The organism is Microbacterium sp. (assembly GCF_031988965.1).
Lineage (GTDB): Bacteria > Actinomycetota > Actinomycetes > Actinomycetales > Microbacteriaceae > Microbacterium.
The window spans coordinates 81458-184137 of the sequence record NZ_DALZXX010000001.1 but is presented as its reverse complement, the minus strand read 5'-3'; the positions used below and the strand labels follow the sequence as shown (position 1 = coordinate 184137).

Sequence of the window (102680 nt, the reverse complement as noted above, 5' to 3'; positions counted from 1 at the left end):
TCGACCACGAGATCGACGCTCGGCGTCGGGGCCGCATCGTGTGGGGCTGCCTCGAGCACCGCGGTGTCCTGTACCCGCGGTGCGCCACCGAACCGTCGCGCTCGACGAGCGGGTCGCGCCGCCGAGGTCGGAGCTGCACCGTACCCGACGAGATTCGGCTCGGCCTTGGCGCCATCGGCGCGCCCCGTGTCCATGACCTCATCGTCGGACCCGTCGGCCGCGATCTCGAAGGCGATCAACGGGGCTCCGACGGCGACAGTCTCACCCGCGCCGGCGTGCAGCGTGGAGACGGTTCCCTCGTAGGGCGAGGGAAGCTCGACGATCGCTTTCGCAGTCTCGACCTCGGCGAGCGTCTGATTCAGAGCGACGCTGTCGCCCGGCGCGACCAGCCACTGCACCACCTCTGCCTCTGTGAGACCTTCGCCGAGATCAGGCAGCCGGAACTCCGTGATCATGCGTCCGCTCCCGTCAGGCTGTTCGGTCGGTCGAGCACGCGGTCGACCGCGTCCAGAAGACGATCGAGGTCGGGCAGGTGGTACTTCTCGAGCTTCGCGGGCGGATACGGCACATCGTGCCCGGTCACTCGAAGCGGCGCGGACTCGAGGTGCTCGAAGCATCGCTCGGTGACACTGGCGATGACCTCGGCGGCGACTCCGGCCTCGCGAGACGCCTCGTGCGCGACGACCACTCGACCGGTCTTCCGCACGGACGCCGCCACCGAGTCGTAGTCGACGGGCGACAGCGAGCGCAGATCGATGACCTCCAACGAGATCCCCTCGTCCTCTGCGGCGTCCGCGGCCTGAAGAGCGGTGGTCGTCATCGCTCCGTAGGTGATGAGCGTGACGTCGGTCCCCTGGCGCACGACGCGCGCGAGTCCCATCGGTGGAGCATCCGCCAGCGGTGCCTCGAGGTCGACCTCACCCTTGTGGTGATAGAGACGCTTGGGTTCGAAGAAGATCACCGGATCGTCGGATGCGATCGCCTGACGGAGGCTCCGGTATGCATCCTCGGGATTGGAGACCGCGATGACTCGCAGACCCGCGGTGTGCACGAAGTAGGCCTCCGGCGACTCGGAATGGTGCTCGGCGGCCCCGATGCCACCCGCCCACGGGATTCGGATCGTGATCGGCATCTTCACCCGTCCCTGGGTGCGGTAGTGCAGCTTGGCGACCTGCGCGACGACCTGGTCGAAAGCCGGGTAGACGAACCCGTCGAACTGGATCTCGACGACGGGACGATACCCGCGGAATGCGAGCCCGACTGCGGTGCCGACGATGCCGGACTCCGCAAGCGGCGTGTCGATCACGCGCTGTGCGCCGAACTCGTCGAGCAGCCCGTCCGTGATGCGGAACACCCCGCCGAGCCTTCCGATGTCCTCGCCGAGAAGAACGACTCTGTCATCGTCGCGCATCGCCTGGCGGAGCCCTGCTCCGAGTGCTTTGCCGAGCGTGAGCTCCGTCATCTCAGACCGCCCCGTCGAAGGATGCGAGGTACGCGGCATACTCCGAGCGCTGACGCTCGAGGCCCGAGTGCGGCTCGGCGTACACCCCGTCGAAGACCGCGAGCGGCGGCCGGGTCACCATGCCGAGGCACTGCGCACGCATCTCCTTGGCGATGGCGTCGGCCGCCGCCTGCGTGTCCGCGACGTGATCATCGTCCAACTCGCCGAGGGCCCGCAGATGGGCCTCGAGGCGGACGATCGGGTCGCGACGACGCCACGACTCGAGCTCGTCACTGCCGCGGTATCTGGTCGGGTCGTCCGCGGTGGTGTGCGGCCCCATCCGGTATGTCACCGCTTCGATGTATGCGGGCCCCTTGCCCGACCGCGCGTGCTCCAACGCCCAGCGCATCGCAGCCATGCACGCGAGCACGTCGTTGCCGTCGACTCGGAGACTCGGGATCCCGAACCCCGGCGCACGCCCGGCGATCGGGAACTGCGACTGCACAGCGACGGGCTCCGAGATGGCCCAGTGGTTGTTCTGACAGACGAAGACCACGGGAGCGCGATACGACGACGCGAACACCATCGCCTCGTTGACGTCCCCCTGGCTCGTCGCGCCGTCGCCGAAGTACGTGACGGCGACCTCGTCGGCACCGTCGTGCCGGATGCCGAGCGCGTAGCCGACCGCGTGCAGGGTCTGCGCTCCGATGATGATCTGCAGCGGAGCGACACGGAGAGCGGCGGGATCGTGTCCGGCACCTTCCTCCCCCCGCCACATGCGGACGAAGTCGGCGGGCTGCGCTCCGCGGGCGTAGATGACCCCGGTCTCCCGATAGCTCGGGAAGACGTAATCCTGCGGGGCGAGGGCGCGAGCGGTGCCGATCTGCGTCGCCTCCTGGCCCTGGCAGGGAGCCCAGAGCCCGAGCTGCCCCTGACGCTGCAGAGCGACGCCCTCGGCATCGATGCGCCGGAGAACGATCATGTCGCGGAGAAGATCCCTCAGCATCGGGGCGTCGACGTCGGCCACGTACGGGTCGAGTTCCGGGTGCGGGATCCGCGTCCCGTCCGGTGCCAGGATGCGTTCCGACAGCTCGAGATCCTGCGCGGTGTCGACTATCGGAGTGCTCTGCGGTGACATCATCGTCCTCCTTGCTCGTGCTGCCCTCGTGAGGCATCGCACGCGTCTTCCGGCATCATCGCCGGCCACCTCGAGCGTACGTCCGCTCAGCAGCTCGCTCAAGCAATGAACGAGCCGTTGAGCATGTTGCCAAATCGAAGCAGACGAAGCGCTGCTACTCTTTGGCACTATGGCCGGACTTGACCGTATCGATCTGGAATTGCTCGCCGCGCTCGCCGACGACCCGCGCATCACCATCGTCGCCCTGGCCGAGAGCCTCGGGCTGTCGCGGAACACGATCCAGGCCCGAATGGCACGCCTGGAGGAGACCGGAGTCTTCCTCTCCTACGAGAGGTCCTTCTCCCCCGATGTGCTCGGATTCCCGCTCCAGGCTTTCGTGAGCATCGGAGTCCGCCAGACCGAGCTCCCGCGCATCATCAACGAACTCGCACGCATCCCCGAGATCGTGCAGGCGCACGGCCTGAGCGGCTCCGTCGACCTCCTGGCGCGCGTCGCGTGCCGCGATGCGCGCCACCTCTTCGACACCGACGCGCGCATCCTTTCGGTCGACGGCGTCGAGCGGACCGAGACGTCGCTCGCGATGGGCGAGGTCATCCCGTTCCGCGTGGCCGGACTCATGGGCGTCGCGCGACGGGAATCCTGAGGAAACGACGGATCGCCCCTGCCGCTTCGGCCGGGGTCTCGTAGTGGATGAGATGTCCGACGTGGGCGATCTCCACGAGTGAGGCGTCGGCGAACCGCTCGGCGAGCTTCCGCTCGACCTCGATGGGTGTGATGTCGTCGTTCGCGGCCGCTATCAGGAGCGTGGGTACGCCGATGTCCGCGGCCACCTCGCTCACGTCGTGCGAGACGCTGGCCACGAACGCGTCGCGCAGGACGTCGCGGTCGGCGAATCGCGAGAAGTACGTGTCGTGCTGATCGTGGATGAAGCGACGGACCTCCGGGTCGGAAGTCTTCGCCATCGTGATGCTCATCACCCGCACGATCAGACGATTGCGCAGCAGAGCGGTGCCCAGCCGCTCGGGCAGGCGCGCGCCGAGCGCGTAGTAGAGGACCGCGAGGCGGGTCATGATCCCCTTCGGCCCTTCGAGAGCCGGTGCGCCGATCGGGTTGATCAGAATCAGGCGCGGTGTCGCGAGCCCGCGGGCCACGGCTGCAGACGTGACGATGGATCCGAACGAATGCCCGAGGATCACTGCCCCGGGTGCGACCGCAGCAGCGAACTCCGTGAGCCACGCCACGTACTCGTCCAGATCGTAGGTGCGCCCGGGCACAGGTGCCGACTCCCCGAAGCCGGGAAGGTCCGGCGCGATGACGCGGAGCTCCGGCAGAAAGGCGAGCACCGGCTCGAGACCGTGATGGTCGCCGCGGAATCCATGCACGGCGATGACCGTCGTGGATGCGTCGGCCGGGCCGTACTCCCAGAAGACGGTGTCCGCACCCCTGACCTCGACCTCGCGACGGACGACCGGCAGGCGGCTCAGGCGGTCGGCGTACGGCGAAGCTACAGACATTCCCCCAGTCTACGAGCGTCGCTCAGGGTGATCACCGTGCGCCTTCACGGCGATGTCGGAGGCAGCCTCTAGCGTGAACCCATGACCGAGGTTCCCGACGCTCCCTCATGGATTCGGCGCGTGGGCGTCTTCGATCTCGAGACGACGGGAGTGGACGTCGATCACGATCGCATCGTCACCGCACACGTCGGCCTGCTCGACGGCGACGGCCGCGAACTCGCCTCGAAGACGTGGCTCGTGGACCCCGGAGTCGATATTCCCGAAGCAGCGAGCGCGATCCACGGGATCACGACCGCACAGGCGCGTCGAGACGGACGGCCGCCGGCGCTCGCGATCACCGAGATCATCGGCGCTCTCCGCTCCCTGCTCTCACAGGGTGTTCCCGTCGTGGCCTACAACGCGTCCTACGACTTCTCCCTCCTCGACCACGAGGCGCGTCGCCACGGTGTCACGCGGCTCGAGAACCCACAGCCGATCATCGACCCCCTCGTCATCGACAAGGCGTACGATCGCTATCGGCCCGGCAAGAGAACTCTCGAAGCCGTCGCCGCCCTGTACGCGGTGAACCTGGAAGGCGCCCACGACGCCTCCGCGGATGCGGTCGCAGCGGGGCGGGTCGCCCAGGCGATCGCTCGGCAGTACGCACTCCCGGACTCGATCGACGATCTTCACACCCGACAGGTCGGATGGGCACGCTCGCAGGCGGCGAGCCTGACCGAATATTTCATCAGGATCGGCCGGTTGGATCCCGAAGATCGACTCGACGGGACGTGGCCGGTGCGGCCGCCCCGCGACGAAGGAGAAAGACAGCGAAGATGAGGTTCCGTACTCGCGACGTGACCCGTGTCGAGAGCACCTGGAAGCAGTTCGTGCCCTCGGCCGTTCTGCATGACGTCGATCCGCACCGATTCCTCTTCGACTGGCATTCGGCAGACCTCGGCGGTGCGAATCTCGTGCGCTACGACCTCGCCGCGGAGGTGCTGTCCACCGCAGAGCCGCAGGACCAGTTCCTCGCCTGTCGCGTCGACGGCCCGGATGCACGGGTGTGGTCCGATCGCGATGATCTCGATGCGACGAGGCCATGGCTCTCCGACGGCCCCAGCGTGCACGCGCGCTGGGAGCAGGGCGCTCGGGTCACGGCTCTGATCTTCGAACGCGAGGAACTGCAGCGCATCGCCCGGCAGATCAGCGGTGACGAGACCCTGTCTCTGCACGTCTCGGATCTCTCACCGCACTCGGCCGAGGCGGCCGCGCGATGGAATCGGATGTTCTCCTACCTCGAGGCCAACGTTTCGACGCTGAGCGACGACGATGGAGTGCTGCGGGCCGAGTACGCCAGGCACGCCGGCGTGACCACGTTGTCGACCTTCGCGACCACGATGTCGCAGGGCCGGCACCGACCGGTTCAGACTGCGCCGGCACCCGCGACGGTCCGACGAGCCCTTGCATACATCGACGAGAATGCGCACCTTCCGATCACCGTCGACGACATCGCCGCATCGGTACACATCTCGACGAGAGGGCTCCAGTACGCGTTCCGCCGTGCGCTCGACGTCACGCCGGCCGAGTGTCTTCGCCAGGCGCGCCTCGACGGCGCTCATCGCGAGCTGCGTTCCGGAGTGCCGACCTCGGTCGCCGCTGTCGCGCGGCGCTGGGGTTTCTCCCACCCCTCGCGCTTCGCTGCGGCGTATCGTGACGCGTTCGGCGTGCTCCCCTCTGCGACCGCCGGCAGACATCGTCGATGACACCACGCGAACAGGATGTTCGTCTGGTGCGCGCGTCGCCCGCCGTCGGCGCGCCTGCACTACGCCGACGCCGTAGATTCCGACCATGGGTTCTCTGTATTACGGCGCCTCCGCCCCGATCTCGATCGAGGACCGGGCGCTCGCACACCTCAAGGTGGTCGTCGCGACCAAGCTGCGTCGGAACGAGAGCTTCACACTCTCGTGGCAGCATCAGGACGGCGACCAGCAGGGACGCTCCACGGTGTGGCTGCACCCCTCGATCCCGCTGCGGTTCGTCTTCGACGAGCCCGACGCACCGGAGCTGAGTCGGCGCTGGATCGAGGAGCTCGCGCATTCGGCCAACTCCAGCGGAGGGATCACGCTGATCGCCGAGCACCTCGAGACCGTCGAACCGGTCGAGCCCGTCCTCTCCTGAGCGACGCCCGCGGGACGAGGAGCCTCGGGAAGAACGACGGTACGAGTAGGGCGGGTCGGACTTGAACCGACGATCGTTGGGTTATGAGCCCACTGCCTTAACCAGCTTGGCCACCGCCCCGTGACTCCAGCCTAGCGGGAGCAGTTCGTGGATCAGATCGAACCCGCCTCGGCGTGGGTCCGCTTGTGGTCGAGATAGACGTCAGCGTTCCGAAGCAGCCCGGCACGCTCCTCGTCGCTGAGAGCGCGACGAACCTTCGCCGGAACTCCGGCGACGAGAGAGCCGTCGGGAACGACCGTCCCCCCGAGCACGACAGCCCCGCCCGCGATGAGGCAGCCGGCACCGATCACGGCACCGCTGAGCACGACGGCGCCCATTCCGATGAGCGACCCGTCACCGATCGTGCAGCCATGGACGACCGCGTTATGGCCGATCGAGACTCTCGCACCCACGATCACCGGATGCTCGACGTCGACATGGATCGACACGTTGTCCTGCACATTGCTGGCCACCCCGATCCGGATACCGGCCGAATCTCCGCGGAGCACTGCGTTATACCAGACGCTCGCGCCGGCCGCGAGGGTGACGTCCCCCACGATCCGCGCACCATCCGCGATGAAAGCATCATCATGGATCGAAGGCGATGCCGAAGGAAGTGCGAGAACGGATGCCCCTGGTGCGATGCTCATGAGGTGAGACTATCCTCACCACCCGGTTTTTCCGCGTGATTCCGGGGCACTAAGCCGAGCCTTCGCTTGCTTGCGGAATGTTCCAGGCTGAGTAGCGTTGTCATCATCAGGCACGAAGCACACCACTTGGAGGAGCCAAGATGAGCAAGGCACAGACCGTTTCCACCACCTCGAGCGACCCGACCGTGGCAGCCGCTGCAGCCCAGTTCCTCTCCCCCGTCGTTCTCGGTCTGCAGGCGCTGACCGTCAACGGCAAGCAGGCGCACTGGCATGTCCGCGGAGCCAACTTCGTCGGCGTGCACGAGCTGCTCGACACGATCGTCGCCCACGCCGGCGACTTCGCCGACACCGCCGCAGAGCGTATCGTCGCCCTGGGTCTGCCGATCGATGCGCGCATCAGCGCCGTCGCCACGAAGGGCGGTGCCACCGCGGTACCCGCCGGTTTCACTCAGTCCGACGAGCTCGTTCGCGCCGTCATCGCCGACATCGACACGATCCTGGTCGACGCCAAGGCAGCGATCGACGGCCTCGACGAGGTCGACCTGACGAGCCAGGACGTCGCGATCGAGATCGTGCGCGGCCTCGAGAAGGACCGTTGGTTCCTCGTGTCGCACATCGCCGCATAAGCAGTTCCACCACTGACTGAGGGCACCGGGGTTCTCCCGGTGCCCTCAGTCGTGCGCATCCGACGTCAGACGCCGTGGGTGAGTCGCCCGGACACGAGTGTGGCGAGAACCGGCATCGCCCGGAGCCCCGCCCCCGTTGCGGCCATCGGGTCGAGACCGCACAGCACGATGTCGGCGACCTCCCCGGGTCGCAGGGCGGTGCGCACGCTGGCACGGAGCGCCTGCTCGCGCGTCAGGCGCTCTTCGGGATGCCAAGGTTCACGGTCGTCGTCGGTCCGCGTCACCGCAGCGGCGATCGCCTGCCAGGGATCCAGCGGCGCGACGGGAGCATCAGAGCCGAACCTCAGCTCGACCCCGGCATCGCGAAGCGCACCCAGCGGGTACCCGATCGATGTCTGCCCCGCCCAGTGCCTACCCACCAGATCGCGGTCGTCGAGAGCATGCTGGGGCTGCACGCTGGCGACGACACCGAGACGACCGAACCGAGCCAGATCGGCGTGCCGCACGAGCTGAGCGTGCTCGATCGTGCCCACCGCGCCCGAGACCGTGAAGGCGTCGAGCGCGCCGGTGACCGCTCGATCGCCGATCGCGTGGACGGCGACTGCCAGACCGGCCCCCGTCGCGACAGTCAGCAATTCGGTGAGCTCGGCAGGAGGGACGGTGAGTACGCCGAAATTCTCGGGGTCACCCGGATAGGAGTGCGAACAGGCTGCCGTACGGGTTCCCAGCGAGCCGTCGCTGATGATCTTCAGCGGACCGACGTGCACCAGGCCGCGACCGGCATCCGGGACGCGCGGATCTTCATGCAGCTCACCGGTGCGCAGCCCCGCAGCGATCGCGCGCTCGAGGTCGAACGGGTAGACCGCGAACTCGACGCGGTGCGATGCGAAACCCGCGGCGACTCGGCGTGGCCAGGCGTCGGCGTTCCAGGCCATGTCGAAGTCGACGAGGCCTGTGACGCCTCTCGATGCCGCACGCTGTCCCGCCGCGATCACGGCGGCGTCTCCGCGCGCCGGGTCCACGGCGTTCAGTCGACGAGAGATCTCGAACGCGTCCTCCTCACGGAGCATGCCGTCCGGGCTCGCGAACCCCTCGAGCTGAAGAGCCGCGGTGTTCAGCCACGTGCTGTGCACGTCGGCATTGATGAGGTAGGTGGGTGTCGAGCCGGTGGCTCCGTCGAGGAGCGCGAGACTCGGCGCATCCGGCCACATCGCGTCGCGGAATCCACTGCCGACCCTGCGTCCGTCAGCCAGCGGTGCCGCCGCGGTCATGATCGCAGCGGCCTCCGCCGCTGAGGACGCTCCGCCCAGCGCGACACGCTCGGTCGCGAGCGCCCACTGCACCGTGTGCACGTGGTTGTCCCAGAGCCCAGGCACCACCCAGGCGCCGTTGCCTTCGAGAACCTCTCCCCGCCACGGGATCGCGCCCGTCGGAGCGATGTCGCTGATCCGGCCGTCGTCGATGAAGATGTCGACCGGTTCGTCGTCGATCAGGAACTCTCGTCCAGGCCCGGCGATTCGCACGGCAGTGATGGTGCCGATACGGCTGTCGATTCCGCTCACCTGTTCCCTCCGGCGCGCGCCTGCTGGGCGCGCCTCATCTCTGCGGCAAGCTCGGGCTGCGCATAGGGGCCGTCGCCCTCGAGCTCGGCGATGACCGTCTCGATCGTCTCGGCCGGCTTGTTCTGGCTGAGCTTCCGCTTCGCGACCACCCGCGTCGGGGTGAGTCGGAAGCCCACCGTCCCCGAGGCGAGACGGGTGACGAACGCCGGGTCGTTCGGACGCTCCCACATGCGCCGCGGCTCCGGCATCCGCCCTTCGAATCGGTCGACGAGTCGGTCGAGGACGGCGAGGTTCTCCTCATCGCTGAGGATCTCTGGCACGCCCGCGAGGTGCACGGCGGTGTAGTTCCACGTCGGGACGGCCTGCACATCGCCGTACCAGCCCGGCGAGATGTAGCCATGAGGTCCCTGGAAGACGACGAGCAGCTCGCGCTCTCCCATACCGTGGATCCGGTCATCGGGCCGACCGACATGACCCACGATCGTGAGGTCGTCACGATCATCGTCGAGCAGCGCCACATAGTGCGAGGAGACGAGTCCGTCGGGGCCGTCGCTGACGATAGTCGCCCACGGATTCCCGTCGATCACACGACGGATCTCGTCGACATCAGCGAGCGTGAAGCTGGGGTTCTGACGCATTCTCCCAGCCTATGGCCGACGGTTCACGCCTGGCATCGCGGACACCAGTACAGCTTGCGTGCGCCGATCTCCTCGAGTGCGATCTCCGTGCCGCAGACACGGCACGGAAGTCCTGCGCGGTGGTAGACCCAATGACGGTCGTCGCGACTCGCCATCGCCGCACGGTACTGGTCGGGCGAGAGGTCGTCCATGGTCATCATCTGACCGGTCTCCACTCCGATGGCCAACAGCCGCACCCAGTCGTCCCACAGTGCGCGGACGACGTCCTCGGGCACATCGCGACCCGGCGTATGGGGGTTGAGGCGCTGGCGGAAGAGCATCTCGGCGCGGTAGACGTTCCCGATTCCGCTGACGACCGCCTGATCCATCAGCAGCAGCGCGATCACCGTCTGCTTCTTGAGCACGGCCTGAACGAAGCGGTCCTCGTTCTGCACCGGATCACCCACGAGCGGATCCGGGCCGAGCTTCGCGACGCTGGCGAGCATCTCCTCCGGCGTCTGCAGCACACAGGCCGTCGGTCCGCGCAGGTCGGCCGCCGTGATGTCAGTCATCAGACGCAGCCGCACCTGACCGACCACGGGGGGCGGCCACTCCATGCCCTCGTCAGCAAGGCCCTTCGTCTGCTCGGACATGCGCACGTGCACGCGGGTGCGCCGGGGCGCACCGATGGAGGCGAGGGAGTTCTCCCCCGCGTCATCGAGGATCGCCTCGTCGACGAGCGTTCCGCGCTGATTCGTCTGACCCATACGGCCGTTCGCGGATGCGATCGTGGGGTCCACCAGGATCTCTCCGGCGAAATCCCACGCCCCGTAGAGGCCGAGGTGCACGCGCAGCCAGAGGTCGCCCTCGGCTTCGAGGAACATCTGCTTGCCGACCGCCTGGACGCTGAGCGCCTCGCGACCGTCGAGGACGGCCGCGCCCTCGGCGAATCGACCCTGAGGACTCGACGCGCTCATCGTCTTGCCGACGAAGTTCCGCTCGAACTGACGCGCGATGCGGTGGACGGAATGCCCCTCGGGCATGTCAGGCCCGCGGATCCGGAAGAAGCGAACCGTCGCGTTCGAAGTCCGCGATCTGGCCGATGCGACGCACGTGGCGCTCGTCATGCGAGAACGGCGTCGAGATGAAGGTGTCGATGAACGAGGTGACCTCGTCGAACGCGTGCTGGCGAGCCCCGATGGAGATCACGTTCGCGTCGTTGTGCTCGCGAGCGAGCTCAGCCGTCGAGGTGTTCCACACCAGCGCGGCGCGGATCCCCTCGACCTTGTTCGCAGCGATCTGCTCGCCGTTGCCCGATCCGCCGAAGACGACACCGAGCGCGTCCGCGCCGTCACGCTGATCGGCGACCACAGCCTGAGCCGCGCGGATGCAGAAGGCCGGATAGTCGTCGAGCGCGTCGTACTCCACCGGACCGTGATCGATGACCTCATGACCCGCGCTGCGAAGATGCTCCTGCAGCCGGGTGGAGAAGTCGAGTCCTGCGTGATCGGTGGCGAGGTGGATGCGCATGGCATCCATCCTAGAAGCGCGTGAGGTCAGTGGGTGATCACGGAGCGACGCCGGCGGCGGCAGGCTTGAAACCGGCGCGCACGTTCTCGCAGCATCCGGGACGGCACACGTCGAAGGCACCCGGCAGCGGAGTCACGTGGGGGCGCTCCTCGTTGGGGCGTCCTTCGAGCCGCTCGACGATCAGATCGACGATCCCGGTGACGAACGACGGTGCGACCCCGGGCGTGGGTGTCCGCGTGAACGCCAGGCCGGCTTCCTCCGCCGCTTCCGCCGCCTCGGTGTCGAGGTCCCACAGGACCTCCATGTGATCGCTCATGAAACCGACGGGAACGACGGCTACGGCCTTCCGTCCACGCTCGGGCAGCTCTCCGATCACGTCGCAGACGTCGGGCTCGAGCCACGGCTGCGACGCGGGGCCGGAACGCGACTGGTAGACCAGCTCCCACGAGACATCGGCGGCAGCGGGGATGCTCTCGCGGACGCGATCCATGACCCAGGCGGCCACGGCGAGATGCTGAGCGGCGTAGGCGCCACCCTCTCCCCACTCGATCTCCCGAGAACCCGAGCGCTCGGCATCGGCAGTGGGGATGCTGTGCGTGGAGAAGAGGATCTGGATGTCCGCGGCGGCGATGCCCTGATCGAGGAACCTCTCGATCGCCTCTCGCACCCCGGTCTCGAACGACTCGACGAAGCCCGGGTGGTCGTAGAACGGGCGGATCTTGTCGATCGTGACCGTGTCCCCGAGCTTCGTCTCCTCGAGCACGCGTGCGAAATCCTCGCGGTACTGACGGCAGCTCGAGAACGAGCTGTACGCACTCGTCGCGAAGGCGAGCAGCGTGGTGCGTCCGTCGGCGGCCGCCTCGGTGACGACCTCCTCGAGGTACGGGCTCCAGTTGCGATTGCCCCAGTACACGGGCAGGTCGATGCCGCGGCGCGCGAGTTCGCCCTCCAGAGCCTCCTTGAGGATGCGGTTCTGGCCGTTGATCGGGCTCACGCCGCCGAAGTGACGGTAGTGGTGCGCGACCTCTTCGAGACGCTCGTCCGGGATGCCGCGCCCGCGGGTGACGTTGCGCAGGAACGGGATCACATCGTCCTGCCCTTCGGGTCCGCCGAACCCGGCGAGGAGGATGCCGTCGTACGCCGTGGGCGTCGTCACATAGGGCGCACCGGAGGCGGCGGCGGGAGAGGCAAAGAGTACGGTGTTCGGCTCGATCGCGGTCACCGTCCCATCATCCCACCTCTCGAGAGTGGGACAGGTCGTCGTGCTGGCGTAGGCTGTCATGGTTGCCGTGGGCGCCAACTGCGCTGGGTTGCGGCAGCATCCCCTCACCCCTGGGAGTAAAGCTGTGCCTGGAGAGAATCTCACCCGCCTCGAAGCGCAGGAGCGCCGCGACGTCATCGACACCCAGTCGTACGAGGTCTCGCTCGATCTGACGAAGGGCGCAGAGGTCTTCGGCTCGCGCAGCGTCGTGCGCTTCACCGCCACCCCCGATGGCTCCACCTTCATCGACCTGATCGCCCGCGAGGTCCGTGAGATCTCGCTCAACGGCGAGCAGCTCGACCCCGACGAGGTCTTCGCCGACTCGCGCATCGCGCTGTCCGGCCTGCAGGCCGAGAACGTCCTGGTCGTCGACGCCGACTGCGAGTACACGAACACCGGCGAGGGACTGCACCGCTTCGTCGACCCTGTCGACGGCGAGGTGTACCTCTATTCGCAGTTCGAGGTCCCCGACTCCCGTCGCGTGTTCGCTGTGTTCGAGCAGCCCGACCTCAAGGCGACGTTCCAGTTCACGGTGACGGCACCGGCATCCTGGAAGGTCGTCTCCAACTCCCCCACGCCCGAGCCGATCGTGCACGACGACCACACCGTCGCCACGTGGGGCTTCGAGCCCACTCCGCGCATCTCGTCGTACATCACGGCCCTCGTCGCGGGCCCCTACGAGTCCACATTCTCGGAGCTCACGAGCGCATCCGGTCGGGTCATCCCGCTCGGCGTCTATGGGCGCAAGAGCCTCTGGCAGCACCTCGACGCCGACTACATCTTCGACAAGACGCGCGAAGGCTTCGCCTACTACGAGTCGAAGTTCGGTGTGCCGTACCCGTTCGCGAAGTACGACCAGCTGTTCGTCCCCGAATTCAACGCGGGAGCCATGGAGAACGCGGGCGCGGTGACCTTCACCGAGAGCTACGTGTTCCGCAGCAAGGTCACCGACGCCGTCAAGGAGCGTCGCGTCGTCACCATCCTGCACGAGCTCGCGCACATGTGGTTCGGCGACCTCGTCACGATGAAGTGGTGGAACGACCTCTGGCTGAACGAGTCGTTCGCCGAGTGGGCGTCGACCATCGCCACCGCCGAGGCCACCGAGTGGACCGAGGCATGGACCACGTTCAACGCCATGGAGAAGACCTGGGCCTATCGCCAGGACCAGCTGCCCTCCACGCACCCGATCGTCGCCGAGATCAACGATCTCGAAGACGTGCAGGTCAACTTCGACGGCATCACCTACGCGAAGGGCGGCTCCGTCCTCAAGCAGCTCGCCGCCTGGGTGGGCATCGAGGAGTTCTTCGCGGGCGTCTCGCAGTACTTCCAGAAGCATTCCTGGGGCAACACCGAACTCAGCGACCTCCTGGTCGAGCTCGAGGCCACCAGTGGCCGCGACCTCAGCACGTGGTCGAAGAAGTGGCTCGAGACCGCAGGCGTCAACACGCTCGAGCCGGTCATCGCGGAGGACTCCGACGGCACGATCTCGCGCTTCGCGGTCACACAGACGGCACCCGCCGACTACCCGACGATCCGACCCCATCGCCTCGGCATCGGGTTCTACACCCTCACCGACGGCGCGCTGGTGCGCACCCACTACGCCGAGGTCGACGTCGACGGCGACCGCACCGAGATCCCCGAGCTGCACGGCCACAAGCGCCCCGACCTCGTGCTCCTCAACGACAACGACCTCGCCTACGCGAAGATCCGTCTCGACGAGCGCTCGCTCGCCACCGCGATCGCCCACCTCGCCGACATCAGCGATCCCCTCGCCCGCTCCCTCGTGTGGGGCGCCGCGTGGGATCAGACCCGCGACGCCGAGACCGCCGCAACCGACTACATCGACCTCGTGCTCGGCAACATCGGCCGTGAGACCGAATCCACCACGGTCCGCACGACCCTCGCGCAGCTGCGCACAGCCGCGACACTCTACGTCGCCCCGGACGCTCGTCTCGCCGCTCGCCAGAAGGTCGCAGACGGACTCTGGTCGCTCGCCGAGGCTGCAGAGTCGGGCAGTGACAGCCAGCTGCAGTTCGTGACGGCGTTCGCGAGCGCGCTGGTCACGCACGAGCACGCAGGTATCGTCGGACGCCTGCGTTCGGGTGAGGAGACGCTTCCCGGTCTCGAGATCGACGCGGATCTGAACTGGCAGCTCCTCGTCGGGCTCGCCACGATCGGCGCCACGGATGCTGCGACGATCGATGCCGCACTCGCCTCAGACAACACCGCGAAGGGTGGGGAGTTCGCCGCCCAGGCGCGCGCGGCACTGCCCGACGTCGCTTCGAAGCGGGCCGCATGGGCATCGCTGATCGAACGCGACGATGCTCCGAACACGATCGTCCGCTCCGCCGCGCTCGGTTTCGTGCATCCGGCCGGAGCCGAGGTGCTGCGCGAGTTCGTGCCGGCGTACTTCGACATGCTGCTTCCGATCTGGGAGTCGCGGACGTACCAGATCGCGCAGTACCTGATCGTCGGACTCTTCCCGACCGCGATCGCCGACGTCGAGCTGCGCGATGCGACCCGCGCCTGGCTCTCCGCCAACCAGGGTGCGGCTCCGGCACTGCGTCGCCTCGTGCTCGAGAACCTCGCTGACGTCGAGCGGGCTCTGGCCGCTCAGGTCCGCGACGCGGAGGACTGAGCACCCCTTCCCGATCAGGCCTCTGCGCGGTGCGTCCAGCCCGCGCAGAGGCCTGATCGCTACTCTGGAGGGGATGATCATGCTGCCGTTGCAAACGTCCGATGCGCCCGCCACAGAGTTGCCGAAGTGGTGGGCTGATGCTTTGACCGTGCTCGGCGCCGTCGGAATGAAAGCTCTGCACGTGGCGATCATCATCGTCTCGTGCGTGATCATCGCACTGGTGCTGCGTGTCGTCATCCGTCGAGTCGTCCATCGCATCGTCGACAGCGCGAAGAACAAGGCCGACGTCGACGACACCCAGGCCCTGGAGCGCTCTCCCCTGGCGGATATGCGCCTCGTGCAGCGAACCCGCACCCTCGGCACGATCCTCCAGAACATCGTCAACGTCATGCTCGTCGTGATCGCCGTGGTGTTGATCGTGAACGCACTCGACAGCAGCCTGCTCGGCTCCCTCACTCTTCTGACCGCCGCTGTGGGCGCCGGCCTCGGTTTCGGCGCTCAGAACATCGTCAAGGACGTCTTGAACGGCATGTTCATCGTGGCGGAAGACCAGATCGGCATCGGCGACGTCGTCGATCTCGGCTTGGCGAGCGGCGTGGTCGAGTACGTGAGCGTGCGCATCACGCAGGTCCGCGATGTCAACGGAACCCTCTGGTACGTCCGGAACGGCGAAGTCCTCCGCATCGGCAACATGTCCCAGGGGTGGGCGCGGGCGATCATCGATCTCGGCGTGCCCGTCGACTCCGACCTCGATCGGGTCGAGACGATCATGCTCGAGACCGCCCAGGGTATCGCGAAGGACCCCAAGTGGCGCACACGCATCATCGAGAAGCCCGAGCTCTGGGGCCTCGAATCGATCGATGGAGATGCGCTCGTCGTGCGGCTCGTCATCAAGGCGCGGGCGAACGCGAAGGACGACGTCGCCCAGGAACTCCGCAAGCGGCTGCGGGCAGCGATGCTCGAGAACGAGATCGCCTTCCCCAGCATGACCACGGTGATCCCGACGGGACTCGACGGGGCTCGTCGAGTGCGTGGCGCCAACCCGCCCAAGACCCGCCCCAACGCCGTGACAGGTGTGCCCGTGATCCCGGATCGCGGCATCTGGCGACGCAAGAAGACGAACGACGACGGGAGCCCGCAGAAGTGACGTTCTACGACGAGGTCGGCGGCCGCGAGACGTTCGCGAAGATCGTGTCGGTGTTCTACCGCGAGGTGGCACTCGATCCTGTGCTGAAGCCGATGTATCCCGAGGAGGATCTCGGCCCCGCAGAGGAACGACTCCTTCTTTTCCTGGAGCAGTACTGGGGCGGTCCCACCACGTACGGCGAGACGCGCGGACATCCCCGACTCCGTATGCGCCACATGCCGTTCCATGTCGATCCCGACGCGCGCGACAGGTGGCTGCGTCACATGCGGACGGCGCTGGACGAGGCACAGTTGTCGCCGCTCCACGAATCCACGCTGTGGGACTATCTCGAGCGCGCGGCATATGCCATGGTGAACACATTCGAGCCGTCCGGCATCGGCACCACCGCCGCGGGACGCCCCACGCTCGAGACCCGCTCGAGTCAGGAATCAACGGAGAAGCCATGACCTCAACGCCCCTGTCTGCAGACGTCCTGGTCATCGGATGGGGTCTCGCGGGGCTCGTCGCCGCGAGCGAGGCGCTGGATGCCGGCCGGCGGGTGATCCTGGTGGATCAGGAGCCGCGCACCAACCTCGGCGGGCAGGCATGGTGGTCGTTCGGCGGCCTGTTCTTCATCGACTCCCCCGAGCAGCGACGCATGGGAATCCGTGATTCGCACGCGCTCGCCTCGCAGGACTGGTTCGGCAACGCCGCCTTCGATCGCCCCGAAGACCATTGGCCGCGTCGATGGGCCGAGGCCTACCTCGAATTCGCCGCCGGCGAGAAGCGCGCCTGGCTGCGTGAGCGCGGTGTGAGCTTCTTCCCGGTGGTCGGCTGGGCCGAACGCGGCGGATACGGGGCGCTGGGCCCGGGTAACTCCGTCCCGCGGTTCCACATCACGTGGGGAACCGGTCCCGGTGTCGTGGCGCCGTTCATCGCTGCTGTGGAGCAGGGCGAGCGCGAGGGCCACCTCACGGTGCTCCCCCGTCACCGTGTGACGGAGCTGGTCACGACCGACGGCGCCGTGACAGGCGCACGAGGGACGATCCTGGCCTCGACCGCCGCTGCGCGCGGCGTCGAGAGCTCTCGAGAGGTCATCGGCGACTTCGAGATCGCCGCAGGAGCGACCGTGGTGAGCTCGGGCGGGATCGGCGGCAACCATGACCTCGTCCGCGCGGCCTGGCCCGAGCGGCTCGGCACGCCGCCCGACCACATGCTCACGGGGGTGCCCGCATACGTCGACGGATCGATGCAGCCCGTCGCCCAGGCTGCGGGAGCGCGACTCATCAATGGTGATCGCATGTGGCACTACGTCGAGGGGATCTCGAACTGGGACCCGGTGTGGCCGTCGCACGGCATCCGGATCCTGCCCGGCCCGTCGTCGCTCTGGCTCGATGCCACAGGTTCGCGACTGCCCGTGCCCCTGTTCCCCGGGTTCGACACGCTGGGCTCCCTCGCGCACCTGCGCGCGACCGGGCACGACCACTCGTGGTTCATCACCTCTCGTCAGATCGTCGAGAAGGAGTTCGCGCTGTCGGGCAGCGAACAGAACCCCGACCTCACCGGGAAGGACGTCGGTCTGCTGCTGAAGTCCCGCCTGGCGAAGGGGCCGACCGGCCCCGTGCAGTCCTTCCTCGACGAGGGGGCCGACTTCATCGTCGAGCACGACCTCGAGACGCTGCTCGAGCAGATGCGCCATCACCCCGGTGGTGAGCTCCTCGACATCGACCATGTCCGTCGAGAGATCGTCGCGCGCGACCTGGAGATCGAGAACGACTTCACGAAGGACGCACAGATCGGGATGCTCCGCTCCATGCGTGGGTATCGGGGCGACAAGCTGATCCGCACCGCGTCGCCCCATCGCCTTCAGGATCCCGCTGCCGGACCGATGATCGCCGTGAAACTCCACGTGCTGACCCGGAAGTCTCTCGGTGGCATCAACACCGATCTCGACGGGCGCGCGCTGGGCGCAGACGGTGAGCCCATCCCCGGCCTGTACGCCGCAGGTGAGGCGAGCGGATTCGGCGGTGGTGGAGTGCACGGGTATCGCGCACTCGAGGGCACATTCCTCGGTGGATGCCTGTTCTCCGGCCGTCAGGCGGGCCGAGCGGCGTCGCGCTGACGGTCTCGCTAGTCGGAGACTCCGGTGCCGCGGACCGCTGTGAGCCCGGTCGCGACCGGACCGCGGGCGAGCACGTGACCACGACGGAAAGCCAGGCGAGTCCAGCGTCCGGAGACGGTGACCGCGACCTGCTCCTCCCCCGAGATGAATCCGAAGGCATCCGCGGCGAAGGCCACACCGCGTGGGAGGCCCCCGAGATCCTCGTCCGGTTCACCCCAAATGGCGGCCCGCAGTGCCCGCACCGCCTCTTCACCGGAACCGGGAGTCGCTCCGCGCGCGACGGCGCTGATGCCCCACTGCGCACGCTGAGCGATGACGGATGCCGCAACGCTCCCGGTCGCCTCCCACTGACCTCGGGGTGGGGCCACGCCCGCCCATGCCGGCGAAAGTCCGGTGTCCGGGAGGGTCAGCGCACGATCATCGTCGTCCGTCACCGCGAGCGAGGAGACCACGACGTCGCATTCCAGCTCCGGATCGGCGTGGACGATGCGCATCGCCAGCACCGTCGGAGTCTGGTCGAAGAGCCCGTGCGGGGCGAGAGCGGCCGCGGTCAGCGCCAGGACGCCGTTCGAGGCCTGCAGCCGGACCCCCTCGTCCGAGATTCTCGACGCACGTCCGACGAAGGTCAGGACGTCTTTGGAGGTCTCGGAGTCTGCGAGGAGGAGCTTGTGGGACACACCCTCTAAACTATCAACGCTGTAGCGACCGCAGTCGCGGGGAAGGAAGTCATGACCGCCGACGAACACGCGATCCGCACCGTCGACCAGCTCCTCGAGGTGCTGGACCTCGACTCGACCCAGGCCCGGACGACAGAGGACATCTTCACCGGTTCCTCGCATCCGATGCCCTCCGGACGGATCTATGGCGGCCAAGTGCTCGCTCAGAGTCTGCTCGCGGCCGAGCGCACCCTCCCCGAGGACAGGGCTGTGCACTCGATGCACGGGTATTTCCTGCGTCCCGGCGACGCAGGGCAGGGCCTCACGATCGCGGTCGATCGGATTCACGACGGTCGCTCGTTCTCGACGCGGCGCTCTCAGGCCTACCAGAACGGCGTCCCTATCTTCTCCATGATCGCTTCCTTCCAGGATGACGATCCGGGGGTCGAGCATGCGATCACGATGCCCGAGGGCGTTCCGTCGCCCGAATCGCTCCTCCCCGACGAGCAGAGAGTAGACGGGCTTCCGCCAGGCGCTGCACGTATGCTCAGTGACCGCGCGGCCGACGTGCGCCACGTCGACAGCCCCCTCTTCCTGCCGAACGACGATGCCCGCGTGGCCCAGCAGGGAGTCTGGATGCGGATGCGCGCGCCCCTTCCCGACGATCAGCGCATACACAGAGCTGCACTGGCGTACCTGAGCGACATGACCATCCAGGAATCCATCCTCCGCGCACACGGCCTTCACTGGTCACTGCCCGGCTTGAAGGTGGCGAGTCTGGATCACGCGATGTGGTGGCATCGCCCTGCGCGAGTCGACGAATGGCTCCTGTACATGCAGGAGTCACCCAATGCCCGGGGCGGACGAGGGCTCGCTCAGGGCCGGATCTTCGCCCGCTCCGGCGAACTCGTCGCCTCCGTCGCCCAGGAGATCATGGTGAGGGTTCCGACGAAGGGCTGAGCGCGAACGCCTGCTCAGCGGTGCGCGGACTCAGCCGTGTGCCGACTCAGCGGTGTGCGTACTCGATGGAGGGTCCGATATAGGGATCCCATGCATCCCGCATCTCCTGCGAAAGCCGGGTCGGGCGTCCTGTCGCAGCATCGACGAGGACGATGACGGCCGTCGAGCGCGCATAGATCGTGCGGGGCTCCGCCTCGGGATCGTTGTGCACCTCGTAGCAGACCTCGACACTCGACCCGCCGAGCTTGCCGAACCACATCTGTACCTCGAGCGGCCGCCGCTGATACGGCACCGGCGCAAGGTACTCGATCTCCTGTCGCGCGATGAGCGTGAGGATGCCCTCGTCGATACCCGAATCCAGCACCGCCGTGGACGGAGCCTGCTCACCGGGGCCCGCACGCCAGAACGCGCGAACGCGCGCCTCCTCGAGCAGCTTCAGCATCGAGGTGTTGTTGACGTGATTGAACGCATCCAGATCACCCCAGCGGAGATGGATCGGGATGTGAAGGCGTGGCCCCGGCGTCAGGTCTGACATCACTGGTTCAGTCGCGGGTGAGCTTGCGGTGGGTCGAACGGTGCGGCTTGGCCGCGTCTGCACCCAGGCGCTGGATCTTGTTCTCCTCATAGGCCTCGAAGTTGCCCTCGAACCAGTACCACTGGTCGGGCTTCTCGTCGGTTCCCTCATAGGCGAGGATGTGGGTCGCGATGCGGTCGAGGAACCACCGGTCGTGGGTGATGACCACGGCGCAGCCGGGGAACTCGAGGAGCGCGTTCTCGAGCGAGCTCAGGGTCTCGACGTCGAGGTCGTTGGTCGGCTCGTCGAGGAGGAGCAGGTTGCCGCCCTCCTTGAGCGTGAGCGCGAGGTTCAGACGGTTGCGCTCACCACCGGAGAGCACGCCCGCCTTCTTCTGCTGATCCGGACCCTTGAAGCCGAACTTCGAGACGTACGCGCGCGACGGGATCTCGGTCTTGCCGACGGTGATGTAGTCGAGCCCGTCGGAGACGACCTCCCACAGCGTCTTGTCGGGGTCGATGTTCGCACGTGACTGGTCGACGTAGCTGATCTTGACGGTCTCGCCGATCTTGAGGTCACCGCCGTCGAGCGGTTCGAGACCGACGATCGTCTTGAACAGCGTGGTCTTTCCGACACCGTTGGGGCCGATCACACCGACGATGCCGTTCGGCGGCAGGCTGAAGCTCAGGCCGTCGATGAGCGAGCGACCGTCGAAACCCTTCTGGAGCTTCTTCGCCTCGATCACGACGCTGCCGAGACGCGGGCCGGCGGGGATCTGGATCTCCTCGAAGTCGAGCTTCCTCGTCCGCTCGGCTTCCGTCGCCATCTCCTCGTAGCGAGCGAGACGTGCCTTCGACTTCGTCTGGCGACCCTTCGCGCTCGAGCGCACCCACTCCAGCTCCTCCTTGAGGCGCTTGGCGAGCTTGGCGTCCTTCTTGCCCTGGATCTCGAGTCGTTCGCCCTTCTTCTCCAGGTAGGTCGAGTAGTTGCCCTCGTAGCCGATCAGGCGGCCGCGATCGACCTCGGCGATCCACTCGGCGACGTGGTCGAGGAAGTACCGGTCGTGGGTGATCGCGATGACCGCACCCTTGTATGCCTGCAGATGCTGCTCGAGCCAGAGAACGCTCTCGGCGTCGAGGTGGTTCGTGGGCTCATCGAGAAGCAGCAGGTCGGGCTTCTGGAGAAGCAGCTTGGCCAACGCCACACGGCGCTTCTCGCCGCCGGAGAGCGGCGCGATGGCTGCGTCTCCCGGAGGGGTCCGCAGCGCATCCATCGCCTGCTCGAGCTGGGAGTCGAGGTCCCAGCCGTCCGCAGCGTCGATCTCCTCCTGCAAGGTGCCCATCTCGGCGAGCAGCGCGTCGAAGTCCGCGTCGGGATCGGCCATCAGCATGGAGATCTCGTTGAACCGATCGACCTTCGCCTTGATCGCGATGCCGTCCTGTACGTTCTCGAGCACCGTCTTCGTCTCGTCGAGCTCCGGCTCCTGCATGAGGATGCCGACCGTGAAGCCCGGCGTCAGCTTGGCCTCGCCGTTGGAGGGGGTGTCGAGTCCCGCCATGATCTTCAGGATCGTCGACTTACCGGCACCGTTCGGGCCGACCATGCCGATCTTCGCGCCGGGGAGGAACGACATCGTCACGTCGTCGAGGATGAGCTTCTCACCCACCGCCTTGCGCGCACGGACCATCGAGTAGATGTACTCAGCCACCGAAAAAGCTCCTTCTGTTGGCGTCGAGGATCGACACTCCAGCCTACCGGCCTCTCACCCCGCCTCTGCTGTGCACTCGCGAAGGAGAAGCCGTGACGGGAGCTCAGCTCACCAGTCGATCGCGCGAGTCGCACCGACCAGGCATCGACCCTCCGCGAGCTGGGGCATGACCGCAGTCACCGGTTCGCCCGTCGAGGGGCCGACCTGACCGACGAGGCATTCGGTCTCTCCCCACCGCACGGAGAACTGGAGACTCTCGACGGGGTTGCCCACCGTCGTCGCATCCTGAGTGACCTGCATCGCCGCGCGATCGAACCCCGCCCCGACGAGCGCATCCACATACGCGCGCCCGGAGTTTCGTGCCTCCGACGACCACACCTGCGCCGTGACCGCAGTGAAAAGCGGCAGGTTGTCGGCCGCACTCCCGTCAGCGACGTAGGTGGGACCTGACGGTTCGGGTGCAGAGGAGGGGGGCGCCGATGAGGTCACCGCCTCCGGTGTCGGCTCGGCCGGTTCCGGAGCTGAGCATGCCGTGAGCCCGCCGGCGAGCGTCGCTGCGACGACGGCCGCGAGCACGCAGCGAGAGACGGAGGAGCCCGATCGTCGAAACACGGGTCGAGTCTACGGGTCGGCCTCCCCCGCCCGAACATCTGGGCGAGCCCGCCGAGCCCAGCTGATGCACTCAGCGCGAGGAGATCGCGGAGGCGAACTCCTCGTCGAAGTCCGGCGCATCACGGTCGGTGCTCGCCCACGATGTGTCGACCTCGCCCTCGACTCCACTGCCTGCCGCGTCGTCGGCGACCGAACCCTCGTCGCGGTCGTCGCGACCTGGCGCGCTGTGACCACGCGATTGGTCGCTGTTGGCGCTTCGCGGGTTCCGCCGGTAGGCGGCTGTTCCCCACCGGAGATCATGCCCGATCGCATCGGCATCGATGTCGACGCTCGTGCCCTGTTTGCCGTTGTTCTCCCACGAACGGATCTTCATCCTGCCGGTGACGATGACGCTGTCACCGGATCGCAGCGATGCCTTCGTGTTCTCCGCGAGCTGACGGAATGCGGCGACCGAGTACCAGTTGGTGGAGACGTCGACCCAGGTCTGGGTGGCGTCATCGAACCGACGATGCGTGCTGGCGAGGCGGAAGTTCGTCACGGGAACTCCGCTCGCTGTGCGACCCTGCGTCGGATCCGTGGCGACGTTGCCGACGATCGTGACCGTATCTTGCATGATTCTCTCCTCTGTGCGCCGGAACATCATCCGGATGCATCCAGAGTGCGCGCATCAAGGTCGACCTCGATGTCGTCTCACCACCGATTGTGCAGAGGACCGACGAGCTCAAAACGGTGCAGGCGGAGTGACGGAAGGCCTGATGCGGGCGGAGAGTCGAATGTCGGTGGTCAGCCATATGTTCGAATCGGAAAGGAGATACCGATGTCCGACACCCTGATCAGATCCCACCCCGAGGTTCCTTACGCGACTCCGACGATCAGTTCGCGGCGCGAACATCTGGTGCGGGCCGCCGCACATCTGTGGCGCGTGCAGGATGCGTCCGGCAGGGTACTGGGTCACCTCCGCATCGTCAGCGATCCGCTCGGGATCCGATACCGCGCCGAGCGTCTGCATCTGGCCACGGGCGGGTTCCGCCTCGTCGGCGACTTCTGGCGAGCGGACGACGCCGTCGCAGCTCTTCGTAACGGCTGACCCCCATACCGATGCGAGCACAGTGCCCCCGGCAGGATTCGAACCTGCGACCAAGAGATTAGAAGGCTCCTGCTCTATCCCCTGAGCTACGGAGGCGGCCCCTCTACCGTACCGCTCCGGAGACCGATGTCAGAGCCGTCGATAGGATGTCCGCATGGTATCTGCGTCAGAGAACGACCGCCTCGTCTGGATCGATTGCGAGATGACGGGACTCGACCTCTCTGTCGACGAACTCGTCGAGATCGCCGTCGTCATCACTGATTTCGAACTGCGACCGATCGATCCCGGCTTCCAGATCGTGATCCGTCCGAGCGAGGCTGCACTCGAGCACATGAATGACTTCGTGACGAAGATGCACGAGACCTCGGGGCTCATCACCGAGATCCCGGACGGTGTATCGGTCGACGAGGCACAGGCTCAGACGCTCGCGTACATCAAGCGCTTCGTGCCGCTCGAACGCAAAGCGCCGCTCGCCGGCAACACCATCGGCACGGACCGCATGTTCCTGGCGAAGTACATGCCCGATGTCGATCAGTGGCTCCACTATCGGAACGTCGATGTCTCGAGCATCAAGGAGCTTTCGCGCCGGTGGTATCCGCGGGTGTTCTTCCAGGCCCCCGCCAAGGACGGCGGTCATCGCGCCCTGGCAGACATCCTCGAGTCGATCCGCGAGCTCCGCTACTACCGCGAAGCCGTCTTCGTCGACGAGCCCGGACCCTCGAGCGATGACGCTCGCGACATCGCGACCCGCACCGTGTCAGAGTTCACTCCAAACATGTAATAGACTCATCTGGTCGCCAACTCCGGTTGGCACATGGTGGGTATAGCTCAGCTGGTAGAGCGCTGGCTTGTGGTGCCGGATGTCGCGGGTTCGAGTCCCGTTACTCACCCCATCGCGAAGAGGCCCGAGTCCTAGGACTCGGGCCTCTTCTGCATTCCCGAACGATGGAGATGGAATACCCCCTGGGGGTATTAGGTTGTCCTCAGTGAACTCGCTGAAGGGATCCGCTCATGACACACCCGCACGGCTCGACATCGACCGATCACGCCTCTCCGGGCGAAGCGCCAGCGCCTCGCGCTCACTCGAAGCACGCCGGCCACAGCGGCCACAGCGACCACACCGCCAGATTCCGTCGACTCTTCTGGATCATGCTCGTGCTGGCGATTCCCGTCGTCGCGGCCTCGCCGATGTTCGGAATGCTCCTCGGGTACGACGTACCGGAGTGGGCACGGTGGGTCGCGCCCGCACTCGGCACGGTGATGTATGCATGGGGCGGGGCACCGTTCCTCGCCGGCGCGGTCAGCGAGATTCGGGATCGCAGACCGGGCATGATGCTCCTGATCGGACTCGCCATCACCGTCGCCTTCCTCGCATCGTGGGGCGCGAGTCTCGGTGTGCTGCATCACGAACTGGAGTTCTGGTGGGAGCTGGCGCTGCTGATCGTCATCATGCTTCTGGGGCACTGGCTCGAGATGCGCTCGCTCGCCCAGACGAACTCCGCGCTCGATTCCCTCGCCGCACTCCTGCCTGATGTGGCCGAGCGCATCGAGCACGGCGACACAGTGCAGGTCTCGCCCGACGACCTCCGCGTGGGCGATGTCGTGGTCATCCGACCGGGTGGACGTCTGCCGGCCGATGGACGCGTCATCCAGGGCAGCGCAGATGTGGACGAGTCGATGATCACCGGCGAGTCGCGGGCCGTGACTCGGTCCACCGGCGATGCCGTCGTTGCAGGAACCGTGGCCACCGACTCCGGGCTCCGGGTCGAGGTCACGGCGGTCGGCACGGACACGGCACTCGCCGGCATCCAGAGACTCGTGGCCGACGCTCAGGCATCCTCGTCACGCGCGCAGAGGCTCGCCGACCGCGCCGCCGGATGGCTCTTCTGGTTCGCCCTCGGTGCCGCTGCCCTCACCGCTCTCACGTGGTCCGCGGTGGGGTTCCCTGACGACGCGGTGATCCGCACCATCACCGTTCTGGTCATCGCCTGCCCGCACGCCCTGGGCCTCGCCATCCCTCTCGTCGTGTCGATCACGACGGAGCGCGCGGCCCGCGCTGGAATCCTCGTGAAGGACCGCCTGGCGCTCGAGACCATGCGCACGGTCGACACCGTGCTCTTCGACAAGACGGGAACGCTCACGAAAGGCGCCCCCGCGGTCACGTCCATCGAACCTGTCAGCCCGTTCACGCCCGACGACCTTCTCGTCCTCGCAGCGGCAGCTGAGCAGGACTCCGAGCACCCCCTCGCGAAGGCGATAGTGAATGCTGCGCGCGACCGAGGACTCGAGATCCGACGTGCCACCGACTTCCGGTCCTCCCCTGCGGTCGGCGTGAGCGCCGACGTCGGCGGCCGAACGGTGCAGGTGGGCGGGCCGCGCCTGCTCACCGAGGCCGGCGCCGAGGAGCTTCCGATCGCCGAAGCCTGGCGGGCGGAGGGCGCGATCATCCTTCATGTGCTCGTCGAGCATCGGGTCGCCGGCGCGTTGCGACTCGCCGACGACATCCGCCCGGAGTCGAACACGGCCGTCGAGGCGCTGCATGCGCGCGGAGTCGATGTCGTGATGATCACGGGCGACGCAGCCGCCGTCGCTGAGAACGTCGCTCGACAGGTCGGCATCGACCGGGTGATCGCCGGCGTCCGACCCGAGGACAAGGCCGCCCAGGTGCGAACGCTGCAGGCGGAGGGACGCAGAGTCGCGATGGTGGGCGACGGCGTGAACGACGCGCCCGCGCTCGCGCAGGCCGATGTCGGCCTTGCCATCGGCGCCGGAACCGATGTGGCGATCGCCTCTGCCGGTGTGATCCTCGCCGGAGATGATCCCCGCGCGGTCATCTCGGTGATCGATCTCTCCACGGCCGGTTACCGCAAGATGACCCAGAACCTCTGGTGGGCGGCCGGATACAACCTGCTGTCCGTGCCCCTCGCCGCGGGCGTGCTCGCCCCGTTGGGGTTCGTGCTCCCGATGTCGGTCGGAGCGATCCTGATGTCGGTGTCGACGATCGTCGTGGCGCTCAACGCACAGTTGCTGCGTCGACTTGAACTGCGCCTGCCGGAGGCACTATGAGCAGGTGAACATCGCGTCGGAGCGAGAGCCCTAGGATTGCGAGGTGTCACTCGCCGTCTGGTTCTCGCTCCTGACCGCCTGCGTGGTGATCAGCTTCACTCCGGGCGCCGGCGCCATCAACACGATGTCGAACGCGCTCAGTCAGGGCTGGCGCCGATCGATCTGGGGCATCATCGGTCAGCAGCTCGCGCTGATCGTTCACGTCGCGATCGTCGCAGCAGGTCTCGGCCTGATCGTGTCGCAGTCCGAAGTGCTGTTCAACGGCATCAGGTACGCCGGTGCGGCGTACCTCGTCTTTCTCGGCATCAGGCTGATCATCGCGAAACCGAGCCCCGGCATCGCAGAAGCCGATCCCGTCGACGTCCATGAGGGCCACTGGTCGATGATTCGACGTGGTTTCTGGGTGAATCTGCTGAATCCGAAGGCGATCGTCTTCTTCCTCGCCTTCCTCCCGCAGTTCATTCGTCTGGACGAACCGCAGCTGCCCCAGTACCTCACTCTCATCGTGACGGTCATGGTGGTCGACGTCCTCGTCATGTGGGGGTTCTTCGCAGCGGCGGCTCGACCGTTCCGTCGCTTCACCCGATCTGCACGGGGTCAGCGCATCTTGAACACCGTGTTCGGAGCTCTCTTCATCGCGGTCGCCGCACTGCTCGTGTTCCTGCACTGACGCCGAGGCATCCTGCGCAGCAATAGGCTGGAGCCGATGGAGATGGATGCTGCCCCCTTCGAGGAACTCGTGATCGACGAGCTCGATCGCCTGCCCGACGAGATGGTCGACGGTCTCGAGAACGTCGTCTTCGTGGTCGAAGACCGCCCGGAGGACGGGAGCCTCGACCTCCTCGGCCTGTATGACGGTCTGGCGCTCACCGAGCGCACACAGTACGGATCCGGTGAGCTGCCCGACCGCATCGTGGTCTATCGCGAGCCGCATCTCGCGGCATGCGAGAGTGAAGACGAGCTCCGCGACGAGGTGCACACCACGCTGGTTCACGAGATCGCGCATTTCTACGGCATCGACGACGAGCACCTGCACGAACTGGGCTGGGCATGAGCCCCCTCGCGAGTCCGGAGATCGAGGAGGTCGTCGATCTTCAGGCAGCACCGATGGAACCGTGGGAGGTCGTCGTCTGGGACGATCCCGTGAACCTGATGAGCTACGTCGTGCGGGTGTTCCGCACCTACTTCGGTTATTCCGTCGAGCGCGCGACCCAGCTGATGCGCGCAGTCCATCATGAGGGTCACGCGATCGTCTCCACCGGGCCGCGTGAGACGATGGAAGTGCACGCGCAGGCCATGCACGACTACGGGCTCTGGGCGACAGTGCAGAAGGCCGCTCAATGAACGACCCGACCATCCACGTGCGCATGGCGAGAGTCGAGGCTGTTCAGCTCGCCCAGCTCGTCGACGACTTCCGCGAACTCGTCGGCACTGGACGTGACGTCACCGATCCCGCTCTCGGACGCCTTGCTCCCGATCCCTATCCGAATGACGAGGACGCGTCGACCGCGTTCCGAAGCGCCACACGTGACGATCTGCTCGATCGTCGCGCTCTCGATGCCGAAATCATCCGCGCGGCGCTCGCTGACCTCCGCGGCGACGTGGACTCGATGTCCCAGGCCGAGGCTTTCACCGAGCACGAGCTGGCGATCGGCCCGGCGGAGGTGGATGCGTGGCTCCGCACGCTCACGGCCCTGCGACTGGTGATCGCCGAACGGCTCGGCATCGAGAGCGACGATGACCACGACCCCGACGATGCGAGGTTCGGCGTCTACGACTGGCTCGGCTACCGTCTCGAACTGGTGATCGAGGCGGCGGACGCGCTGCTCTGAGCGCTCAGGGGATGTCGATCACCCTCGTGGCGAGTGACCGAGGGTCGTCGCGGGCGATGTGCGCCTGCTCCTGCTCGGCCCAACGGTCCCAATGCGGTCGGTAGGTGTCTCCGTCGCGCGTCAGGGCGCGCGCCTTCCTCCCGCTCTCGCCGGATTCCAGCCACACGCGCACGTCGGCGATCGCCGCGGTCGCTGATGTCAGTATGCCGCTGCCCTCGATGAGCACGCCGAGTGACGGATCGACCGCATGGCTCTCGGCCTCGGCCCCCTGCTCCCAGTCCCAGCGCCGCCACTCGCCGAGATACCCGCGACCGTGCGGGCGGAGGATGCCCGTCAACGCGCGCTCCACCCCATCCTCGAGTCCATCCCACCCGGGGTAGATCGAGTCGAGAGCGACGAGCTGCACGCGCCCCACGACCGGCCATCGCTCGATGAGCATCCGGGCCAGTGTCGTCTTGCCCGCGCCGCTCCGGCCATCGATGAGGACCACCGGGTTGGCAGCGTCGAGAGCTCGGATGTCGGCGACGATCAGCGCCGCAGCGTGCTCGAGAGCGGCCGCGACGGGGTCGTCACTTCTTGAGGGCACGGATGATGCGCGAGAGCGCTCGCCCGGTGACCCAGACGAACGGCACAGCCACGACCAACAGAGTGATGATGTTGGGCTCGAACCGGAGTCCCTCCTCACGGCGCACGTACACGCCCACGGGGATCGAGACTCCGCCGCCTCCGCCGCCTTCTGCTCCGTCGCCGCTTCCGCCACCGAAGCCCGAATAGGTCAACGCGACAGGAGTGATGCTCACTCCATCGACATCCTGCGGCTCCCCGTACGCGCTCTTCACGCCGAAAGTGGATGCCTGCTTACCGAGTTCCAGTGCAATGTTGGGCATGGCTCCACGCTAGTCCAGGATGCGCGATCTCGAAGGGCTAATCCAGACCGTGTGCTTTCGGATGCTGTGCGGCACCCCGGCCCTCGCCGCGGCCGATGTGTCTGGCGCGACCGATCATCGCCGAACCGAAACGCGCTACCGCGTCGTCCACTGCGCCCTCGACCTTCCGCCAGTCCTCATCATCGTCCCACAGGCCGATCCCTCCGCCTCCTGCGGGGCGCAGTCTCTCGGCCCGCACGCCGACGAGACGCACGGGGTCGCGGCGCTCGATCTGTTCGAACAGCGACTGAGCCGCTTCGCCGATCCGCTGACCGACCGCAGTCGGCTCGGCGAGCGTCTGCGACCGGCTGAGTGTGCGGAAGTCGTCGAAGCGGATCTTGATCGCGACCGTCGACGTCTCCCACTCGGCCTTGCGCAGACGCGCGGCGACGCGATCGGCGAGCCTGAGCAGTTCAGCGCGCAGATACGTGCGGTCGGTGACATCTGTGTCGAAGGTCTCCTCGTGACCGATGCTCTTCTCGACGCGCTCGGTCTCGACCGCGCGCGCGTCTTCCCCCCGCGACAGCTGCATGAGACGGGCGCTCAGCGCAGGACCGACGGCACGGTCGAGCATGTCGGTCGACGACGTCCGGATGTCACGGACGGTGCGGATCCCACGCCCTTCCAAAGCCTCTGCCGCCTTCGGCCCCACTCCCCACATCGCCCGCACAGGTCGAGGATCGAGGAAGGCCTGTGTCTCTGACGCGGCGATCACGAGCATCCCGTTCGGTTTCGATATCGTCGAGGCCATCTTCGCGACGTGCTTCGTCGCCGCCACGCCGACGCTGCAGGTGATCCCGACCTCATCACTCACTCGCTCACGGACGAGCTGGGCGATCTGCGCCGGACTCCCCCACAGCCGTCGCACGCCACGGACGTCGAGGAAGGCCTCGTCGACGGAGAGCGGCTCGACCAGCGGCGTGATGGACTCGAAGATCGCCATCACCTGCCGCGACACCGCCTGATAGCGATGGAAATGCGGCGGCACGATCCTCGCCGAAGGACAGAGGCGAATGGCCTGGGACACCGGCATCGCAGCGCGGACACCGTATCGACGCGCCTCGTACGACGCACTGGATACGACGGAGCGGCCGTCGGGGGAACCGATGATCAGCGGGAGGCCACGCAGGCTCGGGTCATCAAGCACCTCGACCGCTGCATAGAACGCATCCATGTCGACGTGAAGGATGCTCGTACCGGTGTCGTCGGCATCAGCGGACGACACGATGCGCCCTCTGCCGTCACCGTGTCCCATGAGACCATTCTCCCCCGGACCTCGGACATGAGGTCCGGGGGATGTGGTTACTGCGCAGCGCGCTCGAGGACGAGTTCGCGGACCCGAGCGGCATCCGCCTGGCCCTTCATCGCCTTCATCACCGCACCGATGACGGCGCCGGCCGCCTGGACCTTGCCATCCTTGATCTTGGCCAGCACATCGGGCTGCGCGGCGAGAGCCTCATCGATCGCGGCGATCAGCGCGCCGTCGTCGGAGACGACCGCGAGACCGCGGCTGTCGACGACCTCCTGCGGCGTGCCCTCGCCGGCGATGACGCCCTCGAGAACCTGACGTGCGAGCTTGTCCGTGAGCGTCCCGGCGTCGACGAGCTTCTGCAGCGCGGCGACGTTCTCGGGCGAGACGAGCTCGGTGGCGTCCTTCTCCTGCGCGTTGGCCAGACGGGTGATCTCACCCGTCCACCACTTGCGCGCGGTCGCAGGAGTGGCGCCCGCCTCGATGGTCGCCACGACGACGTCGAGCAGACCGCCGTTGCGTACGTCCTGGAACTCCAGGTCGGTGAAGCCCCACTCGGCCATCAGGCGACGTCGGCGTGCGACCGGCTGCTCGGGAAGCTCCGCCCGCAACGCTTCGATGAGCTCCGCAGCCGGCTCGACCGGAAGCAGGTCGGGCTCGGGGAAGTAGCGGTAATCGTCTGCATCCGACTTCGGGCGACCGGGCGACGTGGTGCCGGTGTCCTCGTGCCAGTGCCGGGTCTCCTGTGTGATCGTGCCACCGTCCGCGAGCATCTGCGCCTGACGCTGGATCTCGTACCGGACCGCACGCTCGACCGAACGCATCGAGTTGACGTTCTTCGTCTCCGTGCGCGTGCCGAGCTTCTCCTGGCCGCGAGGGCGCAACGAGACGTTCGCGTCGCAGCGCAGGTTCCCGCGCTCCAGACGAGCCTCGGAGATCCCGAGGCTGCGCACGATGTCGCGAATCGTCGCGACGTACGCCTTGGCGACCTCAGGGGCACGGTGCTCGGTGCCGAAGATCGTCTTGGTGACGATCTCGACGAGCGGCACGCCCGCACGGTTGTAGTCGACGAGCGAGTACTCAGCACCCTGGATCCGACCGGTCGCGCCCCCCATGTGGGTGAGCTTGCCGGCGTCCTCCTCCATATGCGCGCGCTCGATCGGGATCTGCACGATCGTGCCGTCCTCGAGCTCCACCTCGACGGAGCCCTCGAACGCGATCGGCTCGTCGTACTGCGAGATCTGGTAGTTCTTGCCGAGGTCCGGGTAGAAGTAGTTCTTCCTCGCGAAGCGGCTCGACGGAGCGATCGAGCAGCCGAGCGCGAGGCCCAGGCTGATCGACGAGCGGATCGCCGTCTCGTTCACGACGGGAAGCGAACCGGGCAGCCCGAGATCGACCGGCGCGATCAGCGTGTTCGGCTCGGCCGCGTGATACAGCTCGTTGGCCGGGTTCGGCGCGTCCGAGAACATCTTCGTGTTCGTGTTGAGCTCGACGTGCACCTCGAACCCGAGCACCGGCTCGAACAGTTCGAGAGCCTTGTCGAAGTCCATGAGCTTGGCAGTGGCCATCAGCGGTTCCCTCCTGCGAGCTGGGGTGCACGCGTGAGGAGCGGCGCTCCCCACGAATCGACCAGCAGCGTCTCGACCGCTGCGCCGACCTTGTACAGACGCGCGTCCTCCCGTGCCGGGGCGATGAACTGGATGCCGACGGGCAGGCCGTCTTCTGCGGCCAGCCCGCTCGGGATCGAGATGCCGGGGACACCGGCGAGGTTCACCGGGATCGTCGTGATGTCGTTGAGGTACATCTGCAGCGGGTCGTCGATCTTCTCGCCGATCTTGAACGCCGTGGTCGGAGCCGAGGGCGTCGCGATCACATCGACGTCCGCGAAAGCTTTCGCGAAGTCCTGCTGGATGAGCGTGCGGACCTTCTGCGCGCTGCCGTAGTAGGCGTCGTAGTATCCGGCCGACAGCGCATAGGTGCCGAGGATGATGCGGCGCTTGACCTCGTCGCCGAAGCCGGCGTCACGCGTCGCGGACATGACGTCCTCGACCGTCGGGTTGCCGTCGGGCGTGACGCGGAGGCCGAAGCGCACCGAATCGAACTTCGCCAGGTTGCTGGATGCCTCGGCGGGGAGGATCAGGTAGTACGCGGCGACGCCGTACTCGAAGTGCGGTGCTCCGATCTCGACGATCTCGGCGCCCTGTGCCTCCATCAGCGCGAGCGCGCTGCGGAACGACTCCGCCACACCCGGCTGGAAGCCGCTGTCGGGAAGCTCGCGGATCACACCGACCTTGAGACCCTTGAGCACGTCTCCGCGTGCGCCCTCGCGGGCGGCGTCGGCGAACGACGGCCACTCGTCGCGCAGCGACGTGGAATCCTTCGGGTCATGGCCGCCGATGGCGTCGTGAAGCAGACCGGCGTCGAGCACCGTGCGCGTCACAGGGCCGACCTGGTCGAGGCTCGACGCGAGGGCGATCGCGCCGTAGCGGCTGACGCCACCGTAGGTGGGCTTGACGCCGACGGTTCCGGTGACGTGCGCCGGCTGGCGGATGGATCCACCGGTGTCCGAACCGAGCGCGAGCGGCGCCTCGAACGCGGCGACGGCGGCAGCCGATCCGCCACCGGAGCCACCGGGGATCCTGTCGAGGTCCCACGGGTTACGGGTCGGACCGTATGCCGAGTGCTCGGTGGACGATCCCATGGCGAACTCGTCCATGTTCGTCTTTCCGAGCGGGATCAGGCCGGCTGCGCGAGAACGGGCGACGACGGTCGCGTCATACGGCGAGCGGTAGCCCTCGAGGATGCGCGAACCGCTCGTGGTCGGCTGATCGGTCGTGACGAGCACGTCCTTGATCGCCAGCGGAACGCCGGCGATCGGTCCGAGATGCTCCCCCGCGGCGCGCTGCGCGTCGACGGCCGCGGCCGCATCGAGCGCGCCCTCATTGACGTGAAGGAAGGCATGGACGTCGCCGTCGACGGCGGCGATGCGGTCGAGATGAGCACGCGTCGCCTCGACGCTCGAGATCTCACGGCTGGCGAGCTTGTCCGCAAGCTCCGCCGCGGTCATACGGATGATGTCGCTCACTGCTCTTCTCCCAGGATCGCGGTGACGCGGAACCGGCCGTCGGCCTGGTCCGGCGCGTTCTGGAGCACCTGCTCGTGGGTGAGCGTCTCGCCCACGACGTCGGGACGGAAGACGTTGCTCAGCGGGATCGGATGACTCGTCGCTGCGACGTCGGGGCTTGCCACCTCCGACACCTTGGCGATGTTGTCGACGATGGCGTCGAGCTGGCCCGTGAGCCGCGTCACCTCGTCGTCGTTCAGCTGGATGCGCGCGAGCACGCCGAGATGGCGCACAAGATCAGGGGTGATTTCAGACACACCCCGAGTCTACTTGGCGTGCCCGTCGACTCCCTGCAGCGCTTTCATGGCCGCCCTATGCTGGGCGGGTGAGCTCATACCAGCCTCCTCGCCCGTGGGTCGCCAGCTATGCCGACGGCGTCCCGGATGACCTCTCCCCCGTGTCGGGATCCCTGATCGACATCGTCGCGGCGTCCGCGCGCGACTACCCGGATGCTCCCGCACTCGAGTTCTTCGGGCGTGAGACGACGTACGCCGAGTTGCAGGATGCGATCGACCGCGCCGCCGCCGGCCTGCGCGCCCTCGGCGTGCGAGCGGGCGACCCTGTGGCGATCGTCCTGCCGAACTGCCCCCAGCACATCGTGGCGTTCTACGCGGTCCTGCGTCTGGGCGCGGTCGTGGTCGAGCACAACCCGCTCTACACTCCCCGTGAGTTGCGTAAGCAGTTCGAGGATCATGGCGCGAAGCACGCCATCGTCTGGAACAAGGTCGTCTCCACGGTGCAGGAGTTCCCGGCCGACCTCGCGGTGACGAACCTCGTCTCGGTCGACGTCACCCGGGCGATGCCGGTCCTGACGCGGGTCGCGCTGCGACTGCCCGTGGCGAAGGCCCGCGAGTCGCGTGCGGCACTGACCGAGAAGGTCCGCGGAACCGTCACATGGGATTCGCTGATGCGGTCCTCTCCCCTCCCGGCCACGCACCCGAAACCGGCGACGGACGACCTCGCGATCATCCAGTACACGTCCGGAACCACGGGCACGCCCAAGGGAGCAGCGCTCACTCACGGCAACCTCCTCGCGAATGCCGCACAGTCGCAGGCCTGGGTACCGTCGATCCAGCGCGGCAAGGGCTGCGTGGTCTACGCGGTGCTGCCGATGTTCCACGCCTACGGGCTGACGCTCTGCCTGACCTTCGCCATGTCCATGGGCGCTCGGCTCGTGCTCTTCCCGAAGTTCGACCCCGACCTCGTGCTCGCCGTGATGAAGAAGCATCCGGCGACCTTCCTCCCGCTCGTTCCGCCGATCGCCGACCGCCTGCTGACGGCAGCCAACGCGAGGGGCATCTCCCTCGACGGAATCGAGGTGGCGATCTCCGGTGCCATGGCTCTGCCTCATGAGCTGGTCGTCCCTTTCGAAGAAGCCACGAACGGCTTCCTCGTCGAGGGGTACGGACTCAGCGAGTGCTCTCCCGTGCTGATGGCGAATCCGGTGGCCGACAACCGTGTGCCCGGTACCGTCGGACTCCCGCTCCCCGGCACCGAGTGCCGTGTCGTCGACCCGGAGAACCCGACCCTCGATGTCGCAGCAGGTTCCGCCGGAGAACTCCTCGTCCGCGGTCCGCAGGTGTTCTCGGGCTATTACGGCAAACCTGAGGAGACCGAGGCGGTCTTCGTCGACGGCTGGTTCCGCACGGGCGACATCGTGACGGTCGACGAGGCGGGGTTCATCCGCATCGTGGATCGCATCAAGGAGCTCATCATCACCGGTGGCTTCAATGTCGCGCCGACCGAGGTCGAGAACGCGCTGCGGCAGCATCCGCAGGTTGCGGACGCCGCTGTCGTCGGCCTTCCGAGCGATCACTCGGGCGAGGAGGTCGTCGCGGCGATCGTCGTCGACAGTGGTGCGGACGTCGATGTCGAGGCGATCCGCGACTACGCACGCAGCATCCTCACCCCGTACAAGGTCCCGCGGCGCGTCTTCGTGGTCGATGAACTACCGAAATCACTCATCGGCAAAGTGCTTCGCCGTCAGGTGAAGGAGAAGCTGCTCGCGCTCACCGGCAACTCCTGAGGGCGCCCTCACAGGCGCGGAATCCCGCGAAGCGCTACCCTTGGTCAGTGACTCCTGAAGACGCTGTGCCCACCGACGCCCCCGAGACCCCTGGATTCGAGGAGCTCGGCATCACCGGCCCCGTCCTCAAGGCCATCAAGGACCTCGGCTACGAGACCCCCTCCCCCATCCAGGCCGCGACGATCCCGACCCTGCTGTCCGGTCGCGATGTCGTCGGAATGGCGCAGACCGGAACGGGAAAGACCGCGGCCTTCGCGCTCCCCGTTCTCGAGCGCCTCGACGTGTCGCAGAAGACGCCCCAGGCCCTGGTGCTCGCACCGACCCGTGAACTCGCTCTGCAGGTCTGCGAGGCGTTCGAGTCCTATGCCTCGAAGATGAAGGGCGTCCATGTCCTGCCCGTCTACGGCGGCCAGGGCTACGGCGTGCAGCTGTCGGCGCTCCGCCGCGGTGTGCACGTGATCGTCGGCACCCCCGGTCGCATCATGGACCACCTCGCCAAGGGCACGCTCGACCTGTCCCAGCTGCAGTACCTGGTGCTCGACGAGGCCGACGAGATGCTCAAGATGGGCTTCGCAGAAGACGTCGAGCAGATCCTTGCGCAGACTCCCGAAGAGAAGCAGGTCGCCCTGTTCTCGGCGACCATGCCGCCGCAGATCCGACGCCTGGCGCAGAAGTACCTGCGCGAGCCCGAAGAGATCAGCATCAAGTCGAAGACCGCCACCGGCACGAACATCACCCAGCGCTACCTCGTCGTGTCGTACGCGCAGAAGGTCGACGCGCTCACCCGCATCCTCGAGGTCGAGAACTTCGACGGCATGATCGTCTTCGTCCGCACGAAGAACGAGACCGAGACGCTGGCCGAGAAGCTCCGGGCCCGCGGATACTCCGCTGCGGCGATCAACGGTGACGTCCCCCAGGTGCAGCGCGAGCGCAGCGTCAACCAGCTCAAGGCGAGCAAGCTCGACATCCTCGTCGCGACCGACGTCGCGGCGCGTGGTCTCGACGTCGAGCGCATCAGTCACGTCGTCAACTTCGACATTCCGACCGACACCGAGTCCTACGTGCACCGCATCGGCCGCACGGGTCGCGCCGGTCGTACCGGAGACGCGATCAGCTTCATCACTCCGCGTGAGCGCTACCTGCTGAAGTCCATCGAGAAGGCGACGCGTCAGCAGCCCACCCAGATGCAGCTGCCGACTCTGGACGACGTGAACACCACACGTCTCACGAGGTTCGACGACGCGATCACGGCGGCTCTCGGCGACGCCGCGCGGATCGAGAAGTTCCGCGACGTCATCGATCATTACGTGCGCAATCACGACGTGCCGGAAGCCGATGTGGCTGCTGCTCTCGCGGTCGTCGCGCAGGGCGACACTCCACTGTTGCTCGACCCGGCCGATGACCCGCTCTCGAAGGCGGTCGAGTACGACAATCGTCCGCCGCGCGAGAACAGCACCCGCGAGCGGCGTGAGCCCCGCGAACCCCGCGAGCGTCGCGGACGCGGAGACTACAAGCCGTACCGCATCGAGGTCGGACGCCGTCACCGCGTCGAGCCTCGTCAGATCGTCGGCGCCCTCGCGAACGAAGGCGGACTCGGACGTGACGACTTCGGCGCGATCAACATCCGCCCGGACTTCACGGTCGTCGAACTGCCGGCGAACATGGATTCCTCGGTGCTCGACAAGCTCAAGGACACCCGGATCTCGGGTCGCCTGATCGAGATCAAGCCGGACCGCGGACCCGCGGGACGTCGCAACGACGGTCCTCGTGACGGCGCCCGCGGCGGCTTCGATCGTCGCGACGATCGTCCGCGCTACGACCGCGACGACCGTCCGGCTCGGAATGACGAGCGCGGCGAGAAGCCGTTCCGCAAGCCCCGGCACAAGGCCTGATCGCTGTGACTTCGAGCGCACCGGTCTCGTCTGTGGGATCGGTGCGCTCGAAGTCCACCATGCGATGTGATCGACCGGCGGCGACGGTCGAACTTGTTCGGGTGCCGCGACGCATCAGCTGATCGGCCTCACCCACCGGATCATCGAGCGGCTCAGTCGACAGACGACCCTGACGCCGCCCCGCGGGCGAGCCGTGCCGCCACATCGATGAGCTGCTCGGGTCGAGCGAGCAATGATCGCTGCTCCGGATGGTCGATCAGGTGCTGAAGCAGCCGGTGCGCACCGTCGACGGTCGGCGTCCAATACCCGCCGACATGATGACGGCTGAGCGGTGCGGTGACCGGCTCTCCGTCGACAGTCACCTCCACTGCGCCATCGTCAGGGTCCATATCGACGCTGTCGAGCGTCAAGAACGTCAGCGCGCCGAGCAGGATGGTGCTCACGAGGCCCGGCAGCCTGAACCTGGTCGTCGGCACGTCGAGGAGCACCCGCTCGATCTGGGACCACGGCGTGATCCCGTGCTCTTCGGTCCCCTGCCGGAAGAGGACCGCTTCGGGTGTGAGACGCAGGTGAGATCTCCCCGGATCGCCGACAGCCAGCGCGCCTGGCACAGCGATCAAGGGCCCGTACCGCTTCATCCGAGCGCGTCCGGCCCCTCGGTGACGAGGATGTGGAACTGCGCGGCATCGAGGACCCGGATGCCGAGCTCTTCTGCCTTGCCGAGCTTCGAGCCCGCTCCCGGACCCGCGGCGACGAAATCGGTCTTCTTCGAGACGCTCGAGGCCGCCTTGCCGCCGGCCTTGATGATGGCCTCCTGCGCTCCGTCGCGGGTGTAGCCGTCGAGCGATCCGGTCGCGACCACGGTCAGACCGTCGAGCACACCGCCCTCGACCACCGCGGCACCAGGCCCTGGGTGACCGGGTGTGGCCCACTGCACGCCTGCATCCGTCCATTGCCGGACGATCTCCTGGTGCCAATCGACATCGAACCACGCGAGCAGTGAGTCGGCGATGATCCCGCCGACTCCCTCGACGGCAGCGAGTTCTTCTCGCGATGCCGCGCGGATGGCGTCGAGCGAACCGAACCACTGCGCGAGAGCCCGGGCAGCGACCGGTCCGACGTGGCGGATGTTCAGCGAGACGAGCAGGCGCCAGAGGTCTTTGGTCTTGGCCTTCTCGAGCTCGGCGAGGAGTGTGATCGCCTGCGACGACGGCTGCGGGCCTTCGAGCCCGGACTTCTTCTCGGCAGCGGTCGGGTTGCGTCGGAACGGAGCTCGGGTCTTCACGAGGCCATCGTCGTCTTCCTTGGGCAGACCTGTCTCGGCATCACGCACGAACAACTCGATGGGGACGATCTCGTCGAGGGTGAGCGCGAACAGACCGGCCTCGGTCTCGAGCGGAGGGATCTCCGGCGAGGTGGGCTGTGTGAGAGCGGCCGCCGTGACCTCGCCCAGCGCCTCGACATCGAGCGCTCCGCGTGACCCGATGTGCTCGACGCGCCCGCGCACCTGGGCGGGGCATGACCGCGCGTTCGGGCAGCGCAGATCGATGTCACCCTCCTTCATGGGCCGCAGCGGCGTACCGCACTCGGGACACTCCACCGGCATCACGAACTCACGTTCGGTGCCGTCCCTCTTCTCGACGACGGGGCCGAGGACCTCGGGAATCACATCACCCGCCTTGCGCAGCACCACGGTGTCGCCGATCAGCACGCCCTTCGCCTTCACGACATCCTTGTTGTGCAGCGTCGCCTGCCTGACCACGGAGCCCGCGACCTGAGCAGGGGCCATCACGGCGAACGGCGTGGCGCGTCCCGTGCGTCCTACCGAGACGACGATGTCGAGGAGTGTGGTCTGAACCTCTTCCGGCGGATACTTGTACGCGATCGCCCAACGGGGCGCCCTGCTCGTGGCGCCGAGCTCGTCGTGTAGGGACAGCTCGTCGACCTTGACGACGATCCCGTCGAGCTCGTGCTCGATATCGTGGCGATGCTCGCCGAAGTGCTCGACGAACGCCACGACCTCGTCGATGCTCGTGCAGACCTTCGTGTGCGGGCTCGTGGGGAGTCCCCATTCCGCCAGCTGCTCGTACACCTGGCTCTGTGCAGCGACCGGTGGGTTCTCCCACGCGCCGATACCGTGCACGTAGAGGGCCAGCGACTCGATGCGAAGCATTCCCGCTTCGAGCTCGAGCCCGTCCTTCTTGTCGATCTGCTGACGCAGCCCGCCGCTCGCCGCATTCCGCGGATTCGCGAACGACGGGAACCGCCGGGCTGCGGCAGTCCGAGCCTTCTCTTCGTCGAAGGGCTTCTTCGCTCCGCTGCGAGCCTCCCACCGGGCCAGAGCGTCGGCGTACGCCCGGTCGCGGAACGACGCCTGAGCGGCGTTCAGACGCTCGAAGGCGGCCACGGGAATGAAGACCTCGCCGCGCACCTCGACGATCGGCGGGTGACCCTCGCCACTGAGTTCCAGAGGGATCTCAGGCAGACGCAGCGCGTTCTCCGTCACGATCTCGCCGACGCGGCCGTCGCCTCGCGTCGCCGCCGACGTCAGGCGTCCGTTCTCATATCGGAGATTGATCGCAAGACCGTCGATCTTGAGCTCGGTGAGCCAGTCGACGTCTCGTCCGGCCGATGCACGCGTCTTGGCCGCCCACTCTCTGAGCTCGTCGACCGAGAACACATTGTCGAGGCTCAGCATCCGTTCGGCGTGCTCGATTGTCGCCAGCCCCGTCGCCTCGGCGGCGCCCACCATCTGCGTGGGCGAATCCTGCCCCTGCAGTTCCGGATGCAGCCGCTCGAGCTCTTCGAGCCGGTGCATCCAGCCGTCGTAAGTGAAGTCATCGACGACCGAGGTGTCGCGCCCGTAGTACGCGTCCTTCGCCTCGAGGATGCGAGTGGTCAGCTCGTCGGCTTCGATACGGGCGTCTTCCAGCGAGATGTTCTCCGGCACTCCGCCAGTCTACGAGCGGGCACCGACATCCCGAGGCAGGCGCTACGCGTGAACGGGAACGGCGGATACCGTGCGGTCGATCGTGAACTGGCCGAGCACGCGGGTACCGACGTAGAGAACAGCCGTCTGCCCCGGCGCCACGCCGTTGAGGGGCTCCTCGGGAACGACGCGCACGCCCTCGGACGTGACGAAGGCCCGAGCGATCTCAGGTTCGGCGTGGGCACGGATCTGCACCTCGCAGTCGAACTCCGAGTCCACCGGTGCGGCCCCGGCCCAGCTGAAGCGCTGCCCGGAGATCTCGCGAATCGCGAGCGCCTCCTTCGGGCCGACGACGACCGTGTTCGAGACAGGGCGCACCTCGAGTACGAATCGCGGCTTGCCGTCTGAGGCGGGCACGCCGAGCTTGAGGCCTCGACGCTGCCCCACCGTGAAGGCGTGCGCGCCCTCGTGCGAACCCACGACCTCCCCGGCGCGGTCGACGATCTCGCCCGTCGCCGTGCCGACCTTCTCCGCCAGCCAGCCACGAGTGTCACCGTCGGGGATGAAGCAGATGTCGTGGCTGTCGGGCTTCTGAGCGACGGTCAGCCCGCGCTCGGCGGCCTCTGCGCGCACGACCGCCTTGGACGGCGTCGTGCCGAGAGGGAAATAGGTGTGAGCGAGCTGCTCGGCGGTCAGCACGCCGAGGACGTACGACTGGTCCTTCGCGTTATCCGCGGCACGGTGCAGCTCGAGTCCCGCATCGGTGGGGACCAGCGTCGCGTAATGCCCCGTGCACACTGCGTCGAAGCCGAGCTCGATCGCGCGCTCGAGAAGCGCGGCGAACTTGATCTTCTCGTTGCAGCGCATGCAGGGGTTCGGGGTGCGACCTGCCTGGTACTCCGACACGAAGTCGGCGATGACGTCTTCGCGGAAGCGCTCCGAGAAGTCCCAGACGTAGAAGGGGATGCCGAGGAGGTCGGCTGCGCGTCGGGCATCGAGTGCGTCCTCGATCGTGCAGCATCCCCTACTGCCTGTGCGCAGGGTTCCGCCGGCGCGCGAGAGCGCAAGATGTACTCCGACGACATCGTGGCCTGCGTCGACCGCACGCGCCGCCGCCACGGCGGAGTCCACGCCACCGCTCATGGCCGCAAGAATCCTCATGAGTCCAGTCTACGAGCGTGCAGCTGAGCCGGAGCCGGATGCGCGCGCGTACGCGTCGGCGATCGACGCGATGACGGCATCGACGTCCTCGTCCGTCGATGTGCGCCCGAGCGAGAACCGCAGCACGCTACGTGCATCCTGCTCACTGCGCCCCATGGCCATCACGACGTGGGAGGGCTCCGCCACTCCGGCCTGACACGCGGATCCCGTCGATGCCGCGATCCCCGCCATGTCGAGCAGGAAGAGCAGGCTCTCCCCCACTGCGCCGGGGAAGAGGACGTGCGCGTTACCCGGAAGCCGCTCGACGCGGTCTCCCAGGACCTCGGCGGTCGGGACGCGGGTGAGGATGCCGTCGACCAGACGATCGCGCATGGCTCGGAGCCGCGCGCTCTCCGTCTCCCGTTCGGCCTCGGCGAGTTCCAGAGCCACGGCGAACGCGGCGGCACCCGCGACGTCCTGGGTCCCTGCACGGAGACCCCGTTGCTGTGCGCCGCCGCGGATGATCGCCGAGAGCCGAGCAGTGCGCGAGGTGACGAGGGCGCCGACGCCGACCGGAGCTCCGATCTTGTGGCCCGCGACACTCATGGCCACCAGACCCACCGCGTCCGCGGCATCCCCCCTGAGTGCACGGAAGGACAGGGGCACATGGCCGAGCGCCGACACGGCGTCGAAGTGCAGGGGAACCCGCGCATCCGCCGCGGCGGCCGCCAGCGACACGGCGTCGTTGATCGTCCCAGCCTCGTTGTTGGCGATCAGCGCTGTGGCCAGTGCCGCGCCCGGAAGCTGCGCGGCGAACCGGGCGATATCGATGGCCGCCGTGCGGAATACCGGAACAGCGCGCAGCGTCGCATCGGCCGCGACGAGCGCCTCCACGGTGTCCATGGTGGCGTGATGCTCGGCATCGGGCATCACGATCGCATCCGTCCCTGCGGTCCGTGCCTGCCACAGGCCCTGGAGAGCGAGATTGATCGACTCCGTGCCCCCTGACGTGAAGACCACCTCGATGGGATCGGATCCGAGCACCGCTGCGGCGCGCTCTCGAGCCTCTTCGAGCAGTCGCCGGGCGTCCTGCCCCGCACCGTGGGTCGATGAGGCGTTGCCCACGATCGCGCTCGCGTCCAGCCAGGCCTCGCGCGCCTCAGGACGCATCGGCGTCGTGGCGGCGTGATCGAGATAGTGCTGCATGCCTCAACTCTCCCCCATTTCGCGGCGTCGGGGCGCACGTGGAACTGAGTGCGACGTGGTCTGAGACCTGAGCGCAGACCCCTATGGTGTATTCATGCCCGCGATCCGAGACATCACCGTGCCCGGCGGTACTGCACTCGACAACCTCGGCGTTCGCCTTCACGACGGCGTCGGAACCCTCCGCGTCTGGTCGCAGAACGCGTCGTCGATCGAGCTCGTCGTCTTCGATGCCACAGACCTCGACTGGGTCACCGATCAGGTGGACCTGGAACGTCTTCCCGGAGGTGTCTGGGAGGTGACGACCGAGCTGTTGCAACCAGGCACCCGTTACGCGATTCGCGTCGGCGGACCGCACGGTCCGGGCAATACATTCAATCCCGAGACGCTCCTGCTCGACCCGTACGCGCGCGGGCTCGCTCAGGGCGACGGCTACGAGGAGTGGCGCTCCGTCGTCATCGTCGACGGCTTCGACTGGGGCGACTCGGTCAAGCCCCGCATCCCGCTCGATCGAACGGTGATCTACGAAGGTCATCTGAAGGGTCTCACCAAGCGTCAGCCCGACATCCCCCCGGCACTGCACGGGACCTACGCGGGGCTCGCGCACCCGGCGATGATCGAGTACTTCCACGCTTTGGGCATCACATCGATCGAGCTTCTCCCCGTACACGCGTTCGTGCCGGAACCCCGCCTGCTCGAACGCGGGCTCACCAACTACTGGGGCTACAACACCCTCAACTTCTTCACTCCGCACAACGCCTATGCGACCGAAGATGCGCGCAAGGGCGGCCCTGAAGCAGTACTCGCCGAGTTCAAGGGCATGGTGCGGCTCCTTCACGAGGCCGGTCTCGAGGTCATCCTCGACGTCGTGTACAACCACACTTCGGAGGAGGGCCTCGGCGGACCGCGATCGAGCCTCCGCGGAATCGACAATGCGAGCTACTACCGACAGGATCCGTCCGGCGCCTACATCGACACCACCGGATGCGGCAACACGCTCGACACCTCGACGGATGCCGGAGCCCGCCTCGTGCTCGACTCGCTGCGCTACTGGGCGCAGGAGATGCAGATCGACGGCTTCCGCTTCGACCTGGCGGCCGCCATCGCCCGCGACGCTTCGCACACCTACACGCCCGAGCACCCGCTGCTCACGGCGATCGCGAACGATCCGGTCCTCAAGGACACGAAGCTCATAGCAGAGCCGTGGGACGTCGGCATGGGCGGTTGGCAGACAGGAAACTTCCCGCAGGGCTGGCTGGAGTGGAACGACCGCTACCGGGACCGTGTGCGCAACTTCTGGCTGAGCGACATCGACTATGCGCGCAGGGCATCGGCTCCGGTCGGGATCGGGGGCTTCGCCACTCGACTCGCGGGTTCCTCCAACACCTTCGCCGACGAGCGCGGTCCCCTCGCGAGCATCAACTTCGTCACGGCCCACGACGGTTTCACCCTCCACGACCTCGTCTCCTACGACGTCAAGCACAACGAAGCGAACGGCGAACAGAACCGTGACGGCGCGGACATGAACCGCGCCTTCAACCACGGCATCGAGGGCCCCACCGACGACCCCGCGATCCTTGCGGCCCGACGCAAGGCGATGCGCAATCTGCTCGGCACCCTCCTGCTGTCGGCCGGCATTCCCATGCTCACCGCAGGCGACGAAGTCGGGCGGACGCAGCGCGGGAACAACAACGCGTATGCGCAGGATTCTGTGATGACCTGGCTCGGCTGGGATCCCGAGCCCTGGCAGGAGGATCTGCGCGCGCACGTGACACGGCTGATCCAGCTGCGCTCGGAGAACCCCGCCTTGCGCCCGAGCCGCTACGCGCGACTCGGCGAGCACATCCCCAATGCCTCCGTCATGGACTGGTTCGATCAGAACGGCGAGACGATGGAGCGTGAGCAGTGGACGGATCCCGGCAATCGCACGTTGCAGTATGTCGCCGCCTCCACTCCTGATCGTGAGGCCGCGAATCGCATCCTTCTGATCGTGCACGGCACGGAGTCGCCGATCGACGTGCGACTGCCTGAGGAGCTCGAGGATGCGACGCGCTTCGTGTCCCTGTGGTCGAGCGCAGATGAGCGTCCGGCGACCGAGAGCGAGACCTTCGCCCCCGGCGACATACTGCCCATCCCGGGCACCTCCATGCGACTGTTCCGCGTCGAATGACCCGCGGCGCGCCGCAGCCGCCCGGGACGCTACCCGGTGAGGGGCGGTCGCGGTACATTCGGGGGGTGGTCGCACGCACGAGCAGTACCAGTCCGAAGGCTTTCCGGAGCCCCGCTCAGATCCCCCTGCGCCCCCTCGGCGCAGTGTCCGAGGAGAAGCCCCTGAGGGCCACGCGGATTCCGCTGCTCGACGGCACTCCCGCGGTTCCGGGAGGGTTCGCCCCGAAGGCATTCGTGGGCGAGGTCGTCCCGTTCAGCGTGGTCGCATTCCGCGAGGGCCACGATCTCATCGGGGTGCAGCTTCGACTGACCTCTCCCGACGGAACGGAATCCCTGCATCGTCTTTCGCCTCGGCTCGACGGCACTGACCGGTGGGGCGCCGAGATCGCCATCGATCTCCAGGGCGAATGGGCCTTCCGATTCGAGGCGTTCTCCGACGACTTCGCGACCTGGGCGCATGCGGCAGAGGTGAAGGTCGCCGCAGGCGTCGACGTGCCGGTCATGGCGGCGCTCGGCGCCGAGATCCTGACTCGCGCTGCCGCCGAGAAGGATCGTCCACTGCCCCAGCGCAAGCTCCTGACCGCGCATGCCACGTCGTTGGCCACCGGCGATGCGGCCACCACGACTGCGGTCTCGACCGACCCGGAGCTCGCACAGTTCTTCGTCGACCGTCCCCTCACGACCCTCCGGTCCGCGTCGGAGGCACGAACGCTGCACGTCGAGCGCACGGCGGCAGGCGTCGGCGCCTGGTACGAGTTCTTCCCTCGCTCCGAAGGGGCGAAGCGTCTGAAAGACGGCACGATCAAGAGCGGCACGTTCCGCACCGCTGCCAGACGACTGCCGGCCGTCGCCGCCATGGGCTTCGACGTCATCTATCTGGTGCCCATCCACCCCATCGGCTCGACGAACCGCAAGGGCCGCAACAACACTCTGGTGACGGAGCCCGGCGACCCCGGCTCCCCGTATGCGATCGGAGCGGCCGAGGGCGGCCACGACGCCATCCACCCCGAGCTCGGCAAGCCGGCCGATTTCCGCGCCTTCGTTCGTGCGGCGCGTGCTGAGGGGCTCGAAGTCGCGCTCGACCTCGCTCTGCAGGCGTCTCCCGATCACCCCTGGGTCACTGAGCACCCGGAGTGGTTCACGACCCTGCCCGACGGCACGATCGCCTACGCGGAGAACCCGCCGAAGAAGTACCAGGACATCTACCCGCTGAACTTCGACAACGATCCCGAGGGGATCTACCTCGAGATGCTCCGCGTGGTGCAGCACTGGGTGCGCGAAGGCGTGAAGATCTTCCGCGTCGACAACCCCCACACGAAACCGCTGCAGTTCTGGGAGTGGCTGATCGCCACCGTGAACGCGGCCGATCCCGATGTCATCTTCCTCGCGGAAGCCTTCACGCGTCCCGCCGTCATGCGTGCGCTCGCCACGGTGGGGTTCCAGCAGAGCTACAGCTACTTCACGTGGCGCAACACGAAGTCCGAGCTCGAGGAGTTCCTCACCAGCGTGTCGCACGAGACGAGCGACTACATGCGCCCGAACCTCTTCGTCAACACACATGACATCCTGACCGAGTACCTGCAGTTCGGCGGGCGTGCGGCGTACCGCATCCGCGCCTGCATCGGCGCCACGGCGGCACCGGTCTACGGCGTCTACGCGGGCTACGAGCTCTTCGAGAACGTGGCACGGCCCGGCTCCGAAGAGAACATCGACAATGAGAAGTACGAGTTCAAGTTCCGCGACTGGGAAGGCGCCGAGGCCGCAGGCGACTCGTTGGCACCGCTCCTGCGCCAGCTGAACGCGATTCGGCGGGCACATCCCGCACTCCGGCAGCTGCGCAACCTCTCGGTGCACTGGAGCGATGACGACGCGGTCCTCGTCTACAGCAAGCATCTCGATGCCGCCTTCACCGGCACCGGGGCATCCGACACCATCATCGTCGTGGCCAACGTCGATCCGCACTCGGTGCGTGAGACCACCGTGCACCTCGACACGACGGTGTGGGGTGTGGCGCCGGGAGAGACGTTCGAGGTCGAGGACCTTCTCACCGGAGAGATCTGGACCTGGGCCGACCACAACTACGTGCGACTCGACGCGTTCGCCGAGCCGGTGCACATCCTGAAGGTGAGGGAACGAGCATGAGCTACGTCGAAGATGTGACGGCGTCATCCGACTGGGCGGCCGTCGCCGCGGGATCCCATCACGATCCGCATTCGGTGCTCGGCGCTCATCCGCACGTCGACGCGGCGGGCCGCACGGTCACGATCATCCGCGCCCGGCGACCGCTCGCCTCCACCGTCGCCGCGGTGTTCCGCGACGGCACTCGACTCGAGCTCCACCACACGGCGCACGGCATCTGGGAGGCGCAGCACGAGGGAACGCCTGTCCCCTACCGTCTTGCGACCGCCTACGGCGAGGATGACGAGACGATCAGCGAGGATCCGTACCGCCACGTGCCGACCCTCGGCGACATCGACCTGCATCTGATCGCCGAGGGCCGCCATGAGCGTCTCTGGGAGGCGCTCGGAGCGCACCCTCGAGTCCATGACGGTGAGGACGGTGTGGCGTTCGCGGTCTGGGCTCCGAACGCGACCGCTGTGCGAGTCGCGGGCGACCACAACCTGTGGAACGGCGAGGCGCATGCCATGCGGTCGATGGGCGTGAGCGGGATCTGGGAGCTGTTCATCCCCGGGGTCGCTGCGGGCACCACCTACAAGTTCGAGATCAGAACCCGCGACGGCGCCTGGATCTTCAAGGCCGACCCCATGGCACAGGCCGCTCAGGTGCCTCCCGAGACGGCGTCCGTGGTCACGCAGACCGCGTACGCATGGTCGGACGGTGCCTGGATGACGCGACGGGCTGCCACGCATGCGGTCGCTCAACCGCTGTCCATCTACGAGGTGCACCTCGGATCGTGGCGTGCCGGCCTGGGGTACCGCGATGCGGCCGATCAGCTGATCGCCCATGTCACGGAAGCCGGGTTCACGCACGTCGAGTTCATGCCTCTCGCCGAGCATCCGTTCGGCGGGTCCTGGGGCTATCAGGTGAGCGGCTACTATGCCCCGACCAGTCGCTACGGCAGTCCGGACGACCTGAGGTACCTCATCGACAGGCTGCACCAGGCCGGGATCGGCGTGATCCTCGACTGGGTGCCGGGCCATTTCCCCAAGGATGCGTTCGCTCTGGCGAAGTTCGACGGGCAGGCGCTCTACGAGCACCCCGATCCTCGACGCGGCGAGCACCAGGACTGGGGCACGCTCATCTTCGACTACGGTCGCCCCGAGGTACGTGGGTTCCTGGTGGCGAACGCGCTGTACTGGCTCCAGGAGTTCCACGTGGACGGGCTCCGCGTCGACGCCGTGGCATCGATGCTCTATCTCGACTACTCCCGCAAGGACGGCGAGTGGGAGCCGAACATCCACGGCGGTCGCGAGAACCTCGAAGCGATCCGCTTCCTGCAGGAGGTCAACGCCACCGCGTATCGCCTGCATCCCGGGGTTCTCATGATCGCGGAGGAATCCACGAGCTTCCCCGGCGTCACGGCTCCGACGAACCACGCTGGGCTCGGTTTCGGTTTCAAGTGGAATATGGGCTGGATGAACGACTCGCTGCAGTACATCGAGCGCGATCCGATGTACCGCGCGCACCACGAGGGAGAGATGACGTTCTCGTTCGTCTACGCCTTCGGCGAGAACTATCTGCTCCCGATCAGCCACGATGAGGTCGTGCACGGGAAGGGCAGCCTCCTCGCGAAGATGCCGGGAGACCACTGGCACAAGCTCGCGAACGTCCGGGCGTACCTCGCCTACATGTGGGGGCACCCGGGCAAGAAGCTCCTCTTCATGGGGCAGGAGTTCGGCCAGCTCGCTGAGTGGTCGGAAGGCCGAGAGCTCGACTGGTGGCTGCTGGAGCAGCCCTCACACGCGCAACTCCAGGACTTCATCGGACAGCTCAACAGCACCTACCGTGCGCAGTCACCGCTGTGGGAACGCGACAACGACGGCTCGTGCTTCTCGCGTCTCGGGGCCCCCACGTGGGACCCGAACATCATCGCGTTCGAACGTCGCGACGCACACGGCGGCCGGGTCGTCGTCATCAGCAACTTCGCCGGAATCGAGCGCACCGGTTACAGGCTCGCTCTTCCGCACGAAGGGGTCTGGCACGAGATCCTCAACACGGATGCCGCGGAGTACGGCGGCCGGGGCTCAGGCAACCTCGGCATGGTCGTCGCCCACGACGGTGATGAGGGCGCCGCCGTGGCGAGCATCACGCTGCCTGCGCTCTCGACCATCTGGCTGCGCCACGAGAACGATCCGCACGTGCCTACGGTCAGCCACGGCTGATCGTGGGCGCTGCGGTCAGAACAGCAGCGAAGAGAGCCGATTGCGTGCGGAGACGACACGCGGGTCGGCGGCTCCGATCACGCCGAACAGCTCGATGAGCCTCTCACGAACCGGCGTGCGCTGATCGGAAGGCAGCTGCGCGAACAGATCGAGAAGGCGGCCAAACGCATCGTCGACGTGGCCGCCCGCAAGGTCGAGGTCTGCGACGGCGAACTGTGCTTCGGGATCGAGTGGAGCGGCGGCTGCCGCCGCGCGGGCCTCCTGCAGATCGAGCCGCTGAACCCGGTCGAGCAGACGCACCTGGCCGAGACCGGCGATGGCGTCCTCGTCACGCGGGTTCTCCGCGAGGGCCTTCTCGTATGCGACGATAGCGGCCGCGTAGTCGCCGATCTCGATGGCGGCGAATGCCTCGGCATGCAGCGGCGGCATCGGAGGTTCTGCAGGCGTATCGCCCGCCTCTGCGGAGCCGTCGTCGCCGGCGACCGGTACGGAGCCGGTCACGCCGTTCTGCGCCGCCAGCTGCAGCAGCTGCGCGAAGACCTCACGCACCTGCTGCTCGGGCACGGCACCGGTGAACATCGGGACCGGCTGTCCGGCGATCAGCGCGACTACCATCGGGATCGACTGCGCACGGAATCCCTGCGCCAGCTGCGGGTTCGCATCGACGTCGACCTTGGCGAGCAGCACCTTCCCGCCGAGTTCGCGGGTCACCTTCTCGATGATCGGGCTCAGCTGCTTGCACGGGCCGCACCATTCCGCCCACAGGTCGACGACCACGGGAACCGTTCGCGAGATCTCGAGAATCTGACCGAAGGACTCATCCGTCGCGTCGACCACGAGGTCGGCGACGGCGCCCCCTGCTGCCGGGGCGCCGGCGGGCGGCGCTGACGGTCGGTTACGCAGGGTGGAGAGGTCGACAGCGCCACGAAGGGCCGCGGGAGAGATATCAGTCACTTGAGCACCTCGGCGGAGAGAAGGTCCTGGCGAACGGCCAGGAGTCGGATCTGTTCGGTCGAACCCTGCGCGGGCACCGAGAAGAAGAGCTGGAACTCGTATCGAGTCGTCACGCCCTTCGCGGACTCGGTGACGCCTGTGAGCGCCTTGACCTGTGCGTTCTCGCCGAAGCGGATCACCGCATCGGCCGAGGTCGGGGTCACCGTCTCGTTGTCGATGAGCGACACGGCGACGATCGCACCGCTGCCGAGCGTGGTCAATGACACGGGAGCGGTGTCAGCCGGAGCGATGTCGAACGCCGTCTGCGAGGTCTCGGCCGCGCCGTTGTCAGCGAGGTTCTGGACGACGGCCTGTCGGCTGTCGCGGATAGACTTCGCGAGATTCAGGGCCAGGTCGTCGAAGAGACCGTAGGCAGCGCTCTGCTCCCCCGCGTCGACGACGTCAGAGAAAGTCGCAGCCAGCTCACCCGGCGGGATGCTGAGGAACGCAGAGTCGTCGGGCACGAGTGATGTGCCGAGCCACGCGGCGGCGACATCCGGGAACACGGCGTCGGCAGACATCTCGGCCATGTTCGTGATCTTGTAGGTCGACCACGGGTCCTGCTGCGTCATCGTGAGGATCACCGGGGGAACGGTGTCGTCGCCCTCGCTCTTGGAGAGCACCAGTACCGTGCGCGGCCAGCGATCCGTCGCCTCGGGCAGAACGACCTCGACGTCGTCGGTCGGGATCGCCGACGGCGGCGTGGTCTCGGGCAACGCAGTGCGCAACGCGTATTCCGTGGTGCGAGCGGTCAAGGCGGGGCCGTCGAGGCGAGTGCCCGCGACTTCGATGTTCATCGCGGCATCCGCTTCGCTGATGGTGGCGGCCGCATCCTGAAGGATCCGCTTGGCCTGCGCCTCAGTCACCGCCGGCGGCTTCTGATTGTCCGGAGCGATCACCGTCGCCGTCGGCGTGGGCGAAGGTGTGCCCTCCCCGAACTGGGGCCAGGAGTCTGCAGAACATCCGGTGGCGAGCAGCGCCGTCAGCGCGATGGCCGGAACCGCGAACGCTCGCCGCCGACGTGACGCCGTCTGGGCGCGCATCTCCTTCGACGCTCCGTCCGGCGACGAAGACGCGCCGTCGGTCGTCTTCTCGGGCTGAGTCTCTTCTCCCTCGACCGGCGCGGGCGACGCCGACGCGTCCGCGCCTTCGATGGCAGCGCGCTCGGCAGGAGGAAGCTGAGTGACGTCGATCGGCTCGGTCACCGGGAGCGGGCCGGGGCCCTTACGCCGGGGCCCACGTCCGCGACGCTGGTGGCGAATTCCGAGAACGTAGAGGATGAGCCCGACGAGCAGCACCACGGCGCCGGCAGCCATGAGGGGTCCGGCGAGGGGCGTCGAGTTGTCGATGGGCCACGACACCACGATGTCATCGGGCGCGTCCTGAATGCCGTCATAGGCGATGAGGACGCTGACGCCCTCAGGGAGCTGCAGGTCGGTGATCAGAGAGTCCGTGTCGGAGAAAGAGTCGAGCCAGAGATCGGACCCTGCCGGATTGCGTCCCGCGGGTTCCGCTTCGCCGCCCTCTACCGGGGTCTCGGGCGCGGCACCGTCAGAAGGAGTCTCCTCGGGAGCCGGAGCCGCGGCATCCGCCGTCGGTTCGACGAACTGCACGTCGAGCTCACCGCCGTCGCCGGCCGTGACGTGGTTGTAGTCCGTGTCCGACAGCCAGGCCTCCATGTCCGCCGTTCGGCCGTAGGCGGCGAAGATGTCTCCCCCACCACGGATGAGAAGGGTCTGCGCTCCCGGATTCTCCCGCAGCACGTCGCCGTCCATCAGCACGAAAGGCGCCGGTTCGGAGACATCCACCGCGACCTTCTGCGTCGACGGCCCCTGGAAAATGGTTCGCTGGGCGATGCCTGCACCGATCAGTCCCGCGGCCAGCACGAAGGCCACCACGGCCCATACGAAACGCACGAATAGTCTCCTCACGCGCCCCGGACGCTCGCCCGAGGCACAACACTCGACATTTCAGACTATCGAAATCACCTGTGTGTTGCCCACGAGGCACACCCGCGGTCGTCGCGCGGCACGTCGCGGCGGGTCTCCGAGGAGGCTGTCGATAGCCTTGCAGCATCCGCTTTTCCGAGGAGCCGCGATGAAGATCCACAACCCGTTCCGCACCGCGCTGGTGGCCACCCTCGGCGTGGGTCTGGGAATCCTGTTGATCGGCAGCGTCGAGAGCCTGTCCACCGTGCTGCTCTACGTCGGAACAGCCCTGTTCCTCAGCCTGGGCCTCGATCCGCTCGTCACATTCCTGGAACGCAGGAAGCTTCCGCGTTGGCTCGCCGTCCTCATCACGATCGTCGCGGTGCTCGGGGTGTTCGCGGGTGTCGTCCTCATCGTGCTCCCGGTGCTCGTCGACCAGATCTCCCAACTGATCGTCCAGATCACGGCGATCGTCCAACGTGGGACGATCCTTCCGGACCTGCGCGAATGGATGATCGACACCTTCCCGAACCTCAAAGTCGACGAGGTGTTCGCCTATGTCGCGAACTGGCTCGAGACCAACGTCGCGCAGATCGGCGGATCGATCGGCCAGGGAGTGCTCGCTGTCAGCGGGGCCGTGGTCAGCGGCCTCTTCGGAGCCTTCATCGTCCTGATCCTGACGATCTACCTCACCGCCTCGACCCCCTCGCTCAAGCGCGCCGTCTACCAGCTCGCACCCGCTTCCAAGCGCGACCGCTTCATCGACCTCGCCGAGCAGATCACCGACTCGGTCGGCTACTACGTGATGGGTCAGGTCTCGCAAGGCGTGATCAACGGTGTCCTCAGCATGATCTTCCTCACGATCATCGACGCCCCGTTCCCCGCGGTCCTCGCGGTGATCGCGTTCTTCTTCTCGCTGATCCCGCTGGTCGGCACGTTGACGGGTTCGACGATCATCGTGCTCGTCTGTCTGATCCCCGGACTCGGCTCACCGGCGATCGCGATCACGGCCGGCATCTACTACCTGATCTACATGCAGATCGAGGCGTACATCATCTCGCCGAGGATCATGAGCCGCGCGGTCTCCGTTCCGGGTGCCGTCGTGGTGGTGGCGGCGCTCGCAGGCGGGAGCCTGCTCGGTCTTCTGGGCGCGCTCATCGCGATCCCTGTGGCGGCCAGCATCCTGATCATCTACCGTCAGGTGCTGATTCCTCGGATGAACGAGCTCTAGCCCGCGGGCCACGTGGTGGGAAGCGGAAGCGCTGCGGGATTGACGGCTGCGACGATCTCGGTCAGCACTCGACGCGTCTGCGACTCCCCCACCCACAGGTGCTTGCCCCCATCGACGGCGATGAGCGTCGCATGCGGCACCGATGCGAATCGGGCGCGGGCTTCATCCGGGCGCAGGTAGTCGTCGAGTTCCGGCACGAGGATGACGACCTTCACTCCTGTGTCCGCCCATGCGGCGACCTCGGCGTCCGTCGCACGGTGCAGCGGAGGAGACAGGAGGATGATCCCCTCGATCTCGTGCTCGCGCCCGTACTTCAGTGCGAGTTCCGTGCCGAACGACCATCCGAGAAGCCAGGGACGCGGGAGAGCGCGCTCTCGCACGAAGTCCATCGCCGCCGCGACATCGAACTGCTCGGCTGCTCCCCCGTCGAACTGCCCCTCACTCTTCCCGCGCGGTGAACTCGTACCGCGGGTGTTGAAACGGAGCACGGCGAGATCCGCGATCGCGGGAAGCCGTGCGGCGGCTTTGCGGAGAATGTGGGAGTCCATGAAACCACCGGCGGTCGGCAGGGGATGCAGAGTCACGAGGGTCGCGACCGGGTCGGTCGATTCCGGTACGGCGAGCTCTCCCACGAGCGTGAGCTCGTCAGCGGTGACCAGTTCGATGTCCTCGCGCTGCGCGGGCAGTTCGAGCGGTCCACGGATCTCGATCGTCACGCCATCCTCCAACAGTGTGTGTGCCAATGCCTGCGCGCTGCCAGATCGGCGGCATCGCCGAGGACCCCGTCCGCGCGCCACGCGACGAGATGCGCGGTTCCGGGTTCGATCATTCGACTGCAGCCCGGGCAGCTGTACTCCTTCTGGGCCTGCACGGCCGACACCGGCTGCACGGTCCATTCCACCCCGCGACGCACCTCGGTGCGCTTCCAGGACGCGAGAAGACGGTCGAGCGAGTCCTCGGAGTCAGGGCGCGTCTGACGTCGGCGATGTGAGCGGGGCATGACCGCCGCTCACCACCAGTGGTTCTTCGTCCAGAACGCGTGCGCGCCAGCCCAGCTGCCGTATCGCCCTGTGGCGTATCCAGTCGCCCAGCGAAGATTGTCGATCGGGTCGTAGCCGTTGCCGGGCACCTTGCTGCACGGCAGCGCCTGCACGAGGCCGCATGCTCCGGACGACTTGTTCGTCGCGTTCGGATTCCAACCGCTCTCACGCGACACGATGTAATCGACGTAACCCCAGTCGCCTTCCGCGATGCCGGCGGCAGACATCCACTCGGCGGGTGCGCCACCGCCCGTGTAGAACAGGGGCCCTCCCCCACCACCGCCGCCACCGCTCGGTGACGAGGGCGACTTCTCGGTGGGAGTCGGAGTCGGCGTCGGCGTCGGCGTCACGTAGACGGTGAACGTCCCGCGCTGCACAGGGGCGATCGCAGCGCCGTCTGACGTCACGGTGAGATTCTGAGTGTCGGCGAGAGCGAGCGAGTAGGCCGATTCCGGAGACGCCGGGTCCGGCTGCTGAGCGAGTGCGACGCCCGTGGGAGCGACCATGGCGCCCGCGAAGCCGATGACGGCCAAGGCGCTGACCACGCCGGCGACCCCGCGCTTCCGAGTTCCCTTGCGCGCCGAACTCGCCGGCGCTGGGCGCGCCGGCGTCACATCTTCTCGCTTCAGAGTCATGTCGTCTCGGGAGTTCACGATAGAGGGAGTCTACCGGGTGAGCGGCAGCTCGACCACGGGAACGTTCAGCGAACGGCCAGGATCACGTCGACCGTGGCGTCGAGCAGCGCGTCGACCTGCTCCTCGCGGTATCCACCCCGCTGCATGCGGAAAGCCGCAGAGCGGAGCTGTTCTGCGGTGAGCGGCTCTCCGTCTCGGAGGTAGCGCACGATTCGACCGGCCACGTGGTCGACCTCGTCGACTCGGTATCCGAACGTGAGGACGTGGGAACGAGCGAACAGGTGACGTTGCGGGCGGGCGAGATGATCGAGGATGAGTTGCGCATCGCCCCGTGCCTGGTCGACCCAGACTCCGGCCCCGCGGGACCGCACAGCCTGGTCGCGTTCACGAGCGGCCAGCGCATCTTCGACCCGGCCGAGCGCGGCATCGACCTCGGCCACGACGTACCCGTCCTTCACAAGCGGAAAAGAGGCCACCCTGACGTCGGCTGCGGTCAACTCGCCGTCGGAGTTCTCGAACGCGGCCCGCGCTGCAGCGAGGAAGGTGTCGACGGCCGCCTGGTGATACCCCTTCTCACGTCCGGTCGTCAGCGAGAAGGCAGGAGCCGTGCGCACGGCTCCTGCTCCGGTCGAAGCGTCGTCGGGAGTCATCACAGCACCGTCCAGGAGGAGAAGAGGAAGTACAGGCACAGCGCGGGAACCGTCGAAGGCAGGATGCTGTCCAGCCGATCGAGAAGACCGCCGTGACCGGGAAGCCACGAGCTCATGTCCTTGATGCCGAGATCGCGCTTGAGCATCGACTCGCCGAGGTCGCCCAGCGTCGCCGACAGGAGGATCGCGACTCCGAAGATCGCGCCGATCCACCAGGGAAGGCCGAGGAGGAAGATCGCCAGCAGAACGCCGGCCGTGATCGACCCGACCACAGCACCCCCGAACCCCTCCCAGGTCTTCTTGGGGCTGATCCGAGGGGCCATCGGGTGACGGCCGAACGCGAGCCCCGCGGCGTACGCGCCGGTGTCGGCGACGACGGCGATCGCGATGAAGCTCAGGACCCACCACTGTCCACCCTCCTGCTTGAGCAGGATCAGAGCGACGGCAGCGAGGAACGGGACATAGATCTGGACGAAGCCTGCGACGACCGCGTCCGTGAGCACATCACCGTACGTACGGCCGTCCTTGGTGATCATCTGCGCCACGAGACGCCAGACGATCACGAAGGCGACGGCGATGAACAGCATGACCCAGACGAGCCACACCTCGACGAAGAACGCCGTGAGCACGACCAGAGCAGCCGCCGCGAGCTGCGGGCCCACATCGACCCGACGGCCCGAGGTACGCAGAGCGAGAGCGAGCTCGTAGACGCCGAGAAGCGCCGCAGCGAGAGCGAACGGCACGAAGAGGACCTTGATGAACAGCAAGGAGGCCAGCAGCGCGCCTCCGAAGGCGAGGCCGATCAGGATCGCGAGCACCAGATCGCGCCCGGTCCGCTCCTTGATGCGCTCGTTCGCCTGATCGAGCTGATCACGCGCGTTGGACACATGACTGCCGAGTTCGTCGCGCGCCAACCGCCACTGCTCGCGGATCGCCGCATGGTCGGCGAGGTCGATCGATGCGAGAGGTCCCCTGGCGTCGCGAGGGGGCATCGGCGGACGCGGCGGCACACTCGCTGCGTCGAAGGCCTGGTAGGCCCCGTCCTCGAGGGGCACACCGCCGGTCGACGCCGACGAGTCGCGCGCGTGACGGCGCGTGGGGGGCTGGTCGGCACCAGCACCGGTGGGTTCGTCGGACATCCGGCCTACACCTCGAGCAGTTCAGCCTCTTTGCGCTTGAGTGCGTCGTCGATCAGGTCGACGTGCTGGCGCGTGAGTGCGTCGAGTTCCTTCTCGCCGCGGGCGATCTCGTCTTCGCCCACATCATTCTTCAGTGCGTCGAGCTCGTCCTTCGCCTTGCGGCGGATGCCGCGGACGTGGACCTTCGCATCCTCGCCCTTCGCCTTGACGAGCTTCACGTACTCCTTGCGGCGGTCGGCGGTGAGCTCGGGCATGGTCACGCGCACGATGTTCCCGTCGTTCGTCGGGTTCGCACCGAGGTTCGGCATGTCGCGGACGGCCTGCTCGATCGCCTTGAGCGCGGACTTGTCGTACGGCGTGATCAGCAGCGACCGAGCCTCGGGGTTCGCGAGCGATGCGAGCTGAGCCAGAGGCGTCGGCGTTCCGTAATAGTCGACGAGCAGCTTCTGGAACAGCTGCGGGTTCGCCCGTCCCGTGCGCACGGTGGAGAAGTCCTCCTTGGCGGCATCGACCGCTCGGGCCATACGGGAGGTGGTTTCTGCGAGGACATCCGCGATCACGGTGACTCCTATCGTCGGGGTGTGAGGAAATTCTATCGGCCCGGACCCGTGAGCCCAGTCAGGCGCTCAGGCGGTGACGAGAGTTCCGATGGGCTCACCGAGCAGCGCGCGGGTGACGTTGCCGGCCGGCTCCATTCCGAACACCCGCATGTCCATGTTGTTGTCCATGCACAGGCTGAACGCCGTCGAATCCACGACCTTGAGACCCTGCTGGAGTGCGTCGCGATACGTGACGCGCTCGATACGCTCCGCATCCGCATGCTTGTTCGGGTCGGCCGTGTAGATCGCGTCCACGCCGTTCTTCGCCACGAGGACTTCCTGTGCGCCGATCTCGAGGGCGCGCTGAGCGGCGACCGTGTCAGTCGAGAAGTAAGGAAGACCTGCGCCGGCGCCGAAGATCACGACGCGTCCCTTCTCCATGTGCCGCTCCGCACGCAGCGGGATGTAGGGCTCTGCGACCTGGGTCATCGAGATGGCGGACTGCACGCGAGTCGGTGCTCCGGCCTGCTCGAGGAAGTCCTGAAGCGCGAGCGCGTTCATGACGGTTCCGAGCATGCCCATGTAGTCGGCCCGGCCGCGGTCCATGCCGCGCTGGCTGAGCTCGGCGCCGCGGAAGAAGTTGCCGCCGCCGACGACGATCGCGATCTCGACGCGGTCCACCGCGGCTGCGATGTCACGGGCGATCTGACTCACCACGTCGGGGTTGACGCCGAGCTGGCCGGCGCCGAACGCCTCGCCGGAGAGCTTCAGAAGGACGCGTCGGCGTCCGGTGCGTTCGGTCATGGGTGTTGTCCTCTCGTCCCAATCAAGATAGTGCCTTCTGGGCATGAAGAAGGGGTTCGGATCCTGCGGATCCGAACCCCTTCGACGATGTTACGCGCCGACCTTGAAGCGCGCGAAGTCCGTCACGGTGATACCGGCGTTCTTCGCCACCTGGGCGACAGAGAGCTTGTTGTCCTTCGCGTAGTCCTGCTCGAGCAGTGCGACCTGCTTGATGAACGCGGAGACACGGCCCTCGACGATCTTGGGCAGAGCCGCCTCCGGCTTGCCCTCGTTACGGGAGATCTCGGTGACGATCTCGCGTTCCTTCTCCACGGCCTCAGCCGGGACGTCCTCACGGGACAGGTACGACGGGTTCGCGAACGAGATGTGCTGGGCGATGCTGCGAGCGGTCTCGGCATCGTCACCCGAGTAGGCGACGACGACACCGATCTGCGGCGGCAGGTCCTTGCTCGTGCGGTGCAGGTAGACCTCGACCTTGTCGCCCGAGATCGTGCGCACGCGACGCAGTTCGACCTTCTCGCCGATGATCGCGGCCTCTTCGGAGATGACCTGCTCGACGCTCTTGTCGCCGGCCTGAGCGGCAAGACCGCTCTCGACCGAGTCGGCCTTGACGGCCGCGACAGCGTCGGCGACCTTGTCGGCCAGCGCGATGAAGCGGTCGTTCTTGGCGACGAAGTCCGTCTCGCAGGCGAGCTCGATGAGCGTCACAGCGCCATCCTGCTCGCGAGCGACGATGAGTCCCTCGCTGGTGGAACGGTCGGCGCGCTTCGCGTTGCCCTTGGCACCCTTGAGACGCAGGATCTCGGTGGCCTTCTCGACGTCTCCGTCAGCCTCCTCGAGCGCCTTCTTGGTGTCGACCATTCCCGTGCCGAGCTGCTCACGCAGCGCCTTGAGGTCGGCGATGGTGAAGTTGGCCATGTGTGGTGGCTCCTTGCTTCGTGATGTGTGGTGGTCGCGGAATTACTTGGCGTCTGCCTCAGCGGCCTCGGCTGCGGGAGCCTCGACGGCCTCGGACTCTTCGGCCGGAGCCTCAGCAGCGGCCTCGTCAGCCGGAGCTGCGTCTGCATCTGCAGCCGGAGCCTCGGCAGCGGCGTCCTCAGCCGGAGCCTCGAGAAGCTCGCGCTCCCAGTCGGCCAGCGGCTCAGCGTCGCCCGTCTCGGGGTTGTGCTTCTGCTGCAGACCCTCGGCCGCCGCGTCCGCGATGATGCGGGTGAGCAGCGAGACGGAGCGGATCGCGTCGTCGTTACCGGGGATCGGGTACTGGAAGTCGTCCGGGTCGGCGTTCGTGTCGAGGATTCCGATCACGGGGATGCCGAGCTTCTTGGCCTCGTCGATCGCGAGGTGCTCGCGCTTGGCGTCGACGACCCAGAGGGCGGACGGCGTCTTGGTGAGATTGCGGATACCGCCGAGCGACTTGTGGAGCTTGTCGAGCTCGCGCTTCTTGAGCAGCAGCTCCTTCTTGGTGAAGCCCGAGGCGGACGGGTTCTCGTAGTCGAGCTCCTCGAGCTCCTTCATGCGAGCGAGACGCTTCGCGATGGTGGAGAAGTTCGTGAGGAGTCCACCGAGCCAGCGCTGGTTGACGTAAGGCTGGCCGACGCGAGTCGCCTGCTCGGCGAGGATCTCCTGCGCCTGCTTCTTCGTGCCCACGAAGAGGATGGTGCCGCCGTGCGCGACGGTCTCCTTGACGAAGTCATAGGCCTTGTCGATGTAGCCGAGCGACTGCTGGAGGTCGATGATGTGGATGCCGCTGCGCTCGGTGAGGATGAAGCGCTTGACCTTCGGGTTCCACCGACGGGTCTGGTGTCCGAAGTGCACGCCGCTGTCGAGCAGCTGGCGGATGGTGACCACAGCCATGGTCGTCTCCTTGTTCCGGCGCGATTCTGCGCCATTGAGGTTGTCAAGTCGATCGGACGATCGAACTCCCTGGTGCCCGGCGCACGCCCGCCTGTTCGAGAACAGGACCTGTGGGAGTGGATGCCACGACCGAAGTCGCTCTGGGCACGCGTAGTCACCTCGAGATCGAGGTGCTCCTCCAGCATACAGGATCCGGACGCCGGACCCGCTCTGCACCGGCGTTCGGATGGCGAGGATCCTCCCCCATCACCGTGGCGGGCGCCGACGACCTCCGTCCGAATCGGGCCCCTCATGCAGGATCGATCGATGCACTGCAATCGCCGGCCGCGGGCAGCCCGACTCATGATGGTTGCCGTCCTCGCTCTGATCGTCGTCTGTCCCTCGAACGCGCACGCCGCATCGCCGACGGCCGACGACGACACGGGCTATCCAGTATGGGAGTGGCCGCTGCAGGCGCCACGCGACGTCGTCGCACCGTACCGCGCGCCCGCCCACGAATATGCAGCCGGCCACCGCGGCGTCGATCTGGCGGCCGAGATCGGCACCATCGTCCACGCGCCTGCGCCCGGGGTCGTGGCGTTTCGCGGCACAGTGGTCGACCGTCCTCTCCTCACGATCGAGCATCCGGGCGGGTTCGTCTCGACGTTCGAGCCTCTCGTGTCGGCGCTGTCGCCCGGTGACCCCGTGTCGGCCGGCGACCCCGTCGGCACCGTCGACCATGGCGGTCACGCCGCGGTCGAGACAGTGCACTTCGGCGTCCGCCTCGACGGGGTCTATCTGAATCCACTACTGCTCTTCGGGCCGGTGCCTCGCGCCGTGCTGCTCCCGTGCTGTGATGCTCTCTGACAGCGAGCCTCCGTGATGACCGGGAGCCTCGGTGCCTCGGTGACCGACAACGTCGATGGTCGGGTGCGGCCGGCTCCGGCGAGAGATCGTTCGAAGAACCTCTGAACTGCCCGGCGAGAACACTCAGGCGCGCGGGTGCGCGAGTCGATACGTGGCCGTGAGCCGCTCCGCCGACACGTGTGTGTAGATCTGCGTCGTGCCGAGACTCGCATGACCGAGGATCTCCTGCACCGCGCGCAGATCCGCGCCTCCGTCGAGGAGATGCGTCGCCGCTGTGTGGCGAAGGGCGTGCGGACCGACGGTCTCGGCACCGACGAACGGCGAGAGCACCTCGGCGACAAGTGTGTATACGGCACGTGACCCGATCCGCGCGCCGCGGGTACTGAGGAACAGCCCGCTGGTCGTCGTCGAAGAGCGCGCGAGCAGAGCGGGGCGAGAGCGGGTCAGATACGCACCGAGCGCCAGCCGCGCAGGTGCACCGAACGGCACCACACGCTCCTTGGAGCCCTTACCGAGCACCCGGGCGGTGGCGCGATCGAGGTCGACGTCGTCGACATCGAGCCCGCACAGTTCGGATACACGAATACCTGACCCATAGAGCAACTCGAGCATGCCGTGATCGCGCATCGCGATCGGATCGGCGGACTCCGCCGCGGCGCGCTGAGCGTCGAGCAAGCCCTTCATCGCTTCCTGGGACGCGACTGTGGGCAGGGTTCGGCCCCGCCTGGGCGCGATGAGCCGAAGACTCGGATCCACATCGATCAGCTCCTGCTCCTGCGCCCAGCTGAAGAAGGACCGTGCCGCCGCCGCCCGACGCGCGAGCGTCGATCGCGCGTCCCCCCGCTGCGTCGCGCGCCACAGCCAGCCGCGGAGGGTCTCGAGATCGACTTCGTGGAGCTGCGCATCGCCGACGGCCACGCCGAGATCCCGAAGGTCCGAGCGGTATGCCCGAACCGTCGCGTTCGAGAGCCGTCGCACCTTCTCGAGGTGCTCGGTGAACGCACTCGCCGCGACCGAGAAGTCCATGGTGACAGCTTGCCTGAGCGAGGCACGGGCTGAGGTCAGCCTCGCCGTGCCTCCATCCGCTTCTTCCTCCACCCGGCATCCGACCGTTCCACTGCCCCTTCCAGCTCGAGGACGCCCAGATGGGCTCGCATCCGGTCGGGAGCCAAGCCCGCCCGTCTTCCGATCTCGGCGAGCGGCACCCAGCTCCGGGTTCCGATCGCATCCAGCAACCTGCGCTGTTCCGGATCGGTCGACCTCATGTCAGGACTGACCGCGCATGGCACGCCCTCCCACAGTTCACGGACTTCGCGCGTGTTCGTGACGCAGCGGGCGTCGTACTCCCGAAGCAGGCGATGACATCCCGCGGATGCGGCCGAGGTGACCGGCCCGGGCACCGCTCCGAGTGGCCGCCCCAGCGAGGCGGCATGACCTGCCGTGTTGAGCGAACCGCTGCGCCACCCCGCTTCGACCACGACCGTCGCCTGAGCCACGGCTGCGATCAGTCGATTGCGAGACAGAAAGCGCCACTTCGTCGGCGCGACCCCGCAGGGCACTTCGCTGACGACCGCCCCGGTGTCGACGATCCGACGCAGCAGCTGCTGATGGCCCTGCGGGTACGCCCTGTCCACGCCCCCGGCGAGAAAGGCCACTGTCCCCCCGTCCACAGCGAGGGCCGCCCTGTGAGCGGCACCGTCGATTCCGTACGCACCGCCCGAGACGATCACCGCACCCGCCGCCGCTAGGTCGCCCGCGATCTCCGCCGCGACCATCTCTCCGTACGCGCTGCACGCTCGCGCGCCGACGATCGCGACGCGGGGATCGCGACTGAGCAGGGAGGGATCACCGCGAACCCACAGAACGATCGGCGCGTGCGCGCCGAGGTCCTCCAACGCGATCGGCCACTCCGGGTCGCCCGGCACGACCAGGTGGGCCGCCACGTCACGGGCGTCCGTGACGGCGCGACGCACGGCCTCCGGATCCGCTCTCGCCGACCAACGGGCGATTCCCTCCCTGATCGTCCTGCCCTCGTCCCCCGGCGGGACGAGTGCCTGCGTGTCGCCGAAGACGAATCTGAGCGCCTCCGCAGCGCCGAGCTCGCCGACCAACGCCCCGGCGACACCGTCGCCTGGTTCGGCAAGCACCGACCACGCTATCCGCCCGATCGTCTCGGCGTACTCGCCGGCGGGATGCACGTCATCGACGGCGGCGCGGAGTCCTTCGTCTGCGAGCAGCGCGTCGATCATGAGGTGAAGCCTCTCTTGAGGAAGAGCGCTCCGCCGACCTCGTCACGGCCCGGTCTGTCGACCCCGGCGAGGTCTGCCATGGTCCAGGCCACGCGCAGCACGCGATCGTAGCCCCGGAGGGTGAGGGCGCCCCGTTCCAATGCCGTGTCGAGGGGGGCGCGGGCCTTCGGGTCGACCCGCAGGTCGAGCTGACGCAGACGCGCACCGGGGATCTCACCGTTGCATCGCCAGGGCGTGCCCCGCCAGCGCGCGGCTGCTCGCTCCCTCGCCTCACGGACGCGCTCGCGCGCCGTGGCGGTGGTGACCGTCGCCTGAGCCCCACTCATGGTTCGCGCAACCGCCACCCGCGCGACGTGGAGCTCGATGTCGAGTCGATCCCGGAGAGGTCCGGACAGGCGTGTCGCGTATCGACGTATGGCGAGCGAGGGGCAGGCGCACTCGGCCCCTCGGACTCCGTGGTTCCCGCACGGACACGGGTTCATCGCCAGAACGAGCTGGAAGCGCGCGGGGTAGCTCGCCGTGAAACCGGCTCGACTCACCTCGATGGCTCCGGCCTCGAGAGGCTGGCGAAGCGAGTCGAGAGCGACCCGGGAGAACTCCGCTGCTTCGTCGAGGAAGAGGACTCCCCGATGCGCGCGCACGATCGCGCCTGGACGCGCCACACGCGATCCGCCTCCGACCAAGGCGGCCACAGATGCGCTGTGGTGCGGTGACTGGATCGGCGGCACGAGATCGAGGCTGCGAACCGACTCCCCCGCGAGCGAGCGGATCGACGCCACCTCGAGCGCCTCCTCATCCGTGAGCGGTGGCAGGATGCCGGGGAGCCGACGCGCAAGCATGGTCTTGCCAGCGCCCGGCGGTCCGCTCAAGAGCATGTGATGACCACCGGCAGCCGCGATGGTCAGCGCCTCGACAGCCGCTTCCTGACCGATGACGTCGGCGAGGTCGAGCTGCGCAGGGGCGTCGGAGGCGGTGCTGATCGATTCGACCGGTTCGACGTCACCCGGTTCCACCTCGGCCCCGTGCCAGAGCGCCACCTGAGCGAGTGTCGCCGCCGCGCGCACATCGATCCCCGGAACGAGCCGCGCCTCCGCTTCGTTGGCATGGGGAAGGATCACCGTGTCGAAGCCGGCGCGCATGGCCGCGAAGACCGCGGGGAGGACGCCGGGAACCGGTCGAAGCCGGCCGTCGAGTCCGAGTTCGCCCAGGTGCACCGTCCTCGAGATGGATCGTGTCTGCACCGCACCTCCCGCCGCCAGCGCGGCCACAGCGACGCTCAGGTCGAAAGCCGAGCCCTGCTTGGGCAGGCTCGCGGGCGACAGGTTCACGGTCAGGCGACGCCGCGGAAGCGAGAGCCCCACGTTCTTGCAGGCGTTGTGAACCCGCTGAACGGCCTCTCCCAGAGATTTGTCGGGCAGCCCGATGATCTTGAACTCCGGAGTCTGGTTCGACAGGTCCGCTTCGACCTCGACCATGTGCCCGACGACACCGGTGAGCGCGACAGCCCAGGTCCGAGCGGTCGTCACGACAGATCCCGAAGGTGTTCGAGTTCTCCCGAGGCGGGATCCGCTCCGATGATCCCGATCGCCTCGATGGCGATCTCCAGCCCGCGCGCGTGTTCCGGATTCGCCTCGGCCCAGGCATGGGCGAGCTGCCAGAGGCGGCGACGCTTTCGGGCATCGACCGCCTCGAAGGGATGGCCGAAAGCCGCCGATCGCCGCGTCTTCACCTCGACGACTGCGAGTCGTCGGTCGATCCTGGCGACGACGTCGATCTCGCCCTGGGCGGAGCGCCAGTTCCTGTCGAGTACTCGATACCCGATCGCGGTCAGATAGCGGACCGCACGCTCTTCACCGGCTCTGCCGAGCTCGTCTTTCGCTGCCATGGGGACAGCCTGACGAGAACGACGACGTCGCGATGCGGCGACACCGCGCGATCACCGGCTTCTCTGGGAAACCGCAAAACCACTCGATATGTGCAGAGCGGATCACTCGCCGTCGAGCGAGAGCTCCTGGGGAATCTCGAACTCCCGACGCTGGAGCTCTTCGACGTTCACGTCCTTGAACGTGAGCACGCGAACGGCCTTGACGAATCGGTCGGCACGATAGATGTCCCAGACCCAGACATCGCTCATCGAGATCTCGAAATAGAAATCGTGCTCGGTGTCGCGGCGGACGACGTTGACCTCGTTGGCGAGGTAGAACCGCCGCTCCGTCTCGACGACGTACTGGAACTGCGCGACGACATCGCGGTACTCGCGGAACAGTGCGAGTTCGAGCTCGCGGTCGTAGTCGTCGAAGGCTTCCTCATCCATGATGACTCCATCCTAGAGTCGACGGCGCGACTGGGCCGCATGAGCCGTCAGAACAGAGTCGGTGCAGCGGCGATGGCCCACGACGACCGGTGGTGCGGTGACAGCCCGAGGTCGTTGATGGCCTGACGATGCTCGGCACTCGCATACCCCTTGTTCCTGTCCCACTGATACGCCGGATGCTCCTCATGGATCCCGGTCATGTAGGTGTCTCGAGCGACCTTCGCGATCACGGACGCCGCCGAGACGGATGCGCAGTCCCGGTCGGCTTTGATCACCGGCCGTACTCGCAGCGGGTCAGGGTGCACCGAGGAGAGATAGTCGTGGTTCCCGTCGAGCAGCACCAGGGCGTTCGCGAGCAGGACTCCCTGATCGGCGATGGCCTGCACTGCGCGAGAGGCGGCGAGCCCCAGAGCACGCATGATCCCCACCTCATCGACTTCGGCAGAACTCGCCCACCCGACGCCCGAGGCCTGTACCCACGCGGACGCGCGGACGGCGACCTCAGGCCTGCGCTTCTCGGAGACCAGCTTGGAATCGCGGAGCCCTTCAGGAACACGCCGCCGCGCACCGGCAGCGGTCATCATCGCAGCACCCACCGCGACGGGGCCGGCCAGCGCCCCTCTACCCACCTCGTCCAACGAGATCACGAGGTCGCACTCGGTCAGCAGTCTGCGCTCCAGCGCGAGCGTCGGCACGGCCACGGTCATTCCGGATCCGGAACCCCGTTGAAGCTGTCGTGATGACCGTCGATCGTTCCCAGTCGGTCGAGGGGCCAGGTGGTGAGGAACGCCTTGCCGACCACGTTCGCGAGAGGCACGAATCCACCGCTGGGCAGATCCTGATGCGCGCGCGAATCGCGCGAACGGTCGCGATTGTCGCCGAGAAGCCACAGAGAGCCTTCGGGAACCGTGACGTCGAAAGCCTCGTTCGAGGCTGCGGTGTCACCGTCCGGGAGGTTGAGGTAGGCGAGCTCATCGATCGGAGCGCCGTTGACGGTGATCTGGCCGAGGGCGTTGCAGCAGACCACGTGATCGCCCGGGAGGCCGATGACACGCTTCACGAGGTGATCCTGCGAGTCCGTCGCCGAGATGCCGACCATGTTGAGCACCCAGTCGACCGCTTCGACCAGCGGAGGCTGCGCCGGAGTCTGCGGCACACCGTCGAGCCACCCGCCCGGATCCTTGAAGACGACGACGTCTCCACGTTCGTACGAGGTCCACCGCGGCGTGAGCTCGTCGACGAGGATGCGGTCGTTGACCATCAGGGTCCGCTCCATGGACGCGGAGGGGATGTAGAACGAGCGCACGATGAACGTCTTGACCACGAACGAGACGAGGGCCGCGATCACGATGATCACGAGGACGTCCCGGAGGAAGATCAGAAGACCGCGGCGACGCCTGGTCGGGGACGTGGACGCAGCCGCTGAGTCAGTCGTCATCTGGATTCCTTCACAGTCTCGAACCGCTCGGAGACGGCATTACCAAGGTTCGCACACCTCGCTGAAAACACAGCACCCCGGGACATCGTGTCCCGGGGTGCTGTGGAGCGCGCGAACGTCAGTTGTCGCGCTTCTCCTTGATCTTCGCCTTCTTGCCACGCAGCTGGCGGAGGTAGTACAGCTTCGCGCGACGCACGTCACCGCGGGTGACGACCTCGATGTGGTCGATCACCGGGGAGTGAACCGGGAAGGTACGCTCGACGCCCACCTGGAAGCTGATCTTGCGAACGGTGAAGGTCTCACGCACACCATCGCCCTGGCGGCCGATGACGACGCCCTTGAAGACCTGGATACGCGAGCGGGTTCCCTCGGTGATGTTCACGTGCACGTTGACCGTGTCACCGGGGTGGAAGACGGGGATGTCGGAACGCAGGGATGCTGCGTCGACGGCGTCGAGGATCTGCATGATCGTCTCTCTCTGCACTCGCCTCAGGTCGGATGCATGATGTAGGAAGGAATAAGAACGGGTTCGTGCTGAACGGCGCCGAAGCGTCCGCGGGCTCCCCTGAGGCAGAACCGGTCACGGCACAAACATTCATTCTGCCACGGATGCGGTTCGCATCCAAAACGATCGCGGCGCTGTCAATCGCGCGAGTCGGTCTCCCTGACGACGATGACCTCGTGCGGTCTCGTCGCACGAGGAGACGAGGTCGTCTCGCCGACGCTCTCCGTCATCGACCATGACACGGTCTGACGGAATCCGGCCCCGTTCGCCTTCGCCTCGGTCCAGAGCTGCCAGAACTGCAACCAGAACATGCCGATGCCCACGACGACAGCCGCGGCGAGGAGCCAACCGAAGGCGCCGTCGATGAAGCATCCCACGGCGATGGTCAGACCGTGCCAGAGGGTGAACCCGCCGACATCCCACCAGGACACCGCCCGTTCGGCACGCACCGAGGGGCGCGAACGCGTGAGCAGAGTGAGCACCAGCTGCCCGACGAAGACGGACGGAACAGCGATGAAAAGGACCCAGAGGATCGCCCAGCCACCCTGGAACACCCCCCAGCCGATCAACAGCCAGAGCGGCAGCAGGAAAGCCGCCGGAATCAGCCAGCGGAAGAACGCCTGACGCAACCACATGCCTGAATCGTACGACGAAGCACCGACGCCTGTCCCGGTGTTCGCTGTGAGCGCGTGAACGCCCGCGATCGGCATATCGGGGAGAATGGAGGAGACGAGAGGACACCCGATGATCGAACTGCGCACCCCTGCCGAGATCGATGAGATGCGCGCCGCCGGACGGTTCGTGGCCGAGACCCTGGCCACGTTGCGGGATGAGACGAAGGTGGGAACGAACCTCCTGTCGATCGACCGACGGGCGCACGACATGATCCGCAAGGCCGGTGCGGAGTCCTGCTACATCGACTACCACCCGTCGTTCGGGGCCAGCCCGTTCGGAAAGGTCATCTGCACCTCGATCAACGACGCGGTCCTGCACGGTCTCCCCCACGACTACGCGCTTCGCGACGGAGACCTCGTCTCTCTCGATTTCGCCGTCTCCGTCGACGGCTGGGTCGCCGACTCCGCCGTGTCGTTCGTGGTGGGCACGCCGCGTGACGAGGATCTCAGGATCATCGAGACGACCGAACGCGCCCTGGACGCCGCGATCGCCGCGGCTGTCGTCGGCAACCGGATCGGCGATATCTCGGCAGCCATCGCCGACGTATCGCACGACGAGGGATACTCGATCAACACCGACTTCGGTGGTCACGGCGTCGGGCGCATCATGCACGGCGATCCCCATGTGCCCAACGACGGTCGAGCAGGGCGTGGATTCCCTCTGCGCGAGGGGCTCGTGTTCGCACTCGAGCCCTGGCTGCTCGCGTCCACCGACGAGCTCGTGACCGACCCCGACGGTTGGACTCTGCGCAGCGTCGACGGGTCGAGAGGGGCTCATTCCGAGCACACCGTGGCAGTGACGGCGGACGGACCGATCATCTTGACCGACCGGTCGTTCCTCGGCGTCGACTGACCTGCGGACTCCGCTGCCGCCCGATCAGCCGCGTCGATACACGTAGACGTCGGTCACGATCGGAAGGTCGAACTCCTGCCGGCCGCGAGTCTCGGGGTCGCCATCGAGGACGTTCTCGATCTCGGCGAACATCGTCGTGCGCGTGTCATCGTCTGCGACGAGGAAAGTGCTCACCGTCGACCATCGCCGCAGGTAGTCTGCCCGCTCGATCCGCTCGGTCCAGCGGATCTGCTCGTGGTCGACGAATCGGAATCCGGGAAGTTCCTCCGCAGCACTGCTCGTGGTGCCGTCGTCGTCGGTGACCGCGGGGTGTGCGATCCGATGCGCCGCGCGGTCCCACGCGCACGCCGGATCGGAGTGATTCCAGATCAGCCCGAGCGTTCCGCCCGAGGTCAGGACCCGAGCGATCTCAGCACAGGCGCGCGCTCGATCGAACCAGTGGAAGGCTTGGGCGACGGCGACGACATCGACGGAGGCATCCTGCACAGGGATCTCCTCAGCGCTGGCACGATGAGCTTCCACACTCGGCAGTTTCGACCGCAGCACCGCGAGCATCGCCTCCGACGGCTCGACCGCGATCACGTGATCGGCTCGCCCGACGAGGAGCTCTGTGAACTTCCCCGTGCCGGCACCCAGATCCAGCGCCGCGCCCACCGGCTGAGGCAGCAGCAGGTCCACGGACGCCGGGGGAAAACCCGGACGGTAGCGGTCGTAGTCCGCTCCGATCGCCTCGAAGGATCTCGCCAGTGCTTCGTCGACCATGAGTCGACGCTACCAGCGCGCCGAGACGTCACCTCGACCGGTGTCGCCGCGTCGCCGGTCTAGGACGCGTCGTCGAGAAGGTCCGGGCGACGTGTGCGGGTGCGTTCGAGCTGCTGATCGCGGCGCCACGCCGAGATCAGCTTGTGGTTGCCGCTGAGGAGGACGTCGGGAACCGCGCGATCCCGCCACATCGAAGGCTTCGTGTACGACGGGTACTCGAGGAGTCCATCCTCATGCGACTCCTCGACCAGGCTCTCGGGGTTCCCCACGACACCGGGGATCAGACGCCCGATGGCCTCGATCATCGCCATGGTCGCGACCTCTCCCCCATTGAGGACGTAGTCGCCCAGACTCAGGAGGCGCACCTCCCCGAGCGACGATGCGTACTCGAAGACGCGCTCGTCGATGCCCTCATAGCGTCCACACCCGAAGATCAGGTGCTCTCGTGTGCTCAGATCGCGTGCGGTGGCCTGGGTGAACACCTCTCCCGCGGGAGAGGGGAAGATGATGGTCGGCCGTTCCCCCGAATGGGGCGGAGTGGTGGAGGCGAGCTCGTCGAGTGCGAGTCCCCAGGGCTCGGGCTTCATCACCATGCCGGCGCCGCCGCCGTAGGGCGTGTCGTCGACCGTGCGGTGACGATCGGAGGTCCAGTCTCGGAGGTCGCGAACGGAGAGATCGAGGATGCCGGTGCTCTGTGCCTTGCCGAGAAGCGAGAGCGTCAGCCCGTCGAAGTACGTCGGGAAGATGGAGACGACGTCGATGCGCACGGCAGCACCCGTACCAGCGGTCACTCGGAGGCGTCGGAGTCCGAGGACTCCCCCGCGTCCGGCGTCTCGGATGCGTCGGGAAGCTCTTCGAAGAGTCCTGCGGGCGGCGTCACGACGACGCGGCCGGCGGTGACGTCGACAGTGGGAACGATCGCCTGCACGAACGGGACCATGATCTCCTGGTCGCCGGACTTGACGATGAGCAGATCCTGTGCAGGGAAGTGCTCCACACGGGCGACCTTCCCGACCACGACATCGTCGCGGACGACGTCGAGACCCACGAGCTGGTGGTCGAACCAGGCGTCGTCCTCAACCTCATCGGCATCCTGGTCGATCCAGAGGATCGCGCGGACGAGGCTCTCCGCCCCTTCGCGATCGTCGACGTCGTTGAGGAAGACGACCGGGTTGCCGTTCATCACGCGGTACTCGCGGACGACCACGGTCTTGCCGTGCCACGGCGATGCCTCAGGCACCTGCAGAGTGAACTCGGCTCCGGGCGTGAAACGCCCTGCGGGGTTGTCGGTGTACAGCTCGAGCTTGAGCGCGCCCTTCAGGCCGTGGGCCTTGACGAGACGCCCCACACGCAGCTGGTTCTTGCCCTGGTTGCGTTCTTTCGACACCACGTCAGTCGTCCGCGACATCGACGCGAACGCGTCGCCCGTCCGCCAGAGCGGTGATGAGCGTACGCAGTGCTTTCGCGGTGCGGCCGCCGCGCCCGATCACGCGTCCACGATCATCGGGGTGCACGCGCACCTCGAGGAGATCGCCTCGCGGCGAGGTGGACGAATTGATGCGCACATCCTCCGGGTGATCGACGATCCCCTTGACGATGTGTTCGAGCGCGGCGGCGAGCACGACGGATTACTCCGAGTCGGCGGCGGGAGCCTCAGCGGCCTCCGCGTCGGCAGCGGCCGGAGCCTCCTCAGCGGGAGTCTCCTTCTTCTCTGCCTTGGGCTTGACGACGGACTTCTTGGACGCGTCGATCTCGAACGGAACCTTGGGCTCCTTGACCTTCAGCGTGGACTTGGCGTCCTTGTCGCCCTTGAACTTGCCCCAGTCGCCCGTGATCTTGAGGAGGGCGGCGACCTGCTCGGTCGGCTGCGCGCCGACGGAGAGCCAGTACTGCGCACGCTCGGAGTCGATCTCGATGAACGAGGGCTCCTCGGTGGGGTGGTACTTGCCGATCTCTTCGATCACTCGGCCGTCGCGCTTGGTCTTCGAGTCGGCGACGACGATGCGGTAGTACGGCGCACGGATCTTGCCCAGGCGCTTGAGACGAATCTTTACAGCCACGATTCTCCTGAATTGTGTGGAAGTTGACGAACCGATCGCCTGGAGAGTGGGGTGCACACCCGGCGGAAGCTCAAAGAGGGAGGACGAGAGCTGGATAGAGGGTCGAGCACGTCGTCCGACCTTCTATTCTGCCAGATGCGCGGCCCAGGAGCGAAACGCGGCGACACGACGGTTGCCGTGTCGCCGACAGTGCGTGTCAGACTGTGCTCGTGAAGCTCGATTTCGCGCCGTCCGCGCGGTCCACCGTCGGCCTGGAGTGGGAGATCATGCTCGCCGATCCGGCAAGCGGCGATCTCGTCGGGCGCGCGCCCGAGCTGCTGGCCGCGCTCGAGGCGGAGAGCGCTGAGGAGCGGCACACGGTGACCGGCGAGCTGCTCACGAACACCATCGAGGTCACCAGCGGCATCGGTGACTCCGTGGCCCACGCCGTCGACGACATCGCGAACGCCATCGCGGCCGTCCGATCGGCCACGGATCCGGCCGGAATCGAGCTGCTGTCGGCGGGCAGCCACCCCTTCGCCCAGTGGTATGACCAGGAAGTCACCGACAAGACGCGGTACCACACCCTCATCGAGCGCACGCAGTGGTGGGGTCGCAACATGATGATCTGGGGAATCCACGTCCACATCGGCGTGGAGGATCAGCGCAAGGTCATCCCCATCATCAACGCCTTGGCCGCGTACCTTCCGCACCTGCAGTCACTGGCCGCGTCGAGCCCGTTCTGGGCGGGCGAGCGGACGGGCTACGCCTCGAACCGCGCCCTCGTCTTCCAGCAGCTGCCGACCGCCGGCCTTCCCTGGCCGCTGCGCGACTGGTCGCAGTACGAGTCCTACCTCGATGACATGGTGCGCACCGGCGTGATGGCCGATGCCACCGAGGTCCGCTGGGACATCCGCCCTGCGCCGCGATGGGGAACGATCGAGGTCCGCGCCTGCGACGGCCTTTCGACCCTGCCCGAGCTCGCCGCGGTGGCGGCACTCGTGCAGGTGCTGGTGGAGCATCTGTCCCGCCAGCTCGACGAAGGACGCGACCTGGCGGAGATGCCTGCCTGGTTCCACCGCGAGAACAAGTGGCGCGCAGCGCGCTACGGACTCGACGCGCGCGTGATCGTCGACGATGCCGGTACGCAGCGTCCCGTGCGCGAGCACCTGGCGGAGATCATCGACGAACTCGCTCCCATCGCGGTGGAACTCGGTTGCGTGCGTGAGTTCGGCAGCATCGGCTCGATCCTGAAGGACGGCGCGAGCTACGAGCGGCAGTTGACCATCGCGAATGCCACCGGCGGCGATCTGGGCGCCGTCGTGCAGCACCTGATCCGCGAGTTCCGCTCCGGTCCCGAGGCATCGACCGACGGCCCCTGAGGTCAGTCCTCGACCAGCATCCGCGCAAGTCCCTCGTCGAGCACCACGTCCGTGATGAGCTCTGCTGCGATGGCGGCTCGCAGACTCACGAGCTTCGGCACACCCGAGACCACGCACACGCGACGGGGCACGCGGCGCAGTCTGTCGAGTGTCGGACCGGTGGCTCTCGCATTCACGCGGATGTCACGCCACGATCCGTCCGCACGGAAGAACACCGTCGCGACGTCGCCGATGGCGTGGTCCTCGCGCAGACTGCGGTAGTCGTCCCGGCTGAGGTAGCCGCCGACATACACCCGGCTCGGGACCTCGGCCGCGGGCGAACCGAGGCTGAACACCGCGATGTCCATCTTCGACTGGAGGTCGAGCACGCGTCGCGTGCTCCGCTCTCGCCACATCGCCTCGCGTGTCGACGGATCGTCGAAGAACGCGGGCACGGGGAACTGCTGCACCTGGGCGCCGAAAGCGCTTCCGAATCGCTGCAGGATGTCGCTCGAGTACTCGACGCCGCTCGTCTGGGTGTTTCCCGCGCCGTTGAGCTGCACGAATGTCGTGTTGTGCGTCTCCTTCTGAGTCAGGCCCCGACTGACGGCGCTGATCGTGGAGCCCCAGGCGACCCCGACGATCATGTTGGAGTCGACGAACTGCGACAGCAACCGCCCCGCCGTCAGGGCCACCCGCTCGAGTCGCTCGACCTCGCTCACGATCTCGGGAATCGGCACCACGTGTGCGACCACTCGATGACGATCGCGGATGCGCTGCTCGAGCATGCCCAGTCGCTCGAGTGGCGAATTGATCCGGATGTCCACCAGCCCGCTCTCCCGCGCGTAGCTCAGCAGGCGGGAGACCGACGAGCGCGATGTGCCCAGCTCCTGCGCGATCACCTCCATGGTCTTGTCCTGCATGTAGTAGAGCTGCGCCGCGGTGAGCGCGGCGATCAGCTTCGCATCCCGGGATTCTGCGCCTGACTGACTCATGTCGACCTCCTGGACACCGATCCTTGCACATATGTGCAGCTGGCTTGCGCGCGGCGGCCGTGCGGGTCGAAGCTGGGAGCAAGCAGAGAGAAGGGTCGAAGATGATCGAGTCGACACACTCATCACCGGAACGCGCGGACGTCCGCGCCGTACGTGAATCGGGACGCACCAGCGTCGTCGTCATCGGAGCGGGCATCAACGGGATCTCGACGTTCCGCGACCTCGCACTGCAGGGCGTCGACGTCCTGCTCGTCGAACGCGGTGACTTCGCTTCGGGAGCCTCGGCGGCGTCGAGCCACATGATCCACGGTGGCATCCGGTACCTCGAGAACGGCGAGTTCCGACTCGTCCGGGAATCCGTCGAAGAGCGCAACGGCCTGCTCAAGATCGCACCGCACTACGTCAAGCCGCTGCAGACGACGATCCCCATCTACTCGACGTTCTCCGGCATCCTCTCCGCTCCCCTGCGCTTCTTGACGCATAAGAGCGGCAAGCCTCAGGAGCGCGGTGCGTTCCTCATCAAGGTCGGCCTCACGATCTACGACACGTTCTCGCGCGACGGCGGCATGGTCCCCCGTCACCGCTTCCTGGGACGCAAGCGCTCGCTCGCCGAGCTCCCCTCGCTCGACCCGAACATCAAGTACACCGCGACCTACTACGACGCCTCGATGCACGATCCGGAGCGCCTCGCACTCGACGTGCTGCAGGACGGACGCGCCGCCCACCCGGGCGCGATCGCGCTCAACTACGTCGAGGCGATCGGACGCGACGGCGCGAAGGTCCTCCTCCGCGACCGCGAGAGCGGCACCGAGTTCGCGGTCACCGCCGACGTCGTGGTCAACGCCTCCGGCCCGTGGACCGATCTGACGAACGATTCCCTCGGCACCGACACCCGCTTCATGGGCGGCACCAAGGGTTCGCACATCGTCCTCGATCACCCCGAGCTCCTCGAGGCGACCCGGGGTCGCGAGATCTTCTTCGAGCACTCCGACGGTCGCATCGTGCTCATCTACCCACTCAAGGGACGCGTGCTCGTCGGCACGACCGACATCGATGCCGACCCTCGTGAGGTCCCGGTGTGCACGGAGGAGGAGATCGATTACTTCTTCGACCTCATCCATCACGTCTTCCCGCAGATCGACGTGACGCGCGAGCAGATCGTCTACAACTTCTCCGGCATCCGTCCGCTTCCCCGCCACGAGGACACCGCTCCCGGGTTCGTGTCCCGCGACTATCGCATCGAGGTCGACGAGAAGGGCGCAGCCCCGCTCGTGAGCCTGGTCGGTGGCAAGTGGACGACGTTCCGCGCACTCGGAGAATCGCTCTCGGACGTGGTGCTCGGCCTGATCGGTCGCACCCGCACCGTGTCGACGGCCGGCCGCGCGATCGGCGGAGGCCGGGACTTCCCTCGCACAGAGAAGGCCCGTCGCATCTGGATCCAGGAGAACCTCCCCGGAGCCGGTGACCGCGCAGAGCGGCTGCTCGCACGCTACGGCACCCGCGCCGCGCAGGTGTGGGAGTACATCGAACAGGGCGATGACGCACCCCTCGCCGGCGACGACCTGTCGACTCGCGAACTCGCCTGGATGGTCGAGAACGAGATGGTCGCGCGCCTGCAGGACGTCGTCCTGCGTCGCACGAGCATCGCATTCGTCGGACACGCTGACGCGGATGTGCTCGAAGAGCTTGCCGACGCACTGGCTCCTCTGCTCCACTGGGACCGTGCACGGCACGATGCCGAGCTCGAGCAGACGCGTCTGCTGCTGAACGAACGGCATGGACTGAAGATCTCGTCCCGCGCACGCGGCTGACGAGTGATCCGAACACCGCCCTCCCCGCGGTGTAACTCCCAACAAGTGCCAGGGCTATGGGGCCCTGGCACTCAAGAAAGGTCAAAGAAGACATGACTGATGTGAATCTCGGTCTCTACTTCCTGTCGGAGTTCGTCGGCACAGCGATGCTGATCCTCCTGGGTTGTGGTGTCGTCGCCAACGTCGCCCTCGCCAAGAACAAGGGCTTCGGCGGCGGCTTCCTGATGGTGAACTGGGGATGGGGCCTCGCGGTGTTCGTGGGTGTCCTCGCATCCGCCTACTCCGGCGCCATCCTCAACCCCGCGGTCGGAATCGGCCTCCTCGTCGCCGGCAAGATCGACTTCTCGCAGTTCGCAGTGGCGACCGGCGCAGAGCTGCTCGGCGCGATCGTCGGTGCGATCCTCACCTGGCTCGCCTACAAGCAGCACTTCGATGAGGAGCCGGAGGCCGCCAACAAGCTCGGCGTGTTCTCGACCGGCCCCGCGATCCGCTCCTACGGCTGGAACCTCGTCACCGAGGTCATCGGCACCTTCGTCCTCGTGTTCGCGGTCTTCGCGTTCGCAGACTACGGCGTCGCCGACATCGGAACGCCGGGGGGCCTCGGACCGCTCAGCGCACTGCCTGTGGCTCTCGTCGTGGTCGCGATCGGTGCTTCCCTCGGTGGACCGACCGGGTACGCCATCAACCCCGCCCGTGACCTCGGACCGCGTATCGCACACGCCATCCTGCCGATCAAGGGCAAGGGCTCGAGCGACTGGTCCTACTCGTGGGTGCCGGTCGTCGGCCCCCTCATCGGTGGTGTCCTCGCCGCCGTCGCCGCGCCCGCACTGCTCAGCCTCGCCTGAACCCGAACCTGACTTCAAAGGAGAACATAATGGCCGACTACATCATCGCCATCGATCAGGGCACCACATCCAGCCGCGCGATCATCTTCGACAAGAAGGGAAGCATCGTCGCGACCGGCCAGAAGGAGCACGAGCAGATCCTTCCGAAGGCAGGGTGGGTCGAGCACGACCCCGCCGAGATCTGGCGCAACGTGCAGGAGGTCATCGGCCTCGCGCTGAGCCGCGCCGACCTGACACGCCACGACATCGCTGCCGTCGGCATCACCAACCAGCGTGAGACCGCGGTGGTCTGGGACAAGACGACCGGCAAGGCCGTCTACAACGCCATCGTCTGGCAGGACACCCGTACGCAGGAGATCGTCGACCGCCTCGCGGCGGACGGTGGTGTCGAGCGGTTCAAGCCGATCGTGGGCCTCCCGCTCGCGACCTACTTCTCGGGCACCAAGATCGCCTGGATCCTCGAGAACGTCGAGGGTGCGCGCGAGAAGGCCGAGGCGGGCGACCTCGTCTTCGGCACGACTGACAGCTGGGTGCTCTGGAACCTCACCGGCGGCGTCGACGGCGGCGTGCACGTGACCGACGTCACCAACGCGTCGCGCACGATGTTCATGGACCTCGAGACGCTCGAGTGGCGCGACGACATCCTCGAGGCGTTCGGCGTGCCGCGCTCGATGATGCCGGAGATCCGCTCCTCCTCCGAGGTCTACGGCGCCGCCGAGGACTCGTCGCTGCTGCGCGAGACGCCGATCGCCGGCATCCTGGGCGACCAGCAGGCCGCGACCTTCGGGCAGGCCGCCTTCAACACGGGTGAGAGCAAGAACACCTACGGCACCGGCTGCTTCCTGATCTTCAATACGGGCGAGGAGATCGTTCACTCGAAGAACGGGCTGCTCACCACGGTCGGCTACAAGCTCGGCGACGGACCCACGCACTACGCGCTCGAGGGCTCGATCGCCGTCACGGGATCCCTGATCCAGTGGCTTCGCGACCAGCTCGGCATCATCGGATCCGCTCCCGAGGTCGAGGAGCTCGCCAAGCAGGTCGACGACAACGGCGGCGTGTACATCGTCCCCGCGTTCTCGGGTCTGTTCGCGCCGTACTGGCGTCCTGACGCTCGCGGTGCGATCGTCGGCCTCACCCGCTACGCGAACAAGAACCACATCGCTCGCGCCGCACTCGAAGCCGTCGCCTTCCAGACCCGCGACGTGCTCGACGCGGTCAACGCCGACGCCGGTGTCGACCTCACGGAGCTCAAGGTCGACGGTGGCATGGTCGCGAACGACGCGCTGATGCAGTTCCAGGCCGATGTCCTGGGCGTCCCGGTCGTTCGTCCGGTCGTCGCGGAGACGACGGCACTCGGCGCCGCATACGCTGCCGGTCTCGCGGTGGGCTTCTGGAACGGTCTCGACGACCTGTCCGCCAACTGGCAGGAGGATCGCCGCTGGGAGCCGTCGATGGAGGACTCCGAGCGCGACCGCCAGCTGCGGCTCTGGCGCAAGGCCGTCAGCAAGTCGATGGACTGGGTCGACGAAGACGTGAAGTGACCTCAGAGTTCTGAGGAGGCGGGCCCGGAGGATTCCTCCGGGCCCTTTTCGTCTTTCTCGACGTCGATCACCGACTCGAGCACTCGGACGAAGGCGGTCGCGACGCTGCGCGCGGCACGGTCGTGCCATGCGACGTACTGCACGCGAACCGGACCGTCGGCGACGTCGACTGCGACGACACCCGTCGATGCCGCGGCGATCACCCCCGGCGCCAGCATGGCGACTGCGAGCCCCTCCGAGACGAGCCCGAGGAGCAGCTCCGACGAGTCCGCTTCGAAAGCGACATCGCGCGCGATGCCGGATGCCGCGAACGCCGCGTCTCCCTGTGCACGACCTGACGTGCCGGTGGGGAAGTCCGCGAACACCTCATCGACGAGGGCCGAAAGCCTGACTCGGGCCCGGCGTGCGAGTCGATGCATCGGCGGCACGGCGACGACGAGACGCTCGCGGCCGATCTCCCGGGCGGCGACGCCCCTCGGCACCACCTCGTCACGCAGACCGAGCAGCGCGACATCGAGATCACCCCTCCGCACCGCGTCGGCGAGCGTGTCGCTGTTGCCGACGGAGAGCTCGACACGAGCAGCAGGATGCGCATCGCGAAAGCGCGAGATGACCCGCGGCACCGAGACCGCAGTCGCCGTGGGGATCATGCCGAGGCGGAGTGTCCCCACGACCCGGCCGGCAGTCGCTGCGGCGGCCTCACGGGCATCGTCGGCCGCGATCACCGCCATCTTCGCGTGAACGAGAAAGGCCTCCCCTGCCTCGGTCGTCCTGACGCTGCGACTGGAGCGGACGAAGAGGCGCTGTCCGAGCTCCCGCTCCAGGGCGGCGATCTGATGGCTGAGAGCGGACTGCGTCACGAAGCAGCGTTCGGCGGCACGGGTGAAGCTCGACGCGGATGCCACCTCGACCACGTACTTCAGCTGCTGGAGATCCATGTTTTCATGATCTCTCTTCATAGGAAGCGTGACAACCATGCGTTGGACTCATCCTCTCACGCGATTCAGGCTGGAGACATGAATCGCTTCGCCCTTCTGCTTCTCACGGCGCTGGCTCCGCTCTCCTGGGGAACGACGTACCTTGCGACGACCGAGCTGCTCCCCGCCGACCACCCGCTCCTGGCCGGCCTCCTGCGCGCACTCCCCGCGGGGCTCGTCGCACTGGCCATCGGCAGGCGCCTGCCGTCCGGAGGGTGGTGGGTGAAGTCATTGGCGCTCGGAACCCTCAACATCGGAGCATTCTTCCCGCTGCTCTTCCTGGCCGCCGAACGATTGCCCGGCGGCGTGGCGGCAGCCGTCGCAGGCGCACAGCCCCTGATCATCCTGGGGATCAGCGCGCTCGTGCTCGGAGACCGGATCCGGCGGACGACGGCGGCCGCCGCCGTTATGGGCGCGGGAGGCGTCGCACTCGTCGTGGTGGGACCCGCCGCGCAGCTCGACGCCCTCGGAATCCTCGCAGCTCTCGGCGGGGTGACCGCAACCGCTCTCGGCATGGTCCTCACCAAGCGGTGGGGTCGTCCTGCCGGCGTGGGGCCTGTCGCCTACGCGGGGTGGCAGCTGACCTCAGGCGGGGTGGTCCTGCTGCCTCTCACCCTGTTGTTCGAGGGCACCCCTGCCACCATCGACGGAGAGGCGGTGCTCGGATACGTGTGGTTGGGCTCTGTCGGCGGGCTTCTCGCCTACACGCTGTGGTTCAGCGGCATCCAGCGGCTTCCGGTCATCGCGCCCGGCCTGCTCGCCCTGCTCTCGCCCGTCGTCGCGACGCTCCTCGGTGTGCTCGTGGCCGGGGAGAGATTCACTACGCTCCAGGCACTCGGGATCGTCCTGGTGCTCGTCGCCCTCGTCGGGGGTCAACTCGCGGCGCTCAGAAAGCCGCGTCGTTCACCGGCTCCTGCGCAGGAGCCGGTGCTGCCGGTGTCCTGCTCCTGACTCGCGTCAGTTCTTGCCGAAGAGCTTCTGGATCTCTGCAAGATCGGCCTCGCTCGGCGCCTTCGGCCCACCCAGACCGAAGCCCGACCCCGTCGGGGTGGATGCGCTGGCGATCCCTGCATTCTCGGCCGCACGCTTCGCCGGGTTGCCCGAGCGCGAACCGCCCGACGACTTGCCCTTCTTGCCGCGCTTCGACGACGCCCCCGGCTTGCCCATGCCGGGCATCGAGCCCATACCGGGGATGTTCGGAGTGCCGCCGCGCGCGACGGTCTTCATCATCTTCGCGGCCTGATCGAAGCGCTGCACGAGCTGGTTGACGTCGGTGACGGTCATACCGGAACCGCGGGCGATGCGCAGACGACGCGAGCCGTTGAGCACCTTCGGGTTGCGACGCTCTCCCGGAGTCATGGAGCGGATGATCGCCTCGGTGCGATCGATCTCGCGCTCGTCGAAGTCCTCGAGCTGCTGCTTCATCTGGCCCATGCCGGGGAGCATCCCCAGCATCTTCTTCATCGACCCCATCTTCTTCATCTGCTGAAGCTGGTCGAGGAAGTCCTCGAGGGTGAACTGCTCGGTGGCGAGCTTCTCGGCCATCTTCATGGCCTCTTCCTCATCGAAGGCCTGCTGGGCCTGCTCGATGAGGGTCAGGATGTCGCCGAGGTCGAGGATTCGGCTCGCCATGCGATCGGGGTGGAACGGCTCGAGGTCTTCGAGGCGCTCGCCGGTCGAGGCGAAGATGATGGGACGGCCGGTGACGGATGCCACCGACAGCGCGGCGCCACCACGGGCGTCACCGTCGAGCTTCGAGAGCACGACACCGGTGAAGTCGACGCCCTCCTGGAAGGCCTTGGCCGTGTTGACGGCGTCCTGACCGATCATGGCGTCGATGACGAAGAGGACCTCGTCGGGATCGACGGCCTTGCGGATGTTCGACGCCTGCTTCATCAGCTCGGCATCGACGCCGAGGCGACCGGCCGTGTCGATGATCACGACGTCGTGCTGCTGACGACGGGCGTACTCGACTCCGTCTCGCGAGACCTTGACGGGGTCGCCGACTCCGTTGCCGGGCTCGGGCGCGTAGACGGTCGCGCCCGCCTGCTCGGCGACCACCTGGAGCTGGTTGACCGCGTTGGGGCGCTGGAGGTCGGCAGCGACGAGCAGAGGCGTGTGCCCCTCGCTCTCGAGCTGCTTCGCGAGCTTTCCCGCGAACGTGGTCTTTCCCGATCCCTGAAGACCCGCGAGCATGATCACCGTCGGCGCTGTCTTCGCGAACTGCAGCCGTCGCTGCTCGCCGCCGAGGATCTGCACGAGCTCCTCGTTGACGATCTGCACGACCTGCTGCGCGGGGTTCAGCGCCTTGTTGACCTCATCGCCGAGTGCGCGCTCGCGCACCTTGGCGGTGAACTCCTTCACGACGGAGAGTGCGACGTCCGCGTCGAGCAGTGCGCGACGGATCTCACGCACGGTGCCGTCGACATCGGCCGCAGTGAGCTTTCCCTTCGTGCGCAGGTTGCGGAAGGTCTCGGTGAGCCGATCGGAGAGCGTGCCAAAGGTTGCCATGGTGCTTCAGATTCTACGCGAGCCGCGGCTCCACACTCAGCGCCGCGCGAAGTCACTCTCCGGCCCGCGTGCTTTCACTCCTTCGCCGCCACCCACGGGAGCCGGTCGATCGCCGCCACGGCCTCGTCGAACCGATCTCCCACCGAGCCGCGCCCCGCGCCACCCTCGGCCCACGCGCGCACGGCTGCGAGCACAGCCCCGGCCCATGTCGCGGCGACGATGTCCGCCACCATCGACGCGACGCCGGACCGTCGTGCGAGGTCGGCAAGCGCTCCCGACAGGCGGGCCTGACGCCGGGCGGCATCCAGGTCGAGTTCGTCCTCCAGCCCCATCGCCGTGGAGTTCGTCATGGCGAGGGCGAGGCTGTCCGGAGCGAAGTCCGCGACGAGGGCGGAGAGGATGCGCCTCACCTCGGAGCCCTGGCGGTCCTCGCGAACCGTGACGAGATCGGAGACGGCCCGGTCGATGCGCTCATCCAAGCCGGACCAGAGAACATCGCTCTTCGACGTGAAGTAGTTGAAGAAGCTGGATCGGCTGACTCCGGCGCGCTGTGTGATGTCGGCGACGGACGTCGCGTCGTACCCGCGCTCGAGGAACAGCTCGCACGCCGCCTCCGCGAGCGTCTCGCGAGAAGAGGCCCTGGGGCGGCCCGCCCGGCCTGGAATGCTCATCCTCACACGGTACCGCGCGTCGCTCCTCGGCCGTCGGGCCGGCGCGGAGGAGTATTGTTGGACGCAATCCATCAAATGACTGAGAGCGGCCACGAGAATGCTCGACATCCTGACCCCCGGCCTCGCGCCCCACTACGTGCCCTACACCGAGGGGTGGGATCTGCAGCGACGCGTCCACGCCGACGTCGTCGACGGCACTCGCCCCGACACGTTGATCCTGCTCGAACATGAGGCGGTCTACACCGCGGGCAAGCGGACCGAGCCACAGGAACGCCCCCAGGACGGCACTCCCGTGATCGACGTCGACCGCGGGGGCAAGATCACCTGGCACGGCCCGGGCCAGCTCGTCGGCTACCCCATCGTGCGACTGCCCGAGCCGATGGACGTCGTCGCGCATGTCCGCAGGCTCGAGCGCATCCTGATCGATGTCCTCCGCCCGTTCGGCGTCGAGGGGTATCGGGTCGACGGGCGCAGCGGCGTCTGGGTCCGACGCCCGCTCTCCGAGGACAAGGTCGCGGCGATCGGCGTGCGGGTTCAGCAGGGCGTCACCATGCACGGGTTCGCGATCAACTGCGACAACTCGCTGTCGGGCTTCCGCGACATCATCCCCTGCGGCATCACCGACGCGGGAGTCACCACCGTGAGCGAAGTCGTCGGAGCCGACATCTCGCCCGCGGACATCGTCGACGCCGTGACCACCGCTTTCCTCGCAGAATATTCACCCGCCGACCACGCAGGAGCACTCGCATGACCGCCGCACCCGAGGGGCGCAAGCTCCTCCGCCTCGAGATCCGCAATTCCGAGACGCCGATCGAGCGCAAGCCCGAATGGATCAAGACGAAGGCGAAGATGGGGCCCGAATACACGGCCCTCCACTCTCTCGTGAAGAGCGAGGACCTGCACACGGTCTGCCAGGAAGCCGGCTGCCCCAACATCTTCGAGTGCTGGGAGGACCGCGAGGCGACGTTCCTGATCGGGGGCTCGCAGTGCACCAGGCGCTGTGACTTCTGCCAGATCGACACCGGAAAGCCCGACGCCTACGACACCGACGAGCCCCGCCGTGTCGCCGAGAGCGTCGTGCGGATGAACCTGCGCTACGCGACGGTCACCAGTGTCGCACGCGACGACCTCCCCGACACCGGCGCCTGGCTCAACGCCGAGACGGTCCGCAAGATCCACGAGCTCAACCCGAACACCGGCGTCGAGCTGCTCGCGAACGAGCACAACGCGGACCCCGCATTCCTCGGGCAGATCTTCGACGCGCGTCCGGAAGTGTTCGCCCACAACGTCGAGACGGTGCCGCGCATCTTCAAGCGCATCCGTCCGGCCTTCCGCTATGAGCGTTCGCTCGACGTCATCACCCAGGCGCGGAACGCCGGACTCATCACGAAGTCCAACCTGATCCTCGGCATGGGAGAAGAGCCGGAGGAAGTCGTCCAAGCGCTGAACGACCTGCATGACGCCGGTTGCGACATCATCACCATCACGCAGTATCTGCGCCCCTCACCGCGCCACCTCCCGGTCTCGCGATGGGTGAAGCCCGCGGAGTTCGTGGAATTCAAGGAGGAGGCGGAGCGTATCGGGTTCCTCGGCGTCCTCGCCGGTCCGCTCGTGCGCTCGTCGTACCGGGCCGGGCGCCTGTGGGCACAGTCGATGGTGTCCAAGGGGCGCGAGATCCCGCCGCACCTGGCACACATCGCCGAGAGTGCGGATCTGGGCTTCGCCCAGGCTGTGTGAGACGCTGTCGCCTCAGTCGGCGCTCATGACCGACTGGACGCTGCCGTCGGAACCGAGGTTCACGAGCAGGACGTCGTCGGTGGTGTCCGCGTCGAGCGCGTACTCGAGCACCGCGAACGGCTCCGAGCCTCCGTGTTCGTCGGCCAGGATCGTCATGCTCATCAGCTTGAGAGAGCGGATGATGTCGACTGCGGCATCGCCGCTCACGTCGACGAGGACATCTTCGAGTTCGTCACCGTAGGCCTCCTGCTGCTGCAGGATGTACTCGGTCACCTCGCTCGTGCGGTCATCGACCTCCGACAGCATCCCACGTCGCGCTGTGGCATCCACGGTCTCCAGACCGGCGATCAGCGACGCGGCGATGTCGAGCGCGTCTGCGGACACGTCGTCCTGGTCCGGGGCGGTGAGATCGACGGTGACACTCTGGTCGCCGAGCTCCACGGTCTCCGACCAGAAGATCGAGCCGTCGGGCCCTGAGGACAGGAGTCCGAAGTAGTCGTGTTCGATCGCCATAACGCTATGAAACCAGCCTCGTGCTCGTGACGGTAGTCCTGTGTCAGCCGACCATCGATTGGACGAAAACATGCGGGGTGAATCCGGTCAGGTCGTCGATGCCCTCGCCCTGGCCGAGAAGCTTGACCGGGATGCCGGTGCGTTCTTGGACCGCGAGCACGAATCCCCCCTTGGCGGATCCGTCGAGCTTGGTGATGACGAGTCCCGTGACACCGGCGTGCTCGAGGAAGGCCTCCGCCTGCATGACGCCGTTCTGTCCGGTGGTCGCATCGAGGACGAGGAGAACCTCGCTGATCGGCGCCTGCTTCTCGATGACGCGGCGGATCTTCGACAGCTCGTCCATCAGGCCGCCCTTGGTGTGCAGACGACCGGCGGTGTCGATGATCGCGATCTCGATCCCTTCCCGCTGTGCGTACTCGACGGTCTGGTACGCGACGGATGCCGGGTCCTGACCCTCCTGCTGAGGACGGACGATGGCCGCTCCCCCGCGCTGGGCCCAGGTCGCGAGCTGATCCACAGCGGCAGCGCGGAACGTGTCCGCCGCGCCCACGACCACGCTGCGCTGATACCCGCGCAGGAACTTCGTGAACTTGCCGATCGTCGTGGTCTTGCCCACTCCGTTCACACCGACGACGAGCACGACCGCCGGACGCTCGGTGAGCTTGAGCGTGGTGTCGAACTTCGCGAAATGCTCCTCGAGCGTCTCGCGGAGCATGCGCTGCAGATCCTGAGGATCGGTCGTGCGGTAGCGCTCGACCTTCTCTCGCAGCTCGTCGACCACGCGCTCGCTGATGTCAGGACCGAAGTCGGCCGTGATGAGAGCCGTCTCGAGGTCCTCCCAGGTCGTCTCGTCGATCGTGGGCTTGACGAACATCCCGCGCAGAGCACGGGTGAGGGACCAGGACTTCTCCGCCATGAGTCCAGCCTACGGGTAGCATCCTGAGATGCCTCACGAACGCGTCTTCGTCCACGGCTCCGGACGGCGCGGCATCGAGGCCTGGCCGGAGATGGATGCCTCGGCCGGAGAGTTCTTCACGTTCGTCGAAGGGCTCTCGATCGCCGATCAGGTCAGCGCGCTCCGCTCACGATGCGAGAGGCGACGAGTCATCGTGTTCGCGCACTCGATCGGTGCGATTCCGGCCGTGATCGCCGCACGCGACTCGGACCTCGCAGCACTCGTCCTCATCGAGCCTGCTCTCTATGACATCGCACGGGGAGACGCCGCTGTCGAGAGGCACATCGGCATCGTGACCGAAGCGAGGTCCCTCGCGGCGGCCGGAGATCTGCCGGGTTTCTGGGCGATAATGCGCCCACTCATGTTCGGCGGCGCCTTCGACGCTGCACTCTGGGACGGTGAGCGGGCGCTGGCGGCGAGATGGGCGTGCACGAACCTGCCCTGGGGCCACGGAGCGCGCGCACAGATGGTGGATGGCGTCCCCACGCTGATCGTCACCGGAGGCTGGAACGACGAGTACGAGCAGATCGCGAGGGTCCTCCGCGATCGCGGTGCGAGGCACGAGATCCTTCCGGGCCACGGGCACCGGCCGCAGGATTCGTCGCGTTTCGCCGACGTCGTCGGCGCATTCGAAGCGACGCTCGCCTCTCCCTGACCTCTCCGTATGACGCCCAGCAGAACGGTCAGTGCGCTGCGGACGCCCTGTCGCCCACTCGCTGCCCGACGACCGCGGACACGCCGTCCTGACGCATCGAGACGCCGTAGAGGGCATCTGCGATCTCCATCGTGCGCTTCTGATGCGTGATGATCAGAAGCTGGGAGCTCTCGCGAAGCTGCTCGAAGACCGTCAGGAGCCGCCCCAGGTTGGCATCGTCGAGAGCCGCCTCGACCTCGTCGAGGATGTAGAAGGGGCTGGGGCGCGCCTTGAAGATGGCGACGAGAAGCGCGACGGCCGCAAGCGAGCGCTCGCCGCCTGAGAGCAGCGACAGTCGCTCGATCTTCTTTCCCACGGGCCGCACGGAGACTTCGATTCCCGTGGTGAGCATGTTCTCGGGGTCCGTGAGCGAGATGCTGCCGGATCCACCGGGGAACAGCAGCGGGAAGACCTCGCCGAACGCTTCACGCGTGTCGTCGAAGGCGCTCGCGAAGATGGTCTGCATCCGCTCGTCGAGGTCGGCGATGATCGTCAGAAGGTCCTGCCGGGTCTGCGTGAGATCGCTCAGCTGCTCCGTGAGGAAGGCATGCCGTTGCTCGAGAGCTGCGAATTCCTCGAGAGCGAGCGGGTTGACGCGCCCCAGCTGCGCGAGCTTGCGCTCCGCGTCGGCCAGACGCCGTTGCTGGATCCGTCGATCGAAGGGAATCGCCGTGTCGTCGGGGCCACCATCATCTGTGCTGTCGGCGGTCCCCGCGCCGGGATCGCGTGGAACCAGCTGATCAGGACCATATTCCGCAACGAGAATATCTTCGTCGAGCGCAAGCTCCGAACCCACCCGCTCCAAGAGGCTGTGCAGGTGCAGCTTCTTCTCGTGGATCTGCAGCTCGAGTCCGTGCACGCTCTCGGTGAGTCCTGCCAGTCGCTCGCGCAGCGAGGTCTCCTGAGCGCGCAGCGCCGTCAGCTCCTGATTCTGAGCGGACCGCGCCGCTTCGGCCTCGGCCAGAGCGACCCGCGCTTCGGTGACGGAGCGGTCGATGGAGTCGAGGATGCGCGGAAGCTCGTCGGCGACTCCCGCCGCTGCCTCGCGCTGAGCGCGCCGGATCACGGCACGGCGGGCAGCCTCGGCGGCGGCATCGCGTTCCTGCTCTCGCTGGCGTTCGAGAGCGACGACCCTGGCCTGAGCGGCGCGCACCCGCTCCCGCAGAGTCTCGATCTCGAGTCGTGCGCGGATCTCGTTCTCGCGGGCCGCCTCCAGCGCTTCGAGCAGACCGTCACGCGCTGACGCATCGAGGACCGGACGGGGTGTGGACACCACGGCCTCGACGTCGGCCTTCGCCTTCTCGGCCTTCGCCTCCGCGTCCTCCACCGCCGCCTGCGCCTGCGCGAGACCGCTCTCGAGCCTCTCGCACTCGGCGACAGCCGACTCATGTGTCACGGTGATGCGATTGATCTGCTCGGCGTGGCTGGCGAGCGCTGCATCGTGCTCGCGGAGGGTCCGGAGCGCGTCCTTCGCGTGTCGGCGCGATGCCTCCACGGTCTCGTTCGCCTCCTCGCGGGCTTCGCGCAGGGAATCGACGATCACCTGCACCTCGGCGAGCCGCTCGTCGGCCGCGTCCCGGTCGGCCGCGAGCTCGAGGCGCGATCTCTCTCCGCCGGAACCCGTGCGCAGCGTCTGCGCCGTGACCACGTCGCCCGCAGTGGTGACGATCGTCGTCGTGACGTCTCCCGTCACCTCGAGGGTCGCCCGCGCCACGCGCGCAGCCTCGAGATCGTCCGCGATGAGGACGTGGGCGAGGATTCCGAGCACACCCTCGGGGGCGGTCACGGTGTCGGTCGCGGGGGTGACGCCGTCGACAGCAGTCAGCTCGACGGAGGGACGGATGCCGTCGGCGACGACGAAGTCGACCACTCCTCGACGCTGTTCCGCCACGTCCGCGGCGAGGGCGAAGGCATCCGCGGAGCGCTCGACGAGCACACCTTCCGCGAGCGGGCCCAGCACCGCGGCGATCGCCGCTTCGAAACCGGCCCTGACCTGCACGGAGTCACCGACCAGCCCGCGGATACCTGCTCCCCCGCCCTTGACGATCTCGGCTGCACCTCCCGAGATCGAGAGCGCGCTTCCGAGAGCCGCTGACTTGGCCATGAGCGCATCGACCTCGCGCTCGGCGGCATGGAGACGTTCCCGGAGCGCTTCTCGTTCGGATTCCGCGGCCGTCGCGGCGCGCTGCGCACTCTCGTACGCGGCGGAATGCTCTGCAGCCGTTCCTTCCGGAGCCTCGGCCTCGTCGATCGCGTCAAGGGCCTCGGCAGCCTCACGGCGCCGGTTGTTCGCCGCCTCGAGGGCGTTCTCCTGGCGCAGCACGGCTCCACGCACGGCGGCGAGAGCCGATGCCGCCGCATCGGCCGTACCGCGAAGCGAGCTGAGTCGCATGTCGTACTCCGACACCAGTGCGCTCTGCTCCGCGATATCGACGTCGAGTGTGTCCAGCTCTGCCCGCGCGAGCACGACCTCTCGGCTCGCCGCACTCGCCGCGTCCTGGGCATCGCCGAGCCCCGACGAGATCGCTGCGATCTCGTCCTGCGCGTCGTCGATCGTGCTCTGAGTGACCGTCACCGCCGTCACGGCGGCATCGTCCTCCTCCGAACCGAGGAGAGCGAGGCGCTGGTTCGCGAGCGTGTAGAGCCCGCGCATCCGCTCCTGCACCTGCTCCAGTCCGAAAGCCACTCCCCGCGCCTGATCGACAGCCACGGAATTCTGGTCCTGTTCGAGTCGCGCGATGCTCGCCCGCACCGCTTCGGCCTGGTCGCTGAGGACCAATCGCTCGGTATGGCGTTCGTTCTCGGTGCGCGTGTGATCGGCGAGAGCCGTGCGCAGAGCGACGACGTCGTCGGCGAAGATCCGAGCCTTGGCGTCGCGGACGACGGCGGCGATCGTCTGCGCCTCCCGGGCGATCTCCGCCTGCCGTCCCAGTGGTTTGAGCTGCCTCCGGATCTCGCCGGCGAGGTCACTCAGACGGGTGAGATTGGTCTCCATCGCGTCGAGCTTGCGGAGAGTCTTCTCCTTGCGGCGCCGATGCTTCAGGATTCCCGCCGCTTCCTCGATGAAGCCGCGGCGGTCCTCGGGCGATGCCTGAAGCACCGTGTCGAGCCGCCCCTGTCCCACGATCACATGCATCTCACGCCCGAGACCGGAATCGCTCAGCAGCTCCTGCACGTCCAACAGGCGGCAGTTCTCCCCGTTGATCGCATACTCGCTCGAGCCGCTCCGGAACAGCGTCCTGCTGATCGTGACCTCGGCGTAGTCGATCGGCAGCGCACCGTCGCTGTTGTCGATCGTGAGCTGGACCTCAGCCCGCCCCAGGGGCCCGCGAGTCGAGGTACCAGCGAAGATGACGTCCTCCATCTTGCCGCCCCGGAGCGTCTTCGCACCCTGTTCGCCCATGACCCACGCCAGAGCGTCGACGACGTTCGACTTGCCGGATCCGTTCGGCCCGACGATGCAGGTGACTCCCGGTTCGAAGACGAAACTCGTCGGCTGCGCGAAGGACTTGAACCCCTTGAGGGTCAGGCTCTTCAGATGCATTCGCGCGCCGCGCTTCCGGGGTGGATCACGCCCATACGCTACCGGAATCACGCGGATCTCTCGGCATCCCGCGCGGATTCATGGCGAACTGCGATCGGTCGCGACACGCCGGACCCGGCCGTTCGTGCTTGACGGACACGCCCGGATTTCGCTACCGTAACCTCCGGATCGCCACACGAAAGGAGGTTACCGATGATGATCACACTCACCGCACAGGCCACGGGCCTCGCCGCGCCATTCGCGCCGCGCACTGCGCACTCGGTAACCGCCGGCGTCCGTCTCCGCACGCTTTCGTAGCATCGCTGGCCCAGGACTCCGTCGCTCGCCGGCATCGGGACATCGCCCTGTGAACCGCGCCGTCCGCCGCGCCTCGTCGCGCGCCACCCTCTGATCTGCAGCCAGATCACGGATCTCGTCGACCCGACGTCCGCCTTTCCGCGGCTCCGGTCTCGTTCCTCTCGCCGCGCTTCCTTCGTGGTCGTCCCCTGCGTCACGAAGGCTGCGGCTTCTCGACCCCATCCACACCATTCATCTCGAAGGACCATCGTGAACACCACGCTGTATCGCAGCATCACCCACCCACCGGATACCGAGGACCACCAGGTCCTCCACATCCCCGCACCCGACGAACTGCGGCGACTCGCGCTCGCCGATCGTCTCTCCCTCCGCGTCGGCCTCTGGCTGCTCCAACGCGCTCAGCGACCGCGAACACAGCGACCGCGCACGAGGTACTCGGCAGACCCGCTCCAACTGGAGCGGCGGGAGCGCTCCGTCAATGAGACGTACGCACTGCTCGCATTCGATCTGCAGCGTCAGCTGCGCTGACCCGGAGGACAGATGAGCATCCCACTCACAGACACCGCCACGCTGCATCCGCTCGTGCTTCCCGCACGGGCGGATGCAGCGGACGCCGGGGAATTCCGAGAGCTCTCCCGCGTCCGCAACGACGTCTATCGTGCACTCACCGGACGGACCGAGCAGGACCTCGCCCCCGAAGCACTGCTGCCGCTCCTGCGGTCACGCGCGGAGAGGACCACCGTCGTGTGGGCTGTTCGCGCCGACGGCGAGATGGTCGGACGCGCGGTCGTCGACATCCCCCACGAAGACGGATCCCGAGTCGCCGTCGCCTCGGTCGAGATCCATCCGCGCGTCTGGGGTCGAGGCATCGGATCGGCGATCGTTCCTCACATCGAAGCGGTGGCCCGCGAGCACGGACGCTCGGTCATCCAGAACTGGACGGAGCAGCAGGCGAGCGCCGGTCCTCGCATCGACGCGCGGACCGGATTCGGCAGCGTGCCGGATGACCACGTCGCACGGTTCCTCCGTCGTCAGGGCTTCACTCTCGAACAGGTCTATCGGGTGAGTCGACTCGATCTGACCTCGGACGCTCTGGACCGCGCGCGCCGGCTTCTGGATGAGGCTCGACGATTCTCGACGGACTACCGAGTGCTCCAGTGGATGATCCCGACCCCCGCCGAGCACCTCGACGGGTACGCGTGGCTGAAGTCACGGATGTCGACGGACGCTCCGTCCGCCGATCTCGAGACCGACGAGGAATCGTGGGATGCCGCGCGGCTGACTGCGGCAGAGGATCGCATCGCCGAGATGAGGCAGACGATGCAGGTGACGGTCGCGCAGCACATCGGAACGGGCGAACTGGCCGCGTTCACCGAGATCGGGATCGGTCCCGATCCGAGCGCGACGACGCATCAGCACGACACTCTCGTGCTGCGAGAGCATCGCGGGAACCGGCTCGGGCAGCTCGTCAAATGCGCAGCACTCCTGTCATGGGCCGACGCGGCGCCCGCATCGCGCGATGTCATCACGTACAACGCCGAGGAGAACCGGCCGATGCTCTCCATCAACGAGGCGATGGGTTTCGCCCCCATCGCCTACGAAGGCGCCTGGAAGAAGGACCTGTCATGACGACGATCACCCTGACGATCACCCCTCTCATCGTCCCGACCGCGCTCGAGGACGACGACGGAGCGGAGTTCCGCGCATACGGCGAGCTGAACCGGCTGATCTGCGATGAAGCGGTCGGATTGCCGGACATCGCGCCCGATGCCGCACAATTGCTGGCGTCGTGGCGGGATCCCACCGACACCCTGTGCACGGGCTTCGTCGCGCGACATGGTGACGAGATCGTGGGGATGATCACGATCGACTACCCCCAGGAGGAGGACGCTCAGGCGGCCGAGGTCGATCTGATGGTCCCGGAGCGGCACTGGGGACGAGGGGTCGAGGATGCGCTGCTGTCGCTCGCCGAATCCGAGGCGCGCTCTCACGGTCGCTCGCTCGTGCAGACCTGGACGCTGCACCGACCGCTCGAGACAGAGCGCATGATCGCACCGCGGACGGGGTGGGGACGAATCCCCGCGACGGCTCTCTCGGACGTCCTCACCGCGCGGGGCTATGACTTCGAGCAGGTCGAGCGGAACAGTGAGTTCGATCTCAGGTCCGACCCTGCGCCGGTGCGTGCTGCCCTGGAGGCCGCAGAGGCGGCGGCCGGAGCCGACTACCGAGTGCTGCAGTGGATGGCGCCGACCCCGCCGATGTACAGGGACGGCTACGCGGCTATTCTGGCTCGCTTGTCGACCGATGCTCCGAGCGGTGACATGGACTTCGTCGCCGAGGTGTGGGACGCCGATCGTGTCGTCCGCCGCGAACGACGACTGACGGGTGCCGGTCAGGCACTGTCCATCGTGGCCGTGGAGCATGTGCCGAGTGGCACGATCGTCGCCTACAACGAGCTGCTCGTCGGTGCCGATCGCACGAGCATCACGCACCAATTGGGGACGCTCGTCTCGAGCGATCACCGCGGGCACCGTCTGGGCACCATCGTCAAGTGCGCGAACCTCCTGCGGTGGCGGGAGAACATGCCGCTGTCGCCGGCGGTATCGACGTTCAACGCCGAGGAGAACCGTCCGATGCTGAGTATCAACGAAGCGCTCGGTTTCCGTGCGGTGTCGTACGCCGGTGCCTGGCAGAAGCGACTCTGAAGGATCATCCGATCGGTGTATCCCGCCGGTGTGGGATACACCGATCGGCCGATGCATCGATGGTGGCCCCGGAGCGAGGCTGGACAGCATGAACGCATCCGTGCTCGAAGCCCGACACCTCACCAAGTCCTACGGCACCACCCACGCACTAGCCGGGGTGGACCTGACGATCCTGCGCGGCGAATCCGTCGCGATCATGGGCGCATCCGGCTCCGGCAAGACCACGCTGCTGCATGTGCTCGCCGGCATCATCACCCCGGATTCGGGATCCGTCAGTTTCCAGCCGTCCGCAGGAGGCCCGGTCGACGTCGCCGGTCTCGGGGAGTCCGCCCGATCGCGGCTCCGTCGTGAGCGGTTCGGATTCGTCTTCCAGCAGGGGCTGCTGATTCCCGAGCTCACCGCCGTCGAGAACGTCGCGCTCGCGTCGATGATCAACGGGGTGAGTCGAGCGGATGCCGTCGCCCACGCCGTGTCCTGGCTCGCCGCGCTCGGGCTCGCCGGAATGGAGGACCGCCGGATCGGGGAACTGTCCGGCGGTCAGGCGCAGCGCGTCGCGATCGCGCGAGCACAGGCGACAGGAGCAGACCTGGTGTTCGCCGATGAGCCGACCGGCGCGCTCGATTCGACCACCTCGCACGAGGTCATGGACGCCCTGCTGTGGTCGACGACCGGACAGGGCCGCACGCTTCTCGTGGTCACGCACGACCCCGACGTCGCTGCCAGATGCTCACGCACGGTCGCGGTGCGCGACGGTCGGATCGTCGGGACCGAGGTCTCCGCGTGAACGCCCAGACCCTCGCCCTGCTCTTCCGTCCGACGAAGGATCAGAGCTCCGTGCTGCTCCTTCCCATCGTCGCCTTCGCCGTCGTGACCGCCCTGGTGATGACCGTCGTCGGGGGCGCTCAGTCGTTCTGGGGCTGGACCGACCCGGAGGCACCGATCTACCAGGCGCTCGCAGCGATCGCACTCGTGCTTCTGGTCGTGCCACTGATGAACCTCGGCGGAGCTGCCGCACGCCTCTCCGCGCGACGGCGGGATGAACGACTCTCGACGTTGCGGCTTCTCGGAGTCACGCCTGCCGGGGTCACCGTCATGACCGTGATCGAGTCCGTCCTGGTGGCGGCCACCGGGGCGTTCATCGGCGTGCTCGGTCATCTGGCGATATCCCCTCTGATCGGAATGATCCCCTTCCGCGGGGCCCCGCTCGGGATGAGCGCCGTCCTCCTCTCACCGATCAACGGTGCCGGTGTGGTGCTCGTCGTGCTCCTCCTCGCCGCAGCCAGCGCGGTTCTGGGCCTCCGCCGGGTGATCATCTCGCCGCTCGGAGTGCGCCTTCGCACCACGGCCTCGCCTGTGCACTGGCTCAGGGTGGTCGTCGGGGTGGCAGTGCTCGCGGGCATCTTCGTGATGATGAAGGTCTTCCCGTCGGTCGCCGACCTCGCCGTGACGATCGTGGTGCTCGCCGCGCTCTTCGGCGTCGCTCTCGCCGTCCTGAACGTCATCGGCCCATGGGTGCTCAAAGTCGGGGCATCCAGACATCTTCGCCGAGCTCAGCAGCCCGCAGGCCTCCTCGCGGCACGGATGGTGCTGGACTCGCCCAAGGCGTCATGGCGCCAGGTCAGCGGCGTCGCGATGACCAGCTTCATCGCGGTGTTCGCGGGCACCGGCGTATCCCTTCTGAACGTGATGTCCACCGGTGACATGAACGACGCCGACGCGGCTCTCGCCACCGACATCGGCACCGGGCTCATCATCACGCTCATCGCGTCGTTCCTCATGGTCGCAGCGTCGGTCGGCGTGAACCAGGCGGCCTCCGTGCTCGATCAGCGCGACCTGCACAGCAGCCTGCATCGTCTGGGCATGCCGATGGAGACCGTGCACACCGCGCGCCGGCGGGCGATCATGTCGCCTCTGCTCACGGTCTCGATCGGCTCCGCCCTGTGCGCTGGAGTCCTCGTGTTCCCCCTGCTGGGGATGGCGCTGATCACGGCGCCCGAGTCGCTGCTCACGATCGGGATAGTGCTCGTCCTGGGAATCGGCATCGTCTGGTCGAGTACTCAGGCGACCAGGCCGCTGCTCGCGCGTGCGTTCCAGGAGGGGTGAGGCGGAGGCGGTGTCAGCGGCGGCGCTGGCACCGCGGGCAGAAGTGGCTCGAACGATTCATGAATGCCTCGCGTCGGATCAGCCCGCCACACCGGGGGCAGGGCTGTCCACCGCGCCCGTACGCGTTCAGCGAGTGGGCGAAGTAACCGGCCTGGCCGTTGACGTTCACATACTGCGCATCGAAGCTCGTGCCCCCTTCGGCCAGCGCTTTCGCGAGCACCGACCTGACCTCGGCGAGGAGTCTCATCACCGCGGGGGTCGAGAGCCTGCTCGCCGTGGTCTCGGGATGGATCTGCGCCGCCCAGAGCGACTCATCAGCATAGATGTTGCCGACTCCGCTGATCACCTGCTGGTCGAGCAGCACCCTCTTGATCGCGCTTCCTCGTCGACGCAACGCCTCTCGGAACGCGGCGTCGTCGAAGAACGGGTCGAGCGGATCCCGCGCGATGTGCACGACCTGGGTCGGAATCCGCGAGGGACCGTCCGGCACCAGTCGGTCCACGGCGAGCGATCCGAACGTGCGCTGGTCCGCGAACACCACGGCGAGCTCGCCGTGCTGAGGATGCTCGACGGTCACGCGGATCCGCTCATGACGCTCCGCAGCCGCATCCGGGGCCCGGAGCAGCATCTGTCCACTCATACCGAGATGTGCGATGAGCGCGGAATCATCGTCATCGAGCGGCAACCAGAGGAACTTGCCGCGACGCTCGGCGTCGGTGAACCTGCGACCTTCGAGCCGGGCGACGAAATCCGCCGCGCCCGCCGCATGCCGGGTGAGCGCACGTTCGTCGAACACGCTGACCCCTGTGATCAGCGACCCGGTGGTCGCCGGAGCGAGTCCCGCCCGCACGACCTCGACTTCGGGGAGTTCAGGCACGTTCGTCGAGGACTCGCCAGGCGCTGAGCGCGGCTGCCATCTCGGCCGTCTTCTTGCTGCTGCCCTTGCCGGTCATCGTCAGGTCTCCGACCACCACGGTCGCGGTGAATCGGCGATCATGGTCAGGGCCGCTGGCCTCGACCGAATACTGCGGCGGTGTGGCGCCCTGACGCGCGGCCAGCTCCTGCAGACTCGTCTTCGGATCCATCGCGGCACCGTAGCGCTCGGGGTCGGCGAGCAGCGGCTTCGTCAGACGAAGGACCAGTTCGGTCGCAGCCTCGGGTCCCGCAGACAGATAGGTCGCGCCGATCACGGCTTCCATCGTGTCGGCAAGGATCGAGTCCTTGTCGCGACCGCCGGTCTGCTCTTCTCCCCGACCGAGACGCAGGTGACTTCCCAGATCGATGCCGCGCGCGACCTCGGCGAGTGCGACCGTCGACACGACGCTCGCACGCCGTTTCGCCAGGGATCCCTCGTCGAGCTCAGGATGGGTCGTGAACAGCATGACGGTGACCGCCTGACCGAGCACGGAGTCTCCGAGGAACTCCAGTCGCTCGTTGTGCGGGATCGCGCCGTGCTCATACGCGTAGGAACGATGCGTCAGCGCCAACTCCAGAAGCTCCGCGTCGATATCGACGCGGAGCTTCTCGGGGAGAGGTCGCGTCTTTCCGTCGACCCCTGTCACAACTCTGATGTCGCGACTCAGACGTCGGCGACCTTGCGGCCCTTGTACTCGAGGAACAGCTCGGTGCCCTGCGAGTCGGTGACGACCTTCGCCTGGTGAGGACGGCTGTAGACGACCTTGCCGTTCTCGATGGTCTTGACGAGCGCGGGGGCTTCAGCCTTCCACTGCGCGCGGCGCGAGCGGGTGTTCGAACGGGAGACCTTGCGCTTCGGGGGGTTACCAGCCATGACTAGCTCTCTTCTTTCTCGGCGGCGCGGCTCTCTGCCTTGCCGTCTTGGTCTGTGATGTTCTGGAGCGCGCTCCACCGAGGATCGATGGGAGCGGCCTGCTCCGTTCCGGTGCTCTCGGTCAACCGTTCGCCTGTAACCGGGTCGAGCCCGAGGCAATCCGGCTGACACACCGGCTGAAATGGAAGCGACAATACGGCCGCATCCCTGACAAGAGTTTCAAGATCCACGTGGTCGTCTTGAACCTCGAAGTCAGTTTCTTCCTCACCAGGATACGCGAAAAGCTCCTGGAACTCGACTTCGACGGGCCGAGCGATGTCGATCAGGCATCTGCCGCATACGCCGGAGTACTCGGCATCGACCGTTCCGGACACCAGAATGCCCTCATGGACCGACTCCAGCCGCACATCGAAGTCGAGCTGAGACCCGGCCTCGTAGGACACGATTCCCTCGCCCCAGGCCTCGGGCAGCGTCACTGTGAAGTCATGCTCGCGCATCTCCCCCGGCTTGCGGACGATGTCACGGACAGGGAGGACGAAGGGGCCATTGAGTCGGGAACGCACCACGCAATGGTATCGGCTCTGCAGCAGCGGTGGCTGGTTCCGAGCTGAGCGGGCCGGACCCGATGATGATCAGATGCCGCGGGAGCCCGTGTCGAGGAACGCCGCGACAGCGGGCGGCACGAACGGCGAGACGTCGCCACCGAGCCCGGCGACCTGGCGAACCAGTGAGCTCGACACGAGTGCATGCGCGGGATCCGGCAGAAGGAAGACGGTCTCGATGTCTGCGAGGTGGCGGTTCACGATGGCCATCGGCGACTCGTATGCCACATCGATCTGCGAGCGGATGCCCTTGACGAGCACCCCCGCTCCCACATCTCGGGCGTAGTCGACGAGGAGGCCCATGCTCCACGAGCCGATGACGACGTTTCCGTCCATGCCCTCTTCGGCGATCGACTGCTCGAGAAGTGACATGCGCTGGGCGATCGGCAGCATCGCCTGCTTGCCGGGGTTGTGCACGACGAGCACATGAAGCTCGTCGTACAGCTTCGCCGCGCGACGGATCACGTCGAGGTGACCCAGGGTCGGCGGATCGAACGAACCCGGGACGACGGCGATCCGACTGCTCATGCCCCCAGCCTAAAGCACACGTGGAGCGAGTCAGTTCTTGGCGAGTGCGGCACGGTCCTCGTCGCTGACGCGCCGCATGATCGCCGACTTCAGCCCGGGGTTCGCTTCGAGATCGGGGTCCTCGGCGAGGATGAACTCGGCCAGCTCACGAGCCTTGACGATGAGCCGCGAGTCCTTGACCACGCGGAGCAGCTTGAGAGACGAGCGCACTCCGGCCTGCGCGGAGCCGAGAACGTCTCCCTCGCCGCGCAGTTCGAGATCGACCTCGGCCAGAGCGAATCCGTCGAGCGTGGCCGCGACCGCATCGACGCGCTCGCGAGCGACTGACCCCTCTTCGGCCTCCGTCACCAGAAGGCAGAGACCGGGGACTCCTCCTCGGCCGACGCGACCGCGGAGCTGATGAAGCTGCGACACCCCGAATCGGTCGGCGTCGAGGACGATCATGGTCGACGCATTCGGCACGTCGACGCCGACCTCGATCACGGTCGTCGCGAGGAGCAGGTCGATCTCGCCGCGCGCGAACGCCTGCATGACCGCATCCTTCTCGTCCGACGGCATCTTTCCGTGCAGCACCGCGCGACGGAGACCTCCGAGCCTCGGGTGCGTCGCGAGCGCCTCGTCGAGCTGGACGACTCCCCAGCGTGGCCCCGAGGCGCCCTCGGGTTGAGGCGCGAGCTGCTCCCCCGATTCGGCGGTCTTCTTCGCCGTGTCGATCGCCGCGCAGACCGCGAAGACCTGACGCCCCTGGGCGATCTCCTCGGCAGCACGCTCCCAGACGCGGTTGAACCACCCGGGATGCTCGGCGAGAGGCGCCACGAAAGACTCGATCCCCGCGCGCCCCTTGGGCATCGTGCGGATCACGGAGGTGTCGAGGTCGCCGAAGACCGTCATGGCCACGGTGCGCGGAATCGGCGTCGCGGTCAGCACCAGCGCGTGCGGACTCGATCCCTTGGCGCGAAGCGCCTCGCGCTGTTCGACTCCGAACCGGTGCTGCTCGTCGACGACGACGAGACCGAGGTCGGCGAACGTCGTCTTCTCGCCCAGAAGCGCGTGAGTGCCGACGACGATGAGTGCCTGACCCGACGCCACACGAAGTGCCGCCTTGCGACGATCGGCGGCCGGCATCTGCCCCGTGAGCAGCGTCGGCATCACGAGCGGCGCGAGCTGTGGCCCGAGCATCTTCGTGATGGAACGCAGGTGCTGTCCGGCGAGGACCTCGGTCGGCGCGATGAGGGCCGCCTGTCCGCCGGACTCGGCGACCTGCAGCATCGCGCGCAGCGCCACGAGGGTCTTGCCGGAACCCACCTCACCCTGCACCAGTCGGTTCATCGGCCAGGCGCCCACCAGATCGGCCGCGACCTGCTCGCCCACCGTCTGCTGGTCGGGAGTCAGCGAATAGGGCAGCACCGCATCGAAGCGCTCGAGCAGACCTCCCGGCTTCGCTGGCCGGGCCGTGGCCGACAGCGAGCGCACCGCGTCGCGCTGCTGCAGCAGCGCGGTCTGCAGCGTCAGAGCCTCGTGCATACGCAGCGTGCGCACCGCAGGATCGATGTCGTTGCGGGTCTTCGGGCGGTGGATCTGCTCGATCGCCTCACGCGCGGTGAGAAGTTCCTCGCGGGCTCGCACCTCCGCCGAGAGCGGCTCCGGCACATCCTCGACAGCGTCCAGAACCCGCCCGACGAACTTCGCGATCTGCCAGGTCTGCAGGCTGGCCGTCGCCGGATAGATCGGGATGAGGACGGCGGCGCGGGCGTCGGCTCGGCGACGCGCGGCGTCTTCGTCATCGAAGAGCTCGTACTCGGGGTGTGCGAACTGCGTGACGCCGTTGAACTCACCCACCTTGCCCGAGAAGACACCCCGTCGACCGACCGCGAGATCTTCCGATCGCCACTTCGCCGCCCCCAGGTTCTTGGCGAAGAACGTCAGCGACATCTTGCCGATGCCGTCACCGATGACGACGTCGACCATCGCTCCGCGCCTGTTGCGCATCGCACGAGCACTCGAGGAGAGCACTTCGGCGACGATCGTGACGGTCTCGCCGAGCGGGAGCTCCCTGATCGGCGTCAGCTCACCGGGATCGGCGTAGCGCCGCGGATAGTGCGAGAGAAGGTCACCGACCGACGTGAGTCCGAACGCCCGATCGAGGGTCTTCGCGGGGGTGGCACCGAGAGCCTCCTCCAGCGAGGAATCGAGCGTGAGCGACATGCTCCGAGTCTAGGAGGCGCTGCCGACAACCGCCGCCCCGCGGCTGTCGTATCGTGAACGGGTGACGAGGATCATCGCCGGAAAGGCACGGGGCGCCCGATTGGCGGTGCCCACTGCGGGCACCCGACCCACGAGCGACAGGGTCAGAGAGTCGCTCTTCGGCGCTCTCGAATCATTCGACGCCTTCGCAGGTGCCCGCGTGCTCGATCTCTACGCCGGCTCGGGAGCGCTGGGGCTGGAGTCGCTCAGCCGCGGCGCCGCATCGGCCGATCTCGTGGAGCACGGACGCGCCGCGGCATCGATCGTGCGACGGAACGCCGCGATCGTCGCCAAGGCCGGAGGCCTGTCGACTGCTCGAGTGCACGAGAGCACGGTCCGATCGTTCCTGCAGCGTGCCGCCGGCCCGTTCGACCTCGTGTTCTCCGACCCGCCGTACGATCTCGCCGACGACGCGATGACCGCCGACCTCGTGGCGCTCGCGCCGCTCCTGTCAGCCGACGCGCTGGTGATCATCGAACGTGCACGTCGGTCGACGCCGCCCGAGCTGGCTGTCGCAGGCCTCGATCTCATCCGCGAGAAGTCCTATGGCGACACCACCCTCTGGTGGGCCGAGCCCGCGACCGCTCAGCCCGAAGCCGAGTCCCAGTCGCGATAGGGGTCCCAGCCCGAGACATCGACAGGCGCCCCGTCGACCAGCAGTGCCTCGTCCCCACGGGCGATCACCGTACCGATGATCCGGAATCCAGGCGGCAGTCCCCCCGCGGGGAAGGTCGCGAGAAGTGCGTGATCCTCGCCCCCGGCAAGAGCACGCTGTGGATCACGACCCAGGGTCGAGCCGTCCAGAGCGATCGTCACCTCGGATGCCGCAGCAAGACGTCGCGCATCGAGTGCGAGGCCGTCGGAGACGTCCATCATCGCGGTGGCGCCCGCCACCGCAGCGACAGGGCCGAGGCCGATGGGTGGTGAGGGGCGGAGCTGAGCAGCGAGAGCCGAGCTCTCGCCCTCGCCGAGCCGGCTGACGTCGACCGGCACCGGAACATCACCGTCGCGGAACCGACCGAACAGCACAGCGAGACCGAGCGCGGCATGCCCCAGCTCGCCCGCCACGGCGACGACATCGCCCACGCTCGCACCCGAGCGCGTCACAGGCGCTCGTCCCTCGAGATCTCCCAGCGCCGTCACCGCGACCGTGAGGACGGCGGACACGGTCAGATCGCCACCGACGACTGCGCACCCCGGCGCGAGCGACTGACACGCGTCACGGAATCCGTCCGCGAGCCTTTCGACGAAGGACAGATGCAGATCCCTCGGGACGGCGAGAGCCACGAGAAGCGCCGTGGGACGGCCCCCCATCGCGGCGACGTCGGCGAGGTTCACCGCCGCCGACTTCCATCCCAGGTCATAGCCGCTCGACCACGCGAGGCGGAAATCCGGACCGTGCACGAGCGTGTCCGTCGTCGCGATCACGCTGCCCGACGGAGCGGCGACCACGGCTGCGTCATCGCCGGGTCCCAGCAGCGTGTGCGACGCAGCCGCTGTCCTGGCCAGGATCGCCCGGAGGATCTCTCCCTCGGAGAGGTCTCCCAGGCGGGGATCGTCATGGTCGGGTCGGGAGGGCATGCAGTCAAAGGTAGCCTGGATACATGCCCCGTTCCCGCCGTCTCACCGTCGTCGCCGGCGGACTGGCACTCGTCGCGGCGCTCTCCGGGTGCTCGACCACGATCCACCTCGAGCCCGCCGACCACGCGAACGATCCCGCGTGCGCCGCGGTCTCGGTGCTGCTCCCCGACGCGGTCGGCGAGCTCGACCGCGTCTGGACCGACGCGCAGGCGACAGGAGCCTGGGGAGACCCGAGCGTCGTGCTCCGCTGCGGCGTCGAACCGCCCGCGCCGTCGACCGAGGTCTGCACGACGATCGGCAGCGTCGACTGGCTCGTGCTC

Annotated in this window: 103 protein-coding genes, 3 tRNA genes and 1 pseudogene; 41 read left to right on the top strand and 66 right to left on the bottom strand. The window is 67.2% G+C overall.

Translation table 11 applies throughout. From position 1 onward, the window contains the following. The 3 genes and pseudogenes from RTM68_RS00970 to pdhA all read right to left on the bottom strand — a co-directional run. A pseudogene (locus RTM68_RS00970) lies at positions 1–455 on the bottom strand (biotin/lipoyl-containing protein); the annotation flags it as partial. Continuing rightward, on the bottom strand, positions 452–1462 hold the full coding sequence (locus RTM68_RS00965; RefSeq protein ID WP_312167505.1) for an alpha-ketoacid dehydrogenase subunit beta: 1011 nt from the start codon (positions 1460–1462) through the stop codon (positions 452–454). The pseudogene RTM68_RS00970 and the gene RTM68_RS00965, both read right to left, overlap by 4 nt. Before the next feature lies 1 nt (position 1463). Next, positions 1464–2579: a pyruvate dehydrogenase (acetyl-transferring) E1 component subunit alpha gene (gene pdhA, locus RTM68_RS00960; RefSeq protein ID WP_396654168.1), complete on the bottom strand. Its 1116-nt coding sequence runs from the start codon at positions 2577–2579 to the stop codon at positions 1464–1466. 169 nt (positions 2580–2748) lie between these two features. Between pdhA and RTM68_RS00955 the strand changes: the two genes are divergently transcribed. Beyond that, positions 2749–3222: an Lrp/AsnC family transcriptional regulator gene (locus tag RTM68_RS00955; RefSeq protein WP_312167503.1), complete on the top strand. Its 474-nt coding sequence runs from the start codon at positions 2749–2751 to the stop codon at positions 3220–3222. Here the strand turns inward: RTM68_RS00955 and RTM68_RS00950 are convergent. Continuing rightward, positions 3194–4093, bottom strand: coding sequence for an alpha/beta hydrolase (locus tag RTM68_RS00950; RefSeq protein WP_312167501.1), 900 nt, complete (start codon positions 4091–4093; stop codon positions 3194–3196). The two genes, RTM68_RS00955 and RTM68_RS00950, sit on opposite strands and share 29 nt — an antisense overlap. Before the next feature lie 81 nt (positions 4094–4174). On the opposite strand from RTM68_RS00950, the gene RTM68_RS00945 reads away from it, so the two are divergent. The 3 genes from RTM68_RS00945 (at position 4175) to RTM68_RS00935 (ending at position 6253) form a co-directional block, all read left to right on the top strand. Next, positions 4175–4912 carry an exonuclease domain-containing protein gene (locus tag RTM68_RS00945; protein ID WP_312167500.1) on the top strand — a complete coding sequence of 246 codons (738 nt, stop codon included), beginning with the start codon at positions 4175–4177 and terminating at the stop codon, positions 4910–4912. After that, positions 4909–5838, top strand: coding sequence for an AraC family transcriptional regulator (locus tag RTM68_RS00940; protein WP_312167499.1), 930 nt, complete (start codon positions 4909–4911; stop codon positions 5836–5838). The genes RTM68_RS00945 and RTM68_RS00940 overlap by 4 nt, the downstream gene beginning before the upstream one ends. Positions 5839–5923: 85 nt before the next feature. Further along, on the top strand, positions 5924–6253 hold the full coding sequence (locus RTM68_RS00935) for a hypothetical protein (protein WP_312167497.1): 330 nt from the start codon (positions 5924–5926) through the stop codon (positions 6251–6253). A 46-nt stretch (positions 6254–6299) separates the two neighbouring features. On the opposite strand, the gene RTM68_RS00930 is transcribed toward RTM68_RS00935, so the two are convergent. Together RTM68_RS00930 and RTM68_RS00925 are read right to left on the bottom strand one after the other, a co-directional pair. Next, positions 6300–6373: transfer RNA gene (locus RTM68_RS00930), tRNA-Ile, on the bottom strand. 32 nt (positions 6374–6405) lie between these two features. Further along, complete coding sequence (locus RTM68_RS00925; RefSeq protein WP_312167496.1) at positions 6406–6942, bottom strand: gamma carbonic anhydrase family protein; 537 nt, start codon at positions 6940–6942, stop codon at positions 6406–6408. 140 nt (positions 6943–7082) lie between these two features. On the opposite strand from RTM68_RS00925, the gene RTM68_RS00920 reads away from it, so the two are divergent. Next, a complete protein-coding gene (locus RTM68_RS00920; RefSeq protein ID WP_194763835.1) occupies positions 7083–7568 on the top strand; it encodes a Dps family protein in 486 nt (161 codons plus the stop codon). A 65-nt stretch (positions 7569–7633) separates the two neighbouring features. Here the strand turns inward: RTM68_RS00920 and RTM68_RS00915 are convergent, their stop codons facing one another. The 5 genes from RTM68_RS00915 to RTM68_RS00895 are packed head-to-tail and all read right to left on the bottom strand — an operon-like array spanning position 7634 to position 12499. Further along, positions 7634–9130, bottom strand: a complete 1497-nt coding sequence (locus tag RTM68_RS00915; RefSeq protein ID WP_396654165.1) for an amidohydrolase — start codon at positions 9128–9130, stop codon at positions 7634–7636. Further along, positions 9127–9768 (bottom strand): FMN-binding negative transcriptional regulator, encoded by a 642-nt coding sequence (locus tag RTM68_RS00910; RefSeq protein ID WP_312167495.1) that lies wholly within the window; start codon positions 9766–9768, stop codon positions 9127–9129. The genes RTM68_RS00915 and RTM68_RS00910 overlap by 4 nt, the downstream gene beginning before the upstream one ends. 23 nt (positions 9769–9791) lie before the next feature. After that, entirely contained in the window at positions 9792–10790 is a 999-nt protein-coding gene (locus tag RTM68_RS00905) for a DNA-formamidopyrimidine glycosylase family protein (protein WP_312167493.1), read from the bottom strand. A 1-nt stretch (position 10791) separates the two neighbouring features. Beyond that, positions 10792–11277: a ribose-5-phosphate isomerase gene (locus tag RTM68_RS00900; protein ID WP_312167491.1), complete on the bottom strand. Its 486-nt coding sequence runs from the start codon at positions 11275–11277 to the stop codon at positions 10792–10794. Between the two features lie 37 nt (positions 11278–11314). Next, complete coding sequence (locus tag RTM68_RS00895; protein WP_312167489.1) at positions 11315–12499, bottom strand: ferrochelatase; 1185 nt, start codon at positions 12497–12499, stop codon at positions 11315–11317. Positions 12500–12623: 124 nt separating this feature from the next. On the opposite strand from RTM68_RS00895, the gene pepN reads away from it, so the two are divergent. From pepN to RTM68_RS00875, 4 genes are all read left to right on the top strand, one after another. Further along, complete coding sequence (pepN, locus tag RTM68_RS00890; RefSeq protein WP_312167487.1) at positions 12624–15176, top strand: aminopeptidase N; 2553 nt, start codon at positions 12624–12626, stop codon at positions 15174–15176. Between the two features lie 73 nt (positions 15177–15249). Continuing rightward, positions 15250–16323 (top strand): mechanosensitive ion channel family protein, encoded by a 1074-nt coding sequence (locus tag RTM68_RS00885; RefSeq protein ID WP_396654163.1) that lies wholly within the window; start codon positions 15250–15252, stop codon positions 16321–16323. Next, a complete protein-coding gene (locus tag RTM68_RS00880; RefSeq protein ID WP_396654167.1) occupies positions 16278–16769 on the top strand; it encodes a globin in 492 nt (163 codons plus the stop codon). The genes RTM68_RS00885 and RTM68_RS00880 overlap by 46 nt, the downstream gene beginning before the upstream one ends. Beyond that, entirely contained in the window at positions 16766–18424 is a 1659-nt protein-coding gene (locus tag RTM68_RS00875) for an FAD-binding dehydrogenase (protein ID WP_312167484.1), read from the top strand. The genes RTM68_RS00880 and RTM68_RS00875 overlap by 4 nt, the downstream gene beginning before the upstream one ends. Positions 18425–18432: 8 nt before the next feature. Here RTM68_RS00875 and RTM68_RS00870 read toward each other — a convergent pair whose 3' ends face one another. Next, the gene (locus tag RTM68_RS00870) at positions 18433–19101 is read right to left on the bottom strand and encodes a hypothetical protein (protein WP_312167483.1); all 669 of its coding nucleotides are present in this window, start codon (positions 19099–19101) and stop codon (positions 18433–18435) included. 51 nt (positions 19102–19152) lie between these two features. Between RTM68_RS00870 and RTM68_RS00865 the strand changes: the two genes are divergently transcribed. Further along, positions 19153–20040 (top strand): acyl-CoA thioesterase II, encoded by an 888-nt coding sequence (locus RTM68_RS00865; protein WP_312167481.1) that lies wholly within the window; start codon positions 19153–19155, stop codon positions 20038–20040. Positions 20041–20086: 46 nt separating this feature from the next. On the opposite strand, the gene RTM68_RS00860 is transcribed toward RTM68_RS00865, so the two are convergent. From RTM68_RS00860 to ssb, 4 genes are all read right to left on the bottom strand, one after another. Next, a complete protein-coding gene (locus tag RTM68_RS00860; RefSeq protein WP_312167695.1) occupies positions 20087–20575 on the bottom strand; it encodes a thioesterase family protein in 489 nt (162 codons plus the stop codon). 7 nt (positions 20576–20582) lie between these two features. Continuing rightward, positions 20583–22262: an energy-dependent translational throttle protein EttA gene (ettA, locus tag RTM68_RS00855; protein WP_194763823.1), complete on the bottom strand. Its 1680-nt coding sequence runs from the start codon at positions 22260–22262 to the stop codon at positions 20583–20585. A 108-nt stretch (positions 22263–22370) separates the two neighbouring features. Next, a complete protein-coding gene (locus RTM68_RS00850) occupies positions 22371–22874 on the bottom strand; it encodes a DUF6993 domain-containing protein (protein ID WP_312167478.1) in 504 nt (167 codons plus the stop codon). Positions 22875–22944: 70 nt separating this feature from the next. Continuing rightward, on the bottom strand, positions 22945–23487 hold the full coding sequence (gene ssb / locus RTM68_RS00845; protein WP_312167476.1) for a single-stranded DNA-binding protein: 543 nt from the start codon (positions 23485–23487) through the stop codon (positions 22945–22947). A gap of 204 nt (positions 23488–23691) precedes the next feature. On the opposite strand from ssb, the gene RTM68_RS00840 reads away from it, so the two are divergent. Continuing rightward, a complete protein-coding gene (locus RTM68_RS00840) occupies positions 23692–23961 on the top strand; it encodes a hypothetical protein (RefSeq protein ID WP_312167474.1) in 270 nt (89 codons plus the stop codon). Between the two features lie 23 nt (positions 23962–23984). Here the strand turns inward: RTM68_RS00840 and RTM68_RS00835 are convergent. Next, positions 23985–24057 (bottom strand) — tRNA-Arg (locus tag RTM68_RS00835). Positions 24058–24115: 58 nt separating this feature from the next. Between RTM68_RS00835 and orn the strand changes: the two genes are divergently transcribed. The 7 genes from orn (at position 24116) to RTM68_RS00800 (ending at position 28859) form a co-directional block, all read left to right on the top strand. Then, positions 24116–24742, top strand: coding sequence for an oligoribonuclease (gene orn / locus RTM68_RS00830; protein ID WP_312167472.1), 627 nt, complete (start codon positions 24116–24118; stop codon positions 24740–24742). A 36-nt stretch (positions 24743–24778) separates the two neighbouring features. Next, positions 24779–24854, top strand: a tRNA-His gene (locus tag RTM68_RS00825). Between the two features lie 118 nt (positions 24855–24972). Beyond that, the gene (locus RTM68_RS00820; RefSeq protein ID WP_396654162.1) at positions 24973–27027 is read left to right on the top strand and encodes a heavy metal translocating P-type ATPase; all 2055 of its coding nucleotides are present in this window, start codon (positions 24973–24975) and stop codon (positions 27025–27027) included. 43 nt (positions 27028–27070) lie between these two features. After that, the gene (locus RTM68_RS00815; protein ID WP_312167471.1) at positions 27071–27697 is read left to right on the top strand and encodes a LysE family transporter; all 627 of its coding nucleotides are present in this window, start codon (positions 27071–27073) and stop codon (positions 27695–27697) included. Between the two features lie 36 nt (positions 27698–27733). Further along, positions 27734–28081 carry a metallopeptidase family protein gene (locus RTM68_RS00810; protein WP_312167469.1) on the top strand — a complete coding sequence of 116 codons (348 nt, stop codon included), beginning with the start codon at positions 27734–27736 and terminating at the stop codon, positions 28079–28081. Then, positions 28078–28371 carry an ATP-dependent Clp protease adapter ClpS gene (gene clpS / locus RTM68_RS00805; protein WP_312167467.1) on the top strand — a complete coding sequence of 98 codons (294 nt, stop codon included), beginning with the start codon at positions 28078–28080 and terminating at the stop codon, positions 28369–28371. Before RTM68_RS00810 ends, clpS begins: the two co-directional genes overlap by 4 nt. Next, positions 28368–28859, top strand: coding sequence for a DUF2017 family protein (locus tag RTM68_RS00800; protein ID WP_312167466.1), 492 nt, complete (start codon positions 28368–28370; stop codon positions 28857–28859). Before clpS ends, RTM68_RS00800 begins: the two co-directional genes overlap by 4 nt. Positions 28860–28863: 4 nt before the next feature. On the opposite strand, the gene RTM68_RS00795 is transcribed toward RTM68_RS00800, so the two are convergent. Genes RTM68_RS00795 through gatC form a run of 6 tightly spaced genes read right to left on the bottom strand, consistent with a single transcriptional unit; the run spans position 28864 to position 34415 of the window. Further along, positions 28864–29445: a hypothetical protein gene (locus RTM68_RS00795; protein ID WP_312167464.1), complete on the bottom strand. Its 582-nt coding sequence runs from the start codon at positions 29443–29445 to the stop codon at positions 28864–28866. Then, positions 29429–29746, bottom strand: a complete 318-nt coding sequence (locus RTM68_RS00790) for a hypothetical protein (protein WP_194763813.1) — start codon at positions 29744–29746, stop codon at positions 29429–29431. The genes RTM68_RS00795 and RTM68_RS00790 overlap by 17 nt, the downstream gene beginning before the upstream one ends. 37 nt (positions 29747–29783) lie before the next feature. After that, complete coding sequence (gene dinB / locus RTM68_RS00785; protein WP_312167461.1) at positions 29784–31040, bottom strand: DNA polymerase IV; 1257 nt, start codon at positions 31038–31040, stop codon at positions 29784–29786. A gap of 47 nt (positions 31041–31087) precedes the next feature. After that, on the bottom strand, positions 31088–32602 hold the full coding sequence (gene gatB, locus RTM68_RS00780) for an Asp-tRNA(Asn)/Glu-tRNA(Gln) amidotransferase subunit GatB (RefSeq protein WP_312167459.1): 1515 nt from the start codon (positions 32600–32602) through the stop codon (positions 31088–31090). Further along, complete coding sequence (gatA, locus tag RTM68_RS00775; RefSeq protein ID WP_312167457.1) at positions 32602–34119, bottom strand: Asp-tRNA(Asn)/Glu-tRNA(Gln) amidotransferase subunit GatA; 1518 nt, start codon at positions 34117–34119, stop codon at positions 32602–32604. Before gatA ends, gatB begins: the two co-directional genes overlap by 1 nt. Continuing rightward, positions 34116–34415: an Asp-tRNA(Asn)/Glu-tRNA(Gln) amidotransferase subunit GatC gene (gene gatC / locus RTM68_RS00770; RefSeq protein ID WP_194763809.1), complete on the bottom strand. Its 300-nt coding sequence runs from the start codon at positions 34413–34415 to the stop codon at positions 34116–34118. Before gatC ends, gatA begins: the two co-directional genes overlap by 4 nt. A 68-nt stretch (positions 34416–34483) precedes the next feature. Here gatC and RTM68_RS00765 point away from each other — a divergent pair, with 68 nt between their 5' ends. Beyond that, positions 34484–36184 carry a long-chain-fatty-acid--CoA ligase gene (locus RTM68_RS00765; protein ID WP_312167456.1) on the top strand — a complete coding sequence of 567 codons (1701 nt, stop codon included), beginning with the start codon at positions 34484–34486 and terminating at the stop codon, positions 36182–36184. 47 nt (positions 36185–36231) lie between these two features. Beyond that, positions 36232–38076 (top strand): DEAD/DEAH box helicase, encoded by a 1845-nt coding sequence (locus RTM68_RS00760; RefSeq protein WP_312167455.1) that lies wholly within the window; start codon positions 36232–36234, stop codon positions 38074–38076. Positions 38077–38228: 152 nt separating this feature from the next. On the opposite strand, the gene RTM68_RS00755 is transcribed toward RTM68_RS00760, so the two are convergent. The 4 genes from RTM68_RS00755 to RTM68_RS00740 all read right to left on the bottom strand — a co-directional run bounded on the left by RTM68_RS00755 (position 38229) and on the right by RTM68_RS00740 (position 43351). Further along, a complete protein-coding gene (locus tag RTM68_RS00755; RefSeq protein ID WP_312167453.1) occupies positions 38229–38519 on the bottom strand; it encodes a hypothetical protein in 291 nt (96 codons plus the stop codon). 191 nt (positions 38520–38710) lie between these two features. Then, positions 38711–41026: an NAD-dependent DNA ligase LigA gene (ligA, locus tag RTM68_RS00750; RefSeq protein ID WP_312167452.1), complete on the bottom strand. Its 2316-nt coding sequence runs from the start codon at positions 41024–41026 to the stop codon at positions 38711–38713. A 42-nt stretch (positions 41027–41068) separates the two neighbouring features. Then, positions 41069–42166 carry a tRNA 2-thiouridine(34) synthase MnmA gene (gene mnmA / locus RTM68_RS00745; RefSeq protein ID WP_312167450.1) on the bottom strand — a complete coding sequence of 366 codons (1098 nt, stop codon included), beginning with the start codon at positions 42164–42166 and terminating at the stop codon, positions 41069–41071. A gap of 9 nt (positions 42167–42175) precedes the next feature. Beyond that, on the bottom strand, positions 42176–43351 hold the full coding sequence (locus RTM68_RS00740; RefSeq protein ID WP_312167448.1) for a cysteine desulfurase family protein: 1176 nt from the start codon (positions 43349–43351) through the stop codon (positions 42176–42178). A gap of 94 nt (positions 43352–43445) precedes the next feature. Here RTM68_RS00740 and glgX point away from each other — a divergent pair, with 94 nt between their 5' ends. From glgX to glgB, 3 genes are all read left to right on the top strand, one after another. Next, a complete protein-coding gene (gene glgX / locus RTM68_RS00735) occupies positions 43446–45518 on the top strand; it encodes a glycogen debranching protein GlgX (RefSeq protein ID WP_312167447.1) in 2073 nt (690 codons plus the stop codon). A 143-nt stretch (positions 45519–45661) separates the two neighbouring features. Further along, positions 45662–47659 carry an alpha-1,4-glucan--maltose-1-phosphate maltosyltransferase gene (locus tag RTM68_RS00730; protein WP_312167445.1) on the top strand — a complete coding sequence of 666 codons (1998 nt, stop codon included), beginning with the start codon at positions 45662–45664 and terminating at the stop codon, positions 47657–47659. Beyond that, positions 47656–49860 (top strand): 1,4-alpha-glucan branching protein GlgB, encoded by a 2205-nt coding sequence (gene glgB, locus RTM68_RS00725; protein ID WP_312167443.1) that lies wholly within the window; start codon positions 47656–47658, stop codon positions 49858–49860. Before RTM68_RS00730 ends, glgB begins: the two co-directional genes overlap by 4 nt. Positions 49861–49875: 15 nt before the next feature. On the opposite strand, the gene RTM68_RS00720 is transcribed toward glgB, so the two are convergent. Then, the gene (locus RTM68_RS00720; protein WP_312167442.1) at positions 49876–50814 is read right to left on the bottom strand and encodes a tetratricopeptide repeat protein; all 939 of its coding nucleotides are present in this window, start codon (positions 50812–50814) and stop codon (positions 49876–49878) included. Further along, positions 50811–52769, bottom strand: coding sequence for a glycosyl transferase (locus RTM68_RS00715; RefSeq protein WP_312167440.1), 1959 nt, complete (start codon positions 52767–52769; stop codon positions 50811–50813). Before RTM68_RS00715 ends, RTM68_RS00720 begins: the two co-directional genes overlap by 4 nt. A gap of 181 nt (positions 52770–52950) precedes the next feature. Between RTM68_RS00715 and RTM68_RS00710 the strand changes: the two genes are divergently transcribed. Continuing rightward, positions 52951–54012, top strand: a complete 1062-nt coding sequence (locus tag RTM68_RS00710) for an AI-2E family transporter (RefSeq protein WP_194763798.1) — start codon at positions 52951–52953, stop codon at positions 54010–54012. Here RTM68_RS00710 and RTM68_RS00705 read toward each other — a convergent pair. The 9 genes from RTM68_RS00705 to rpsB all read right to left on the bottom strand — a co-directional run bounded on the left by RTM68_RS00705 (position 54009) and on the right by rpsB (position 60673). Continuing rightward, the gene (locus tag RTM68_RS00705; protein ID WP_312167693.1) at positions 54009–54722 is read right to left on the bottom strand and encodes an alpha/beta hydrolase; all 714 of its coding nucleotides are present in this window, start codon (positions 54720–54722) and stop codon (positions 54009–54011) included. The two genes, RTM68_RS00710 and RTM68_RS00705, sit on opposite strands and share 4 nt — an antisense overlap. Positions 54723–54724: 2 nt before the next feature. Next, positions 54725–55012, bottom strand: coding sequence for a hypothetical protein (locus RTM68_RS00700; RefSeq protein WP_312167438.1), 288 nt, complete (start codon positions 55010–55012; stop codon positions 54725–54727). Positions 55013–55021: 9 nt separating this feature from the next. After that, positions 55022–55705 (bottom strand): transglycosylase SLT domain-containing protein, encoded by a 684-nt coding sequence (locus tag RTM68_RS00695; protein ID WP_312167436.1) that lies wholly within the window; start codon positions 55703–55705, stop codon positions 55022–55024. A 47-nt stretch (positions 55706–55752) separates the two neighbouring features. After that, positions 55753–56337 (bottom strand): DivIVA domain-containing protein, encoded by a 585-nt coding sequence (locus RTM68_RS00690; protein WP_312167434.1) that lies wholly within the window; start codon positions 56335–56337, stop codon positions 55753–55755. Next, a complete protein-coding gene (locus RTM68_RS00685; protein WP_312167432.1) occupies positions 56337–57476 on the bottom strand; it encodes a phosphatidate cytidylyltransferase in 1140 nt (379 codons plus the stop codon). Before RTM68_RS00685 ends, RTM68_RS00690 begins: the two co-directional genes overlap by 1 nt. A 5-nt stretch (positions 57477–57481) precedes the next feature. Then, positions 57482–58036 (bottom strand): ribosome recycling factor, encoded by a 555-nt coding sequence (gene frr / locus RTM68_RS00680; RefSeq protein WP_194764086.1) that lies wholly within the window; start codon positions 58034–58036, stop codon positions 57482–57484. Between the two features lie 66 nt (positions 58037–58102). Next, positions 58103–58819, bottom strand: a complete 717-nt coding sequence (gene pyrH, locus RTM68_RS00675) for a UMP kinase (protein WP_194764087.1) — start codon at positions 58817–58819, stop codon at positions 58103–58105. 90 nt (positions 58820–58909) lie between these two features. Next, positions 58910–59737: a translation elongation factor Ts gene (gene tsf, locus RTM68_RS00670; protein WP_194764088.1), complete on the bottom strand. Its 828-nt coding sequence runs from the start codon at positions 59735–59737 to the stop codon at positions 58910–58912. Positions 59738–59779: 42 nt separating this feature from the next. After that, positions 59780–60673, bottom strand: coding sequence for a 30S ribosomal protein S2 (gene rpsB, locus RTM68_RS00665; RefSeq protein ID WP_312167430.1), 894 nt, complete (start codon positions 60671–60673; stop codon positions 59780–59782). 342 nt (positions 60674–61015) lie between these two features. Here rpsB and RTM68_RS00660 point away from each other — a divergent pair, with 342 nt between their 5' ends. Further along, positions 61016–61519 (top strand): M23 family metallopeptidase, encoded by a 504-nt coding sequence (locus RTM68_RS00660; protein ID WP_312167429.1) that lies wholly within the window; start codon positions 61016–61018, stop codon positions 61517–61519. Between the two features lie 123 nt (positions 61520–61642). Here RTM68_RS00660 and RTM68_RS00655 read toward each other — a convergent pair whose 3' ends face one another. The 9 genes from RTM68_RS00655 to RTM68_RS00615 all read right to left on the bottom strand — a co-directional run bounded on the left by RTM68_RS00655 (position 61643) and on the right by RTM68_RS00615 (position 68660). Then, positions 61643–62545, bottom strand: coding sequence for a tyrosine-type recombinase/integrase (locus RTM68_RS00655; protein ID WP_312167428.1), 903 nt, complete (start codon positions 62543–62545; stop codon positions 61643–61645). 35 nt (positions 62546–62580) lie between these two features. Continuing rightward, the gene (dprA, locus tag RTM68_RS00650) at positions 62581–63768 is read right to left on the bottom strand and encodes a DNA-processing protein DprA (RefSeq protein WP_312167426.1); all 1188 of its coding nucleotides are present in this window, start codon (positions 63766–63768) and stop codon (positions 62581–62583) included. Next, positions 63765–65294: a YifB family Mg chelatase-like AAA ATPase gene (locus RTM68_RS00645; protein ID WP_312167425.1), complete on the bottom strand. Its 1530-nt coding sequence runs from the start codon at positions 65292–65294 to the stop codon at positions 63765–63767. The genes dprA and RTM68_RS00645 overlap by 4 nt, the downstream gene beginning before the upstream one ends. Continuing rightward, positions 65291–65653, bottom strand: a complete 363-nt coding sequence (locus tag RTM68_RS00640) for a YraN family protein (protein WP_312167424.1) — start codon at positions 65651–65653, stop codon at positions 65291–65293. The genes RTM68_RS00645 and RTM68_RS00640 overlap by 4 nt, the downstream gene beginning before the upstream one ends. 102 nt (positions 65654–65755) lie before the next feature. Further along, the gene (locus tag RTM68_RS00635) at positions 65756–66082 is read right to left on the bottom strand and encodes a DUF2469 family protein (protein WP_056419488.1); all 327 of its coding nucleotides are present in this window, start codon (positions 66080–66082) and stop codon (positions 65756–65758) included. 47 nt (positions 66083–66129) lie between these two features. Next, on the bottom strand, positions 66130–66789 hold the full coding sequence (locus RTM68_RS00630) for a ribonuclease HII (protein WP_312167420.1): 660 nt from the start codon (positions 66787–66789) through the stop codon (positions 66130–66132). Next, positions 66786–67520 (bottom strand): signal peptidase I, encoded by a 735-nt coding sequence (gene lepB / locus RTM68_RS00625; protein ID WP_312167419.1) that lies wholly within the window; start codon positions 67518–67520, stop codon positions 66786–66788. Before lepB ends, RTM68_RS00630 begins: the two co-directional genes overlap by 4 nt. A gap of 118 nt (positions 67521–67638) precedes the next feature. Further along, on the bottom strand, positions 67639–67986 hold the full coding sequence (rplS, locus tag RTM68_RS00620) for a 50S ribosomal protein L19 (RefSeq protein WP_194764096.1): 348 nt from the start codon (positions 67984–67986) through the stop codon (positions 67639–67641). A 176-nt stretch (positions 67987–68162) separates the two neighbouring features. After that, positions 68163–68660 carry an MFS transporter permease gene (locus RTM68_RS00615; protein ID WP_312167417.1) on the bottom strand — a complete coding sequence of 166 codons (498 nt, stop codon included), beginning with the start codon at positions 68658–68660 and terminating at the stop codon, positions 68163–68165. Between the two features lie 109 nt (positions 68661–68769). Here RTM68_RS00615 and map point away from each other — a divergent pair, with 109 nt between their 5' ends. Beyond that, complete coding sequence (map, locus tag RTM68_RS00610) at positions 68770–69552, top strand: type I methionyl aminopeptidase (protein ID WP_312167415.1); 783 nt, start codon at positions 68770–68772, stop codon at positions 69550–69552. 24 nt (positions 69553–69576) lie between these two features. On the opposite strand, the gene RTM68_RS00605 is transcribed toward map, so the two are convergent. The 5 genes from RTM68_RS00605 to rpsP are packed head-to-tail and all read right to left on the bottom strand — an operon-like array spanning position 69577 to position 72374. Then, positions 69577–70314: a class I SAM-dependent methyltransferase gene (locus RTM68_RS00605; RefSeq protein ID WP_312167414.1), complete on the bottom strand. Its 738-nt coding sequence runs from the start codon at positions 70312–70314 to the stop codon at positions 69577–69579. Positions 70315–70373: 59 nt separating this feature from the next. Then, positions 70374–71081 (bottom strand): tRNA (guanosine(37)-N1)-methyltransferase TrmD, encoded by a 708-nt coding sequence (gene trmD / locus RTM68_RS00600; protein WP_312167412.1) that lies wholly within the window; start codon positions 71079–71081, stop codon positions 70374–70376. 20 nt (positions 71082–71101) lie between these two features. Continuing rightward, positions 71102–71722: a ribosome maturation factor RimM gene (gene rimM, locus RTM68_RS00595; protein WP_312167410.1), complete on the bottom strand. Its 621-nt coding sequence runs from the start codon at positions 71720–71722 to the stop codon at positions 71102–71104. Then, complete coding sequence (locus RTM68_RS00590; protein WP_312167408.1) at positions 71706–71936, bottom strand: RNA-binding protein; 231 nt, start codon at positions 71934–71936, stop codon at positions 71706–71708. The genes rimM and RTM68_RS00590 overlap by 17 nt, the downstream gene beginning before the upstream one ends. Before the next feature lie 6 nt (positions 71937–71942). Continuing rightward, the gene (gene rpsP / locus RTM68_RS00585) at positions 71943–72374 is read right to left on the bottom strand and encodes a 30S ribosomal protein S16 (RefSeq protein WP_312167407.1); all 432 of its coding nucleotides are present in this window, start codon (positions 72372–72374) and stop codon (positions 71943–71945) included. A gap of 209 nt (positions 72375–72583) precedes the next feature. Here rpsP and RTM68_RS00580 point away from each other — a divergent pair, with 209 nt between their 5' ends. Next, positions 72584–73735, top strand: a complete 1152-nt coding sequence (locus RTM68_RS00580; RefSeq protein ID WP_312167405.1) for a glutamate--cysteine ligase — start codon at positions 72584–72586, stop codon at positions 73733–73735. A gap of 2 nt (positions 73736–73737) precedes the next feature. On the opposite strand, the gene RTM68_RS00575 is transcribed toward RTM68_RS00580, so the two are convergent. Beyond that, positions 73738–74709, bottom strand: coding sequence for a sugar-binding domain-containing protein (locus RTM68_RS00575; RefSeq protein WP_312167404.1), 972 nt, complete (start codon positions 74707–74709; stop codon positions 73738–73740). Between the two features lie 101 nt (positions 74710–74810). On the opposite strand from RTM68_RS00575, the gene RTM68_RS00570 reads away from it, so the two are divergent. From RTM68_RS00570 to glpK, 3 genes are all read left to right on the top strand, one after another. Next, positions 74811–76520 carry a glycerol-3-phosphate dehydrogenase/oxidase gene (locus RTM68_RS00570; RefSeq protein WP_312167403.1) on the top strand — a complete coding sequence of 570 codons (1710 nt, stop codon included), beginning with the start codon at positions 74811–74813 and terminating at the stop codon, positions 76518–76520. A 92-nt stretch (positions 76521–76612) separates the two neighbouring features. Further along, positions 76613–77365: an MIP/aquaporin family protein gene (locus tag RTM68_RS00565; RefSeq protein ID WP_312167401.1), complete on the top strand. Its 753-nt coding sequence runs from the start codon at positions 76613–76615 to the stop codon at positions 77363–77365. A gap of 29 nt (positions 77366–77394) precedes the next feature. Continuing rightward, on the top strand, positions 77395–78909 hold the full coding sequence (gene glpK / locus RTM68_RS00560) for a glycerol kinase GlpK (RefSeq protein WP_312167399.1): 1515 nt from the start codon (positions 77395–77397) through the stop codon (positions 78907–78909). Between the two features lie 2 nt (positions 78910–78911). Here the strand turns inward: glpK and RTM68_RS00555 are convergent, their stop codons facing one another. After that, positions 78912–79847: a LysR substrate-binding domain-containing protein gene (locus tag RTM68_RS00555; RefSeq protein WP_312167397.1), complete on the bottom strand. Its 936-nt coding sequence runs from the start codon at positions 79845–79847 to the stop codon at positions 78912–78914. A gap of 78 nt (positions 79848–79925) precedes the next feature. Here RTM68_RS00555 and RTM68_RS00550 point away from each other — a divergent pair, with 78 nt between their 5' ends. Next, entirely contained in the window at positions 79926–80837 is a 912-nt protein-coding gene (locus tag RTM68_RS00550; RefSeq protein ID WP_312167396.1) for an EamA family transporter, read from the top strand. 6 nt (positions 80838–80843) lie between these two features. Here RTM68_RS00550 and ffh read toward each other — a convergent pair whose 3' ends face one another. After that, positions 80844–82397 carry a signal recognition particle protein gene (ffh, locus tag RTM68_RS00545; RefSeq protein WP_312167395.1) on the bottom strand — a complete coding sequence of 518 codons (1554 nt, stop codon included), beginning with the start codon at positions 82395–82397 and terminating at the stop codon, positions 80844–80846. A gap of 74 nt (positions 82398–82471) precedes the next feature. Continuing rightward, positions 82472–83068 (bottom strand): TetR/AcrR family transcriptional regulator, encoded by a 597-nt coding sequence (locus tag RTM68_RS00540; protein WP_312167394.1) that lies wholly within the window; start codon positions 83066–83068, stop codon positions 82472–82474. A 97-nt stretch (positions 83069–83165) separates the two neighbouring features. On the opposite strand from RTM68_RS00540, the gene lipB reads away from it, so the two are divergent. Next, positions 83166–83819 carry a lipoyl(octanoyl) transferase LipB gene (gene lipB, locus RTM68_RS00535; RefSeq protein WP_312167392.1) on the top strand — a complete coding sequence of 218 codons (654 nt, stop codon included), beginning with the start codon at positions 83166–83168 and terminating at the stop codon, positions 83817–83819. Next, on the top strand, positions 83816–84805 hold the full coding sequence (gene lipA / locus RTM68_RS00530) for a lipoyl synthase (RefSeq protein ID WP_312167390.1): 990 nt from the start codon (positions 83816–83818) through the stop codon (positions 84803–84805). Before lipB ends, lipA begins: the two co-directional genes overlap by 4 nt. Positions 84806–84817: 12 nt before the next feature. Here the strand turns inward: lipA and RTM68_RS00525 are convergent, their stop codons facing one another. Together RTM68_RS00525 and ftsY are read right to left on the bottom strand one after the other, a co-directional pair. Next, positions 84818–85318, bottom strand: coding sequence for a DUF2004 domain-containing protein (locus tag RTM68_RS00525; RefSeq protein ID WP_194764114.1), 501 nt, complete (start codon positions 85316–85318; stop codon positions 84818–84820). A gap of 43 nt (positions 85319–85361) precedes the next feature. Next, the gene (gene ftsY / locus RTM68_RS00520; protein ID WP_194764115.1) at positions 85362–86234 is read right to left on the bottom strand and encodes a signal recognition particle-docking protein FtsY; all 873 of its coding nucleotides are present in this window, start codon (positions 86232–86234) and stop codon (positions 85362–85364) included. A 28-nt stretch (positions 86235–86262) separates the two neighbouring features. Between ftsY and RTM68_RS00515 the strand changes: the two genes are divergently transcribed. Continuing rightward, positions 86263–86928 carry an alpha/beta hydrolase gene (locus RTM68_RS00515; RefSeq protein WP_312167386.1) on the top strand — a complete coding sequence of 222 codons (666 nt, stop codon included), beginning with the start codon at positions 86263–86265 and terminating at the stop codon, positions 86926–86928. Positions 86929–86956: 28 nt separating this feature from the next. Here RTM68_RS00515 and smc read toward each other — a convergent pair whose 3' ends face one another. Beyond that, positions 86957–90511: a chromosome segregation protein SMC gene (gene smc, locus RTM68_RS00510; RefSeq protein WP_312167384.1), complete on the bottom strand. Its 3555-nt coding sequence runs from the start codon at positions 90509–90511 to the stop codon at positions 86957–86959. Positions 90512–91057: 546 nt separating this feature from the next. On the opposite strand from smc, the gene RTM68_RS00505 reads away from it, so the two are divergent. From RTM68_RS00505 to RTM68_RS00485, 5 genes are all read left to right on the top strand, one after another. Beyond that, positions 91058–91336, top strand: coding sequence for a hypothetical protein (locus RTM68_RS00505; RefSeq protein WP_312167382.1), 279 nt, complete (start codon positions 91058–91060; stop codon positions 91334–91336). A gap of 12 nt (positions 91337–91348) precedes the next feature. Next, on the top strand, positions 91349–92437 hold the full coding sequence (locus tag RTM68_RS00500) for a GNAT family N-acetyltransferase (protein ID WP_312167380.1): 1089 nt from the start codon (positions 91349–91351) through the stop codon (positions 92435–92437). Continuing rightward, positions 92434–93513 (top strand): GNAT family N-acetyltransferase, encoded by a 1080-nt coding sequence (locus RTM68_RS00495; RefSeq protein WP_312167379.1) that lies wholly within the window; start codon positions 92434–92436, stop codon positions 93511–93513. The genes RTM68_RS00500 and RTM68_RS00495 overlap by 4 nt, the downstream gene beginning before the upstream one ends. Positions 93514–93601: 88 nt before the next feature. Beyond that, on the top strand, positions 93602–94297 hold the full coding sequence (locus tag RTM68_RS00490; RefSeq protein ID WP_312167377.1) for an ABC transporter ATP-binding protein: 696 nt from the start codon (positions 93602–93604) through the stop codon (positions 94295–94297). Then, positions 94294–95616, top strand: a complete 1323-nt coding sequence (locus RTM68_RS00485) for an FtsX-like permease family protein (protein WP_312167375.1) — start codon at positions 94294–94296, stop codon at positions 95614–95616. Before RTM68_RS00490 ends, RTM68_RS00485 begins: the two co-directional genes overlap by 4 nt. A gap of 13 nt (positions 95617–95629) precedes the next feature. Here the strand turns inward: RTM68_RS00485 and mutM are convergent, their stop codons facing one another. The 6 genes from mutM to RTM68_RS00455 form a co-directional block, all read right to left on the bottom strand. Then, positions 95630–96493: a bifunctional DNA-formamidopyrimidine glycosylase/DNA-(apurinic or apyrimidinic site) lyase gene (gene mutM / locus RTM68_RS00480; protein WP_312167373.1), complete on the bottom strand. Its 864-nt coding sequence runs from the start codon at positions 96491–96493 to the stop codon at positions 95630–95632. Next, positions 96486–97178 (bottom strand): ribonuclease III, encoded by a 693-nt coding sequence (rnc, locus tag RTM68_RS00475; RefSeq protein WP_312167371.1) that lies wholly within the window; start codon positions 97176–97178, stop codon positions 96486–96488. Before rnc ends, mutM begins: the two co-directional genes overlap by 8 nt. 17 nt (positions 97179–97195) lie before the next feature. After that, positions 97196–97405 (bottom strand): 50S ribosomal protein L32, encoded by a 210-nt coding sequence (rpmF, locus tag RTM68_RS00470; protein ID WP_013586329.1) that lies wholly within the window; start codon positions 97403–97405, stop codon positions 97196–97198. Positions 97406–97407: 2 nt separating this feature from the next. Further along, the gene (locus RTM68_RS00465) at positions 97408–97902 is read right to left on the bottom strand and encodes a DUF177 domain-containing protein (RefSeq protein WP_194764310.1); all 495 of its coding nucleotides are present in this window, start codon (positions 97900–97902) and stop codon (positions 97408–97410) included. A gap of 135 nt (positions 97903–98037) precedes the next feature. Further along, positions 98038–98535: a pantetheine-phosphate adenylyltransferase gene (gene coaD / locus RTM68_RS00460; RefSeq protein WP_194764125.1), complete on the bottom strand. Its 498-nt coding sequence runs from the start codon at positions 98533–98535 to the stop codon at positions 98038–98040. A 30-nt stretch (positions 98536–98565) separates the two neighbouring features. Beyond that, positions 98566–100740, bottom strand: coding sequence for an ATP-dependent DNA helicase RecG (locus RTM68_RS00455; RefSeq protein WP_312167347.1), 2175 nt, complete (start codon positions 100738–100740; stop codon positions 98566–98568). A 61-nt stretch (positions 100741–100801) separates the two neighbouring features. On the opposite strand from RTM68_RS00455, the gene rsmD reads away from it, so the two are divergent. Further along, on the top strand, positions 100802–101395 hold the full coding sequence (gene rsmD / locus RTM68_RS00450; protein ID WP_312167344.1) for a 16S rRNA (guanine(966)-N(2))-methyltransferase RsmD: 594 nt from the start codon (positions 100802–100804) through the stop codon (positions 101393–101395). On the opposite strand, the gene thiL is transcribed toward rsmD, so the two are convergent. After that, positions 101365–102360: a thiamine-phosphate kinase gene (gene thiL / locus RTM68_RS00445; protein ID WP_312167341.1), complete on the bottom strand. Its 996-nt coding sequence runs from the start codon at positions 102358–102360 to the stop codon at positions 101365–101367. The two genes, rsmD and thiL, sit on opposite strands and share 31 nt — an antisense overlap. Positions 102361–102383: 23 nt before the next feature. Here thiL and RTM68_RS00440 point away from each other — a divergent pair. Further along, on the top strand, positions 102384–102680 hold a 297-nt coding region (locus RTM68_RS00440; protein WP_312167338.1), incomplete at its 3' end, for a DUF3515 family protein.

What these genes read in the sequence shown, in the direction of transcription:
- RTM68_RS00660 (WP_312167429.1), top strand. Translation starts at nt 61,016, where the DNA reads ATGATGGTTGCCGTCCTCGCTCTGATCGTCGTCTGTCCCTCGAACGCG.
- RTM68_RS00495 (WP_312167379.1), top strand. Translation starts at nt 92,434, where the DNA reads ATGACGACGATCACCCTGACGATCACCCCTCTCATCGTCCCGACCGCG.
- dinB (WP_312167461.1), bottom strand. Translation starts at nt 31,040, where the DNA reads ATGGGACACGGTGACGGCAGAGGGCGCATCGTGTCGTCCGCTGATGCC.
- RTM68_RS00525 (WP_194764114.1), bottom strand. Translation starts at nt 85,318, where the DNA reads ATGGCGATCGAACACGACTACTTCGGACTCCTGTCCTCAGGGCCCGAC.
- RTM68_RS00515 (WP_312167386.1), top strand. Translation starts at nt 86,263, where the DNA reads ATGCCTCACGAACGCGTCTTCGTCCACGGCTCCGGACGGCGCGGCATC.
- RTM68_RS00965 (WP_312167505.1), bottom strand. Translation starts at nt 1,462, where the DNA reads ATGACGGAGCTCACGCTCGGCAAAGCACTCGGAGCAGGGCTCCGCCAG.
- RTM68_RS00800 (WP_312167466.1), top strand. Translation starts at nt 28,368, where the DNA reads ATGAACGACCCGACCATCCACGTGCGCATGGCGAGAGTCGAGGCTGTT.
- RTM68_RS00565 (WP_312167401.1), top strand. Translation starts at nt 76,613, where the DNA reads ATGACTGATGTGAATCTCGGTCTCTACTTCCTGTCGGAGTTCGTCGGC.
- RTM68_RS00455 (WP_312167347.1), bottom strand. Translation starts at nt 100,740, where the DNA reads ATGTCGCTCACGCTCGATTCCTCGCTGGAGGAGGCTCTCGGTGCCACC.
- RTM68_RS00605 (WP_312167414.1), bottom strand. Translation starts at nt 70,314, where the DNA reads ATGGTCGACGAAGCACTGGCGAGATCCTTCGAGGCGATCGGAGCGGAC.
- RTM68_RS00820 (WP_396654162.1), top strand. Translation starts at nt 24,973, where the DNA reads ATGACACACCCGCACGGCTCGACATCGACCGATCACGCCTCTCCGGGC.
- RTM68_RS00500 (WP_312167380.1), top strand. Translation starts at nt 91,349, where the DNA reads ATGAGCATCCCACTCACAGACACCGCCACGCTGCATCCGCTCGTGCTT.
- RTM68_RS00710 (WP_194763798.1), top strand. Translation starts at nt 52,951, where the DNA reads ATGAAGATCCACAACCCGTTCCGCACCGCGCTGGTGGCCACCCTCGGC.
- RTM68_RS00900 (WP_312167491.1), bottom strand. Translation starts at nt 11,277, where the DNA reads ATGCGCATCCACCTCGCCACCGATCACGCAGGACTCGACTTCTCCACC.
- ffh (WP_312167395.1), bottom strand. Translation starts at nt 82,397, where the DNA reads ATGGCAACCTTTGGCACGCTCTCCGATCGGCTCACCGAGACCTTCCGC.
- RTM68_RS00865 (WP_312167481.1), top strand. Translation starts at nt 19,153, where the DNA reads ATGACCGCCGACGAACACGCGATCCGCACCGTCGACCAGCTCCTCGAG.
- RTM68_RS00550 (WP_312167396.1), top strand. Translation starts at nt 79,926, where the DNA reads ATGAATCGCTTCGCCCTTCTGCTTCTCACGGCGCTGGCTCCGCTCTCC.
- RTM68_RS00950 (WP_312167501.1), bottom strand. Translation starts at nt 4,093, where the DNA reads ATGTCTGTAGCTTCGCCGTACGCCGACCGCCTGAGCCGCCTGCCGGTC.
- orn (WP_312167472.1), top strand. Translation starts at nt 24,116, where the DNA reads ATGGTATCTGCGTCAGAGAACGACCGCCTCGTCTGGATCGATTGCGAG.
- mnmA (WP_312167450.1), bottom strand. Translation starts at nt 42,166, where the DNA reads ATGAGGATTCTTGCGGCCATGAGCGGTGGCGTGGACTCCGCCGTGGCG.
- glgB (WP_312167443.1), top strand. Translation starts at nt 47,656, where the DNA reads ATGAGCTACGTCGAAGATGTGACGGCGTCATCCGACTGGGCGGCCGTC.
- coaD (WP_194764125.1), bottom strand. Translation starts at nt 98,535, where the DNA reads ATGAGCAGTCGGATCGCCGTCGTCCCGGGTTCGTTCGATCCGCCGACC.
- ssb (WP_312167476.1), bottom strand. Translation starts at nt 23,487, where the DNA reads ATGCAAGATACGGTCACGATCGTCGGCAACGTCGCCACGGATCCGACG.
- pdhA (WP_396654168.1), bottom strand. Translation starts at nt 2,579, where the DNA reads ATGTCACCGCAGAGCACTCCGATAGTCGACACCGCGCAGGATCTCGAG.
- RTM68_RS00860 (WP_312167695.1), bottom strand. Translation starts at nt 20,575, where the DNA reads ATGTCAGACCTGACGCCGGGGCCACGCCTTCACATCCCGATCCATCTC.
- RTM68_RS00840 (WP_312167474.1), top strand. Translation starts at nt 23,692, where the DNA reads ATGTCCGACACCCTGATCAGATCCCACCCCGAGGTTCCTTACGCGACT.
- gatB (WP_312167459.1), bottom strand. Translation starts at nt 32,602, where the DNA reads ATGGCCACTGCCAAGCTCATGGACTTCGACAAGGCTCTCGAACTGTTC.
- RTM68_RS00925 (WP_312167496.1), bottom strand. Translation starts at nt 6,942, where the DNA reads ATGAGCATCGCACCAGGGGCATCCGTTCTCGCACTTCCTTCGGCATCG.
- pyrH (WP_194764087.1), bottom strand. Translation starts at nt 58,819, where the DNA reads ATGACCGAACGCACCGGACGCCGACGCGTCCTTCTGAAGCTCTCCGGC.
- RTM68_RS00885 (WP_396654163.1), top strand. Translation starts at nt 15,250, where the DNA reads ATGATCATGCTGCCGTTGCAAACGTCCGATGCGCCCGCCACAGAGTTG.
- RTM68_RS00955 (WP_312167503.1), top strand. Translation starts at nt 2,749, where the DNA reads ATGGCCGGACTTGACCGTATCGATCTGGAATTGCTCGCCGCGCTCGCC.
- RTM68_RS00700 (WP_312167438.1), bottom strand. Translation starts at nt 55,012, where the DNA reads ATGCCCCGCTCACATCGCCGACGTCAGACGCGCCCTGACTCCGAGGAC.
- RTM68_RS00685 (WP_312167432.1), bottom strand. Translation starts at nt 57,476, where the DNA reads ATGTCCGACGAACCCACCGGTGCTGGTGCCGACCAGCCCCCCACGCGC.
- RTM68_RS00465 (WP_194764310.1), bottom strand. Translation starts at nt 97,902, where the DNA reads ATGCGCGAGCATGACTTCACAGTGACGCTGCCCGAGGCCTGGGGCGAG.
- RTM68_RS00540 (WP_312167394.1), bottom strand. Translation starts at nt 83,068, where the DNA reads ATGAGCATTCCAGGCCGGGCGGGCCGCCCCAGGGCCTCTTCTCGCGAG.
- RTM68_RS00490 (WP_312167377.1), top strand. Translation starts at nt 93,602, where the DNA reads ATGAACGCATCCGTGCTCGAAGCCCGACACCTCACCAAGTCCTACGGC.
- RTM68_RS00920 (WP_194763835.1), top strand. Translation starts at nt 7,083, where the DNA reads ATGAGCAAGGCACAGACCGTTTCCACCACCTCGAGCGACCCGACCGTG.
- RTM68_RS00790 (WP_194763813.1), bottom strand. Translation starts at nt 29,746, where the DNA reads ATGCCCAACATTGCACTGGAACTCGGTAAGCAGGCATCCACTTTCGGC.
- rimM (WP_312167410.1), bottom strand. Translation starts at nt 71,722, where the DNA reads ATGTCGCGGACGACTGACGTGGTGTCGAAAGAACGCAACCAGGGCAAG.
- RTM68_RS00555 (WP_312167397.1), bottom strand. Translation starts at nt 79,847, where the DNA reads ATGGATCTCCAGCAGCTGAAGTACGTGGTCGAGGTGGCATCCGCGTCG.
- lipA (WP_312167390.1), top strand. Translation starts at nt 83,816, where the DNA reads ATGACCGCCGCACCCGAGGGGCGCAAGCTCCTCCGCCTCGAGATCCGC.
- rpmF (WP_013586329.1), bottom strand. Translation starts at nt 97,405, where the DNA reads ATGGCTGGTAACCCCCCGAAGCGCAAGGTCTCCCGTTCGAACACCCGC.
- tsf (WP_194764088.1), bottom strand. Translation starts at nt 59,737, where the DNA reads ATGGCCAACTTCACCATCGCCGACCTCAAGGCGCTGCGTGAGCAGCTC.
- glpK (WP_312167399.1), top strand. Translation starts at nt 77,395, where the DNA reads ATGGCCGACTACATCATCGCCATCGATCAGGGCACCACATCCAGCCGC.
- RTM68_RS00875 (WP_312167484.1), top strand. Translation starts at nt 16,766, where the DNA reads ATGACCTCAACGCCCCTGTCTGCAGACGTCCTGGTCATCGGATGGGGT.
- RTM68_RS00690 (WP_312167434.1), bottom strand. Translation starts at nt 56,337, where the DNA reads ATGACTCCCGACGACGCTTCGACCGGAGCAGGAGCCGTGCGCACGGCT.
- RTM68_RS00575 (WP_312167404.1), bottom strand. Translation starts at nt 74,709, where the DNA reads ATGAGTCAGTCAGGCGCAGAATCCCGGGATGCGAAGCTGATCGCCGCG.
- clpS (WP_312167467.1), top strand. Translation starts at nt 28,078, where the DNA reads ATGAGCCCCCTCGCGAGTCCGGAGATCGAGGAGGTCGTCGATCTTCAG.
- RTM68_RS00740 (WP_312167448.1), bottom strand. Translation starts at nt 43,351, where the DNA reads ATGCAGCACTATCTCGATCACGCCGCCACGACGCCGATGCGTCCTGAG.
- rplS (WP_194764096.1), bottom strand. Translation starts at nt 67,986, where the DNA reads ATGCAGATCCTCGACGCCGTCGACGCAGCATCCCTGCGTTCCGACATC.
- RTM68_RS00570 (WP_312167403.1), top strand. Translation starts at nt 74,811, where the DNA reads ATGATCGAGTCGACACACTCATCACCGGAACGCGCGGACGTCCGCGCC.
- RTM68_RS00935 (WP_312167497.1), top strand. Translation starts at nt 5,924, where the DNA reads ATGGGTTCTCTGTATTACGGCGCCTCCGCCCCGATCTCGATCGAGGAC.
- RTM68_RS00945 (WP_312167500.1), top strand. Translation starts at nt 4,175, where the DNA reads ATGACCGAGGTTCCCGACGCTCCCTCATGGATTCGGCGCGTGGGCGTC.
- RTM68_RS00615 (WP_312167417.1), bottom strand. Translation starts at nt 68,660, where the DNA reads ATGTGGTTGCGTCAGGCGTTCTTCCGCTGGCTGATTCCGGCGGCTTTC.
- RTM68_RS00940 (WP_312167499.1), top strand. Translation starts at nt 4,909, where the DNA reads ATGAGGTTCCGTACTCGCGACGTGACCCGTGTCGAGAGCACCTGGAAG.
- map (WP_312167415.1), top strand. Translation starts at nt 68,770, where the DNA reads ATGATCGAACTGCGCACCCCTGCCGAGATCGATGAGATGCGCGCCGCC.
- RTM68_RS00640 (WP_312167424.1), bottom strand. Translation starts at nt 65,653, where the DNA reads ATGGCAGCGAAAGACGAGCTCGGCAGAGCCGGTGAAGAGCGTGCGGTC.
- smc (WP_312167384.1), bottom strand. Translation starts at nt 90,511, where the DNA reads ATGCATCTGAAGAGCCTGACCCTCAAGGGGTTCAAGTCCTTCGCGCAG.
- RTM68_RS00910 (WP_312167495.1), bottom strand. Translation starts at nt 9,768, where the DNA reads ATGCGTCAGAACCCCAGCTTCACGCTCGCTGATGTCGACGAGATCCGT.
- lipB (WP_312167392.1), top strand. Translation starts at nt 83,166, where the DNA reads ATGCTCGACATCCTGACCCCCGGCCTCGCGCCCCACTACGTGCCCTAC.
- RTM68_RS00630 (WP_312167420.1), bottom strand. Translation starts at nt 66,789, where the DNA reads ATGACCGTGGCCGTGCCGACGCTCGCGCTGGAGCGCAGACTGCTGACC.
- RTM68_RS00655 (WP_312167428.1), bottom strand. Translation starts at nt 62,545, where the DNA reads ATGGACTTCTCGGTCGCGGCGAGTGCGTTCACCGAGCACCTCGAGAAG.
- ftsY (WP_194764115.1), bottom strand. Translation starts at nt 86,234, where the DNA reads ATGGCGGAGAAGTCCTGGTCCCTCACCCGTGCTCTGCGCGGGATGTTC.
- RTM68_RS00810 (WP_312167469.1), top strand. Translation starts at nt 27,734, where the DNA reads ATGGAGATGGATGCTGCCCCCTTCGAGGAACTCGTGATCGACGAGCTC.
- lepB (WP_312167419.1), bottom strand. Translation starts at nt 67,520, where the DNA reads ATGACGACTGACTCAGCGGCTGCGTCCACGTCCCCGACCAGGCGTCGC.
- glgX (WP_312167447.1), top strand. Translation starts at nt 43,446, where the DNA reads ATGCCCGCGATCCGAGACATCACCGTGCCCGGCGGTACTGCACTCGAC.
- thiL (WP_312167341.1), bottom strand. Translation starts at nt 102,360, where the DNA reads ATGCCCTCCCGACCCGACCATGACGATCCCCGCCTGGGAGACCTCTCC.
- RTM68_RS00905 (WP_312167493.1), bottom strand. Translation starts at nt 10,790, where the DNA reads ATGCCCGAGGGGCATTCCGTCCACCGCATCGCGCGTCAGTTCGAGCGG.
- rpsB (WP_312167430.1), bottom strand. Translation starts at nt 60,673, where the DNA reads ATGGCTGTGGTCACCATCCGCCAGCTGCTCGACAGCGGCGTGCACTTC.
- RTM68_RS00635 (WP_056419488.1), bottom strand. Translation starts at nt 66,082, where the DNA reads ATGGATGAGGAAGCCTTCGACGACTACGACCGCGAGCTCGAACTCGCA.
- dprA (WP_312167426.1), bottom strand. Translation starts at nt 63,768, where the DNA reads ATGATCGACGCGCTGCTCGCAGACGAAGGACTCCGCGCCGCCGTCGAT.